Annotated in this window: 73 protein-coding genes and 1 pseudogene; 35 read left to right on the top strand and 39 right to left on the bottom strand. The window is 37.5% G+C overall.

What is annotated here, in order from left to right:
- On the top strand, positions 1-3,349 hold a 3,349-nt coding region (locus tag F6K40_RS06135; RefSeq protein WP_293132843.1), incomplete at its 5' end, for a hypothetical protein.
- Here the strand turns inward: F6K40_RS06135 and F6K40_RS06130 are convergent.
- Positions 3,264-3,851 carry a Fur family transcriptional regulator gene (locus F6K40_RS06130; protein ID WP_293132840.1) on the bottom strand — a complete coding sequence of 196 codons (588 nt, stop codon included), beginning with the start codon at positions 3,849-3,851 and terminating at the stop codon, positions 3,264-3,266. The genes F6K40_RS06135 and F6K40_RS06130 overlap by 86 nt on opposite strands.
- A gap of 682 nt (positions 3,852-4,533) precedes the next feature.
- Here F6K40_RS06130 and F6K40_RS06125 point away from each other — a divergent pair.
- From F6K40_RS06125 to F6K40_RS06115, 3 genes are all read left to right on the top strand, one after another.
- Positions 4,534-4,896 carry a DUF4212 domain-containing protein gene (locus F6K40_RS06125; RefSeq protein ID WP_293132837.1) on the top strand — a complete coding sequence of 121 codons (363 nt, stop codon included), beginning with the start codon at positions 4,534-4,536 and terminating at the stop codon, positions 4,894-4,896.
- A complete protein-coding gene (locus tag F6K40_RS06120) occupies positions 4,897-6,588 on the top strand; it encodes a sodium:solute symporter family protein (RefSeq protein ID WP_293132834.1) in 1,692 nt (563 codons plus the stop codon).
- Positions 6,589-6,812: 224 nt separating this feature from the next.
- Positions 6,813-7,520: a Uma2 family endonuclease gene (locus tag F6K40_RS06115; RefSeq protein WP_293132831.1), complete on the top strand. Its 708-nt coding sequence runs from the start codon at positions 6,813-6,815 to the stop codon at positions 7,518-7,520.
- Positions 7,521-8,095: 575 nt separating this feature from the next.
- On the opposite strand, the gene F6K40_RS06110 is transcribed toward F6K40_RS06115, so the two are convergent.
- Together F6K40_RS06110 and F6K40_RS06105 are read right to left on the bottom strand one after the other, a co-directional pair.
- A complete protein-coding gene (locus F6K40_RS06110) occupies positions 8,096-8,422 on the bottom strand; it encodes a hypothetical protein (RefSeq protein WP_293132829.1) in 327 nt (108 codons plus the stop codon).
- 154 nt (positions 8,423-8,576) lie between these two features.
- Positions 8,577-8,978, bottom strand: a complete 402-nt coding sequence (locus F6K40_RS06105; RefSeq protein WP_293132826.1) for a hypothetical protein — start codon at positions 8,976-8,978, stop codon at positions 8,577-8,579.
- Between the two features lie 207 nt (positions 8,979-9,185).
- Between F6K40_RS06105 and F6K40_RS06100 the strand changes: the two genes are divergently transcribed.
- From F6K40_RS06100 to F6K40_RS06085, 4 genes are all read left to right on the top strand, one after another.
- Complete coding sequence (locus tag F6K40_RS06100; RefSeq protein ID WP_293132823.1) at positions 9,186-10,559, top strand: helix-turn-helix domain-containing protein; 1,374 nt, start codon at positions 9,186-9,188, stop codon at positions 10,557-10,559.
- Positions 10,560-10,950: 391 nt separating this feature from the next.
- The gene (locus F6K40_RS06095) at positions 10,951-11,241 is read left to right on the top strand and encodes a nucleotidyltransferase family protein (RefSeq protein ID WP_293132820.1); all 291 of its coding nucleotides are present in this window, start codon (positions 10,951-10,953) and stop codon (positions 11,239-11,241) included.
- A complete protein-coding gene (locus tag F6K40_RS06090) occupies positions 11,238-11,582 on the top strand; it encodes a HepT-like ribonuclease domain-containing protein (RefSeq protein WP_293132817.1) in 345 nt (114 codons plus the stop codon). Before F6K40_RS06095 ends, F6K40_RS06090 begins: the two co-directional genes overlap by 4 nt.
- 263 nt (positions 11,583-11,845) lie before the next feature.
- Positions 11,846-13,540, top strand: coding sequence for a sodium:solute symporter family protein (locus F6K40_RS06085; RefSeq protein WP_365670343.1), 1,695 nt, complete (start codon positions 11,846-11,848; stop codon positions 13,538-13,540).
- Between the two features lie 408 nt (positions 13,541-13,948).
- Here the strand turns inward: F6K40_RS06085 and F6K40_RS06080 are convergent, their stop codons facing one another.
- Positions 13,949-14,875 (bottom strand): Uma2 family endonuclease, encoded by a 927-nt coding sequence (locus F6K40_RS06080; RefSeq protein ID WP_293132814.1) that lies wholly within the window; start codon positions 14,873-14,875, stop codon positions 13,949-13,951.
- 451 nt (positions 14,876-15,326) lie between these two features.
- On the opposite strand from F6K40_RS06080, the gene F6K40_RS06075 reads away from it, so the two are divergent.
- Complete coding sequence (locus F6K40_RS06075; protein WP_293132811.1) at positions 15,327-15,449, top strand: hypothetical protein; 123 nt, start codon at positions 15,327-15,329, stop codon at positions 15,447-15,449.
- 240 nt (positions 15,450-15,689) lie between these two features.
- On the opposite strand, the gene F6K40_RS06070 is transcribed toward F6K40_RS06075, so the two are convergent.
- On the bottom strand, positions 15,690-16,082 hold the full coding sequence (locus F6K40_RS06070) for a hypothetical protein (protein WP_293132809.1): 393 nt from the start codon (positions 16,080-16,082) through the stop codon (positions 15,690-15,692).
- 695 nt (positions 16,083-16,777) lie between these two features.
- Between F6K40_RS06070 and F6K40_RS06065 the strand changes: the two genes are divergently transcribed.
- On the top strand, positions 16,778-17,380 hold the full coding sequence (locus F6K40_RS06065; RefSeq protein ID WP_293132807.1) for a COP23 domain-containing protein: 603 nt from the start codon (positions 16,778-16,780) through the stop codon (positions 17,378-17,380).
- 48 nt (positions 17,381-17,428) lie between these two features.
- On the opposite strand, the gene F6K40_RS06060 is transcribed toward F6K40_RS06065, so the two are convergent.
- Positions 17,429-17,623, bottom strand: coding sequence for a hypothetical protein (locus F6K40_RS06060; RefSeq protein WP_293132805.1), 195 nt, complete (start codon positions 17,621-17,623; stop codon positions 17,429-17,431).
- A 7-nt stretch (positions 17,624-17,630) separates the two neighbouring features.
- Positions 17,631-18,020 carry a hypothetical protein gene (locus tag F6K40_RS06055; protein ID WP_293132802.1) on the bottom strand — a complete coding sequence of 130 codons (390 nt, stop codon included), beginning with the start codon at positions 18,018-18,020 and terminating at the stop codon, positions 17,631-17,633.
- Between the two features lie 188 nt (positions 18,021-18,208).
- Here F6K40_RS06055 and F6K40_RS06050 point away from each other — a divergent pair, with 188 nt between their 5' ends.
- The 12 genes from F6K40_RS06050 (at position 18,209) to ctaD (ending at position 32,005) form a co-directional block, all read left to right on the top strand.
- On the top strand, positions 18,209-19,924 hold the full coding sequence (locus tag F6K40_RS06050) for a tetratricopeptide repeat protein (protein WP_293132799.1): 1,716 nt from the start codon (positions 18,209-18,211) through the stop codon (positions 19,922-19,924).
- 222 nt (positions 19,925-20,146) lie between these two features.
- Positions 20,147-20,563, top strand: a complete 417-nt coding sequence (locus F6K40_RS06045; RefSeq protein ID WP_293132796.1) for a XisH family protein — start codon at positions 20,147-20,149, stop codon at positions 20,561-20,563.
- Entirely contained in the window at positions 20,551-20,883 is a 333-nt protein-coding gene (locus tag F6K40_RS06040) for a XisI protein (protein WP_293132793.1), read from the top strand. Before F6K40_RS06045 ends, F6K40_RS06040 begins: the two co-directional genes overlap by 13 nt.
- A gap of 381 nt (positions 20,884-21,264) precedes the next feature.
- The gene (locus tag F6K40_RS06035; RefSeq protein ID WP_293132790.1) at positions 21,265-22,524 is read left to right on the top strand and encodes a serine/threonine-protein kinase; all 1,260 of its coding nucleotides are present in this window, start codon (positions 21,265-21,267) and stop codon (positions 22,522-22,524) included.
- 232 nt (positions 22,525-22,756) lie between these two features.
- Positions 22,757-23,938: an acetyltransferase domain-containing protein gene (locus tag F6K40_RS06030; RefSeq protein ID WP_293132787.1), complete on the top strand. Its 1,182-nt coding sequence runs from the start codon at positions 22,757-22,759 to the stop codon at positions 23,936-23,938.
- A 112-nt stretch (positions 23,939-24,050) separates the two neighbouring features.
- On the top strand, positions 24,051-25,124 hold the full coding sequence (locus tag F6K40_RS06025; RefSeq protein WP_293132784.1) for a YheT family hydrolase: 1,074 nt from the start codon (positions 24,051-24,053) through the stop codon (positions 25,122-25,124).
- An 81-nt stretch (positions 25,125-25,205) separates the two neighbouring features.
- Entirely contained in the window at positions 25,206-26,231 is a 1,026-nt protein-coding gene (locus tag F6K40_RS06020; protein WP_293132781.1) for a hypothetical protein, read from the top strand.
- Positions 26,232-26,749: 518 nt separating this feature from the next.
- Positions 26,750-27,181 carry a helix-turn-helix domain-containing protein gene (locus F6K40_RS06015; protein WP_293132778.1) on the top strand — a complete coding sequence of 144 codons (432 nt, stop codon included), beginning with the start codon at positions 26,750-26,752 and terminating at the stop codon, positions 27,179-27,181.
- 497 nt (positions 27,182-27,678) lie between these two features.
- On the top strand, positions 27,679-28,179 hold the full coding sequence (locus F6K40_RS06010) for a DUF2231 domain-containing protein (RefSeq protein ID WP_293132775.1): 501 nt from the start codon (positions 27,679-27,681) through the stop codon (positions 28,177-28,179).
- Positions 28,176-28,781, top strand: coding sequence for a DUF2231 domain-containing protein (locus tag F6K40_RS06005; protein ID WP_293132772.1), 606 nt, complete (start codon positions 28,176-28,178; stop codon positions 28,779-28,781). The genes F6K40_RS06010 and F6K40_RS06005 overlap by 4 nt, the downstream gene beginning before the upstream one ends.
- Positions 28,782-29,011: 230 nt before the next feature.
- The gene (locus F6K40_RS06000) at positions 29,012-29,920 is read left to right on the top strand and encodes a cytochrome c oxidase subunit II (RefSeq protein ID WP_293132769.1); all 909 of its coding nucleotides are present in this window, start codon (positions 29,012-29,014) and stop codon (positions 29,918-29,920) included.
- A 390-nt stretch (positions 29,921-30,310) separates the two neighbouring features.
- Complete coding sequence (gene ctaD / locus F6K40_RS05995) at positions 30,311-32,005, top strand: cytochrome c oxidase subunit I (protein ID WP_293132766.1); 1,695 nt, start codon at positions 30,311-30,313, stop codon at positions 32,003-32,005.
- Here ctaD and F6K40_RS05990 read toward each other — a convergent pair.
- Positions 32,002-32,442: a hypothetical protein gene (locus F6K40_RS05990; protein ID WP_293132763.1), complete on the bottom strand. Its 441-nt coding sequence runs from the start codon at positions 32,440-32,442 to the stop codon at positions 32,002-32,004. The two genes, ctaD and F6K40_RS05990, sit on opposite strands and share 4 nt — an antisense overlap.
- Positions 32,443-32,517: 75 nt before the next feature.
- Here F6K40_RS05990 and F6K40_RS05985 point away from each other — a divergent pair, with 75 nt between their 5' ends.
- Together F6K40_RS05985 and F6K40_RS05980 are read left to right on the top strand one after the other, a co-directional pair.
- A complete protein-coding gene (locus F6K40_RS05985; RefSeq protein WP_293132761.1) occupies positions 32,518-33,129 on the top strand; it encodes a cytochrome c oxidase subunit 3 in 612 nt (203 codons plus the stop codon).
- 417 nt (positions 33,130-33,546) lie between these two features.
- Positions 33,547-35,064 carry a GMC oxidoreductase gene (locus F6K40_RS05980; RefSeq protein ID WP_293132758.1) on the top strand — a complete coding sequence of 506 codons (1,518 nt, stop codon included), beginning with the start codon at positions 33,547-33,549 and terminating at the stop codon, positions 35,062-35,064.
- Positions 35,065-35,258: 194 nt separating this feature from the next.
- Here F6K40_RS05980 and F6K40_RS05975 read toward each other — a convergent pair.
- A pseudogene (locus F6K40_RS05975) lies at positions 35,259-35,654 on the bottom strand (metallophosphoesterase); the annotation flags it as partial.
- 908 nt (positions 35,655-36,562) lie between these two features.
- Here F6K40_RS05975 and F6K40_RS05970 point away from each other — a divergent pair.
- Positions 36,563-37,795: a glycosyltransferase family protein gene (locus tag F6K40_RS05970; protein ID WP_293132756.1), complete on the top strand. Its 1,233-nt coding sequence runs from the start codon at positions 36,563-36,565 to the stop codon at positions 37,793-37,795.
- Positions 37,796-38,393: 598 nt separating this feature from the next.
- Positions 38,394-39,578, top strand: a complete 1,185-nt coding sequence (locus F6K40_RS05965) for a glycosyltransferase (protein ID WP_293132753.1) — start codon at positions 38,394-38,396, stop codon at positions 39,576-39,578.
- A gap of 713 nt (positions 39,579-40,291) precedes the next feature.
- Here the strand turns inward: F6K40_RS05965 and F6K40_RS05960 are convergent.
- The 22 genes from F6K40_RS05960 to F6K40_RS05855 all read right to left on the bottom strand — a co-directional run bounded on the left by F6K40_RS05960 (position 40,292) and on the right by F6K40_RS05855 (position 64,354).
- Complete coding sequence (locus F6K40_RS05960; protein ID WP_293132750.1) at positions 40,292-41,116, bottom strand: DUF4437 domain-containing protein; 825 nt, start codon at positions 41,114-41,116, stop codon at positions 40,292-40,294.
- A gap of 62 nt (positions 41,117-41,178) precedes the next feature.
- On the bottom strand, positions 41,179-42,603 hold the full coding sequence (locus tag F6K40_RS05955) for a sodium:solute symporter family protein (RefSeq protein ID WP_293132747.1): 1,425 nt from the start codon (positions 42,601-42,603) through the stop codon (positions 41,179-41,181).
- Between the two features lie 566 nt (positions 42,604-43,169).
- A complete protein-coding gene (locus tag F6K40_RS05950) occupies positions 43,170-43,952 on the bottom strand; it encodes a class I SAM-dependent methyltransferase (RefSeq protein ID WP_293132744.1) in 783 nt (260 codons plus the stop codon).
- A 284-nt stretch (positions 43,953-44,236) separates the two neighbouring features.
- A complete protein-coding gene (locus F6K40_RS05945; RefSeq protein WP_293132741.1) occupies positions 44,237-44,368 on the bottom strand; it encodes a hypothetical protein in 132 nt (43 codons plus the stop codon).
- A gap of 10 nt (positions 44,369-44,378) precedes the next feature.
- Entirely contained in the window at positions 44,379-45,215 is an 837-nt protein-coding gene (locus tag F6K40_RS05940; protein WP_293132738.1) for an FkbM family methyltransferase, read from the bottom strand.
- A 111-nt stretch (positions 45,216-45,326) separates the two neighbouring features.
- Complete coding sequence (locus F6K40_RS05935) at positions 45,327-46,004, bottom strand: class I SAM-dependent methyltransferase (protein WP_293132736.1); 678 nt, start codon at positions 46,002-46,004, stop codon at positions 45,327-45,329.
- Positions 46,005-46,012: 8 nt separating this feature from the next.
- Complete coding sequence (locus F6K40_RS05930) at positions 46,013-46,936, bottom strand: class I SAM-dependent methyltransferase (RefSeq protein WP_293132733.1); 924 nt, start codon at positions 46,934-46,936, stop codon at positions 46,013-46,015.
- Between the two features lie 46 nt (positions 46,937-46,982).
- A complete protein-coding gene (locus F6K40_RS05925) occupies positions 46,983-47,984 on the bottom strand; it encodes a glycosyltransferase (RefSeq protein WP_293132730.1) in 1,002 nt (333 codons plus the stop codon).
- Between the two features lie 263 nt (positions 47,985-48,247).
- Positions 48,248-52,537 carry a tetratricopeptide repeat protein gene (locus F6K40_RS05920; protein WP_293132727.1) on the bottom strand — a complete coding sequence of 1,430 codons (4,290 nt, stop codon included), beginning with the start codon at positions 52,535-52,537 and terminating at the stop codon, positions 48,248-48,250.
- A gap of 261 nt (positions 52,538-52,798) precedes the next feature.
- A complete protein-coding gene (locus F6K40_RS05915) occupies positions 52,799-53,302 on the bottom strand; it encodes a hypothetical protein (RefSeq protein ID WP_293132724.1) in 504 nt (167 codons plus the stop codon).
- Between the two features lie 61 nt (positions 53,303-53,363).
- Positions 53,364-53,534 (bottom strand): hypothetical protein, encoded by a 171-nt coding sequence (locus F6K40_RS05910; protein ID WP_293132721.1) that lies wholly within the window; start codon positions 53,532-53,534, stop codon positions 53,364-53,366.
- A 223-nt stretch (positions 53,535-53,757) separates the two neighbouring features.
- Positions 53,758-54,000 (bottom strand): hypothetical protein, encoded by a 243-nt coding sequence (locus F6K40_RS05905; protein ID WP_293132718.1) that lies wholly within the window; start codon positions 53,998-54,000, stop codon positions 53,758-53,760.
- A complete protein-coding gene (locus F6K40_RS05900; protein ID WP_293132715.1) occupies positions 53,997-54,122 on the bottom strand; it encodes a hypothetical protein in 126 nt (41 codons plus the stop codon). Before F6K40_RS05900 ends, F6K40_RS05905 begins: the two co-directional genes overlap by 4 nt.
- A 247-nt stretch (positions 54,123-54,369) precedes the next feature.
- On the bottom strand, positions 54,370-54,510 hold the full coding sequence (locus tag F6K40_RS05895; protein ID WP_293132712.1) for a hypothetical protein: 141 nt from the start codon (positions 54,508-54,510) through the stop codon (positions 54,370-54,372).
- A gap of 93 nt (positions 54,511-54,603) precedes the next feature.
- The gene (locus tag F6K40_RS05890) at positions 54,604-54,858 is read right to left on the bottom strand and encodes a hypothetical protein (RefSeq protein ID WP_293132709.1); all 255 of its coding nucleotides are present in this window, start codon (positions 54,856-54,858) and stop codon (positions 54,604-54,606) included.
- Positions 54,837-55,010 carry a hypothetical protein gene (locus F6K40_RS05885; protein WP_293132706.1) on the bottom strand — a complete coding sequence of 58 codons (174 nt, stop codon included), beginning with the start codon at positions 55,008-55,010 and terminating at the stop codon, positions 54,837-54,839. The genes F6K40_RS05890 and F6K40_RS05885 overlap by 22 nt, the downstream gene beginning before the upstream one ends.
- 482 nt (positions 55,011-55,492) lie before the next feature.
- The gene (locus tag F6K40_RS05880; protein ID WP_365670419.1) at positions 55,493-58,027 is read right to left on the bottom strand and encodes a tetratricopeptide repeat protein; all 2,535 of its coding nucleotides are present in this window, start codon (positions 58,025-58,027) and stop codon (positions 55,493-55,495) included.
- A gap of 1,101 nt (positions 58,028-59,128) precedes the next feature.
- Positions 59,129-60,568: an FAD-dependent oxidoreductase gene (locus F6K40_RS05875; RefSeq protein WP_293132702.1), complete on the bottom strand. Its 1,440-nt coding sequence runs from the start codon at positions 60,566-60,568 to the stop codon at positions 59,129-59,131.
- A 50-nt stretch (positions 60,569-60,618) separates the two neighbouring features.
- Positions 60,619-62,073, bottom strand: a complete 1,455-nt coding sequence (locus tag F6K40_RS05870) for an FAD-dependent oxidoreductase (RefSeq protein ID WP_293132700.1) — start codon at positions 62,071-62,073, stop codon at positions 60,619-60,621.
- 45 nt (positions 62,074-62,118) lie between these two features.
- On the bottom strand, positions 62,119-63,636 hold the full coding sequence (locus tag F6K40_RS05865) for an FAD-dependent oxidoreductase (RefSeq protein ID WP_293132697.1): 1,518 nt from the start codon (positions 63,634-63,636) through the stop codon (positions 62,119-62,121).
- 333 nt (positions 63,637-63,969) lie between these two features.
- Complete coding sequence (locus F6K40_RS05860) at positions 63,970-64,182, bottom strand: hypothetical protein (protein WP_293132694.1); 213 nt, start codon at positions 64,180-64,182, stop codon at positions 63,970-63,972.
- Complete coding sequence (locus F6K40_RS05855) at positions 64,169-64,354, bottom strand: hypothetical protein (RefSeq protein ID WP_293132692.1); 186 nt, start codon at positions 64,352-64,354, stop codon at positions 64,169-64,171. The genes F6K40_RS05860 and F6K40_RS05855 overlap by 14 nt, the downstream gene beginning before the upstream one ends.
- Before the next feature lie 368 nt (positions 64,355-64,722).
- Here F6K40_RS05855 and F6K40_RS05850 point away from each other — a divergent pair, with 368 nt between their 5' ends.
- Together F6K40_RS05850 and F6K40_RS05845 are read left to right on the top strand one after the other, a co-directional pair.
- A complete protein-coding gene (locus tag F6K40_RS05850; RefSeq protein ID WP_293132689.1) occupies positions 64,723-65,553 on the top strand; it encodes a hypothetical protein in 831 nt (276 codons plus the stop codon).
- A 2-nt stretch (positions 65,554-65,555) separates the two neighbouring features.
- A complete protein-coding gene (locus F6K40_RS05845; RefSeq protein WP_293132686.1) occupies positions 65,556-65,957 on the top strand; it encodes a type II toxin-antitoxin system VapC family toxin in 402 nt (133 codons plus the stop codon).
- A 74-nt stretch (positions 65,958-66,031) separates the two neighbouring features.
- On the opposite strand, the gene F6K40_RS05840 is transcribed toward F6K40_RS05845, so the two are convergent.
- From F6K40_RS05840 to F6K40_RS05815, 5 genes are all read right to left on the bottom strand, one after another.
- Positions 66,032-66,907, bottom strand: coding sequence for an LAPAL motif-containing putative phage structural protein (locus F6K40_RS05840; RefSeq protein WP_293132683.1), 876 nt, complete (start codon positions 66,905-66,907; stop codon positions 66,032-66,034).
- A gap of 109 nt (positions 66,908-67,016) precedes the next feature.
- The gene (gene alaS, locus F6K40_RS05835; protein WP_293132680.1) at positions 67,017-69,641 is read right to left on the bottom strand and encodes an alanine--tRNA ligase; all 2,625 of its coding nucleotides are present in this window, start codon (positions 69,639-69,641) and stop codon (positions 67,017-67,019) included.
- A 300-nt stretch (positions 69,642-69,941) separates the two neighbouring features.
- On the bottom strand, positions 69,942-70,196 hold the full coding sequence (locus F6K40_RS05830) for a Uma2 family endonuclease (RefSeq protein ID WP_293132677.1): 255 nt from the start codon (positions 70,194-70,196) through the stop codon (positions 69,942-69,944).
- The gene (locus tag F6K40_RS05825) at positions 70,171-70,359 is read right to left on the bottom strand and encodes a hypothetical protein (protein WP_293132674.1); all 189 of its coding nucleotides are present in this window, start codon (positions 70,357-70,359) and stop codon (positions 70,171-70,173) included. Before F6K40_RS05825 ends, F6K40_RS05830 begins: the two co-directional genes overlap by 26 nt.
- A gap of 248 nt (positions 70,360-70,607) precedes the next feature.
- Positions 70,608-70,805, bottom strand: coding sequence for a Uma2 family endonuclease (locus tag F6K40_RS05815; protein WP_365670313.1), 198 nt, complete (start codon positions 70,803-70,805; stop codon positions 70,608-70,610).
- Between the two features lie 171 nt (positions 70,806-70,976).
- Here F6K40_RS05815 and F6K40_RS05810 point away from each other — a divergent pair, with 171 nt between their 5' ends.
- The 5 genes from F6K40_RS05810 to F6K40_RS05790 all read left to right on the top strand — a co-directional run bounded on the left by F6K40_RS05810 (position 70,977) and on the right by F6K40_RS05790 (position 75,392).
- A complete protein-coding gene (locus tag F6K40_RS05810; RefSeq protein WP_293132672.1) occupies positions 70,977-71,222 on the top strand; it encodes a DUF433 domain-containing protein in 246 nt (81 codons plus the stop codon).
- A 5-nt stretch (positions 71,223-71,227) separates the two neighbouring features.
- Positions 71,228-71,575, top strand: a complete 348-nt coding sequence (locus F6K40_RS05805) for a DUF5615 family PIN-like protein (RefSeq protein WP_293132669.1) — start codon at positions 71,228-71,230, stop codon at positions 71,573-71,575.
- An 874-nt stretch (positions 71,576-72,449) separates the two neighbouring features.
- Positions 72,450-73,220: a PEP-CTERM sorting domain-containing protein gene (locus F6K40_RS05800; protein WP_293132665.1), complete on the top strand. Its 771-nt coding sequence runs from the start codon at positions 72,450-72,452 to the stop codon at positions 73,218-73,220.
- A gap of 429 nt (positions 73,221-73,649) precedes the next feature.
- Positions 73,650-74,573: a GNAT family N-acetyltransferase gene (locus tag F6K40_RS05795; protein ID WP_293132662.1), complete on the top strand. Its 924-nt coding sequence runs from the start codon at positions 73,650-73,652 to the stop codon at positions 74,571-74,573.
- A gap of 195 nt (positions 74,574-74,768) precedes the next feature.
- Entirely contained in the window at positions 74,769-75,392 is a 624-nt protein-coding gene (locus F6K40_RS05790; protein WP_293132659.1) for a DUF938 domain-containing protein, read from the top strand.
- A gap of 284 nt (positions 75,393-75,676) precedes the next feature.
- Here F6K40_RS05790 and F6K40_RS05785 read toward each other — a convergent pair whose 3' ends face one another.
- From F6K40_RS05785 to F6K40_RS05775, 3 genes are all read right to left on the bottom strand, one after another.
- A complete protein-coding gene (locus F6K40_RS05785) occupies positions 75,677-77,188 on the bottom strand; it encodes an ABC transporter ATP-binding protein (protein ID WP_293132656.1) in 1,512 nt (503 codons plus the stop codon).
- Positions 77,189-77,281: 93 nt separating this feature from the next.
- Entirely contained in the window at positions 77,282-77,428 is a 147-nt protein-coding gene (locus tag F6K40_RS05780; protein ID WP_293132653.1) for an ATP-binding cassette domain-containing protein, read from the bottom strand.
- A gap of 326 nt (positions 77,429-77,754) precedes the next feature.
- Positions 77,755-78,054, bottom strand: coding sequence for a TRADD-N-associated membrane domain-containing protein (locus F6K40_RS05775; protein WP_293132650.1), 300 nt, complete (start codon positions 78,052-78,054; stop codon positions 77,755-77,757).
- 224 nt (positions 78,055-78,278) lie between these two features.
- On the opposite strand from F6K40_RS05775, the gene F6K40_RS05770 reads away from it, so the two are divergent.
- Together F6K40_RS05770 and F6K40_RS05765 are read left to right on the top strand one after the other, a co-directional pair.
- Entirely contained in the window at positions 78,279-79,571 is a 1,293-nt protein-coding gene (locus F6K40_RS05770) for an AAA-like domain-containing protein (protein WP_293132647.1), read from the top strand.
- A 413-nt stretch (positions 79,572-79,984) separates the two neighbouring features.
- The coding region (locus tag F6K40_RS05765) for an AAA-like domain-containing protein (RefSeq protein WP_293132644.1) at positions 79,985-82,573 on the top strand (2,589 nt) is incomplete at its 3' end.

The following is an 82,573-nucleotide window of genomic DNA, read 5'->3' as shown; positions in this document are numbered from 1 at the left end:
TTCTGGTCAAGTAGACACAAATGAAGTAACAGTTAACCGAGAGGAAAATATAGTCAAAAATAATCCGGAATTGTCAAAAATTGAGGTAGTTAAATCAGATGAAAGAGAATTATTAGATGGTGAGATTAAAGAAGAATCAGAGATGAGGGAAAATATCACTGATTTACTAAGTAGTGATGAACAAGAGAAGCCAAATATTCAAGGTCAAAACCAAGACGTAAAAAATCTCGAGAATAAACTAGAAGATAGATGGTTTGTTTCTGGTCAAGTAGACACAAATGAAGTAACAGTTAACCGAGAGAAAAATATAGTAAAAAATAATTCTGAATTGTCAAAAATTGAGGAAATTAAATCAGATGAAAGAGAATTATTAGATGGTGAGATTCAAGAAGAATCAAAAGCATTATCTGAAGAGGAAAATATCACTGATTTACTAGGTCGTGATGAACAAGAGAAGCCAAATCTTCAAGGTCAAAATCAAGAAGTCAAAAATCTCGAGAATAAACTAGAAGATAGATGGTTTGTTTCTGGTCAAGTAGACACAAATGAAGTAACAGTTAACGGAGAGGAAAATACAGAAAGAGATAATCCGGAATTGTCAAAAATTGAGGTAGTTAAATCAGATGAAAGAGAATTATTAGATGGTGAGATTCAAGAAGAATCAAAAGCATTATCTGAAGAGGAAAATATCACTGATTTACTAGGTCGTGATGAACAAGAGAAGCCAAATCTTCAAGGTCAAAATCAAGAAGTCAAAAATCTCGAGAATAAACTAGAAGATAGATGGTTTGTTTCTGGTCAAGTAGACACAAGTGAAGTAATAGTTAATCGAGAGGAAAATATAGTCAAAAATAATTCTGAATTGCCAAAAATTGAAGTAATTAAATCAGATGAAAGAGAATTATTAGATGGTGAGATTCAAGAAGAATCAAAAGCATTATCGGAAGAATCAGAGATGAGGGAAAATATAACTGATTTACTAGGTCGTGATGAACAAGAGAAGCCAAATATTTCAAGTCAAAACCAAGAAGTCAAAAATCTAGAGAATAAACTAGAAAATATATCGCTTTTTTCTGGTCAAGTAGACACAAATGAAGTCACAGTTAACCGAGAGAAAAATATAGTAAAAAATAATCCTGAATTGTCAAAAATTGAGGAAATTAAATCAGATGAAAGAGAATTATTAGATGGTGAGATTCAAGAAGAATCAAAAGCATTATCGGAAGAATCAGAGATGAGGGAAAATATCACTGATTTACTAGGTCGTGATGAACAAGAGAAGCAAAATATTCAAAGTCAAAACCAAGACGTAAAAAATCTCGAGAAGAAACTAGAAGATAGATGGTTGGTTTCTGGTCAAGTAGACACAAATGAAGTCACAGTTAACGGAGAGGAAAATACAGAAAGAGATAATCCTGAATTGTCAAAAATTGAGGAAATTAAATCAGATGAAATAGAATTATTAGATAGTGAGATTCAAGAAGAATCAAAAGCATTATCTGAAGAGGAAAATATCACTGATTTACTAGGTCGTGATGAACAAGAGAAGCCAAATATTTCAAGTCAAAACCAAGAAGTCAAAAATCTAGAGAATAAACTAACAGAAATAACTGAAACTCCGCTCGATAACTCATTAATATTGGGTCAAGTTCAGCAACTTCGAGAAACAGATATAGATATTAATACCCAAACTAACTATACTGTATATTTTCCTTTAGAGCTAACATTAGATCGAGCATCTTATATTGCTCAACCAGGAGAAGCATTAATTATATCTGGGCAGATAATTCTAGACAATCAAAATCAGAATATTCTATCTAATGAAAGTTTGAATAATCTGCCCTTAGATAATAATTTAAAAGGAAATAATACTTCCATAGTCAATGGAAACTTAAACATTTGTTTGCGTAATCCTCAAACTTCAGAAATTTTAATAGAAGTACAGCAAACTCTACCAGATCAAGCACCACCTATTATATTTGCCTGTACAATTAATCTGCCGGAAAAAATTAAAACTAATCTAATATTAGGAGAAATTATTCTCACAGATATTAAGAACATTCTAGCTAATAAATCTTTTACAATTACAGCTCCACTTCAGAATTGGTTAGCTGCAATTGATGATAATTTTGTTGAAGATGAGCATCAGGAAATGGCGCCTCCGAAAATAAGTTTGACAGCAAGAAAGTCAGAGCAAAAAACTCCTTCTTTTCTAGAATTAGTTGATAAAATTAATCAGACTCAACCAGAGCAAAAAACAGATCAAGAACAACCTTTACCACCACAAATATATAAACCTATTACAGGTGATTCAGATTCCGAATCATTAAAATTACCAACATTTGGAAATCCACTACCGGATAATGTGGCTAAAAATGCAAATCGGATTGATGATTTGTTAAAAAAATCGAATTCTATCACAAATTCAGATGAGGTAGATGATGTTTGGAGAGATTCAGATCGGCCTGAAGAAGACAAAAGTTCACAGGCAGAAATAGAAAAGTTAGAGTTAGAAACTGTTAACCAAGAAGAAGCATCTAATACTAAGCAAAATCTTGTACCTTTTCCCACAAAATTTACTCCTGCAAATAAGGATTTTAAGGCTTTGAAATTAGAGGATAGATTCTTTTCAAAGGCTTATTCTTTGAGCAATGATTCTGAATTATTGCAATGGATGAAAGCTTCTGCTTTGCAACCAATTCAGGAAAAAGATAAGGGTACAGAATTAGAGAATAAATCAGAGTCTAAGCAGAAAATTGAAATAGAAAAATTACAGGATAATGATTCTATAAGTGTCATGATTGATGATGAGGAATTTGCTAGTGACAATGATGATGAAATTAATTGGGAAGCGCAAGAATTTGTGGTGGAAGATGAACCAGTAGAAGAAATTTCAAACCAAAATAAACAATGGAATTTTGGTATAGGAAATATTTCTCAACAGCAGGATGAATCAATTTCGACACAAAGTTATATTCTACCTGATGAACAACCATTACCAGTTCCTAATTTAGAAGTTCTAGCTAAGGATGTCATTGCGGGACGAGAGGTAAAAGTTAGGGTGAAATTACCAGAAGGTTTGCCGAGGATTTATGTTAAGATTTGGGTTTACGATCGCCAAGCTCAAACAGTAGTAACTGGGCCACGTTGGTTAACTGATTTTATTCCGAATGGAATGGGGGAAGTAGAGGCAATTACAGAATTGGAGATTGCTTATGGTTGTTTGGAAGTTAAGTTTGAGGCGATCGCTGCAGAAGTCCAAACTAACCGGGAGAGTCATAAAGCTGTTGTTGAGCGTTTGGTAGTTCCTCCTCCTCCTCCAAAGTTGCCTTTTGATGATTTGAGTTAGAGTTGATTTCTAAGTTAGTTCTTGGGCAAGACCAATTGCTAGCTACTAAAGCAGGCCAACCTTTTCGTAAAGCTTCTATACAAATAGTATGAACTGTTAGTTGACAGTCTAACATTTCAACACCTTCTTTTTGAGCTTGCTTATGACTTATTTTCAGTATGGAATCATCATTAAACTCAAAGGTTTTATGACATTGAAGACAGACTAAATGGTGATGTTTACGAAGGTTGGGGGTGTTTATCTCATAATGTTTATGTCCTTCAGCTAATTCTAGTTCCCTTAAAATACCAACTTTTGTCAACAAATGTAGGGTTCGATAAACGGTAGATAAACTAATTTGTTCCTGTTGATGTACCAACATATTATATATTTCTTCTGCACTTAAGTGTTGGCCTTTAGGAAGACCTTGAAGCACTTGCAGGATAGTTTCCCTTTGAGGAGTTAAACGCCAACCTCTTTGGTTAAGTTCAGACTTAAGTTTATCATGGTTATAGAGTGACATATTTAGAATTTAGAATTTAGAATTTAGAATTTTTTAGAATTTAGAAGTAATATCATCATCTGCTTAATTCGTGATAAAAAAACTTTCTCCTACCACTCCTCCTGATATATTCTTTTTTCCACAACTTCTCTCTCCTGACTCCTCCCTAAGTTATTTATATAGCATTAGAATTTAGAATTTAGAAGTAATCCCTGACGCTCATTTGAGCATTTATCAAAATAATTAGGTCTAATATAAAATCCGGTTATACAGTAATCGCAAAATTACTTCCTCAACTAAAATATGTTAAGCATGAATACGAATTTAAAAATTTATGCATTTTCATTTCCTTTCTTACTCCTGTACGGGCGATTCGCTTGCTCGCCCCTACGACTCCTTACTCCTTACTCCTCAGTAATGTGACTTCCTTAAAAATGTCCTAACCTTTGCTTCGATTGCTATACCTATACATATATAGATATAGAAAATATATACTTATTGAAAGATTTTTGCAAGAGCTATTTATTAGTCATAAGTCATTATTTAATAGTCATAAGTTATAAACATAGAGCTTTTGATCAGATAACTTCTGACATTAGCAATATCGTCCAATTACAGCACTTTTCAGATTGATGAACCACATATTCACATTTCAAACCTAGTAGGGACGTTTCATGGAACGTCCCTACTGTGGTTTACTGAAATGAAAACCGCTGTAATTCAGATTTTGGGTAGAAAATCTGATAAAAATATCTATTATCAATCAAAAACTGAAAAAATGAACGAAGAACAACGTCGAGCATACTGGCGTGCTAATACAGCACTAATCAGAAACTTGCTAATAGTTTGGGGTTTAGTTTCAATTGTTTTTAGCATTTTATTAGTTCAACCCTTAAATACTATTCAATTCTTTGGTGTCCCTTTGGGTTTTTGGATGGCACAACAAGGTTCAATTTATGTGTTTGTAATCTTGATTTTTACTTATGCCATTCAAATGGATAAACTTGATAAAAAATACAACATGGACAAACTTGATAAAAAATCTAATACTGATGGGAGAGATTAAATGAGTGCAGAAGTCTGGACATTTATACTGGTGACAATTTCCTTCATGGGTTATCTGTACATTGGATGGCGATCGCGAGTCAAAGATAGTAAAGGTTTTTTTGTCGCCGATCAAGGTGTACCTGCTATTGCTAATGGTGCTGCTACTGGAGCTGACTGGATGTCTGCTGCCTCATTTATTTCAATGGCGGGGTTAATTTCTTTTTTGGGTTACGATGGTTCGATCTATCTGATGGGATGGACTGGCGGTTATGTACTATTAGCACTACTACTTGCTCCGTACCTGCGGAAGTTTGGTAAATATACAGTACCCGACTTTGTAGGCGATCGCTACTACTCGAATATTGCCCGCATAGTTGCAGTTATCGCTGCTATCTTTGTATCCATGACTTACGTTGCTGGGCAAATGCGCGGTGTCGGTATTGTTTTCAGTCGGTTTTTGCAAGTTGATATTGGTACTGGCGTTGTTATTGGGATGATTATTGTTGCCTTCTTTGCCATCTTAGGTGGGATGAAAGGCATCACTTGGACTCAGGTTGCCCAATATTCTGTACTCATTGTTGCTTATCTGATTCCAGCTATTGCTATTGCGACAAAGATTACGGGTATTCCCATTCCTCAATTTGCTTTTACTTTCAGCGATATTGTCGAAAAATTAAATCAGGTTCAGGTAGAGTTGGGTTTCCAAGAATACAGCGCTGCTTTTACTAACAAAACTATGCTGGATGTTTTGTTTATCACTATTGCGTTGATGGTAGGAACTGCTGGTTTACCCCATGTTATTGTTCGTTTCTACACGGTGCCTAATGTAAGGGCAGCGAGATATTCTGCTGGTTGGGCATTATTGTTTATTGCTATTTTGTATACAACTGCTCCTGCTTTAGCTACTTTTGCCCGATACAACTTAATTGATAGTTTGCACAACAAAACTGTGGAAGAAGTGCAACAGTTAGACTGGGCGACTAAATGGGAAAATACGGGGTTGTTAGAATTCAGCGATAAAAATAATGACGGTCGCTTTCAACTAACCCCAGATAAAGAGACTAATGAAATTAAGATCGACCGGGATATTATTGTTTTGTCTACTCCCGAAGTAGCTAAACTTGCTCCTTGGGTAATTGCGTTAGTGGCAGCAGGAGGATTAGCTGCTGCTTTGTCTACAGCATCAGGTTTGTTGTTGGTAATTTCTAGTTCCATTGCCCATGACGTTTATTATCGGATGATAGATCCAGGAGCATCCGAGTCGCGACGGTTAATGGTAGGGCGGATCATGGTAGGGTTTGCTATTGCCATTGCTGGTTATTTTGGAGTGAATCCACCAGGGTTTGTTGCTCAGGTGGTAGCTTTTGCTTTTGGTTTAGCTGCTGCTAGTTTTTTCCCGGCGATAATTTTAGGTGTATTTGATAAACGCACTAACCGGGAAGGAGCGATCGCTGGAATGGTAGTGGGTTTATTGTTTACTACTATCTATATTATAGGTGTCAAATTTGCCGGAATGCCAACATGGTTTTTCGGCGTTTCTGCTGAAGGTATTGGTACTGTGGGAATGGTGCTGAATTTTATTGTGACTTTGGTTGTGTCTCGGATGACACCTCCTCCACCTTTGGAAATACAAGAAATGGTAGAAGATTTGCGATCGCCTGTAGCTGTACCTGTTCCCATTAGCGATATTGGGGAGGAAGAGTTGGATTAAAATGGCTATCAGCTATCATAAGTAGAGCTAGAATCTAGGTTGGGTTGAGGAACCGAAACCCAACCTACGCTTATTACTGATAACTGATAACTGATAACTGAACAGGACTTACGCAGAACCACTATATCTAGTAGAGGGCGAATGCCATTCGCCCCTACACCCTACATAAGGTTTATAATTTGGTATTTTGCGTAAGTCCTGACTGAAATGACTTCGGTGAATTAATGATCCAGACAAAACTACCAACAAATACATGGGTAATAGCTACTTGGGATGAGTTTATCGAGATGACGGAAAACCATGTCTATCAAAAAGCTAAGTGCTATTACCATAATGAGCGGATCAGAATTGAAACTGTGCCAATAGGACCTGATCATTCCAGAGATAATGCAACTATTCTATTTGCAATTAATCTTTTTTGCACTCTCAAAAGTCTTGCTTTCAATAGTTTAGATAATTGTAGTTATAGGATGGTAGGAGTCAGAGAATGTCAACCAGATATCTCTTATTATATTGGGGAACGTGCGCGGTTAGATCCAAATGGAACTGCTATTGCTAATCTTGATACTACGCCACCACCAGATTTAGTGATAGAAATTGCTGACTCTACTTTAGCTGATGATATTGGTCAGAAAAGGTTGCTTTATGAGGAAATACAGGTGGCAGAATATTGGGTGGTGGGTGTACAAAAAGCAGAAATTATTGCTTTTGCTATTATCGATAATAATGGTAGCAAACGTATTAGAGAGTCGTTAGTTTTATCAGGGTTGAGTATCGCCACATTGGAAACTGCTTTAAGTCGCAGTCGCACGGAAGACCAAGCACAGGTAGGGGTTGGTTGTTGCAGCAGTTTTCATTTGGGTAGGGCGATCGGTTGCCATTTCAGCAGCAAAATTGTGAGGAACGAAATCCAATACAATATAGTCCAGTAGGGTGTGTTTTGCTCCGCGACATGAAAAGCGCCAGCGTAACGCACCCAAAATTAAGGGTGGTGCGTTAATGAAATGTAACGCACTCTAAAAGAGCGATCGCTACTCATCTAGGTTGGGTTGAGGCGCTCACACAGATTATGGCACGGATGCACAGATTAAGTAACACACCGAAAATCAACTGCAATTAGCAATATTGGGGAAGAGGAGTTAGATTAATTTAGACAGGACTTACGCATAAGCACCACATATTGTAGGGGCGATTTCCTGCGGAATGCTGCGCAAACACGAATCGCCCCTACAAATAACGTATAGTTCGACATTTTCGTAAGTCCTGTTAGAGAAGGAAGAAGTCTAGTAGGGTGTGTTAGCGCCAGCGTAACGCACCCAAAATCAAGGGTGGTGCGTTAATGAAATGTAACGCACTCTACAAGAGCGATCGCTACTCATCTAGGTTGGGTTGAGGAACGTTAGCGGAGCTTATCCTACGGATAAACCCAACATAATAGATATACAGTGTAGGTTTTTGTTGGGTTGCGCTGTCGCTTAACCCAACCTACAATCTGAATACCTACACACTATAATTTTTTTTCAATATCTATTTTATTTCTATTATTAACCATAAATTTTATAAAAAGGCTAACAATAAAAACAATTAATTCATATCCGCCAACAATGATTAGTAAGGCTATAAAACTGCCAGTGAGTGAGTAAGGTAAGCTGAAATTTTCTTTTGAACTTAATAGTTCATTTTTATATTCATCGAAGTTTGAAATATATTCTTTTTTATCTAGTAGTATTCCTTGATTGTATCTATCCAAGCTGTATTCTCTAAAGTAAAACGTAACAACAATTACTAATACTAAAAATACTATTACCCTAGAAACTAATTCTATCTTTTTCATTTTGTACTTTCTAGAAAAAACTAAGGCTATTTATCTATAAACTACTGCTTGAAATTTGAGTCGCTGCCATAATACCAAAACAAATATGAATGTTGCCATAATAGCTAAATTTATCATCAATTCATAGTTTTGTATTGCAGACCCCCCAAGACTACTAATAAATATAAATATCTGCCAAATAAACAAGAATTGTGGAAACATTGTCGTTTGATGAATTGCTGTTTGAAATTTCAGCCCCTGTCATAATACCAGCAAATATACCACTAAATACTATCGCAATATTCGTTGCTTTAGTTGCTAAAGTACCCTCTTTTGAGCGGAGTACAATAACAGCATATATAAATCCTCCTATAATAGCTAGACCTATTAAGAAGTCAGTGTTTTGCGTTGCAGCATTCCCAAGACCACCAATAAGACCACTAATAAGACTACTAATAAGACCACCAATAAAACTAAAAACACCTGTAACTGCTGCACTGGCAGTCCCAATATAACTAAAAATAGCTGTAAATGTGGCCACAATAGCCTGGAAAAAACGAGTTAAATTGTTGAGCATAAAATTACTACTTTACTTTTATTTCATTTCAAGTTGGAATTTTTTTTAATACCCACATACTAACGCTTTGCCTAGTGAAAAATTATTTAGCTCTGTCCATATTTTGTTTTAATTTCATCTACTTTTGTGCAAAAATGTTGAAAATGTACTAAACTGTTTTTAAATGTCAATAATAATAATACAAATAAAATCCTATCCCCTAACCCCATGAGTCTAGAAGAAGCCTTAAAAATTGCCGATAAAATAGTCTTTGAAAAAACAGGCCAACATTTAGATGATTTACAAAAAGCGGTATTGCAAGGAACTCTAAAACGCAAAAGATACAGGCAAATAGCTGAAGATTTTGACTACTCTGAAAGTTGCATTAGAGGTGTGGGTGCAGAATTATGGAAAATTATTTCGGAGGAATTAGGGGAAGATGTCAATAAATCAAATTTTCGTTCGGCAATGGAGAGGTTTCATAACTCTAATATTTTAAACTTTGCAGAAAATGTGAGCGGTAGTTTCAACATCTGTGAAAAAGAAAGACACTCCCTAGACACACTAAACTCACACCAACCTAACCAACAAACACCTCACCCCACACAACCCGCAACGCGACATCAAGACTTAGACGAAATGCCAGAATTAGGCGACTTCTACAACCGCACCACCGAACTTGAAACCCTAACCACCTGGATTTCAGAACAACATTGTCGCCTCATCGCACTTACGGGTATCATCGGTATCGGCAAAACCACATTAGCAGTCAAACTCGTTCAACAAATAAAAGATAATTTTGACTATGTAATTTGGCGCAGTCTCGAAACATCTCCCACTTTTGCCGAATTTCAAGCTGACTTAGTTCACTTGTTCTCCCAGTCTCAACCACAAAACTCACTGGAAAACAGACAAAAACCATTACCCCTAATCAAATATTTACAAAAGCATCGCTGCTTAGTTGTCTTGGATGACATTCATCACCTTTTCAGCAGTAGAGAATTAGCTGGAAAGTACAAACCAGGATACGAAGAATATGACTCCTTTTTCAAACAGATAGAAAAATTATCCCATCAAAGTTGCCTGCTATTAATAGGTTGGGAACAACCCATTAAACTGCTCCAACTCAAAAGCAAAAAAATTCCCATTCCTATTTTGCAACTGACTGGTTTAGATGTCGCCAGCGCCAGAGAAATACTCAGAGATTATGGTTTAACAGAAATTGACAATTCGGAAAAACTCATTCACCTCTATCAAGGCAACCCTTCATGGTTAAAAAGTGTGGCAACTCAAATTCAGGAATTGGAAGAAAATTTGATTGAGTTATTGCCCGATGATGCAATTTTATTACCAGAAGATTTAAAAGATAATTTACAACAACAAAGCGATCGCCTCTCCCAACCAGAAAAACAAACTCTGTCACTCTTAGCAACAAAAAATCAACCTATTAGTCTGGCGCAACTGCTAGAAACTACACAAACATCACCATCAGATTTACTCAACACATTACAATCTTTGTATCGACGTTCCCTCATCGAAAAACAAGAAAATCTCTATAGTGTGCCACGTGTACTCAGGGAATATTATATAGAATCCAATTGAATAGTCGTCATTGCGACGATAGGAAGTAATCTCCTAAAACCCTGAGATTGCTTCCTTCCACGGAGTGTAAGGCGCAATGACTTGGATATAGTAATTATCCCGATTTTATATTATACCATTTTAATCAGGACTTACGTAGAGGAACCCAGAAACCCGGTTTCTCGTATATATTTATTGTCAGAAACAATGATTTAGCGTAGAAACCGGGTTTCTTTGCGTAAGTCCAATTAATAAAGTTACAACATGAATCTTAATTCTTAAGTCCCCCTTACCAAGGGGAGTTGGGGGGATATAACTAAGTAGAGAGCTTTAACAAATTGGTATTACAGAAAGAGTCAAGCAAATCTCAATATGGTATAATTACTAGAAAAATCAAATCCCTATTTAAACTATGAAAATTAGAGAGATTCTACAACAAAAGCGGGAAGAAATTCTCAACCTAGCTGCTCAACATGGAGCATCGAATATCCGAATATTTGGTTCAGTTGCACGAGATGAAGAGCGAGAAGATAGCGATATAGATTTTCTTGTGGATATGGAAAGCGAGCGCAGTTTACTAGATCGTATTGGTTTAATTCAAGATTTAGAAGATCTTTTGGGGCGAAAAGTAGATGTGGCAACTGTTAAAGGATTACGCGAGTCTTTCCGAGAAAGAATTATGAGCCAGGCGATACCCCTATGACAGATGATAAAGTGTATTTACAAGATATCCTCGATCGCCTCAGTCGCATTGAGGTTTACACAAAAGGAGGAAAAACAGAATTTTTACAATCATCTTTGATTCAAGATGGAGTGATTCGCTGTTTTGAAGTGATAGGAGAAGCAGTCAAATTGCTTTCTCCCGAATTAAGACAAAGTTATTCAGATATTCCCTGGCGAAGAATTGCTGGATTTCGAGATGTCTTGATTCATAACTATGCTGGAATAAACTTGGACGAAGTTTGGAATGTAGTAGAATATAACTTACCAGACTTAAAACCGAAAATTGTACAAATTTTATCGGAAATAAATAATGGGACTTGAAAATGCAAATCTATATGCAGTGAGTTCCGCTTTCCTCAAAAAACGGTGCGTTACGCTTTCCTGCGGAATGCTGCGCAAACGCTAACACACCCTACTGGACTGTTTCATCTTAAATGATGCAATAGGAAATTGGCCTGAGATTGCTTTCCTGACGGAATGCTCCGCAAACACTGCCGTTCGCAATGACAATTCTAATGCACTATTTTAGGTGAAACAATCCACTACCAGACTCCTTCTTCCTATAACCCGTACAACCACTATTTATGATGAATACAGAAATTTGGACATTTATTTTCGTAACAATTTCCTTAATGCTTTACCTGTACATTGGATGGCGATCGCGCGTCCAAGATAGTCAAGGTTTTTTCGTCGCAGATCGAGGTGTACCTGCAATTGCTAATGGTGCTGCCACAGCAGCGGACTTTATGTCTGCAATTTCATTTATTTCTATGGCAGGAGCACTGTCAACTTTAGGTTATGATGGTTCTTATTATGTATTAGCAGCAACAGGAGGTTATATACTCTTGGGATTACTGCTTGCTCCATATCTGCGAAAGTTTGGTAAATATACTTTACCAGATTTTATAGGCGATCGCTACTACTCTAATATTGCTCGGATCGTTGCGGTTATTGCTGCCCTGATTATATCTATAACTTTTGTTGTCGGACAAATGCGAGGTGTAGGTATTGTCTTCAGTCGATTTTTGGGAGTCCCCATTGAAGTTGGTGTTGTCATCGGTATGGTTATAGTTGCCTTCTTCGCAATCTTAGGAGGGATGAAAGGCATTACTTGGACTCAGGTTGCTCAATATTTTATACTTATTGTTGCTTATTTGATTCCAGCTATTGCTATTAGCAATATTCTGACAAATATTCCGCTCCCACAATTCGCTTTTACCTTTGGTGATATTGTAGAAAAACTCAATCAAGTTCAGGTTGACTTAGGTTTTCCCGAATATACTGTTGCTTTCACCAAAACAACCATGCTAGATTTTTTATGCATAAGTATTTCTGGCATGGTTGGTGTTGCTAGTTTACCCCACGTTATTGTTCGTTTCTATACTGTGCCTAACGTGACAGCAGCTAGGTATTCTGTAGCTTGGGCATTATTGTTTATTGCCGTTTTTTCGACAACCGTTCCCACTTTAGCTGTTTCTGCGCGATACAACTTAATTGATAGTTTACACAACAAAACTGTAGAGGAAGTGCAACAGTTAGACTGGGCGACAAAGTGGCAAAATACAGGTTTGTTAGAATTCAGTGATAAAAATAATGACGGTAGTTTGCAGTTGACTCCAGATACAGAGACTAATGAAATCATTCTCGATCCGGATATTATCACTCTTTCTACACCAGAAGTAGCAAAACTCGCTCCTTGGGTAATTGCTGTAGTAGCAACAGGAGGATTAGCTGCTGCATTGTCTACTGCATCGGGTTTGTTATTAGTAATTTCTAGTGCCATTGCTCACGATATTTACTACCGCCTAATTAACCCAGAAGCATCAGAGTCACAAAGATTAATGCTCGGCAGAATAATGGTAGTATTGGCGATCGCCTTTGCTGGTTATTTCGGCATCAATCCCCCCGGTTTTGTAATTGAGATAGCAATTTTGGGAATTGGTGTGAGTACTGCTACTTTTTTTCCAGCAATTATTTTGGGAATTTTTGATAAGCGAACTAACCGGGAAGGAGCCATAAGTGGTATGATCGTTGGTTTAGTATCCATAACTATCTATATTGTTGGTGTAAGATTCTATGGAATGCCGACATGGTTTTTGGGGTTGTCCGATCAAGCGTTCGGTACAGTAGCAATGTTATTGAATTTTGTTGTGACTTTCGTAGTATCTCGGATGACAGATCCTCCACCATTGGAAATACAAGAGATGGTAGAAGAGTTGCGATCGCCTTTCGCTGCACCTGCTCCAATTAGCGATATTGGGGAGGAACAGTTAGATTAAATTAAGGAAGTACCAGTAGGGTGCGTTACATTTCATTAACGCAGCGCCATCTAAAATGGTGCGTTACGACGGATTTTCAAATGCTTTTCACAGTCGAAATTTTAGCCGTCTAACGCACCCTACTAAACTGATTAATTACTTTCCGCTCAAGATGCAGGAATACTAATGATCCCATCAAATTTCGTGAGAGTGAAAAACAATCATCAGGATTATAAACCCGGTTTCTGGTTTGGATGTTTCAACAATTAATAATTAACAATTAACAATTAATAATGCAAGAATTATTTAATTCAGGACTTACGCAAAATATCAGAGAAAATACTATCTGTAGGGGCGAACGGCCGTTCGCCCCTACTATATATGGTGGTTCTGCCTAAGTCCTGTTAATTATTAATTATTAATTATTAATTATTCATTATTCATCACTTCGTCAACATTTAAACCCAGAGTTTGTGCTACTTGTTCCACACTCATTCCCATTGCTAATAATTGAGGAATAGCATTTCTTAGTCTTTGTTCTGTTTGCTCTACCCGTTGGTTTGCTTGTTCTGCCCGTTGGCGTTCTTGTTCTGCCCGTTGGTCTGCTTGTTCTGCCCGTTGGTCTGCTTGTTCTAATTGGTTGGCAAGGCGATCGCCACGAGCTTTTTCTATTTCTTTTCCTTCTGCTCCTGTTAATAACAAGTTACCTTCAGAGTCCCACCAGCGTAACCATAATTGAGTTTGATTTTGATAGGAACCTTCCCATTTTCCTAATTCTATTCCTAGGGGTTCTATCAAATAGTGACCGCGTTCATTAGGAGACATCTGGCGATAAGAGTTATTCTCTAAATGATACATTTCTAAGTTGCCTGTTTTCACGATATATATTCCGTAGTAAGCTATTTGGATAATCTGTTCGTAGACCCAAAATTTTCCTGGTTTGATTGTTTCACCATCCTCGGAAACTGACAAAGGTGTTTTGTCTAATTCTTCTGTTCCATCACCACTGGCAAATTCTATAGCAATTAAAGGGGGTGTGGGTTCTTGCCACAGACAATAGGAGCGACGAAATTCACCGTCTAATAGTGGTGGTACATTGGGAACGTAAAACCAATCTGGTGCTTCTGCACCTTTTTCGGGGGGTTCTGTTTGTCGCCAATAGATACCACTATCTTGTCCGATGGCATAGTTTCCATCTGGGTGTCGCTGTTGTAAAATTGCTCCGATGGAGTCAGTTAAAAGGATACTTTGGGGATGTTCCTGGAAATTTTTCACAAAGGTGCCGTCTTCATCTGGTAATTGAGTATGATCGAGAAAGGGTTGGGGTACGTCTATTTTGATTTTGGCGTGAGTCATTTCAGTTATCAGTTATCAGTTATCAGTTAATCTAGATTTTACCATAATTATATGGAACTTGACAGCACTTTTCAGATTTACAGACTATAAAGTAGGGACGTTTTCCGCTAATAGCTGACATCTAAGGGCGAATGCCATTCGCCCCTACAAGCGATTGCGACATGTTTGCGGAGCATTCCCTATAAGAAAACGCATTTTTGTTATGCAACGTCCGTACTAGGTAGGGACGTTGCATGCAACGTCCCTACTCTGTAGGGGGAAAGAATTGATAATTTATGCGAGATAATTGATTTGATTTTTGATTATCGGAGATGTCTATTTGATTATTTTAATATGCTTAAATTTTACCCAATTAACAAAGAAAGGAAATTTAACAATAAAACTATCTTAGAAAGCAACGCAATTTATTCTTGAGGCAATTGAAAATCAAATTGCTACCCATCAAAAACGTTTGGATGAAATTGATAATATAAATGAGGATGAGGCATCAGATATTGGCAATGATTGTGTTTTTTTAGAGGCACTTCGTAATGATTTGTTAGAGACTGTGCAGTCAGGAAAATTGCCTGAATAAATAGGAAATGTTGAGTCAGAGTTGGGGAGTTGATCTTGGCAGGAATTAGTTGAATTTATTCGGGAATTATCTATTAGCGATCGCTTGTTTTTGGTAGATGAAATTAACAAGTCGATTCGGGAGGAAATTAGTAGTGCTAAAGTAGCGAATGCTTCTGTTTGAGCGGGGTGGTAGTGGGAGCATCTTGCTCCCGTACTTGGGAGTTTATCTTGGCAGGAATTAGTTAAATTTATAGGGGAATTATCTATTAGCGATCGCTTGTTTTTGGTAGATGAAATTAACAAGTCGATTCGGGAGGAAATTAGTAGTGTTTAAAGTGGCGAATGCTTCTGTTTGAGCGGGGTGGTAGTGGGAGCATCTTGCTCCCGTACTTGGGAGTTTATCTTGGCAGGAATTAGTTAAGTTTATTGGGGAATTATCTATTAGCGATCGCTTATTTTTGGTGGATGAAATTAACAAGTCGATTCGGGAGGAAATTAGTAGTGCTAAAGTAGCGAATGCTTCTGTTTGAGCGGGGTGGTAGTGGGAGCATCTTGCTCCCGTACTTGGGAGTTTATCTTGGCAGGAATTAGTTAAGTTTATTGGGGAATTATCTATTAGCGATCGCTTATTTTTGGTGGATGAAATTAACAAGTCGATTCGGGAGGAAATTAGTAGTGTTTAAAGTAGCGAATGCTTCTGTTTGAGCGGGGTGGTAGTGGGAGCATCTTGCTCCCGTACTTGGGAGTTTATCTTGGCAGGAATTAGTTAAGTTTATTGGGGAATTATCTATTAGCGATCGCTTGTTTTTGGTAGATGAAATTAACGAGTCTATTCGGGAGGAAATTAGTAGTGTTTAAAGTAGCGAATGCTTCTGTTTGAGCGGGGTGGTAGTGGGAGCATCTTGCTCCCGTACTTGGGAGTTTATCTTGGCAGGAATTAGTTAAGTTTATTGGGGAATTATCTATTAGCGATCGCTTGTTTTTGGTAGATGAAATTAACGAGTCTATTCGGGAGGAAATTAGTAGTGCTAAATTAGCGAATGCTTCTGTTTGAGCGGGGTGGTAGTGGGAGCATCTTGCTCCCGTACTATAGTAATTTAGTCAATCCTCTCCCTTTTAGGGATAGATAATTATCCATTATCCATTAATGAACGTAGGGGTTTGGTCTCCATATCCATTATGTGCTTGGGTTTAGATACTAAACCCCTACAGTTTTTTTCACAAATCATTTAGGATGACTATATCCTATTAGCATTACTATGCAGGACTACCGCTAATTCGAGCCGGCAGTTAGAGGAAAAAATTGTATATAATTACTATATCTTTGTGAGTAAAGGAGTGCTATATATGAATTTTCAATTTATCAAACAATGGGCGACTATTGGTTGCTTTAGTTTAGCTGTAATTTCTGGTCTAATTCAAAATAGTCAGGCCCAACAAAGTGGAGGTAAGGCTAGTTTTTTCTGTGGTACTGATGAGGGTAAACCTGCTACTATTGTACGAGTGCCACAAAGGAATGGCAAGACTACTTTAAGAACTTTAATTATCTGGGAAATTGATGATTTTAAAGGGTATCCTCCTGAAAAGCGTTGTCCTCTCGTTTCTCAAAAATTTCAAGATAATCAAAATACGGGTGATTTGAAATATATTGTTTCTGGTAAGGCAAATAATTCGCCAGTATTATGTGCTTCTAAAGAAAATTATAATTATATTGCAGATTGTCCCGATCCTAATGTTTTGATGACTCTTTTACCAGGGGATGACTCCCAAGAAATGATTAGAAAACTTGGAGAACTACAATATAACTCAGTTGCAGCGCTGAGACATTCATCAGATGAAGTGTTGGTTAGTAATGGAAATTTACAGGCAATTAATGTGAATAAATGGATAGATAATTCTCTAGAAACTAACACTCAAGAAAGTAATAAATGTGCTTGGGGATGCGAATAATCAGAAGTTAGAAATTGTTAGGGCAAAATTTGTAGTGGACTGTTTCACCTAAAATAGTGCATTAGAATTGTCATTGCGAACGACAGTGTTTGCGGAGCATTCCGTCAGGAAAGCAATCTCTAGAGAATTTCCTATTGCATCATTTAAGATGAAACAGTCTACTAGAATAAATTGTTTTTTAACAATAAATGTTGGGCAGAAACTGGGTTTCGGTGGTGGTGCATTGTCATTATATATACTCATTTGGTATCTATAATTTATTACTTTTAGGTTTAAGTGGTTGTGAAGGCCTCAACCAAGATGTCCCAAACCTCAACTGAGACGTTTCAAACCTCAACTGAGACGTTTCAAACCTCAACCGAGACGTTTCAAAGGCCAACCGAGACGTTTCAAACCTCAACTGAGGCGTTTCAAAGCCCAACCGAGACCTTTCAAAGCCCAACCGAGACGTTTCAAAGCCCAACTGAGACGTTTCAAAGGCCAACCGAGACGTTTCAAACCTCAACCGAGACGTTTCAAAGGCCAACCGAGACGTTTCAAAGGCCAACCGAGACGTTTCAAACCTCAACCGAGACGTTTCAAAGGCCAACTGAGACGTTTCAGACGTTTCAAACGTCAAATGATAGGTTTCAAGTCTCAACTTCCTCAAAAGATACTAAATGGATTCTATAGTATCTTTGCGTAAGTCCTGACTTATTTAGAGTATTTTGATAAAGTTTTGGTGTTGCTATGGAAAGTAATAAGCGATCGCCAATATAAACTTACGACTAATAAGGATTTCAATCTTTGGCGATTCCTAGTGGTTCTTTAAACAAAACAATAACTATAATGAAATATATCATTAAACTAACAATTATACTAACAACATTCACCCTGGTTAGTTGCGGTGAAAAAACTGTTGAGAACCGACAATCATCACAACCAGAACAACCAATTTTGACTGCTACAAAATCAGGTACTTCTAAAAATCCTTTTGCTTTAAATAGATTGGCAAAACAAACGGTGGTTGAGATTGTCAGCGAGAGTTTTTTGACGGGAGGTGATAAATATATTCCGGAAGGTTCGGGAGTAATTATTGGTAGAAAAGATTCCACTTATTATGTGCTAACTGCTAATCATATTTCTGATATTGATGACGGACTTTCGGTGTTTATTCGCAGTGAAAAACCAGGGGAAGCAGGAGAAGTATTGCCTCTAAAATTTATCAAGCGTTACCCACGGGAAGATTTGGCAGTGGTGGCGTTTGCTAGTCTGACTGATTATGAGGTGGCGGAAGTGGGGGAGGCGAGTTTGCTAGATGATGACAATCAAGTTTATGTGGCGGGTTGGCCTGGAGCTGAGAATAGGCAGGGTTTTCAGTTTACTCCGGCTAAGGTGACTAACCCACGAGCAGGAAATAATTTGAATTATCAACCTACTGAACCTGGTGAGGATGTTTATCAAGGTATGAGTGGGGGAGCGGTTTTGAATGAGGCGGGGCAGTTGGTGGGTATTCATGTGGGGTTGACGAGAGTTGGTGGAGATGGGGAGGGGGTTTTGATTTCGACTTTTTTGCGGGAGGTGTCACCGGAGGTTGAGGAGGTTTTGGTGAGGGGAACTCCTGTTGCGACTATAGAAAATGAGGTTGTGGAAAATGTTGATAATGTGACTCCATCTCAAATCAAGGATGCTGAAAGTTACTATGATAGAGGTGCTAAACATTATAAACAGGGAGAATATGAAAAGGCGCTCGCTGACTTTAACCAAGCTATTCAACTCAATCCAAAGTTGGCTAAAGCTTATAATGACAGGGGTATTGTTTACCGTAAGCAGGGAAAATATGAAAAGGCGATCGCTGACTATAACCAAGCTATTCAAATCAATCCCGAAGACGCTGATTATTACAATAACAGAGGTATTGTTTACAAAAAACAGGGAGAATATGAAAAGGCGCTCGCTGACTACAGCCAAGCTATTCAACTCAATCCTGAATATCATTACGCTTACTATAACAGGGGTATTGCTTACGATGACCTAGGAGAATATGAAAAGGCGCTCGCTGACTATAACCAAGCTATTCAAATCAATCCCGAAGACGCTGATTATTACAATAACAGAGGTATTGTTTACAAAAAACAGGGAGAATATGAAAAGGCGCTCGCTGACTATAACCAAGCTATTCAAATCAATCCCGAAGACGCTGATTATTACAATGGCAGGGGTAATGTTTACTCTGACCAGGGAGAATATGAAAAGGCGCTCGCTGACTATAACCAAGCTATTCAACTCAATCCTAAATATCATCATGCTTACAATAGCAGGGGTCTTGTTTACTATAACCAGAGAAAATATGAAAAGGCGCTCGCTAACTATAACCAAGCTATTCAACTCAATCCCAAATATTCTAGTCCCTACTATAACCGGGGTCTGATTCACAAGCGTAACAAGAATACTGAAAAAGCCATATCAGACTTTGAAAAAGCTGCCGAGTTACACAAACAAGAAGGAGATAAAAAGTGGTATCAAAACTCTCTAGATAAACTCAAAGAATTACGAGGAAATTAGTATTCGTAGGTTGGGTTGAGGTAACGAAACCCAACATAAACCTAACGCATAAAGGTATGAGTTGGGTTTCACTTCGTTCTACCCAACCTACTTTTATCGACTTAAACACCCCAAAAAGCGTTACCTCAACCAAACCACTAATAGCTGCTGATAACTAATAAATGCTATAATTTCTCAAACAACCCAAAACTCAAGCAAAATTAAACCTCAAAAAAGGCTATTATGTCAGCAAAAGACATCTTTCACGATGCAGTACGTTCGGCCCTCGAAAAAGATGGATGGCTCGTAACTCACGATCCTCTATTTATGAGAGTCGGCGACGTTAATTTCCAAATAGACTTAGGTGCAGAAAAAATCATTGCTGCTGAAAAAGACAACCGCAAAATAGCGGTAGAAGTTAAATATTTTGTGGGAAAATCCGAGGTTAAAGAATTTCATTTAACCCTCGGACAAATACTTAACTACCGCTCTGCATTAAGAAAAATTCATCCAAATCGGATACTATATTTGGCAATTACCTTTGAGGTTTACGATAGCTTTTTTCGTCGGGAGTTTGTTCAAGATGTTGTCGCCGAACATCAATTAAAATTACTAATTTTTGAACCTAATAAGGAGGAAATAATCACATGGAAAAACTAAATTATCCCGAACTGATCCAAAAAATTTTGACCGAAAGTTTCTTAGGAGAAGATATCTCTCCAGATACCGAAGTCGAAGCTGTTTTCGATACGGTGCGCGATCGCTATTTAGTTGTTAATCTAGGTTGGGATGCCCACAAACGAGTATATGGCACTACAGTTCATGTGGATATCAAAGATGGGAAATTCTGGGTACAACAAGATTGTACCGATATCGGGGTGGCCGACGAGTTGTTAGAAGCAGGGGTACCTGAGACAGATATAGTTTTGGGTTTTCAATCTGCCTATCGGCGACAGTTTAGCGGATTAGCTGTCGGTTAGGATTCCATTGATAATGGATAATTGATAATTGATAATGGATAATTATATTATGTCCGGATAATTAGTGATAAAAAAAACTTGCTCCTCCTTATATAGCAGTTTTTAGTAAGCGTGAAACACATCAATTATCGATCCCCCTAAATCCCCCTTAAAAAGGGGGACTTCCAGTTCCCCCCTTCTCAAGGGGGGTTAGGGGGGATCTCCTGATTCGTGACTTTTTCCTAATTTATTTATACCTGTTCATCCGGACATGATATTACTTCTCCCTAAAAGGGAGAGGATAAACCCAACATCAACCCAAAATATCAAGGTATTGTTGGGTTTCACTGTCGTTCTACCCAACCTACTTTTATTAAGTTGAACTGATAACTGATAATTGAAATGAACCAACTTCTAGACAACCGATACGAAATTCTCAAAAAACTACATGAGACAAATTTAAGTATCACATTCCAGGGAAAAGACATCAAAACTGCTACCCATCGCCTATGTCTCATCAAACAACTGAAAACTCACCCCCAAAATACCAAGCTCCAACAGGAACTTGAAGCCAGATTTCAACAAGAAGCAAAAACCTTGGAAAATTTAGGCACACACCCGCAAATTCCAGATTCATACGCCTATTTTTCCGAAAATAATCAACTTTATTTAGTTCAAGAATGGATAGCAGGATATAACCTCGAACAAAAGTTTCAACAACAAGGCAAACTAACAGAAACAGAAGTCAAAAATATACTCATAAAATTATTGCCAGTCCTCGAATTTATTCATCGCCAACACAACATAATTCACCGAGATATTAAACCAACTAATATTATGCTCAACTCGGAAAATTTACCCATGTTAATCGACTTCGGCATTGTCAAAGAAATAGTCTCTTCCATAAACTCTCAAATTCCTAGAAACTCAGTCGTCGGAACTCCAGGTTTTACTCCTCCCGAACAAATATTAGGAAAACCTACCTTTGCCAGCGATATCTATAGTTTAGGCACCACAGCAATTTATCTATTAACAGGAGAAATCCCCAAAAATAAATTTTCCTGGCGTTCAAATGTACCGAATATTAGCCAGGAATTTGCCGATATTTTAGATAAATCTATAGCAGAAAATTGGAGCGATCGCTATCAAACCGCCACAGAAATGTTAACAGCTATTTCTAGTCCTAAAACTAAACTGCAAATTACCACAACCCAACCATCTCTAGACCCAAACCTAGGAAATAATCAGTGTTTAAAAATTGGAATAATCGTCATTATTATCGGCATTATCAGCACAGCAACAGTCATTTTTTACAACAATAAAAACGAAACTCCGCCAACGGTCACCCCTACCCAAGAAATTACGGAGCAGGAAATGTTAGATGCAGCAATTCAAAAAGCAGAAATAGCTATTAGTAAAGCAAAAGCTGCCCCAGAAAAAGAACAATTAGAAATCGCCAGAGACGAATTACAAATCGCTATTCAAGAATTAGAAAATATTCCCCAAAATCCAGAAATTGACAATCAAATTCAAACAAAAAAATCAGAGTATGTAAAAGTAATCAATCAAATAAATCAGGCATTAGAAAAACAACCCTGTTATGAAGCTGCGTGGAATTGTCAAGAATATCCAGTAAAATTAGATTATGATAGTTTTAATTGAACTAGACCTCAGTATCGAAACAAAAGAGTTCAATCCCCCCAACCCCCCTTGGTAAGGGGGGCTGAAAATTTATAACTTTCATGTTATGAAGTATTGTGGAACTGTCAAGAATATCCAGTAAAATTAGATTATGATAGTTTTAATTGAACTAGACCTCAGTATCGAAACAAAAGAGTTCAATCCCCCCAACCCCCCTTGGTAAGGGGGGCTGAAAATTTATAACTTTATTAAAATGGTATTAGAATCGAAAAATCCAAATCAAAACCGAACACCACGAATTCTATCAATTGACATTTTGCGTGGACTCGTAATGGTGCTGATGACATTAGACCATGTACGAACATTTTTCTCCAATGCTAACTTTAACCCCTTAGACCTTACCGAGTCAAACATTCCTCTATTTCTAACGCGTTGGATAACCCATCTTTGCGCTCCTACATTCATTTTTCTAGCAGGAATAGGAGCTTATCTCTCTCTCAAACGTGGCAAAACCAAGCAACAACTTTGTCGGTTTTTGTTGCTCCGAGGACTGTGGTTAGTGTTTCTAGATTTAACAGTAGTACGTTTTAGCTGGAGGTTTGACCTGAATTTAACTTTTTCTGCTGCTGGAGTATTGTGGGCGATCGCTTGTTCGATGATTTTTTTAGCAGCAATAATTTATCTTCCTACTCGGATAATAGCGACAATTGGAATTTTGCTAATAGTCCGACATAATCTTTTTGATAATGTACAAGTAGAGCAATTAGGAAATATTGGTTGGTTGTGGGCAATACTTCACCAGCGCACAATGATTGAACCTATTTCTGGGTTTCGCTTATTTATCCTCCATCCTCTGATTCCTTGGATCGGAGTCATGGCAGTAGGTTATGCTTTCGGAACGCTGTTTGAAATGGAAAAATATCGGCGACTTCAGCTATTAAGAAAAATAGGTTTAGGGATGATTGTTGCTTTTATTATTATTCGAGGAACTAATATTTATGGCGACCCGAATCCTTGGTCAATCCAGTATAGTTTTCCTGATACCGTACTATCTTTTATTGATTGTCATAAATATCCGCCTTCTTTGCTATATTTATTAATTACACTCGGTCTAGCTATCCTATTACTTTATTATTTTGAAAAATCAAACATACGTTATTTTAAGCCATTAATTATATTAGGTCAGGAACCATTATTTTTCTATGTTATCCACGTTTACTTAATTCATCTAACCGCTATTTTATTTGCGTTGTCTAGATATGGTATAGAACCTTTGACTTTCTCCCAATTAGGCATCAGTTGGAAACCAAAAGAATTTGGGTATAATTTACAAATTGTTTATCTGATTTGGTTGTTAATAACTTTCCTCTTATACATTATCTGTTACCAGAAAATTAGGTTTCAAGCCTCCTCTTTAAAGGGTAGAAAAAAATAAAATTCAGTTATTAAGTAATTTACACAGGTTGAACAAGCTTTTTGATAATGTGAAACAGTATGATATAATACCGGACGAACAAATTTAAATTTTATTAGATTAACATTTATCTATGGGTCATCCTTCTTATAGCCCTCCGTGGTTCCTAAAAAATGGTTTAGCAATGACTCTTTATGCAGCCTTTTGGATACCCCGTTTTTGGGAAGAGATTACTACATTTCCTGAGCCTCCTTACCAAGATACAATCTTTATCGGTGCAAATGATGTGCCAATTTTTAGCTGGATGGCTATTCCAGAAAACCCAAAAGGTACAATTATTGGTACTTATGGAATTACAGGAGAACTAGATAATCAATGGTTCTTAAAATTATTAGGACGCAAAGCTTATGCTCAAGGTTATGCCGTTATTTTATTTGATTGGCGTGCCCATGGTAAGACTGCATTACTATCACCAACTCTAACTTCAGATGGGATTTATGAAGGGCAAGATTTTGTTCATATTGCTGCTCAAGCAAAAGCAATTGGTTGTCCGCCAAATTTTTGGTTTACTGGATATTCTTTGGGAGGACAATTAACGCTTTGGGGTGCAAAATTAGCAGAAAATTTGGCTCCAGAATTAGGATTAGCAGAAACAGATATTGGTGGCTGTGCAGCTATTTGTCCTAGTCTAGAATCTCAACGTTCTCTGTCTTATTTAAACACTTCTCGTTTAGGAAGAAATTTGGATAAAGGAATTACTAAAAACCTCAAAAAGTTAGTTTGGTTAATTCACGAACATCATCCAGATTATATCGATCCAGAGGCAATCGAACGGGCAAATTCTATCTGGAAATTTGATGAAGAATTTGTTATTGATCGATTAGGATTTCCATCAGTAGAAGCTTACTATCAAGCAACAAGTCCCCTATATTTTTTACCTAATATTAGAAAGAAAACATTGATTATTTATGCTGAAGACGACCCTTTATTTGACCCCACAATTGTGCCAGATTTAAAAGATGCTTGTAAAAATAATTCTGCCATTGATTTGATTTTAACTCGTTACGGTGGTCATGTGGCTCACATCAGCAATAAATCATCTCAAAAGCTTGCCCAAGATCCTGATATTTGGTGGGCATTAAATAGAGTTTTTGAATGGATTAAGCAACATGAAACATCAACATTAACTACTGCAATTCCTGTCTAATTTAATTGTCTGGAATTGGGTAATATTCCTAATTCCTGAAATTTATTTTGTAGTCAATATTTAGTGAATTAATATAGCACTATGTTTATTATAAAAGTCAGATTTTTGCAAAAAAAAATCAATTTTGCAGTCTGGTATTTCTTCGCTTGTAGATTCAGAATAATACTAATATCTATTGTCAGCTTATTACTACTGAGTCAAACTTCACCAGCGATCGCAGAGACGACCAACACACCAAAAACTTGCCAAATGGGTGCATATCTGATGTCGCTGCATGACTTTAACTTACAAGAAAACTCCTTCGATGCTGATTTATGGCTGTGGAGCGTTTGCCCATCAGCAGATTTAGAGCCACTAAAAGAAAAAAATATAGATTTTATCAACGCTAAGGAAGTCAAACGTAGTGAATTGCAAACAAAAGATAATTGGTCTTTAGTAAAAATTAAAGGCACTTTCCGACACAATTGGAACGTAGACAACTTGCCATTTGATCGTCACGAATTGCAGATTATAATAGAACATTCCAGTGAAGCAGTTTCATATTTTAAATATGAACCATACAAAGAAAAGCCAAAAAGAGACAAAGATACTTTTGAAGATTGGAAGATTACTGATTTTACCGTTACAGAAGACAACAAAGAGTATAAAACAAACTTTGCAGACCCGAATTTACTAGAAGACACGGGAACAGTTGGATATTCTCGTTTGTATATTTCGATCAAGCTTGAACGAAACTCATTAATTAGCTTTTTCAAAATTACTGCTCCTGTTTATATTACCTATGCCATTTCACTTTTAGCATATGTTCTAAAACCTTCCAGTGCTGCTAGTTTACTGGCGGGAACTTTATTTACTATAGTGGTTAATCGACGAGTGTTAGAGTCATTTTTAGGTACAGCTGAAAGTCTGACATTGGTTGATACGATTCACATCACGGCAATGATTTATATTTTAGTAACTGCTGTACTAATAATTTATTCTAACTTACAGCATGGATATGAAGAGGTATTGCCTATCTATCGCTATCGTCGTATTTTTAGGATCACCTGGATTTCTTATGTGGTGGTAAATATGGTTATTATTGTGACTGCAGTGATCGCTGGTTAAAGCCTTCTATTGTAACGTACTTTACTAGCTTGGCACTTCCCAGCTTTTAGAGAGAATATCCTTGGGTAATTGAAATAAATTACTAACATTTAGATATTTCATTATAGCATAAAAAAAACTCTGTAACGCAAAAATAATTTGAATAGAAAAACATTAAATTTTTCTGTAAATTTAGTTACAGTATTTTAGCTAGATAGAGAATAGAGCAGTTTTAAATTTTAATTAAATAGCTAGCTTTTATACTATTTAAGTAGAAATATTCTGAAGCAAAAATCCGGTTTATAATCCCCTTTATTTATAAGTTCATAATTCTCTAAATTTAAGCTGTATAAGTGTTACGGAAAAGATATATAATTCCTAAGATTTTTATACCTAAGATTTTGAGCTTTTTTACCTTTTCAGAAGAAAAATAGTGAAGTTAATTACCACAAAGCGTCAAATATAAAAAAAAACTATGTAATACTATTTTTATATGAAGTTGCATAGAATAAAAATAGTTGAATTAAAAATGATGAGTTATGGCACGTCAACTGATTTTGGCGATCGCAGAAAGTGCAGAATCTTTGGAGAAACAACTAAAAAATAGTCGTACTGCTAGCCAAAAAGAACGGTTGCAAATGTTGTGGTGGATCAAAACTGGACAAATTACTAAGCATCAAACTCTCGCCCAACTTTTGGGACGAAATGGCTCAACCGTAACTCGGTGGTTACAAAAGTATCGTCAAGGAGGATTATCCGAATTGCTGGCCGTCAAAAAAGCACCAGGAAAATCACGCCATTTGACCTCTGAAGCTCTAGCTGGATTACAAGAACGATTGGAAAAGGGGCCTGCGTTCAACAGTTATGGGGAAATTGTCGAGTGGCTCAAGGTTAATTATCAACTGCACCTGAGATATGCCACAGTCTATTATTGGGTGCACTATCGACTCAAAGCCAAATTGAAAGTATAGCCATAAGAAATGATTTGTGAGAAAAAACTGTAGGGGTTGGGTCTCCAAATCCCTTTGCGCTTGGGGAAAGGAGATCAAATCTTACAACCTATTTAGGATGGCTATATCTCCTCCATAGAGTGTTTCTGACAACTTCACTCTTGAAGCTTAATTATATGCAATTTCATATTAAAGATGGATTGCCTTAAATACATAAACTTTTAACTTTATATCAACAGCAAGAATCGAGTATTTTTCTCGAAAAATTGTGAGTATTGATACGGTAAAAAATAGATATCTTTTTAAAATTCAAGTAGAACTTCATTAATGGATAATGGATAATGGATAATTACCTCTGGTTAAAACCATCAGATTGAATATAAGGAAATGTCCTAGCACTTTTTTTACCCTTGAAAGGGGAGGCTTTTAACCTGCATTATTTAATAATTAATAATTAATTATTAATTATTCGGTAAACTTGCAAAATTTTCACCCAGATATTATTGAAGGAGAAAACTATGTGGCAGTATTTACCACCTTTAAATGAACACAATTTACCCTATCCAGATACAATACATCCCATAGTTGTCCACTTTGTGATTGCAATGGTATTATTTGCCTTCTTATGCGACATCATTGGTTATTTGACTCGTAATTACCGTTTATATGAAGTAAGCTGGTGGAATATGTTTTTTGCCACCATTTCTATCTTTATTGCCATAATATTTGGTCAATACGAAGCAGGTTTAGCACAACCTTATGAAGCAGTTCAACCAGTGCTAAATTTACATACATTAATTGGTTGGTCTCTCTCAGGAATCATTGCTGCTCTCACTGGTTGGCGTTATGTGATTCGTTCTAGCAATGCTGAAAAATTACCAACGCCATATCTAGGATTAGGATTTGTGTTAGTAGCTATAGTTTGCTTCCAAGTGTATTTGGGAGATACACTGGTTTGGGTGTATGGATTACACACAGTGCCAGTAGTGGAAGCAATCAAGGAGGGAATTTTACAATGAACCCGGAATTAATAGATAGTTTGAGTGCCCAAGTTGGGGCAAATGGTCTTCCTTATGCTATCCCCATTCATCCGAATTTAGTTCATCTGACTCTAGGTCTGTTTATTATGGGGATTGCTTTTGATATTGTTGGCATATTGTTCCCTCTACAAAAACAATTCCTGAAAATTTTAGCGATATCTGCTACTCGTTCCAACTTTTTTGATGTAGGTTGGTACAATATGCTAGCTTCATCAATTATCACATTTTTTACGGTAGCAGCAGGATTTTATGAAATTATGCTGGCAAAACCATCTCCAGAGCTAAAAAGTGTCTGGGGATTAGGAGCGATGGATACAATGATCTGGCATGGTGTTGGTGGCGTGTTGCTATTAGCAATGATTGTGGGAATGACGATTTGGAGAGGATTTCAACGTTATATTTTTTCTCAGGATAAACTTTTAGAAGTGCAATGGAGTTATTTAGCAGTTGGTTTATTCATCATGTTTATTATGTACGTTCATGGTACTTTGGGCGCACAATTAGCAGCAGAATTTGGAGTACACAATACTGCTGATGCTTTGCTAGAACTTGGTAAAGATCCTAATGTTGTCCTCAAATAATTTTGGTAATATCATGTCCGGATGAACAGTTATAAATAATTGAGTCAGGAGTTAGGAGGGAGTTTGAAGGTATTATGAGGAGAAATTTTTTTATCAATAATTAAGCGGACATAATATAAGTTCCTTCTGTTTCCTGTTCCCTGTTCCCTATTCCCTATTCCCTATTCCCTATTCCCTATTCCCTATTCCCTATTCCCTATTCCCTATTCCCTATCTCAAGGATATTGATTATGAAAATCCGCACTATTTTAACACTGGTAGCGATCGCTCTGGTTTTAGCTGCTGTTAGTTTTGGGATCGGGCAACTATCTTACTCATGGTTGCCAGTCCAAGGAGCAGCAGAATCTAAATTAATTGATGAGTTATTTAGTTTTCTCGTCACTCTTGGTAGTTTCATATTTTTAGGGGTAACCGGAACTATAATGTATTCGGTTATTTTCCAACGCGCTGCCAAATATGACTACAGCGACGGACCTCACATCGAAGGTAACATTACCCTAGAAGTTGTTTGGACGGCAATACCAATTTTTCTCGTGTTTTGGATTGCTGCTTACAGCTACAATGTCTATGAAAAAATGGCAATTCAGGGACCGATGGAATTAGTGCATTTGCATACACCATTAGAAATGGAATCAGCTTATGCAGATCCAGTAGAACCTGTAACTGAACCTGTAGAAGAAATCCAAGTCGATGCCAAACAATGGTCTTGGGTATTTCGCTATCCAGAAAATGGCGTGACTAGCACCGAGCTGCACTTACCTGTAGATCGGCGCGTGCGAGTAGCATTAAATTCAAAAGATGTGCTGCATGGATTTTATATTCCAGCATTCCGACTGAAGCAAGATATTATTCCCAATCATCCAATAGATTTTGAATTTACTCCCATCCGGATTGGCAAATATAGTCTGACTGATTCTCAATATAGCGGTACTTATTTTGCCACAATGGTAGCAGATGTAGTTGTTGAATCTGACCAAGATTACAAAAATTGGTTGGCACAAGCAGCAAATACCAAACTATCTCCAGCAAAAAATCAGGCACAGACTGAATATGTTCAAAAATTAGAAAATCCAGTAAAACCAGGTTGGCCTTCAGTTATACCTGCTGCACCTCCTATTGTTAATTATCATAAGAGTTAGGGAGTTTATTTCAGTTATCAGTTATCAGTTATCAGTTATCAGTACCGATGACACATCTAATCAGTTTATGTAGGTTGGGTTAAGGAACGTTTGCGGAGCATTTCCAACGGAAAAACCCAACATTAGATTTGTCACTACATAGATTGAAAAAATCTATAAAACCTAGAGAGAATAATTATTTCAATTATTGCACAGGTTTTCCAGATTTTTTTTGACGTTAAACACGGCAAGTCTATTAGACATCTTCAACAAGAAAAAATGAAATCAATTATTTCCCCCTATTCCCTCTTTTCTGGAGAAGTCTATTATGTATGAGCTTTGTTGGGTTGCGCTGTCGCTTAACCAAACCTACAACTACAGCAGTTTTTAATCAAAGGAAAAAAAAATTTTATGACAGAAATAACAATCGAAGGCATGGATGATGCCATAGAAAAACCAGAACACGAACAACCGCCAAACTGGCGACGATACTTTAGTTTTAGCACCGATCATAAAGTTATCGGTATCCAATACTTAGTCACCTCCTTTATCTTCTTCCTAGTCGGTGGAATATTCGCCATGGTGATTCGGGGCGAATTAATGACAGCAGAATCAGACCTTGTAGATCGCACTGTTTACAACGGAATGTTCACGATGCACGGCACAGTCATGCTATTTTTGTGGACGTTCCCATCTTTAGTTGGTCTGGCAAACTATCTCGTACCGATAATGATCGGAGCGCGAGACATGGCATTCCCTCGTTTGAATGCTGCTGCTTTCTGGATGGTGCCAGTCGTCGGTATCCTAATGATGGCTAGTTTCTTTGTTCCCGGTGGACCTGCTCAATCAGGTTGGTGGTCATATCCTCCTGTAAGTATCCAAAATCCTACAGGAAACCTGATCAACGGTCAGGTAATATGGATTCTTGCCGTTGCCATTTCCGGGGTTTCGTCAATTATGGGGGCGGTTAATTTTGTCACGACTATTGTGAGAATGCGATCGCCAGGCATGACTTATTTCCGAATGCCAGCTTTTGTTTGGACGGTATTTGCTGCCCAAATTATTCAATTATTCGGACTGCCAGCATTAACAGCAGGTGCGGTGATGTTGTTATTTGATATTACAATAGGAACGGGATTTTTTAATCCTGCTAACGGAGGCAACCCAGTTTTATTCCAGCACTTTTTCTGGTTTTATTCTCATCCTGCGGTTTACGTTATCATCCTCCCTATTTTTGGCATTTTTTCGGAAATTTTTCCAGTATACAGTCGCAAACCATTATTCGGTTACAAAGTGGTAGTAATTTCATCCATGATTATTGCTGGAGTCAGTGGTCTGGTTTGGGTACACCATATGTATGCGAGTGGTACGCCTCCATGGATGCGGATGGTTTTCATGTTGTCAACCATGTGCGTTTCTGTACCTACAGGAATTAAAGTGTTTGCCTGGGTAGCGACTATTTGGGGTGGAAAAATTCGTCTGAATACTCCGATGCTGTTTGCTTTGGGTGGGTTAGTAATGTTTGTGTTTGCTGGCATTACTGGCATTATGCTTTCTGCCGTTCCCGTAGATATTCACGTTAACAATACCTATTTTGTCGTCGGTCATTTTCATTATGTTCTCTACGGCACCGTAACTATGGGAATGTATGCTGCCATTTATCATTGGTTTCCCAAAATGACTGGGAAAATGTATTATGAAGGTTTGGGGCAAGTACATTTTTGGTTGTCATTCATCGGCACAAACCTCAATTTTTTACCAATGCACCCATTAGGTTTACAAGGAATGTTGCGTCGAGTTTCTTCTTATGCACCTGAATATGAATTCTGGAATTTGGTAGCGAGTCTGGGAGCATTTTTGTTAGGAATGTCTACTTTGCCCTTTATTTTAAATGTGGTTAGTTCCTGGATACAAGGTAAACAAGCACCTGCTAACCCTTGGCGAGCAATAGGTTTAGAATGGATGATTTCTTCCCCACCAGATGTGGAGAATTTTGAAGAGCTTCCTATAATTATTTCTGAACCTTATGGTTATGGTAAATCGGAACCTTTAACTGCTAACGACCCCAACGGTCATAGTGCAGAAGTTCCCCAACCTGTGAATTAGTTCATGGTAGGGGTTTGGTCTCCAAACCCTCCCACGCAGTAAGTTGAGGTCATGGTAGGGGTTTGGTCTCCAAACCCTTCCACGCAGTAAGTTGAGGTCATGGTAGGGGTTTGGTCTCCAAACCCTTCCACGCAGTAAGTTGAAGTCATGGTAGGGGTTTTATCTCCAAACCCTTCCACGCAGTAAGTTGAAGTCATGGTAGGGGTTTTATCTCCAAACCCTTCCACGCAGTAAGTTGAAGTCATGGTAGGGGTTTGGTCTCCAAACCCTTCCACGCAGTAAGTTGAAGTCATGGTAGGGGTTTGGTCTCCAAACCCTTCCACGCAGTAAGTTGAGGTCATGGTAGGGGTTTTATCTCCAAACCCTTCCACGCAGTAAGTTGAAGTCATGGTAGGGGTTTGGTCTCCAAACCCTTCCACGCAGTAAGTTGAGGTCATGGTAGGGGTTTGGTCTCCAAACCCTCCTCTCGACTCCTCCAGTTAGTCAACAAATTTAATAAGGAGTATTTTAATATGAATAGTGCAGTCAATTCAGAACAAGTGCAGGAAGCATTGCACTCAGCAGAGGAACATACCCACGACGAAGAAGGCAATAGTATGTTTGGGTTTATCGTTTTCCTACTTTCGGAAAGCGTAATTTTCCTCAGTTTCTTTGCCGGATATATTATTTACAAAACCACAACTCCTAACTGGTTGCCACCAGGTATTTCTGGTCTGGAAGTTAGAGACCCTGCAATTAATACGGTGATTTTGGTTTCCAGTAGTTTCGTTATCTATTTCGCAGAAAAAGCTTTAGAACGTGAAGACCTCAAATGGTTTCGCATATTTTTGCTTGCAACAATGGCAATGGGAACCTACTTTGTAATAGGTCAAGGAATTGAATGGAATAGTTTAGAGTTTGGTTTCACCACAGGAGTCTTTGGTGGAACGTTCTATTTGTTGACAGGTTTTCACGGTCTCCACGTTATCACAGGTATTTTGTTGCAAGGAATTATGTTAGGTCGCTCTTTCATTCCTGGCAACTACGATAACAGTCACTTTGGGATTAATGCTACCTCTTTATTTTGGCATTTCGTTGACGTAATTTGGATTATTTTGTTTATCCTTATCTATATTTGGCAGTGAAATAACTTAGGAATTCAGGAGTCAGGAGTCAGAATAAATTTTTTTGGTCTAAAAGAAAACATAATTCCGAGGCAAAACGGGAGCAAGATGCTCCCACTACTCAAAAATTGAATTTTAATGACTCCTAATATGATTTCCAGATAAACATTAGACATCTCTGGAAAAGAGGGAACTCTTAACACTTAACTCTTAACTGGAAGAAGTAATTGATAATTTCTGGATAAGAATTGATTCTCTTTTTAATTTTCACGCCTATGTCTATTAACTATAAAGTCATTGCGACGGTAACTCCGTGGAAGGAAGCAATCTCATGTTTTAGATATTTATTCTATTTATTTCTAATGATAACAATTCAACCGGACATGATAGAACTCCTTCTTAAATAGTTCTCAAACAAAATATTAAAGGAAGAAAAAAATGATTATTGATGACCAACATTATGATGTAATTATTGTCGGTACAGGAGCAGGAGGCGGTACTTTAGCTTATAAACTTGCTGCTACTGGCAAAAAAATCCTCATTCTAGAAAGAGGTGATTTTATGCCTCTAGAAATCCAAAATAGAGCGAACGCTGATATCTTTAAAAAAGAACTTTACCGCGCCCATGAAAATTGGTACGATAATGCAGGTGAACCATTTTCTCCCCAGACAAATTATGCCATTGGTGGCAATACCAAAATCTATGGAGCTGCCCTAATTCGGATGCGGGAAAAAGACTTTGAAGCAGTGGAACATCAAGAAGGAATTTCTCCAGAATGGTGTCTCAAATACAAAGACTTTGAACCTTATTACACTGAAGCAGAAGAACTCTATAAAGTTCATGGTCAAACAAGCAACGACCCTACCGAACCTCCCCATAGTTCAGAATATCCTTATCCCGCAGTTGACCACGACCCAGAAATTCAAAAAGTTGTCGAAGCGATCGCCCAACAAGGTTTACATCCAGAAACTCTACCATTAACTCTGACTCGCGAAGAGGAAGATCCTACTGGAGACTCCGAAGTATTCGGTATTGCACCATTGCTCGACTCACCTAACATTACTATTAAAGCTAATGCCAAAGTAGTCTGTTTACTCACCAACTCCTCTGGAAATACTGTCAAAGCAGTAGAAGTAGAAATTGGCAAACAATCATTTCTATTTTTTGGAGATATTGTCGTACTTGCTTGTGGTGCAGTAAATTCAGCAGCATTATTATTACGTTCTGCTAATGAAAAACACTCCAATGGTTTAGCAAACAGTTCCGGACAAGTTGGTCGCAACCTGATGAAACATCAAATGACCGCCGTAGTGCAACCCAGTCCGAAACCTAACTCTGGAAACTTTCTCAGAAGCGTTGGTGTAAATGACTTCTATTGGGGAGACGAGAATTATTCCTATCCAATGGGTCACATTGAGAACACAGGTGGGTTGCTCCAAGATATTACTTTTGCCGAATCTCCACCTATTTTATCTGTGTTAGCAAAAGCAATGCCTGGGTTTGGTTTGAAACAGTTAGCATTGCGTTCCATTGGTTGGTGGATACATTCCGAGATATTGCCAGACCCCAATAACCGCGTGGAAGTAAAAGGGGATAAGCTATTTTTCCATTACACTCCCAATAACTGGGAAGCACACGATCGCCTAGTCCATCGTTGGATGGATGTATTGAAGTCGGTAGACAAAGTAGTTGGAAATGCTGTCTTGAAGCGTGGTAGCATTTATCCCCGTGGAGAAGTTCCCATCGAAGTTGTAGCAAACCAGTGCGGTACCTGTCGGTTTGGAGAAGATCCGAAAACATCGGTTTTGGATATTAACTGTCGTACCCACGATGTAGATAATTTATATGTTGTGGATAGCAGTTTTTTCCCATCGAGTTCTGCTGTAACTCCAGCTTTGACAATTATTGCTAATGCTTTGCGAGTCGGAGAACATTTGAAAGAAAGATTGCAGTAATAGTAGTAGCTTATCTAGACTAAAATTGTGGTTAAAAAAAACCTAACCCCCCAACCCCACAACTATCCCCCCTTGCCCCACGAGTGAAAGGGGGGAGGAGGGGGAGGATGGGGAGGAGGGGGAGGATGGGGAGGATGGGGAGGATGGGGAGGAAGGGGAGGGGGGGGGGGAGGGGGAGGGTGGGGGGGNTGATATTTCCATTCTGGACCTCCCCAACTAAAAGGGCGAGTCCCCACCACTGTCAAGTTTAAATCGGGCGAGTCCAACTGACCATAACCTACATGGGCTTCCCCAAATAAATCTATTTGCTGCTGCACTCTATCTTCTTGAGTTCGGTCATAAGGACATTTTTCTCTTCCCCAAGGAGTTGCAGTATACCAGGCGTCGTGATTACCAAAAACTGCTGCTTTGGGGATGTCAAGAGCAGCAATTTCCCTAACAACTTCTACTGCCTCATTACCAAAATCTCCCACAAATAGTACCAAATCAACTCCCAGATATTTGAGGGCTATTTCATCTTCTGGTTCCCATTGATTGTGGATGTCTCCAACAACGGCAATTGTTATCAATTTTTCTGAATTTTCTATCATATTTACTGCTATTTGTCAACCTTTTTTACTTGAGTAAGTTTTCCCCTCAATAATTTTAACAACAATTGTTTTTCAAATCTCGAAATAGTCTAGGGAACATTAGGGGGATAGTTTTACCTCGGAGTAAGTTATACCGTTTCACTGAATTCAGAATTTAGAATTTAGAATTTAGAATGCCAGATTTGATAGGCTAAAAACTTTGACACTCACAACCGTTTTAGGTAATTATTTGACATTTAAAGGGAGTTGGAGGGTAAGTAGGGGCCTGCTGGCCATTCGCTCCTACAAAAGTTGTTTTTGTAACGGGAATTAGAGCAACGCTCCAAAAACATTTTGCCTTAAAAGACGGGGTTGCGCGACCTAATTTTTTTGATAAAAAGGGAAAATTAATTTAATGAAAATTTGAACCTCAACTTAGTAGGAAAATATCACAATAATTAAACTACAAATTAGCACTATTGATACTACTAGCAAAAGTCCTAAAGAAAAAATTTGGGGATATTAACTTATTATATTCTACACTACATAGATTATCATTTAAAGACCAAATTAAAAGTGCTACGTCCAGTCAGCAGTAAATAAAATCCAACGAAGGTTGAACAGTAAAAAAAAATGACTAAAAAATAAAGTCCATAGTCTCCTCTTTTAAGGGGATAAAAAAAATCAATTTTAGTATTTCAAGCGTCCTTATTGCAAGAGGTATTGATAACTAATAACTAATAACTGATATAGCGCTACGCATTAAGGTTAGGACATTTCTAAATGCTGAAAGCTAACAGTTTACTATTCCCTATTCCCTATTCCCTATTCCCTATTCCCTATTCCCTATTCCCTATTCCCTATTCCCTATTCCCTAGCGCGTAGCGCTATAACTGATAACTGAAATGAGGTAAGTATCGATGAAAATAATGGTTTACTCCCATGATACTTATGGTTTGGGAAACCTACGCAGAATGCTAACAATTTGCCGATATTTACTAGAGGAAATTTCTAAACTATCAATATTGCTTGTATGTAGTTCGCCAGTGGTGCATAATTTTCGGATGCCGAAAGGACTTGATTACATAAAGCTTCCATGTATTGCTAGAAATGAATTTGGCGAACTTGCAGTTAAATATTTGGAAATAGAAAAAGAAGAAATACTCAAACTGCGTTCTGAGTTAATTAAGGTAACGACAATAAATTTTAAACCAGATATTATTTTAGTAGATAAGAAACCTTATGGTTTGCAAGAAGAATTGAGAGATACTCTAGAGGAGATTAAAAATTCTGATTACTCTCCAAAAATGGTGCTATTACTCAGAGATATACTTGACTCTCCTGAGAAAATAATCACAGAATGGAAAACCAAGGGATATTATGAAGGAATTGAACTCTTTTATGATCAAGTTTGGGTAGTTGGTATGCAGGAAGTATTTGATATTACCAAAGAATATAAATTCCCTGATTCAATTGTAGAAAAAGTTAAACATTGTGGTTATATTCGTCGTATAGCAGAACGGAAAAATCGTGACGAAATACGACAGGAATTAAATCTTAATCCTGACCAAAAATTTGTGTTAGTAACTCCAGGGGGTGGTGCCGATGGTTATTATTTAATTGACAATTATATTTCAGGATTATCTCATTTACCAAAACAACATAAAATTACCAGTTTAATTATTTGTGGTCCAGAAATGCCACTGGAAAAGCAACAAGCACTCTCTGAAAAAGCAAAACATTATTCTAATCTGAAAATTATTGAGTTTACTGATGAATTAACAAGTTATATAAATGCTGCTGATGTTATTGTTTCTATGGCTGGATATAATACAGTTTGTGAAATTTTTTCTTTTGATAAACCAGCAGTTATAGTACCAAGAACTAAGCCGGTTAAAGAACAGTTTATTCGTGCTGAATCTCTGGATAAAGTAGGTTTACTTAAGGTAATTCATCCAGATTTTTTAACTCCAGAAAATTTGATGGCAGCAGTTGTAGAAAAACTAGATAATACTGCTAAAAATCCACCTAAATTATTTAAGTTAGACTTAGAGGCACTACCTCGAATTGTTGATTTGATTTACAAGTTATTGTATGGGGAAACATCTACTATCAGTTATCAGTTACCAGTTATCAGTTATCAGTTATCAGTTATCAGTTAACAGTTAAAAAAGCAATCAGAAATCAGCACTTCAGCAGTCAGCAGTAAATAAGAATTTAGAATTCAGAAATTTGGGATGAAAGCTTTAGTATTCTTGGAATTAAGGGTATTAACCCCGAAACAACTTAAATTTCCTGTAGATATGAACCCTTTGGTTTACACGCTCTGATACTAGCGGACATAATATAATTAGGGCTTGCTGATTAATTATAAAAGTATTGATCTATAAAAGTTTGAGTTTTTTTAGGTCTTTTAAAAAGTGCCTGGTTTTCAGTTGAAAATGCTCAAAAAGCTAGTGCCGCTACGCGGAATTCAAAGTTCAAAATTAAAAATTAAAAAGTATTGGTTAGTAAGGCTTTTAGGATTTTGTAACTGGTCAGTTATTTCTGCCATCCTGCACTACTATTTTGGGCTGACTATGGGAGAAAAATTACTCTTACAATTCTTATTCCTACCTCCTCTAAATTCCGATTTATCCTGTACGGGCGAATGGCTATTCACCCCTACGACTGCTGAATCTTACCCCTACTAAAAGACTTTTGAGCGCAAACCCTAATTATCCATTATCAATTAATAAACTGTTCCCTCCATCAAAAATTATGAAAAAGAAAGTTTGTTTAACTACTTTAGAATTTCCTCCCGATGTTGGTGGTGTAGGTGAGTCCGTCTACCGCATTTCTCAAATGTTATTAGAGTTGGATTATGAAGTTCATGTTGCTGTTTTTCATTTCAAGAAAAAAGGGAAAAGTCTCCAACGCGCTCATCGTAAAACAATAGAACAAGATGGCATTTTAGTACATCGTTTAAAGGCAGCAATTCGGACAACAGAACCTTATGCACCTAGTGTAATGATTATGGAATATCGCAGTGAAATATATTTTCAACTCCGACAGCTTCATCAACAGTTTAATTTTGATTTATTTCATTCCTTTTTTATTAAAGAAACTGGTTTTTTAACAACATTATTAGCTCTAGAAAATAACCTGCCTGTAATTAATAGTATTCGTGGTAGTGACCTCCACAAACATATTTTTGACCCCCAACAACACGCTCAATTATGTTGGATTTTAGAGAAGGCATCTTGGCTAACTTTTGTCAGTGAAGATTTATTCAAACGTGCTAAAGTATTGCTACCTAATTTAGAAGCAAAATCGTCAGTTTTTTGGAATTCTATTCAACCAGTAGATTTTGATAATTTTGCCACTCCAGAACTGGTAAAAAATTGCCGGGGAATGGTTATCGGTTCCGTAGGTAGGTTCCGAGATAAAAAAGGATTAGAATATGTATTAGATGCTTGCGCTCAACTTACCGCAGAAAATGTTGAATTAACATTATTATTAGTAGGTGATTTTGTAGCGCGGGAACAAGATTATTGGCAAGAAGAACTTAAGAATAGCGGAATTTCTGAACGCATCATTGTCACAGGAATGTTGAGTCGTGACGAGGCGATCGCCTATTTACCTTACATGGATGTTTTTATGATTCCTTCGTTGAATGATGGTTGTCCTAATGCTATGTTAGAAGCAATGTTAGCTGCTAGAGCTATAGTAGGATCGAATGTTGATGCTATTGGTGAAATTTTGACAGATGGTGTTGATGGTTTAGTTGTTAACCCAGGTTCAAGTGAGGAGTTAGTTGTAGCTTTGCGTAAGTTAGAGCGATCGCCCCAGTTACGACAGGAGTTAGGAAAAGCTGCCAGGAAAAAAGTTCTAGAACAGTTTGCTCCTGCTGTGGAAAAAGAAAACTGGGCAAAAGTTTATCAAAATATAGAATTCAGAATTTAGAATTCTAATATCATGTCCGCTGGTATTGGAGAGTGTAAACCAAAGGGTGAATATCTACAGGAAATTTAACAGGATTTACGCAGTACCACCATATATAGTAGGGGCGAACGGCCGTTCGCCCCTACAGATAGTGCCTGACCTGATATTTTGCGTAAGTCCTGTTTAAGTTTTTTTCTTCCTCTTAAGTATTCTTTTTCCCAATTAAGTGTTCCCAGTTAAGTGTTCCCTACCTTTGCATACAATACCGATGCTACCGGACATGATATAAATTCTGAACAGGACTTATACAGAACCACCATATCTAGTAGGGGCGATTTCCTGCTCATGGTGCGCAAACGCGAATTGCCCCCTACCTATAGTGTATTATCTAAGAATTTGCGTAAATCCTGATGATGTCTGGATAATGAGCGATAGGACTCCGTTCCGCTTACGCGACCAAAAAGTTTTTGTTTGTAGTAGAACTTTAGCCTCAAAAATATCCATACTTCCAGCTAAATCCCTACTACAAGCTATATTATTATTCAAGAGGACTTACGCAAATCGACCTTTGAAGCACCATCTGTAGGGGCGAATGGCATTCGCCCTCACTATATATAGAGTCTCTGCGTAAGTCCTGATTCAAGTTGTACAAACGCTGCGGACGACTGTTCAACTGGATATCTATATCAGTCAGTAAGTAAAATAACTAGAGGAGAAATAGTAGCAAAAGAATGCTATGCGGGAACGACGTCGAACTTGCCCTCCATGCGCACATAGATGATGCACTCCTCTCCCACTTCGCACGATACCTGATGCATCGACTCTCCGTTCGAGCCGAAATAACTGCCCGGTTCCATGATCTTAACGTCGGTCTCACCCGGTACTCGGTACTTAGGTCTACCCTGGATAACTACAGCACGGAATGTCAAGCCGTGACTACCTATATTTCCGGTAAATCCAGCAGGTAGCTTGACAAGAGTCCCATTTAACTCACCGTCCTGCGGCTTGCCCCAAAGAAAAGCTACCTTAGCTCCATTAGCAGAGGCTGGCATTTCGGGCTGATCGAGCCAAACAATGTTCGATGCGTCCAGCCAAACAAAGTTTGATTTATCGACGTTGACTGGCCTTTCTCCATTATCAAACGCCTCCTCAGGAGGAAGGACGAGATACGGTCCATCCTCAATCTCTATGTACGCCATGTTTTTGCTGCTGTTAGCAGAGGTAATATGCACTTCCCCGGCTGGTTGCGTCCAGAAAGAACCCGCCGGTAGCCACATCTTCTCGGCATTAGGATCGTCGTTGTGAATAGTGCCAGTAATAGCCACTCCACGGTAGGTGACGTTATGAATGTGAGGTGGTGACGAGAAGCCATCCACAAACTGAACGAGAAAGCCTGACGGCCCGGATCTGGTTCGATCGCCCCAAAGAGTTCCCGCCCTGGGGCTTTTGTCGCCACGGGCGGGGTTTAGCGGCCCCCACTCGACTTCAGACATCAAGACAACCTTGGAGGTTGAATTAGCTGCTGCTTTCGGAGGGATGCTTTGGGATGCAAGTTGCATACTACCCCAAATGCTTACGAAGAGTGTAAGTGCGAGTAATAAAAACCTTCTCATGTTCTTCATTATTTCCTATTCCCGATTAAAATAATTAGACTGCAAATTACCATTATCGGCACTACTGGCAGAAATCCTAAAGCAAAACTTTTGGGAATAATACCTACCTGAAAACCAATAAGTGTTATCTCACCAAAAATAATCGAAATTATACAACTTAAAGGTGAAATATTTTTGCCATACAAAGCGGCAATAACTGTGGGAAATAATATTGCTAAACCAGTAAAAGCTTGAGTAGCGATCGCTGCTATTGTTGCCGGAGGATTTGCTGCTAAAATCAAACCAATTATTGCTAGAATAACGATTAAAATTTTGCCAACAAAAGTTTGTTCTGTTAGGGAAGCTTGGGGGCGAATATATACAATATAAATATCCCTAGTAATCATGGAACTTAATGCTAAAAGTTGAGAATCAAGGGTTGACATTAAGGCTGCTAAAACTCCCACCATTACTAATGAAGCTATGGCAGTTGAGGTATATTCAGTTAACATCATGGGAAAAATTCTATCTGCTTCTTGTGCAGCTAAATCGGGAAAATTAATATGACCCCACATTCCAATTAAAACCGGACAAATAAACATTAGACCAATTAAAGGATATAAAGTAGCAGGAAGTTTGAGGTAATTACCACTTTTCGCAGTATAAAACCGCATAAACATTTGGGGGAACATTGGCACACTTAAACCCCAAAGCAACATATAACTAAACCATTTGTGGGGAGTGAAAAAATCATTCATTCCAGAACGATAAAAAAGCTCTGGTTTTAGTTGATAAACAGTTTGATTAGCTTCAGTAATGCCACCAATACTTTGAGCGATCGCCACTACTGAAACTATCATTACAACACACATTAATACCCCTTGCAAAACATCGGTTAAGGCTACACTTTTCATTCCACCCACAAACACATATAAAACAATGATGAAAGTCAAAAAAGCTGCTCCCCAAAAATAGGGAATTTGCCCGTTAGTTAAATTTTCGAGCATATAACCGCCACCAATTGGTTGTAGGGCTAAGTAGGGTATGGTAAAAATTACCATTACTGCTAAAAATAGTATTTTAAGTGATTGACTAGGGAGGCGATTTTCGATTAATTCTGAGGGGGTAATAAAACCTTTTTCTTTGCCCAAAAGCCAAACTTTATAACCAATTAAATAAAATGTAATTCCGACTGGGGCCGTACCAAATCCGAGCATTGTATAATAACTTATACCAACGCGATAACCAGCACCAGAAAGTCCGAGAAAAGCAAAGGCACTAAAGTTTGTGGCAATGAGGGTAAAAAATAGAACTATAGAGCTGATTTTTCTATCTGCTAGAAAGTAATCTTCTGGGGTGTTTTTTTGGCTACGATAACCAATAATTCCGATGATTAAAGTAGAGAGTAAATATACACCAATAAATAAGTAGGGAGTTAGGTTTTCGAGCATCATTAATTTTCCTCTTCAGTTTCAGATTTCCAGAAAGTTTGAGAAAAGATTAGAATAGCACAGGCGAAGATAATTTGCAAACCGATAAAATAGAAAACCCAGGGTGGGAGATGGAGAAATGAAAAGGAAATTGTTTGTTTCCATGACCAAAAGTCTAGGGAAAGTAGGAAAATTATGGTAAAGCAGAAACACCAGAAATAGGGAGATTTGAAAATGTTTAAGTTGTTCATATTTGAAGAAGGGAATAGGGAATAGGCAATAGGGAATAGGGAATGAGAAATACTAGGAATTACTAAATAATTATACGGCAGTTTTCAGATTTATAAACCACATCCTCATAACCAAAAATTTGTAGGGACGTTCCATGGAACGTCCCTACGGTGGTTTACCAAAATGAAAACCGCTGTAATATCCTTATATATTATAAGAGACCTTGATGCAAGGTCTCTACAAGTTTTTAATTTATTTGAAAATCGCTGAAAAAGGGAAATAACAGAAGTCAAAAATCATGGATAATCAGCATCTAAAACCATCTTTTAAATCATATTTATGATTTAATTAAACATGATTTAAAAAATTTGAATCCCTTCTGTACTAGAATCAACTAGAACTGTATAATCCGAAGCAGTTGCCTCTTGTTGTAACGTATTTTTACTCCTAAAATTATCAACTTCTTCTGTAAGTTTATTCATCTTAGTTTTGATATTATCCTCAGTTGGTTCTTCTTTCTTTTGGTTAAAAAAGTAATTAAAACATGATACTTCAGGATCGGTAATATCAATAATGTCATCTAATATTGAAAAACCCTCACTTTTAAGAAGAAATCGTAGAGTTGTTGGACTATACATATTAATATGGCCGTATGATAAAAAATGATTCGCTTTTGAATCTACTCCCGGACGATAATCAATGGGAACTTCTATGATAAAATTCTTAGAAACTCGTGCAATTTCTCTCAATAATATTCTTTCATATTCGACGTGTTCTAAAACATGAGAACAAATGGCAAGATCGAAACTTTTGTCTGGGTAGGGAATACGATATCCATCAAAAACTTTTACTTCTTTGAGAGTTTTTATGTCTCTAGATGAAACAACTTTAATGCCAGATTCTGAAATGTCAATTCCATACATATTTTCACAGAAATTTTGTTTGTCAAGGTGTTCTAAAATTGCACCTTCTCCACAACCAACTTCTATCAAGGATGAGGGAGAAATATTATTTGCTTTACACAAAGATTGTACATGATGTGCTTTTGGTTTACCCCCTAATAATCTCCATTCAGACATCCCACCACGATATGAATTTTTATACTTTGATAATACGTTAGAACTGACTGAGTGCATATTCATTATTTACTCCTAAATATTTGAGATTTTTGTGAAATATTTTGTTGTTTGATACTGTTGAAAGTATCTGTTGAAAATATGATTAGTAGCGTGTCTAGACTAAAATTGTGGGTGTTTGAGCAGGAATCCAGAAGACCTCTCCCCCCTGCCCCTCCCCCTCTCCTGCTCTTTAGAGGGGAGAAATTACTCCCCACAACTATCCCCCCTTTCAAAGGGGGGCAAGGGGGGATAGTTGTGGGGTTGGGGGGTTAGGTTTTTTCACCCACATTTTTAAGCTAGATATGCTATTAGATTAAGTCAATAAATTTGGGTGCATCTGATATTTGCCAAAATACTTTTTTCTGATTCCCTATTCCCTGTTCCCTATTCCCTAAAAGCAATAATTTTTTGGCTTTCTTCTTGCATTGAGATGCACCCATAAATTTTGCATTAAGTAATTAATAATTTATCAATAGCAAGCACATTTAGACCCCAAATATCAACAATAGCATAACCATATTTAATCAATTTCTTTAATGTTTTTTCCATAGTCCAAGGGGGAACTGGTTGATCGAATTCAAAAGCTATATGAGCAGGTCTTAATTTAGATTTGATAATATCATCAATAACAGCGTGTTCTGAACCTTCAATATCAAATTTGAGATAGCATAAGTTTTTAGCTTCAATATTTTGCTCATTTAAAATAGTCAAAATTCTTTTAACTGGCAACTCAAAAAAAGTATCACTTGGTTGAAGATTTAATGTAGAAAGAGAACCAGCGCCATGAGTAGATGGCTTATGAAATTTCAAGATTTCATCTTTATTAGAAAAACCTACGGGTAAAAATTTGAGGTTAGATGGTAGTTTTATCCTTTCAATATGTTTAACAGAATGAGGTGAAGGATCGAGCAAAGTAATATTAATATCTGGAAATTCTTGTGCAAAAGATGTTTCAAAAGTTATATTTGTACCTGCACCAGCACAAATAGAATATTTGACATCATATTTGTTGATTAATTCTGGTACAAATCTCCAATCAAATCCTTTATCGCCGAGGGATTTAATCGTGTATTTTTCTGGTAATGAATATAGATTTTTCTTAATCATATTCATATAACCATATCCAATTCTTAAACCGTAATTAAATCTATCTGAGGTAGATTTTATGTCTTCCGTATAGAATTCTAAATCCTGATAAAATGCTTCTTCAAAAAATGGAATATCTGCTACGTCAACCCTGGCTGAATAAATATAATCTGGTACTAACAGATTTTTAGTTAAATTCATTATTTTGCTCCTAATTTATTAGTTGGTTTTGATTGAATTTATAGTTAGATTTCGCCATATTTTTAATAATTTCTTTGATGAAATCTGATTCTGATTTAGTGATTTCTCCATTTATTTGCCACGAAGAACAACGCATTTTTGTGCTAGCAAACTTCTGCCTATTTGTTGCACCAAGAGATTAAAAGATTTACTAATGAAATACACTAATTCTAATGTGTCAGTAACATCATCTATTTCAACTACTTGTATTGCGTAAGCAGAAGTTAATGCTTTATCAATTCTCAGCAAAAAGTCACTGCCATAGTGTCGATAATGATCGTGTATTTTTGGATCGGGATATCCCCAGTCATTGGTGTGTAAATTATAAGCAGGGTTAGGAATATTAATATGAATAACTCCTCTAGGACTTAATACTCGCAAAAGCTCTTCAACTGCCACAGTATCGTCTGCAACGTGTTCTAAAACTTGGTTAGAAATTATCCAATCATAAGATTCGTTTGCTCTTTCAATACTCATCATATCGAGAGAATTATCGCCACCGTATACAGAAACTTCAAAACTGGCAAAAGCATTTCTATCAACGCCGTTATCATCACTAAATTGTAGAGCTTTAGATTTTTTCAGAATTTCTTTGGGGATTTTATCGTAAATCTTCCAAATGGCACGCTGTCGCTCTCCGGAACCACACTTCACACAATGGTGTGGAGTGCCAAAACGTGAAGTTCTTAATTTACTTTCAAATTCAGTTCCTCCACAGATAGGGCAAATTTTTTGGTTGCTACTTTTCATAATATTAATTAGTTAGTATAAGGATTGGGTTTAATATCAGGAATTTCAAAATCGCATTCTTTCAAAACATCTTGCAATTGTGGTGAAATTTTATTCTTAAATATCATAAAAATTAGCAAGGGATTAACTTGAGGTTCATGACTTTTGTACCACTCATCAATTGCTTTTTCAAAACCAGGTTTAGATTGCTGAAATTTATCTCCGTATTTAATAGAGCATGGCATTAATTTTCCTGCAAGTTCCATAGGTTTTGGTCTTGTTTCTTTGTTCGCCCATTTTTCGGGAAATTCTTGTTGAAAACAAAGACAATTCAAAATATAATGAACGTTGGGTGAATATCCATAAGCAACATGATTAAATCCTAAACAAGCTGCACATTGAACTAATTCTTTGAGTGTAAATTGATATTTATAATTACCAGATGATTCATATTGTTCTTTACCTATTTGATAAGAGCGATCGCCGTTGGGTTCGATTAAAATAATTCCTTTTTTGGCAACTCTTAACATCTCATAAATACACAAGTATGGTCTGGGTAAATGATGCAAAGATTCTTTAATAAAACAGTAATCAAAGGAATTATCTGCAAAGGATAAATTTTCGGCATCTTCTTTGGCAAAATCATCAATTAAGTTTCTTTTTTTGGCAACTTCTAGCATTTCTGTAGCAATATCAGTAGCGATAACTTTATTGCCAAATCTTTTAATAATTTGTGCTTCATGTCCGCCTTTACCATCACCTATTGTAACAACTTCACTAGGTGCGATATGTCGAAAGAATTTTTCCATTTTGTAAAGGGGGTAACTTCTTGACCAACCATGGGTATTTTCTACATCTAAATAGTTAGCAGTTTTATCCTGTGCAACCGCTTTTGCAAAAGATTCACGGTGGTTAGATTCTTGTTTATTTTTTAAATTTTCGTAATTGTTCATTTTCTCCAAAATTACTGAGTTTTGACAAGATTAAAAATCCTAAATATCAAGAGTAATTTTTACCAAAAATTGCTTGAAAATCAGGCTTATAAGACTTCCTAAGTTTATGGTAAAATTTGTCATTAAAATACTCAACTGGATTATCTTTCACACCGAAACGATGAAAAACATCGGCTAAGACATTAATAAACTTGGCTCTGTATTTTTCTGCTTGCTCAATATGCTTTTGTCTAATACATTGTGGATTCCGTGGATTCCGGACAAATTCTTCTACTGCTAAAGCAACTGCATCTGGAGTTGGTTTGCAAACAATTGAATTGTATTCGTCGTACCAAACGTCACGCCCTCCTTTTGATTCTGTCGAAACAACAGGCAACCCACATAAAAGATATTCACTTGAGGAAAAACAAGCTCCTTCTTCTGCGGATAAAATCAAACCACAATGAGCTTGATTAATTTTTTCACATACTTCTTCTGCTGATAATTGTTGATCATTCAAATATTTATAATAAGGAATTTCTGAAACAGCATTTCCATGATTAATTCCTGCTACAAGTGCTAATTCAGAGACCTTAGAAGCAAGAATATGTCTTTTAAATTTACTGCGACGCCCGACATAAATAGCGTTGTAAATTTTCTCAAGATTTAGAGGTCGCATTACTAAGTTTTCGTCTAGCCAGGCATTATGATTAATTACATCCCCATAAAAGCCTTTTTCTGCAAAATTTTGCATTTCTAGGGGGGAATTATACATGATAAAAAATTGCTTTTTATCTAAGTTCAGCAAGGAAAAAATTTTATCAGCTTCTTTAGCAAAGGAAGGGCTATGATACCAACCACAATAAACGAAAAAAAAGTCTGTTTCCCGAAAATTTTGGTGCCATTCAGACATCCATTTCCAATTGTGTTGGATATTTTCAATAATAAAAATTCGGCATTTTTTACTTTCGTAATACACCCTGAATGGAAAAGCCGGATTCGGCCAAGTATAGGATGGTTTAAAATCATATTTACTGATATTTTGAGTTTCTGAATTTACAACTTTCATAGAATTTTTTGCCTCCAATTTTTTTACCGAAAAATTTTGGTTTAAAGCCTCCCCTTGGATAGGGGATAATAAATAAAAATTTTCCTTTGACTCAATACTCTTCTTTTCAAGGAGAGGTAATTATTAATTATTCATTATTCATTATTAATTGTTGAAAGCAGATTCCAGGTATGTGAGGTACAAATATTAACGTTTGAATTTTTGTAGTGCGGGCATCTTGCCCGCTATTTCTATACCTGAATGAGATGAAATTCGCTATAATTTCAAACAAAAAGAGATTTAACAAATTTAATGTTTTCGTTTTTCCTCATTTTGTTATAAAAGTTCTTTTGGAAATAGCTTGATGCCTCGACATCAATGACTCCAAACTGCTTAAAAACATCAGCTACCACCTGAATAAACTTTTCTCTGTACTCTTTTGCCTGCTCTATATGTTGCTGACGAATGCGCTGTGCATCAGGAGGATTTTTGACAAATTTTTCGACTGCAGATGCAACTGCTTCCGGTGTTGCCTCGCAAATAATGGAGTTATGTTCGTTATACCAAACGTCGCGTCCTCCCAGGGAAGATGTGGATACGACAGGTATGCCACACAATAGGTATTCACTGGAAGTTTGACACGCTCCCTCTTCTGCTGATAACACCAAACCACAATGAGATTGATTAATTTTTTCCCACATTTCTGTAGGCGACAGTTGTTGCTCATTGAGAAATTTGTATGGGGGTGTATCGGCAAAAGCTTTGCCATGATTAGATTTTGTCACCAGTGCTAACGGATAAACTCGATCTGCCAGTTGAGGACGTTTAGATTTTTTGTTAAAGTCTACATAAATGCCATCGTATATTTTCTCTTTGTCAAGATGCTGCGCGATCGCTTTCTCATCTAACCAAGCGTTTTGGTTAATAACATCCCCTTGAAAACCTTTCTTGGCAAAGTTTTCCATTTCCTGGGGGGAATTATACATGAAGAAAAATTGTTTCTTATCTAATTTGAGTACGGAAAAAATTGCCTCTGCTTCATCAGCAAAAGTCGGACTTTGATACCACCCTGTCATTACGAAGAAGAAATCTGTTTTCCGAAAACGTTCGTGACATTCTGCCATCCATTTCCAGTTGTGCTGGATGTTTTCGATGATGAAAATTCTACACTTGGCGCCATCATAATATAAGCGGAATGGGAATGTTGGGTTTGGCCAAGTATAGGATGGTTTGAAGTCTTCTTTGGTTAATTTTTTAGGTGCTAACAAACTAACTGCTTTCTTCAAACCTTTGGATGCTTTGGTTTTGGGTTTGGTTGCTCCCAGTTTCCCTGACGCATATTGGAAAAATAATTTCTCGATGTCGTATACGAAGCAGTCTGCTCCATATCTCGTCCACAGTTGTTTGAGTGCTTCACGTTTTTTGTGGAGGAGTGCATCGTCTTTTTGTATTTCTGCCAAGCGATCGGGTAGCGCTTTGATATCTTCTAATTTTTCGGAACAAGTTACTGTTGCTTCATCCCAGAGTGAGCGATCGCCTGGAGGTAAATAGGTGTCAGCTATCACAACTGGTATTGCTCCCAAACCAATAGCTTCCCAGAGACGAATCGAGTTTGGACCAGATCCCGATGGACACAGAGCGAATACGCTTTCCTGCATCACTTGTTTGAATTCTTCTGACGCGGAGTTGTCTACAAGATTATCATCATTTTTCACCTTTTTGAGAATTTGGCGATCGTAGACAATTTTGTTGTAATGCCATTGATTTCTGGCAATTATTAACCCTCGGTTATCATCTGATAGGGAATCAATAATTTTAGTTCTTGAATCTGTTAAATAAGATTTGCTCGGGCGAGTTCCTACAAATGAATACAAATATTTTTTATCTGTTTTTTTTGCTTCTATATCAATTGCTTGTACGGGATAAAGTGGGAAAGAATGCAATGAAATGTGTGGATAAGAAGGGAGAACATTTTGGTCTTTTTTTGTATGAGACCAAAAAATATCAGTAATACCTACTGCGTCAAAAATACCTTCAAATTCTAACATTCGGATATGTTGACAAACTGTGATAACTTTTTTGTATTTTTTCAGTTCATCTTGAAAGCTGTTCAACTTTTCTATTAAAGCATTAGCTTCGGTTTTATCTTGACTATGAAGCCGTTTGTCGAGCAGTGTTGCCCAAGGGAATCCAAAGTAAATAACATTTTGCTCAAAGTTATCTTTAGTTAAAAATTTATTTGCCATTTGATAGGCATATTTTTCTGTAATTGCCGGGTACTGCCAATCAGAGTCAAATCCTAAAACGTTGTGGATTATTTTCTTTTCACTAGATTTTTCTTTGTCGTTAGTATCTGATTCTTTGCTTTCTTCTTTCTGACTTTTTTTATTTAAAGAATCCCATGTTTTATTGACTTGTAATCCAGCTAAATTAGAGGAATTTAATGTCCATAAATCTATTTGTATTTTAGATGGTTCATTAATAATGATACTTGGGTAAACCCATGCAGTACCCCCTAAAATGCTTGTATCACCATATTTATCGTAATATCTTAACTGGCTTTCTTGAACGTGAACTGTTTTAATATGATGACAAGGGTTATAAACTGGAGCGCCATGAATAGCAAATAAGTAAGCAATTTTATTATCGCAACGAGGGACTCCTAAAGAAACTCTCAGAGAGTTTTTAAAGGATGTTGTAAATTTAAAATTTCCAGAAACAGCCCAAACATCTTGTGACCAATGCGGAGTTTTATGTAAGGTTTGATTTTCCGCTTCTTTTTCATAACGACTTAATGCTACAAACCCTTGTGGATCGGCAGCAAATATTTCTCGGATGCGGGCAATAGATTCATCAAAATAGATGTCAGTATTGGCAAGAATTGAAATTTGATTCTGACACTTTTGCTCAGTTAATTCTACCCAGTCAAGATAGGTAGGTCTGGCAGATACTTTGACAATTTCAATCTTAGAACTTTCGACTTCTGGAATATGATCGTCATCTATTACTAAGATAATTTTTGCAATTTCATCACACTGTGTATTTTTCTTCAGACAATAAATTAATTCCTCCTGCCTTTTAGAATGTTTGGCTTTGTAATAAGGAGTAAATAAGATTATTTCTGGTTCTTGAGTAACTACTTTCTGGAAACTAGAGATTTCCGCTTGGGAATCTGCAATCTCCTCTTTTTTGACATCTAATTCGGGAGATAAGTTAACATTTTTTGCCCAGTTTTGTAACTGCCCCAACGCCTCTCCTAAACGGAACAAAACTTGGTTTGACTTACCAGATAAAAGCACCGCCCGACGATAAAATTCTACTGCTTCTGACCATTTTTCTAATTTACCAAAAGCTTCTGCTAACGCTAAACAACAGTCGCCTCCATCGGGGTTAATTTCTAGACTGCGACGATAAAATTCTACTGCTTGCAACCACTGCTGTTGCTCAGACTTGGCGACTCCCAAATAATAATACGCTGCTGCTGAATGGGAAGTATCGAAGGAGTCAGTTGTAGCGATCGCTTCTTGGAGATACTTCTCTGCTTCTAACCATTGCTTCAACTTAACTAAGACTGCTCCCAAACCAAGATAAAACTCAGACGCATCTGTTTTGAGTTTTACTGCTTCGCGCAAATAACCAACTGCTTCCTCAAACTCACCCTGTTGATGCAAAAGCGCTCCCAACTTGTAGAGATACCATGGTGCTTGAGAATTGATAGCTACTGCTTGACGATAAGCAGCGATCGCTTCTTTCCATTGTTCTAAATTAACTAAAACATCGCCTAATTTATAATAACCCCAAGCAAAATCAGGATTCAATTTAGTAGCTCGATCATAAACTTTAGCTGCTTTATCCCATTGTTCTAAACTAACAAAAACATCCCCTAAATTATTATAAGACCAAGAAAAATCTGGCTTGAATTCTATGGATTTATTATAAGCAGCAACGGCAGCTTCTAACTCTTCTTTTTCTTGCAATAAATTACCTAATTTATGATGTACATCCCATAATTGAGGTTTAATTTCAACAGCTTTTCTATAGACCTTAATTGCTTCTTCTTTCTGGTCAGTTTCTACTAGAACATCACCCAAATATTGATAAGCATCGGCAAAATTTGGATCTAGTGCAATTGCTTTACGGTAAGCATTTATTGCTTGAGAAAATTGTCTTACTTTTACTAATATTTCTGCTAATTTAAAATAAGACAGATAAGAGTTTTGGTTTAATTCTATGGCATGACGATAAGCTAAAATTGCCTCCGAAAATTTTTCTTGTTTAATTAATATCTCCCCTAAATTATGATGAGCTTGCCATAGATTGGGTTGAATTTTAATTAGTTTTTGACAAAGACTTGCTGCTGCTTCTAGCTGGTTTTGATTGACTAAAATATTAGCTAAAGAATAGTAAGCTTCAGTAAAGTATGGATTGATTTCAATAGCTGTATTGTAACAAGTAATAGCTTCTTCTAGTTTTCCTTGTTTTGCGGAAATTTGCCCTAAGCGATAGTGGGTTTTAGCATACTTAGACTCTTGCATATTTTGAGTGGTTGTATCGGTTTTTGTGTCTGTTAGCATAGGAAATTTATTTATTTATGATATTTTTTAGTCATCAAATTGTTAGAATGTAACGCTTTAATACCAATTTAAAAAAAAGAATGCTATGCTTGGATGAAACTTAAATTCTTAAGTAATTAACATGACTAAATAACATTTTTGATAACTATTAGCTATTTAGTATTAGTTATTATTGTGTTTATCTTTGCCCCACTCCCTTGCTCAAGAAAGGGTAGCAAACATTCATCAAATTGGTATGAATTAGCAGTTCTTCTAGACTTTTCAATACTTTTTACTTCTATCAGGAAAAAGAGGACTAAATACACAACGTAGAGCCGCGCGGTGAGGCGATGAATCGTCAAATTTCTCTCCTGTTGCTCTATACGTCAGAGTCATTACATTTTGTGAAGCACCCGCGCCGTGAGGCGATGAATCTGAAAATTTTTCTCCTGCTGCTCTATACGTCAGAGTCGATACATTTTGTGAAGCACCCGCGCCGTGAGGCGATGAATCTGAAAATTTTTCTCCTGCTGCTCTATACGTCAGAGTCGATACATTTTGTGAAGCACCCGCACCGTGAGGCGATGAATCTGAAAATTTTTCTTCTGTTGCTCTATACGTCAGAGTCGATACATTTTGTGAAGCACCCGCACCGTGAGGCGATGAATCTGAAAATTTTTCTTCTGTTGCTCTATACGTCAGAGCCGATACATTTTGTGAAGCACCCGCGCCGTGAGGCGATGAATCTGAAAATTTTTCGACTGTTGCTCTATACGTCAGAGTCAAAACATTTTGTGAAGCACCCGCGCCGTGAGGCGATGAATCTGAAAATTTTTCGACTGTTGCTCTATACGCCAGAGTCGATACATTTTGTGAAGCACCCGACGTGAGGCGATGAATCTGAAAATTTTTCGACTGTTACTCTATACGCCAGAGTCGATACATTTTGTGAAGCACCCGCACCGTGAGGCGATGAATCTGAAAATTTTTCGACTGCTGCTCTATACGTCAGAGTCAATACATTTTGTGAAGCACCCAGCCGTGAGGCGATGAATCGTCAAATTTCTCTCCTGCTGCTCTATACGCCAGAGTCGATACATTTTGTGAAGCACCCGCGCTGTGAGGCGATGAATCTGAAAATTTTTCTTCTATTAATCTATACGCCAGAGTCGATACATTTTGTGAAGCACCCGCGCTGTGAGGCGATGAATCTGAAAATTTTTCTTCTGTTGCTCTATACGTCAGAGTCGATACATTTTGTGAAGCACCCCGCCGTGAGGCGATGAATCTGAAAATTTTTCTCCTGCTGCTCTATACGTCAGAGTCAAAACATTTTCTGAAGCACCCGCGCCGTGAGGAGATGAATCGTCAAATTTTTCTTCTATTAATCTATACGTCAGAGTCGATACATTTTCTGAAGCACCCGCGCCGTGAGGGGATGAATCTGAAAATTTTTCTTCTGTTGCTCTATACGTCAGAGTCAAAACATTTTCTGAAGCACCCGCGCCGTGAGGGGATGAATCTGAAAATTTTTCTTCTGCTGCTCTATACGCCAGAGTCGATACATTTTATGAAGCACCCGTGTCGTGAGGCGATGAATCGTCAAATTTTTCTTCTGTTGCTCTATACGTCAGAGCCGATACATTTTGTGAAGCACCCCGCCGTGAGGCGATGAATCTGAAAATTTTTCTTCTGCTGCTCTATACGCCAGAGTCGATACATTTTGTGAAGCACCCACCGTGAGGCGATGAATCTGAAAATTTTTCTTCTGTTGCTCTATACGTCAGAGTCAAAACATTTTGTGAAGCACCCCGCCGTGAGGCGATGAATCTGAAAATTTTTCTCCTGCTGCTCTATACGTCAGAGCCGATACATTTTGTGAAGCACCCCGCGCCGTGAGGCGATGAATCTGAAAATTTTTCTCCTGCTGCTCTATACGTCAGAGCCGATACATTTTTTGAAGCACCCCGCGCCGTGAGGAGATGAATCGTCAAATTTTTCTTCTATTGCGTATAGAGCAATAGTCAGTACATTTTGTGAAGCACCCGCCGTGAGGGGATGAATCTGAAAATTTTTCTTCTGCTGCTCTATACGTCAGAGCCGATACATTTTTTGAAGCACCCCGCGCCGTGAGGAGATGAATCGTCAAATTTTTCTTCTATTGCGTATAGAGCAATAGTCAGTACATTTTGTGAAGCACCCGCCGTGAGGGGATGAATCTGAAAATTTTTCTTCTGCTGCTCTATACGCCAGAGTCGATACATTTTCTTAAGCACCCGCACCGTGAGGGGATGAATCTGAAAATTTTTCTTCTGCTGCTCTATACGCCAGAGTCGATACATTTTCTTAAGCACCCACAGTGAGGAGATGAATCGTCAAATTTTTCTTCTATTGCTCTATACGTCAGAGCCGATACATTTTCTGAAGCACCCGCCGTGAGGCGATGAATCTGAAAATTTTTCTTCTGCTGCTCTATACGCCAGAGTCGATACATTTTCTGAAGCACCCACAGTGAGGAGATGAATCGTCAAATTTTTCTTCTATTGCTCTATACGCCAGAGTCGGTACATTTTCTGAAGCACCCGCCCGCCGTGAGGCGATGAATCGTCAAATTTTTCTTCTGTTGCTCTATACGCCAGAGTCAAAACATTTTATTAAGCCCCCGTGTCGTGAGGAGATGAATCGTCAAATTTTTCTTCTGTTGCTCTATACGCCAGAGTCGATACATTTTATGAAGCACCCACAGTGAGGAGATGAATCTGAAAGTTTTTCTTCTGTTGCTCTATACGTCAGAGTCGATACATTTTCTGAAGCACCCAGCCGTGACCATTTAAGTTGTGTCAGTCTACTACTACAATTTTGGGCATTGCATAATTGTGGGACAAAATCATCCCTTGAGGCTCAAGCATAATCCCCACGTCTCCGCGTCTCCGCGTCAGCCTCAATCATCCCAGTATTCAGCAACGCCCAATTTTGCTATTCCCTATTCCCTGCTATAAGAGCTTGACGATAAATTTTCACAGCTTCTTCTATTTCCCCAATTTCCTGTAGTGCATCTCCTAATTGCTGATGAACTTCCCAAATATCGGGTTTTAATCCTATTAATGTTTGACTATCTAAATCTAACTTTAATACAGATAGAGCTTGCCGATAATAATGAATAGCTTCATGCCAGTTTTTCTGCACTGCTAATATTTTTCCTATCTCATAATTAGCACCAGCTAAGTTAGGATTTATTTTCAGTGCTTGATGATAATAATTCATGGCATTGTCTATTTGATTTTGCTCTTGAAAAGCTTTCCCCATTATTTGATAAGCTTCTGGAGCTGGTTGAATTTTAATTACTCTTTCACAGGAGGCGATCGCTTCTTTAAACAATCCTTCTAAATAATAAGTGTTGGCTTTTTTTAATATCTGTTTAATTTGTTCTGTTTGAGTAGACTTTTTCTCATTTTGTACTGCCCTATCTAACTGCCGTGGTTGATGATTTTCCAAGTTTATTTCTGCTGCACTTGGTTGATTACCATTCTGATGTTGAATTTCTAATTTGGTTAATATACGAGAATTCATCTCAACCTTTAAATTATCCTGATCTTGATTTTTATCTGCCAATATTTCCTTGGCTTTTTGATGATAACTAATTGCTTCATCTAATCTGCCAAGATGTTTTAAAGCTACACTAAGATTATAGTAAACCGTAGGAAAATTAGGATTTAATTTTATAGAGTTTTGATAACAGGATACTGCTTTAGTAATTTCCCCTTGCCTATACAATTTATTTCCTAAATTAAAATGATCGTTAGCTGTTACTTTTTTCGGTTCTAGAGAGTAAGCTTGATACCAATAATCTATTGCTGATTTTGGTTTACCCAATTCCGTCCAAAGTTTAGCTAAATTGCGATAATTATCAGCCACATCTGGTTCAATTTTTGCTGCTTTTTGATAACAAGCAACTGCTGACTGCCAAGATTTATATCCAGCATACAAATTGCCTAATTTTTTATAAATAGAGGCATTATTTGGCTCAATTTCAAGAGCTGTTTGATAGTTTCTCTCTGCTTCTTTTATTTGCCCAATTTTTTCCTGAGAATTTCCGAGAATTATGTAAGCTGGTACTGCATCTATTTTGATAGAAATAGCTTGTTGACATTGGGAAATTGCTTGTTCATACAATCCCTGTTCATAATATTTTTGAGCTTCCTGAATATAAATCTCTGGAATATTTACCGTACCATTAGGTGGTAAAGCAGGTGTGGAATTTATAGGTATTGTTTGATTAATTTGAGAAATTTCATCTGATTTTAAACCAGAGTGAATAATCTGATGATTGTTAGTTTGTGTTGGAGTATTAATAACTGTTTTTTCTCCCTCTAAATCCCAATAAATATTACTTAAATCTGGTTCAATGATTAGAGGTTTGTTGGAATGTACAGGTTTGATAATTCCTGTAGAGTTTGCACTTGCTTGAGGCTGACTATTTTCTAACAGAGATAAAGATGATTCTAGATAATTATCCGATAAGTCATTTTTTAAATTAAATGTTGATGTAACTGTATTTACTAAGTCACCAACAACTCTTTCAAAATTTTGGAGTTTCTGAATAATATGAATTGTATTTTCAGCCCTAACCTTTTGAATTATTCCTTGACTATTTTGATGATTTTCTGCTGTTAGTAAGTTGAGAGAATTTGTTGGATTTTGCCAATGATTAGGAAATACTGGTGTGGTAGGTTTCTTGGTTCCCTGTAGCTTTAATGCTTCCCCTAAATTTTCATAAGCTCCTGATAAATTAGGATTTAATTCGATCGCCCGACAATAACAGGATATTGCTTTATCAATTACGTTTTGTCTGAGCAGAGTATTTCCTAATATTAAATGTTCTTCTGCTGTAGCTTTTTCTGGTTCTAAAGTATAGGCTCGATACCAACAATTATAAGCTTCTGTTTGCTTGCCGATTTGCGTCCAAGCTGTAGCTAACTTGCGGTAAGCATCGGCATAATTTTGCTTCAGAGCAAGGGATTTTTGATAGCATTGAACTGCTTCTGTCCATTGTCCCTGTTCAGCATATAAACTGCCAATATTCAGATAAATTTCTGGGTCATTTGGTTGTACAGATAGACCTTTTTTATATGACTGCCAAGCTGCCTCTATTTGCCCTTGAGATTGCAACATTTTGCCCAGGGTTTTGTAGGTAGTTGTGGCATCATTGGGAATTGCTATTTTGGTTGCTTCATTTGATGATTCTGAATTTGATTTTGTGATTTTCTTCGGTTGATTGATTTTTGTTTTACCAGGTTCTAAAGAGTAAGCTTGTTTACGACATTCTGCCGCTTCAGTATGGTTGCCTATTTTTTCATAAGCTCTGGCTAAGTTTCGGTAAGCTGCTGCTAAGTCTGGTTTAATTTCTATGGCTTTTTGATAATAGCTGATCGCTTCTTGCCACTGTTCTTTTTGAACGGATAATGTACCTAAATTCACATAAGCTTCGGCAAAATTTGGCTGATATTCTATTGCTTTGAATTACGTCGATGCCCTAAAAATGGCTAGAACCGTTGGTAATTCAAGATTTATGCCTTTTTGACGTAAAAGCCTTTACCTGTCTATATTTGAGCCTATTTTTTTGGTTGATTTTGTTTAAGTCCCGATAGTTATTATATGGTTGGGGAGATGGGGAGATGGGGAGATGGGGAGATGGGGACCTACCCATAATATCAAATCCGGTAGTATCGGTAGAATTCCAGACTCTCCGGGGTTTGGTCTCCAAACCCTCGACAAACTAGGAGTTTTCACTCTTTTATGATGGTAGAATTATATCACTTCCGTTGCGAGCGCGGATTTGATATAATCCCTCTCAGGAGAAGAATTTGGGGAATATAGGAAGATATCTATTAAAGTAATTCAGGACTTACGCAAAATATCAAATTATAGGCTATATGTAGGGGCGAACGGTCCGCCCCTACTAGATACGGTGGTTATGCGTAAGTCCTGTAATTATAGAATTATCAACATATATCTTAATATAGTTAGGACTTACGCCAAGGCACTACATATAGGTTATTGGTGCGTTACGCTGGCGCTAACACACCCTACCCATAGCTGATATAGAATCCGGGTAATTAGTTATCGTATTACTGAGGAGTAATGAGTAATGAGTAATGAGTAATGAGTAAGGAGTAAGGAGTAAGGAGTAAGGAGTAATATCAAATCCAGTTGAATACAAGAGTGTATTGTTGGGGGAGATGGTCCGATTGTCCGATTTAATAATGAACATATACTATATAACCGGATTCTATATGAGGAGTTAGGAGTTAGGAGTTATATCATGTTCGGGTAATCAGTTATAAATAAAATTTTAGGTCTGAGAGTAGGGAAAAGATATTATACTTCTACTTTTCTCCTGACTCCTTTCTCCAGAAATTCTGACTCCTGACTCCTGACTCCTGACTCCTTGATAATTATTTATAAGTATTCAACCGAACATGATATTAGGAGTAAGAAAGGAAATGAAAATGCATAAATTTTTAAATTCGTGCTTCTAGCAAACACATATTTTAGTTGAGGATGTTTGAATGCGATTACTGTATAACCGGATTTGATATCACCCCATCTCTCCTATTGAAATGTTTGCATAATTTCCTCAATATTGCGAGATAAAACTCTTTGATTATATTTCCGTAACTTCTCATCTGATGAAAAAAAAGGTTTACCAATTAAAGTTTCTTCTTGAATATAAGTGACAAATGGACGACGCAAAGCCTCATATTTGCTAAAAGCTGCTTCTATAGCTCTCACATCATCCCACTGATTTTGATTGCTAATCTCAGCTACCAAAGTAGCGATCGCTGCTGCATCTTCTAGTCCTTGATTAGCTCCTTGACCAATAAATGGTGGCATCCCGTGGGCAGCATCTCCTGCCAATACAACCCGTTCCATATTCCATTTTGGCTGTTCTGGAGCAGAAACGGTAGCATGATGAGTATAATACGGACGTTGTATCATCTTATCTGGGGAAGATAAAGCTACCAACTGCTGAACCATCTCTGGAAAGTCGGCTTTTTTTAACTCTTCTACGGCAATATTAATTAACTCTTCTCCCGATTTTTCTAGCAATGACTCCAATGGAAAAGCTGCATGGAGGAGATATCCAAACTGAGAAGGTTGAGGAGAAAATAATATGATTCTGGGAACGTCACTTTCGTGATTTGTTATAGTTACGACTCTAGGAGAACCATGAAAAAATCTCTCCTTAATTTCTTGTGCAAGTGCTTCTGGGATCTGATATGTTCCACTACTGCCGATCGCGCCAACACCACAATATTCTGGCTGACTGTATCTACTATATGCAGTATTTTTATAGATTATTTGACGGACACTAGAGTTGATTCCATCTGCTGCAATTAATAGTTTGGCACGGATAGATGTAATTTCTGATTCAGGAAATTGGGAGGAATTTACAGTGTTGCTTTGATTCTTTTCTTGTTGCTCGTCCCAGTGAGCATAGGGATTAGTTCCTACCTCCTGATTAGAAACGAAATCTGCTCGAACACATTGAAATTCTGGCTCGGTAACTACATTAATACAACGATGATTAGCTTTGACGCGCTCAACTGGTAATAGTGTTCTCAGTTGAGTTTGTAAATCGTACCAAGATATTGAGATTCTTCCTTCCCCATACTGCTGAAACCATTCATCGTATCCCATGGAATAAGAACGAATTTGTTGCCCCTTCACATTTACATGATGCCATTCTGGGGAAGGTTGTTTTTTTTCTACTTCATTTTTCTGACCTGTTTGTAATGAGTTGTTTGGTTGGCCAATAGTAGCTTTGATATTATTATAAGCTTGGGGAGCGATATATTTAAGTGCTTTCAAGCCATTTGGTAAAAGACCGAGACCCTGACCAACTTTACGAAAGGCACGAGTTTGGTCAAGGACGATAATATTTTCGATTCCACGTTGACGTAGACCTAGAGCAGTTGCTAATCCCACTGGACCCGCACCGACGATCGCTACATCATAGTCAATTCTTGGATTGGAGTTTTCTGGTTTCATAAATTGATACGGATAATTACTAAAATATTGTACAACAGTTATCAGAGTTCTTATGACAATAATGTTTGCATAATTTGATCTATATTGCGAGCGTAGACTTGTTGAGCATACTCCTGTCCATACTGCTCTGAAGACAGAGGTAGTCTTGTCAAAGTTGCGTATTGAATTCGCTCCATAAGTGGGCGACGCAAACCCTCATATTTACTGAAAGCTGTTTCTATCGCCACCAGATCGTCCCACTTATTTTGTTTGTCGATCTCAGTTACTAAAGTTGTTATCACAGCAGCATCTTCCAGACCTTGATTAGCGCCTTGACCCATAAATGGTGGCATTCCATGAGCTGCATCTCCCGCTAATACAACCCGCCCCATATTCCATTTTGGCTGGTTGGGAGCAGGAATATTGACGGGGTGAATATAATACGGACGTTGTATGATCTTTTCTGGAGAAGATAAAGCTACCAATTGCTGAATCATCTCTGGAAAGTTAGCTTTTTTTAACTCCAAGATAGCCAGATCGATTAACTCTTTTCCTGACTTTCCTGCCAATAATTCTAAAGTCAAAGGTGTGTGGATTAAATATCCACATTGACCGGACTGACGGGAAAATAAGATTATTCTGGGGGTTTGGTTTTCTGTAGAATTTTCCGCTATTTGCTGATTGAGAATAGTTACTATTCGCGAACCTTGAATAAACAAATCCTGGATTTTTTGTGAGAGTGCTTCTGGTATTTCATATACTCCTCCACTGCCAATAGCTACAACACCAGAATATTCTGGTTTGCTATATTCACTATATGGAGTCTCTTTGTAGATTACTTGACGTACAGTAGAATTAATTCCATCTGCTGCAATTAATAGTTTAGTCCGAATAGATGTGATTTCTGATTCAGGGAATTGGGAGGAATTTACACTACTGCTTTTATTCTTTTCTTGTTGATCATCCCAGTGAGCATAGGGATTAGTTTCTACTTCCTGATTAGAAATAAAATCCGCGCGGACGCATTTCAATTCTGGTTCGGCAACTACATTTATACAACGATGATTAGCTTTAACAACTTCTTCTGGTAAAAGTGTCCTCAATTGAGTTTGTAAATCGTACCAAGATATTGATACTCTACCTTCTCCATACTTATGAAACCATTCATCGTATTCTAGAGAAAATGAACGGATTTCCTCTCCGTTGACATTTCTGGTCACCCATCGTGGAGCAGACTGATTTTTTTGTGCCTTTGTTTCCTGGTTTGGTTGTGTTGGGTTATTGAGCTTATTACCAGTTTCTTTAATATTTTCATAAGCTTGGGTATGGGTGTATTTAATTGCTTTCAAACCATTGGGTAAAAGATCGAGACCCTGACCTACTTTACGAAAGGCCCGAGTTTGGTCGAGGACAATAATATTTTCTATCCCACGTTGATATAAACCGAGGGCAGTTGCTAATCCCACTGGACCTGCACCTACTATTGCTACATCATAGTCAATTTTTGGATTGGAGTTTTCTGGCATTATAAACTAATATTGATAATTGTACAACAGTTGTAAGATTCTTGATTATAACAAGGTTTGCATAATTTCTGCAATATTACGACCATAGATTTCTTCAGCAAACTGCTCATGCCATTCTGAATAAAAGGATCGTATTCTCATACTTCCCTCTTGAGCAATCTCTACAATAGGGCGACGCAAAGATTCATATTTATCGAAAGCTGTTTCTATACCTGCTGTATCATCCCATTGATTTTGCTGATTAATCTTAGCCACCAAAGTAGCGATCGCTGCAGCATCTTCCATCCCTTGATTAGCACCTTGACCAGCAACTGGTGGCATTCCATGAGCTGCATCTCCTACTAATACAACTCGCCCTATGCTCCACTTTGCCCGATCTGGAGCAGGAATATTGACGGGGTGAATATAAAAGGGGCGGTTTGCTAGATTTTCTGGAGGTGATAAAGCTACCAACCGCTGAATTATTTCTGGAAAGTTAGCTTTTTTCAATTCCAAGACTAAACTATCAATCAAATCTTTTCCTACTTTCCCTGCCAATGATTCAAATGGCATAATTGCATCAATTAGATATTCAAACTCACCAGGTTCATAAGACCAGATCAGCATTTTCATAGTAGGTTCTTGGTTAATTGTGGAAGTTTCCGAGGTTGGGTAATTATAAATTGCTGCTGTTTTAGCATCATCAAAAAACTGCTCCTTGATTTGCTGTGACAGTGCTTCTGGAACCTGATAAATTCCTTCAGTCTGAACGCCTGAAAAACCTGAATATTTAGGTTTGCTGTATGCAGAGTATGGAGTATCTTTGTAAATTGACTGACGTACTGTAGAATTAATCCCATCTGCTCCAATCAATAGTTTAGCACGAATAGATGTGATTTCTGATTCAGGAAATTGGGATGAACTTTCTGTGTTAGTTCGAGCCTTTTTTTGTTGATCTTCCCAGTAGGAATAGGGGTTAGGTTTTGCTCCCAGATTAGAAACAAAATCTGCCCGAACACATTGAAATTCTGGTTCGGCAACTACGCTAATAAAACGATGATTAGGTTTGACAAGATTTTCTGGTAATAGTCTTCTCAGTTGAGTCTGTAACTCATACCAAGGTATCAATCCTAGATGCTCCCCATACTTGCCAAATATTTCACCGAGTCCCTTTGAAGGTGAAGGTATTTTTTCCCCATTTACATTTCTCATCGTCCATTTTTGCTTTGACGGATCTTCTTTTAGTGGGTTCTTGGATTTTTTAAATTCTTCTGTAAGATTTTTGTGAGCTTGGGTATGAATATATCTAAGTGCTTTCATACCATTTGGTAAAAGACCAATAGTCTGACCTACCTGGCGAAAGGCGCGAGTTTGGTCAAGGACGATAATATTTTTGATTCCACGCTGTCGTAAACCGAGGGCAGTTGCTAATCCTACAGGACCAGCACCGACGATCGCTACATCATAGTCAATTTTGGGAGTGGAGTTTTCTGGTTTCATAGTGATTTTGATAATGACTAAAAATACTATACAATATAGATTTACATAAATTATAAACCTTTGATTAAACTCTTCTAATACCATTTCTCATGCATTCTTGCTACATCTCCTTGAGCAGTAGGGACGTTGCATAAGGGCGTCCGTACAGAGTAGGGTTCAAAAATATCTTATATCTTCATTTCATGGCAACAAATTCTTAAAAACATTGCTTATTAGTTAATAACTGAAGTTTTGAGTAAGTATAGCATTAATGCATGGTGGTATTATTCCTGATTGCTATATATAGCAATCCTATTTAGGTTGTAATATTTTGGTGGCAGTTAGGAGTAAGGAGCCAGAATTTACTCATGTTTTCAGGTTAAATTAACTATTATAAAACTTGTTACGACCAATTTAGGATTGCTATATAGAATCCGGTTATATAGTATATGTTGATAATTCTATAATTACTTCTGACATTAATACCCAAGTAGTTTGTAAATTACTATTAGTAACTTTCGAGAAGATGCCTAAAATAATTGCTTCTTTTCTATGAACTGTTAAAATTAGCGCAGGTCTAACTTTTGTAGAAGTTAAATCGCTAAAAGGGAAGCGAACTAACCAAATTTCTAGAGGTTTAAGATTCGACATCGTAAATATCTTCTTCTAGTTCGTTCCACTCTGAAAAACTTGTTTCTGCTAGTTGCATCATGCTGAGAGTTTCTAGTCTTTCCTCAAGGTCTTTTATGAGGGTTATTTGCTCCTGAATAGGTAACTGAAATATCAGAGATTTTATTTCTTCTATGGTTGGATTTGGGGTCATATTTAAGTATAGTTGTTATTTTTAAATCGTTAAATAGACTTGTTTTGATTTTAACATATTATTGGTGATATAGCTGCCGCTAAGCTTCGCCTTTCATGTCGCGCAGCGAAACGCTCCCTAGTAGCTAGACACGGATTTTAGCACGGATGTACGGATGATTTTTTGGGGCAAGTTTGGCGATCGCTCCTAATTGACACCATTCCAAATATGTGCTATAAATTCACTATAAAATAATATCTAATTATAAACATTTTCTGGAACAGAAATAATAATGAGAGCTATTATAGTTAATACTATACCTCTTTATACTGTGGTAAATATTAGAGTATAATAGTTCTAACATATCTAATGTGCAGGAGGAAAATAAGATGATTAATGGATTATTACCAGAACAAGGAAAAGAGAATATAGAGAAACTAAAATCATTTTTAGAAAATTGTATTTACCCTAATTCATTGACTGATGAAGCACAGGAATTTTTTCGAGAAGTTGCTGCTCTTAAAGGTCAAAGTGTAGAGGAAACTTTACAGGAGATGATGGCGGGTACGAGAAAATATTTGGAGGCAATTAATACAGAAATAGAATTTAAAAATGATATCCCTAGAGATATAAATAAGTATGTGGATAAGATAGAGAAATTGGCTGCTGGTATCGAGTCTTGTTGGGATATTTTTTCGGTGGAAAGTCACCACTATTTTGTGAATACAGCTTACAGTTTTACTAAAGTAAGTTCTAAATGTAATGGATGGCAAGGTTGGTTAATTAGATTTAGATTAACTTTGCCTTCCCTACAACAAAAAGAAGATTTATTTGGTAAGTATAAAAAGTCTTTTTGGATAATTCCAAAAGGTGTAGATAGAGCAATTGAATTGAGAAAGTCAAAATCGACTTCTAAGTTATGGGAAAAAGGTCAATATTTATTAAATAAAGAAACAGAAATAGATAATTCAGAAAAGGGAACTTTATTGCCATATTTGAATTTAGGGCGGACTGCTCAAGAGCAACTAGAGAAAAATAAACTTGCTATGACTTGGGCAAAAGCAAGAATGGAAGAAATTAAAAGAGAGAATCATGGGAAAGATTTATCATCCCCAGTCAACAAAACTCTCCATATAACTCCAGCATCAAAAGGTAGTGGATATCAAAAAACATCAATTAATCACGATTCAGTTATCGCCGATATACCTCACAATAAATAGTAATGAGAAGTGTTATAGCTGATACTGGACCCCTTTATGCTGCGGTCGATCCAGATGACCAATACCATCAACAAGCTCAAGTAGAATTAAACCAACTGCAACAAAAAAATTTAGGAGTTATTGTTGCTTATCCTACTGTTTTAGAAGCTTATACTTTAATTTTGTATCGTCTAGGAAATGAAACTGCCAGAACATTTTTACAGCAGATTTTTTCAGGAGTTGAATTAGTTAACCCCACAGTTGATGATTACTCAGCAGCAATACAATTAGTAGGGAATTTTCCTGACCAACAAATTACTTTGTTCGATGGTATAACTGCAATTATTTCTAATCGCCTGAGTTTACCAGTGTGGACTTATGACTATCATTTTGATGTAATGTTAGTCTCTGTTTGGCGTTACTAATACTAATGATTTGCTCAATATTGGGGAGATGTTAAATTTTGCTTTTCTAATTCAACAACTAAAAATATTGTTTATTATTCATCAGGGAAAAGAGATAATTGGGTTCCTCGCGGTGGGGGTGGAGGTATAATCTCAATAACTTCCTTGATAGTATACTGAGTTGAGACTAATTCTCCACTAAAATCATATTTTTCGATGACTTCAACGATAGCTTTGATTGCGTCACCAGGAAAAATAGTAATGTCCCTATTTTTAAAAGATTCTAACCATTTGAAGTCAGCAACTTTTGCTTCGATTCTGCTTTTTCCGTGTTTAAATTCCCATTTTGATTGACCAAGTAAATCAAGCTTTTTGACTTTTAAAATCATTTCACGCTCATCTTTAATAACATCTTTAAATAACAAATTGTCCTTAGATTCTTCAGAAAGAGAAAAATTACGGTTAACAGGACAGATTGAGTTTTGAGTTAGATAATATAGCTGATCTGATTTTTGAAGTTCAGAGTTTGCTGCCTGAAATTTATCTATACTTAATAATAAATCTTTGTTGCTTGGGTCTGGATAAATACCTAAATTAGTTTCAGTTTCTTGTGCTAATAATTTTAGTCTCTCTTTTATCTCTAATAATTCATAATTATCATTTATTGTATTTCTATCTCTAATGAATTCAACAATATAGAGCTTTCCTTTTGCAAGGTACGAACAAATAGGTTTAAAATTTATTTTTTTGTTAGTATCAACAGGCTTTAAAATGTTTTTTAACCAAACAATAAATGAACCTTGTTCTATATTTTCTAATACTAAAGTAGACTCAATTTCAACATCAAGATATTTAATTAAAGTATTATCTGTTACTTTGGAAAATTCTATGAGTCCCAACATAGCACGAAATACTCTACCAGGGTCTTCTGTATCTCTTGCAAAATCAATTTTATAACCAAAATCTGCCATTATTTATATTGACTATCTATACTTAAAAATTTCTAGAAAAATTTTATTCATATTACTACAAAACTTTAGGAAAAAAAAGGCGGGTTTTTTACCCACCTTCTAAACTTGACTACTTCAACCCTTCAACTAACAGCTCCTTCGCACTCTCCAACGCCTCTTTCAATTTACTCGGATCGCGACCCCCTGCTTGCGCCAAGTTCGGGCGTCCACCGCCTCCTCCTCCACACATTTTTGCTATCCCTCCAATAAATTTCCCTGCTTGCAAACCTTTACCATTCACAGATTTACTAAAAGCAGCAACTAAACTGACTTTCCCCTCAGTTCCGGAACCCAATACCACAGCACTCTCGCCCAACTTTTGTTGCAACCTCTCTGCTGCTGTCTTCAACGCCTCGGCATCAACTCCAGGCATTTCCGCTACCAATATCTGAAACTCACCCACAGTCTCAGCATTTCCCAACAACTGATCGGACTTCGCTACTGCTAACTCGCCTTTCAACGCTTCCAACTGTTTTTGCGACTCCTTCAACTCTTGCTGCAAGTTACTCACCCGCTCCGATAACTCCTCTGGTTTTGCCTTGAAGCGATCGCTCAATTCTTTCACCACAGTATCCCGGACGTTCAAATAATCTAAAACTGCCAAACCTGCCACCGCTTCTATACGGCGCACCCCAGAGGAAATACCAGCTTCGGAAATAATTTTAAACGCTCCTATTTCTGCCGTATTAGTTACATGAGTTCCCCCACATAATTCCATCGACACTCCGGGATAGTCAACTACCCGCACCACGTCAGCATATTTTTCCCCAAACATAGCAACTGCTCCTTTTGACTTTGCGACTTCCAATGGCATTTCTGCAATAGTCGCTGGATGTGCTTGAGCGATCCAACTATTCACCTGTGTTTCCACTTGCTGAACTTCCTCTGGTTTCAACCCTCGCGGACAATTAAAATCAAACCGCAAACGGTCAAAAGATACCATGGAACCCGCTTGAGAAATTGACGAATCTACCAGAGAACGCAACGCTGCTTGTAACAAATGAGTTGCCGTATGGTTTGCCTGCGCTCGACGGCGACAAGTACCATCTATTTCAGCATTCACAGTCATTCCTAACTCTAACGTTCCCTTTTCCACGGAACCGAAATGCACAAAAATATTATTCTGCTTTTGCACATCTTCTATCCGCACTACTACGTTATCTCCAGTCAGACAACCGCGATCGCCGATTTGACCTCCAGACTCGGCATAAAAAGGCGTTTTGTCAAGTACAATTTGCACTTGAGTACCCGTTTCCCCATACTCAACCTGTTCCCCATTTGCTACCAACGCCATCACCTGTGCAGGAGAAGTCAAATCTGTGTATCCTAAAAATTCCGTTTTGTCAACATCTAATTTGACTCCACCCTCGGCAGTCAAGTCAATAGTTTCGTGTGCTAACTGAGCGATAATTTTCGCCTGTTCCATTTCTGACTCAAACCCTTTCACATCGACAGTCAAACCATTTTCCTCAGCTATTTCCTGAGTCAACTCTAGGGGAAAACCATAAGTGTCATACAACTTAAAAGCATCTTCTCCAGAAATTTGTTTACTTTTCTGAGTTTCCGGTTTTGCCATAACTTCTGCCAACAATTTCTCACCCCGCTCCAATGTTTTCAGGAAGCGTGACTCCTCCCGTTCCAACTCAGCTTTAATAACAGTTTCCCGTTCCCGAAGATTTGGATAAACATCCTCAGAAAGAGCGATCGCTGTCTCAGCAATTTTTGAGGTGAATTCTCCAGAAATTCCAATTAAACGACCATGACGCACAACTCGCCGAATTAACCGTCGTAAAATATAACCCCTGCCAACATTGGATGCGGTGACACCATCAGCAATTAAATGACTGACTGCTCGCACATGATCGCCAATGACTTTCAGAGAAACCTTGGTTTTGTCGTCACCTTTTCCATAGTCGATACCAGCAATATCCGCAGCAGTTTTAATGATGGGAAAAATTAGGTCAGTTTCATAATTATTCGGCACTTTTTGTAATATTTGTGCCATCCTTTCCAACCCCATTCCGGTATCAATATTTCTGTTTTGCAGTGGAGTCAAATTTCCCTCTGCATCGCGGTTATATTGCATAAACACCAGGTTATAAAATTCAATAAACCTGCTGTCGTCTTCCAGGTCAATGTTATCATCCCCTAATTCTGGATGAAAATCATAATAAATTTCCGAACACGGACCGCACGGACCAGTCGGACCTGATGCCCAAAAATTATCCTCCTCATCCATCCGTTGAATGCGATGTGCTGGAATACCAATTTCGTCGCGCCAAATTGCAAACGCTTCATCATCTTCTCGGAACACGCTGACAACTAAACGCTCCGGTGGTAAACCGAATGTTTTTGTAGAAATTTCCCAAGCAAAAGCGATCGCTTCTGGTTTAAAATAGTCACCAAAACTGAAATTACCCAACATCTCAAAAAAAGTGTGATGTCTGGCAGTGCGACCAACATTTTCAATATCGTTAGTACGGATACATTTTTGGGAAGTAGTCGCGCGGGGATATTTCCGGGGTTCTTGTCCGAGAAATATCGGTTTAAAAGGTAACATTCCCGCAATAGTCAGTAATACCGTCGGGTCTTCGGGAACTAAAGATGCACTAGGCAAAATAGGGTGTTCCCGTTGTGCATAAAAGTCGAGAAACTTTTGGCGAATTTCGTTACCTGTGAGTTTTTTTGCAGACATGATCGATTATAATGTTAGGTTTTCTAATTTTACAGAACTTACGCAGGTCAACCCAGAAACCCGGTTTCTCCTAGATATTTATTGTCAAAAACAATGATTTATCCTAGAAACCGGGTTTCTTTGCGTAAGTCCTATTTTAGTTTACACTCTATTGAGGCAAAATTTTACCTATTGAAATTTTAGGTGTTGGATATTTGTGGGATGAATCAGTGTGGGGAGTGAAAGATTCATCCGTTAGTTCAGCAATGCCAATTTCTTTCTCTATTACTTCAATGGGGTTTTGAAAAGCGATATAGCTCTCTATTCTTCCTCTACTGCCTCCAAAACTACGTCCTCATAAAGCATCTCAATGGGAAAGCTCAAATCTACGGAAGTTAAAGTTACTTCATCACCTTCCCCATAATTATAAATTTCCCAAACACCATTGTCGTTAGGGCGAAAACACTCCACTATCATCTCTCGCGCATCAATGAAAACGTATTCTTTTAAAGTAGAAATGTCGCGATAATTTTTAAACTTTTTGCCCCTGTTAAAAGCTTCGGTTCCTGGAGACAAAACCTCCACGACTAAACAAGGATAATAAATAATTTTGGTAGTCCTGCATAGTAATGGCGAATATATATTTTGTAATTTCTGACCACACCTCCCACACCTCCCACACCTCCCACACCTCCCACACCTCCCACACTCCCCACACCTCCCACACTCTCTCTACCATTCCTCAGCACCACCACCATAATTTTAATAGCACGTCGGTCTCTTTCATCGCAAGTTACCATGACATCAGGATAATAAAAAGGTCCGTTTTCGGATACTCCCAGTTTGACATCTACCATTAATACTTTACCGAAAAATTTTGGTTTAAAGCTTCCCCTTGGATAGGGGATAAGAAATAAAAATTTTCCTTCGAGTCAATCCTATCCGTTTTCAAGGAGAGGTAATTATTCATTATTCATTATTCATTATTCATTGTTGAAACCCTTTACCCCGCAGATGAGGTTTTAAGGCCGCCGTCAAATTAACACTAATGTCATTATGAGGAATAGTTCCCCCAGTCATGGCAAAAACTTGACCGTTCATATATTCATATTTAATCGGTTGTTTTTCCTCCCAGTCAAGGTATTCTTGGGGAGTCATTGGAACTGGTTTGGGAATTGCTACCATTGTTTTTCTCCTGGTAATTGAGGTTTCGATTTGATTTTAACATATTGAGGAACAGAGTTCTATCGGTCTTGTTTTCTGGCAACATAGATAAAACGTCACCTTTTCTAGTAATTTTATAGATCGATCCTTGCTTATGCTACAATAATTGAATACAACTTTCTGTCGGGAAAAATGATGGAGAAATATCGACAACGTATAGTTTCAGACCCTAAAATAATGATGGGCAAACCAACGATAGCGGGAACTCGCATTACGGTGGAATTTATTCTGGAAAGTATGGCAGCAGGAGAGACTCCTGAAGAACTGTTGGATGAGCATCCCCGACTGAAGCGGGAGGACATTCAAGCAGCTTTAGCGTTTGCTGCTGAAGCATTAAAAGCTGATGTCATTTATCCTATTGTGGAGAATGTTTCGTAAATTTATTGGCAGACGAAAATATTAAGCAGGCAATAGTAGATCGCTTGCGACTAGATGGTCATGTGATTTGGTACATTGTAGAAATGGAACCAGGAGTTTCTGATGATGTAGTTCTAGATTTAGCTAACAAGGAAAGCGCGTTGTTGTTAACAGCAGATAAGGATTTTGGAGAGTTAGTGTTTCGTTTGGGTCGCGTTGCATCTGGTGTAATTTTGGTGAGATTTGCTGGATTACCTAATTCTAGTAAAGCAACTATTATTTCTGAGGCGATCGCCAGACATTCCGATGACTTGCCTGGTGCTTTCACGGTTATTACGCCAACAACAGTTCGCATTCGTTCGATAGGAGCTTAAAAGTAAAGTAGGCGAGCGCGCGGCGTCAGGTCGTTCTATCGCTCCTATTTTCTGGCAAATAGAACGAGCGATCGCTTGTTTGAAAAATCTCGAACTTTGATAGCAGATTCTACTTTGGTGAGGTACACCCGTCGCGCTCAAGATGCTCGCACTTGCATTCATTTAATTGTTAATCTCTGATAGCAGATTCTACTTTGGTGAGGTACACCCGTCGCGAGCAAGATGCTCGCACTTGCATTCATTTAATTGCTAATCTCTGTACTTTATACACTTGGAATATGCTGTAAATTTTGGCTTTTAACTTTTGACTTCCCTTAGAATTGTTACTCTTGAGTGTTAATTTCCGTTGATTCTTCCCCCTCAAATACTGGTGGCCAAATTTCCGATATAGGCAGTTCCCAATATTATTAATAGATAATTTTACTGAGGTTGAGCTGCTTAATTTTTGGTGAGTTGCGGGTTTAACTCCGAAAATTTCTGGTTAGTTGTCGGTTAATCTGCTACAATAGTTCTCATAGGTAACACTTAACAGCAGAGGTCCTAAATACTATTGGCCTTCTCAAGGGGATGTGTAAATTTTGCAAAAGATATTTGAGATTTCGTCTAAGAACGGAGGGCGCTTCCTTGGCAAACAAGTAGAGTTGAATTCCCAAAGTGGAAAACGCTAACTCCTCTAGATTCAGCGAGTCTAAAAGACATAACAAAATATTCTCAAACCCTTATGCTGCAATTTCCAAATCGCTATTCTTGAAGAAGTCTAAAGCGGAACCCAACAAGCCCAATTTAGGAACTCTAGTTTTGAAGTTGGACTTATCTATAGGTCTTTGATAGAGCAATTGCTCGAATCTTGAAGTATTAACAAATCCGTAAATCTATGAAAAAACTACTATCCTCCCTACTGTTAAGTGTCGCAGCTACATCTGCACTGACAACCTCTGCTCAAGCTGGAACTTTCTATGTGTCAACGAACAATGGTAAAGTTGGCGCCATCGATGACTCAACTGGGTTTTACACTCAGCTTGCATCAACTCCAACTTTCACTGATATTGCTCTCGATCCTATGGACGAACTCTGGGGTATTACATTCAGCCAACTATATTCGGTAAATTTAGCGGCGGGAACACATAACTATATTGGTAATTTAGGAGCAAGTCTTAATGCCCTAGGTTTTACGGATGATGGAGTCCTGTACGGAGCAGGCGGTTCTCGTTTCTACTCTATTGACACCAACTCTGGAGCAGCATCGCTGATATCTTCTATCTCAGGTTTCATAAGTAGTGGTGATATTGTATTTGATGCAGCTCGCAATCTGTTTTGGGCAACCTCTAGTGGTGATTCCCTCTGGACTATTACACAAGATGGTGCCGCTACAAAAGTTGGTAATATTGGTTATCGCGGAGTTTTTGGTCTTGCTTTTGGTGATGATGGAACGTTATTTGGCTATACTGCAAATAGAAAGCAACTTGCACTCAATCTAGAAACGGGTGCTGGAACTTTCGTCAGGAACATTTCCGGTTTGAATGCTAGTATCTGGGGAGCTGCCTCTGAACCAGATGCAACTGAAACGGTTCCAGAACCAGGAATGGTTGTAGGATTGTTATCCGTAGGCGCATTATTCGTAGGTTCCCGACTAAAGCGTAAGTAATCAAATTGTTTTAGAGCATTATTAAGAAACCGGGTTTTTGGGAAACAGATATCAGTATAGCGAGACATCTAACACAAACCCGGTTTCTATTTTTTCACACTCAAAGGTTCAGAAACTTCAGCATCCATTAACTCTTTATATTTCTCAAAAATTAACACTGCTTGTTCATCTTAGTCTACCAATTTTTCATAATAATTAGGGATAGAAAACCAAAGTACAATATAGAGACGAATCAAGATAATTTTCAGGTAGAAGTTCCCCAGTATTAGCAAGAAAACAAACTTTCATAATCTATGATTTCTCCTCAAAAAACTGGTTTCTTTGCGTACTAAAAATATTGTACAATATACATTGAGATTAAAATATTAGACTCGACAAAACTTATTATGTAAATTAAACTAGATAATTAGCAAGAAAAAAATAACTCAAATGGTAGAAGTACAAGTTAGATTAGCACGCACTGAGGATAGAGAAGCAGTTTTAGCTTTTTGTCAAAATACATGGGAAAATAAATCAGACTATATTCATCTAGTTTGGGATCAATGGTTTTCTGAACCCAAGGGTCGAATTTTTGTCGCTGTAGTTAATGAAGTACCGGTGGGGATAGGACGAGTATTTATGGTGTCAGACTCGGAAGCTTGGTGGGAAGGGTTGCGTGTCGATCGCGCTTACCGAGGTCAGGGTATAGCCAGAATTTTAAATTCACAAATAGAAGAGTTTTTACGGGAAAATAATATCAAAACTTCCCGTTGTATTGTTCGGTCTGAAGATCAAGTTATGTTAGGAATGATGGCTAGAAGAAATCGGAAGATTATCAGTTATTATATTCCTCACAGAAATACACCTATTTCTACAGTAGAATCTCTATCAGGTTTGATATTTACTCAACTTAATAATTCGGATTTTAATTCGGCTTGGGAGTTAGTAAATAGCTCTGAATTTTATGGTGAGAATAATTGTTTTTATATAGGTCGGGAAGTTAAATGGCAAAAGCTGAAAATAGAACTATTTAAAAATCTGATTGAGCGAGGTTTGGTGTGGGGAATTAAACAGAGCGATCGCTTAGTTAGTTTGGCAATACAAAGTGCATTGGATAGAGATAAAGAAGTTTTTTGGCTAGGTTATATCAGGGGTACTAAGGAAAGTTTACCAATTTTACTTTTAGAGTTACGTCATTTAGCTTTTCAGAAAAAATATTCAAGTATTGGTGGTTTTTTTCCTACTTGTGAGTTGCTGTTAAATTATTTAGAAAAGGGAGAATTTTGGAAAAGTTATACTGGAGTTTTTTCATTGTTTGAGTGGGATAATTTATCTATAGCAGGGAATAGGGAAAACTTAACTGGGAGCAGTTAGAAAAATATTTCCTAGTCTGAAATTTATCATCAGTAATTATCCTAAAAAAGAGAAGATATTTTGAGGTAAACTGATAACTGATAACTAATCAGGACTTACGCAAATTCTTAGACAATACGCTATCCGTAGAGGGCGAATGCCATTCGCTAGATATGGGGGTTCTGCGTAAGTCCTGACTAATAACTGATAACTGAAATGACCTCTTTTAATGATGCTCGACAATATGCTCCGGCAACCGAACGCAACCGGGAATTTATTTTGGAAGTCCTGGAGCGAGTTTTGCCAACAACGGGCAATATTTTAGAAATTGCCAGTGGTACGGGAGAACACGCTATTTTCTTTTCTCCCCATTTGCAACCGCGCCAGTGGTTTCCTTCTGAGCGTAACCCCATCTTGCGGGAGAGTATAGCAGCATGGCAAAAACATAGTCCGTCAAATAACCTGCATCCACCCCTTAATATTGATGTGCGGGAGTCAGTTTGGGCAGTGGAGAAAGAAAGTATTGAGATTGCAGCTATTGTCAATATTAATATGATTCATATCTCTCCGTGGTCTACTTGTCTGGGATTAATGGCAGGTGCGGGACGTTTGCTGCCGCAGAATGGCGTGCTATATTTGTATGGTCCCTACAAATTAGGAGAAGAACATACAGCACCGAGTAATATTGCATTTGATCAGTCTTTGCGATTTCAAAATCCTGAGTGGGGGGTGAGAAACCTAGAAGATGTGGTAGCGGCAGCAGAGAATGAGGGGTTAACGTTTGTGGAGAAAGTGGAAATGCCAGCAAATAATTTGTCTGTAGTTTTCCATAAAGACTAATACCGTTTCATGGAATTCAAAAGTCAAAAGTAGGTTGGGTTGAGGAACGAAACCCAACAGATATAGCAGTACATTTTTTGCTGAGGACAATCAATTAAATCAGGGAAAAAAGGAATCTCCTAAGACCTCTCCCCCTACCCTACCAGGGAAGGGGGTTGGGGGGTTAGGTTTTTTACAAACAATTTTAGTCTAAATGCTCTAATACAATAGACATCTCCAAAAATAAAAAATGAAATCAATTCAAGAATCAACAATTTCATTCCCTATTCCCTATTCCCTATTCCCTATTCCCTATTCCCTGACTTCTGCAAGAAGTCTAATGATTTTGCGCCGGATGTCATTAATAATCCTACCTGCTCGACTGTAGCAGTTCCCGCATCCAGAATATCCACAAACTGACCTTCATATATTATGGCAATGCGATCGCTCATTGCCATTATTTCTTCTAATTCTGTGGAAATATACAAAATAGCTGCCCCCTGTTGTTTTTGAGCAAGTAAAGTTTGTTGTACATATTCGGTGGCACCGATATCTAAACCACGGGTAGGTTGCATGGCGACAATTAATTTTGGTTCCCCAGAAAGTTCTCGCGCCAGAATAATTTTTTGTTGGTTTCCACCAGAAAGTTGACTTGCTTTTAACTGTGGATTACTGGCACGAATATCAAATTTTTCTATGGCGTTTTTTCCTTGATTATTTATTGCTCTAGACTGTAAAAAACCATAACGGCAAAAAGGCAAAAACTTAAACAATTTCAAAATCAAATTCCGAGCAATACTAAAATTAAGAATTAACCCCATTTTTTGGCGGTCTTCGGGAATATATCCTACTTTGAATTTATCTGTTAAATTATGGGCAAAATTTATCTCTCCTTTTTCAAGAGAACGCAAACCATTAATTGCATCAGCTAATTCTTTTTGACCGTTGCCATCTACTCCTGCAACTCCCAAAATTTCCCCACTATGAAGTTGAAAAGATAGACCGCGCACGGCAGATAAACCTCGGTCATTTTTGACTTCTATATTTTTGACTTCCAGAACAATATTACCTTTTTCAGCAGGGATTTTTTTGGGAATTAAATTTACTTCTCGCCCTACCATCATTTCGGCTAATTTTTGAGTATTAGTTGCTGCTGTTGCGATAGTATCTACAACTTTTCCCCGACGCAAAACTGTGACAGTATCACAGACATTAATTACTTCTTCTAGTTTATGACTAATAAAAATAATTGTATGATTATTTGCTGCTAATTGTCGCAAAATATTGAGCAAAGAATTGACTTCTACTGGAGTTAAAACTGCTGTTGGTTCATCTAAAATTAAAATTTTAGCTTGGCGATAAATTACTTTGAGAATTTCTACTCGTTGCTGAATACCTATTGGTAAATCTGCAATTTTGGTATTAGCTGGAATTTCTAAATTATAGGATTTTGCCATAGCGTTAATTTCTCTAGATTTTGCCGATAAGTTTAGATGAAAATTTCCACCAGTTCCCAAAATAATATTTTCTGTTGCTGTTAATTGTGGTACTAACATAAAGTGTTGATGAATCATGCCAATACCATAATTAATTGCTCTACTGGGAGAGGAAATTTTTATCGGTTTATCTTCTAGGTAAATTTGACCGGAATCTGGTTGATAAAGTCCTGATAATATATTCATTAAGGTGGTTTTTCCCGCGCCATTTTCTCCAAGAATTGCATGAAGAGAACCTGCTGAAATGGAGATATTAATATTATCGTTGGCGAGAAAGTTTCCGAAGCTTTTTGTGATATTTTCTAGACGTAAATATGGCATTTCAGTTATCAGTTATTAGTTACAACATATTTTGGGCAAATAATTTACAGGGTAAATGGTGAAAATTTTATAGTGCGGGCATCTTGCCCGCGATTAGACCTTTTTTAAGGTAGTTTTTCCCGCGCCATTTTCTCCAAGAATTGCATGGATAGAACCAGCAGCAATCGAAATATTAATATTATCGTTGGTGAGAAAGTTTCCGAAGCTTTTTTTGATGTTTTGTAGACGTAAATATGTCATTTAAATTAAGGGAATAGGGAGTAGAAAGGAATAAAAAAAACTGTACCTCAATAACTTGAGAAACGGTATCCCTGAATAGTGAATCTAAAAATAACTTTATTGGCAAAAATTCCAAGTTTGGTAAGGGTTTGGAGACCAAACCCCTACGATATTGAATTGTACCGATACTACTAGATTTGATCAGGATTTACGCAAATTCTTAGACAATACACTATCCGTAGAGGGCGAATGCCATTCGCCCCTACTAGATATGGGGGTTCTGCGTAAGTCCTGTTGATATTATTCTGAGACAAACCCGGTTTCTCTGCTTTTTTATTTTGTTGATTTTAATCTTCATCTTGGAATTCGGTGGCTATTTTATCGAGTCTTTCATTAGTATCTTTAGTCATTTTTAGTAATCCAACACTAACGATTTTTCCAGCAAGTCCACCTGTGGTTATAGATTTTCCTGAAGAAGTTTTTCCTGATAGTAAAAGTCCTACACCTGTTACACTAATAATTGCACTAATTATAGTTAAGCTTAGAGCAATATTAAAGCTTAATTTTGCTTGACGGAGGCGTTCTTTAATGACAAGTTGTTCCATTGTTTTAGGGGCAGAATTTTGATTATTATTAAATATAGTCATAGTTGAAAATCCTTTATTACTTTGTTGTCTCCTATATTGACATTTGATAATTAGACTAACAATGGGAAAATGTCAGGAAATAATTGACATATAAAATTCGGAAAACTGAAGCAGTTTCACAAAAATGTATGGGAAAGTATGGAAAAGTATGGATTTATCTTTTTTGGATGGTAAATAAATTTATATGATAAAATCGGTAATAAGTCTAGATTTCTAAACTATCCATGAACTCAGAAGTTGAATTTACTGATATAGCAGAAAAACTTGCAGATAAGTATGTCTTTGAAAAGACAGGAAAATACCTTAGTGATGTTGAAAAAAAAGTTCTTCAAGGTGCTTTGGAGGGTAAGACTTACGAAAAAATAGCACAAGAATGTGGTTATGCCACAAATACTTTAAATAGAGATTATGGCAAAAAATTATGGGATAAACTTTCAGAAGCATTAGGGGAAAGGGTATCTAAGACAAATTTTAGAGAGGCGTTGAAGCGGAAATGGGAGGAACAAGAATTATCAGAAATCAGTAGTTATTCTGAAGGAAAAAAAGAAATTTATATTGAGCGACAACCCATTGAATATATTTGCTATGAAACAATCTTACAACCAGGTGCTCTAATACCAATTAAAGCTCCTTCCAAAATGGGAAAAACTTTGCTTTTAAACAAAATTGTTAACTATACTAGGCAAAAAAAATATTACACTGTTAAATTAGATTTCCTAAAATTGCCAAAAGAAAAGTTTAAAGACCTGGATATATTTATGCAGTGTTTCTGTGCTTATATCCAAAAGGACTTGCCAGATAATTTACCGAGAATAACTGAAAATTGGAACGATGTAACAGGTAACACTATCAGCGCTACAAATTATTTAGAAGCAGTTATGGAAAATTTGGAAAATCCTCTACTTTTAGCACTAGATAATGTTGATAAATTGTTTGATTACCCAGATATTTATCAAGATTTTTTACCTCTATTACGGAGTTGGCATGAAGAGGCAAATACTATTTATGTTTGGGAAAAACTACGTTTAATTGTAGTTCATTCCACGGAAGATTATGGACGTTTAGATTTGAATAAATCTCCGTTTAATGTTGAGGCTTTGATAGAATTAAGAGATTTTAATCAAGAGGAAATTAAAAATTGGGCACAACAAGTTAGACTTAATTTAACTAACGATGAAATTAACTCTTTAATGGAAAAAGTAGGGGGTCATCCTGATTTAATTAAATTGGCATTTGATAAGTTGGTACGTCAAGAAGTTACCTTAACAAAATTGTTAGAGGATGCTGCTACTGATGCTGGAATTTATGAAAGACATTTGCGCCGACATTTGAATATACTAAATGGAAATTCAGAGCTAAAAGCTGCTTTTAAAGAAGTAGTTAATGCTAAAGAATCAGTGCAAATTGATTCTATTCAATCCCATAAATTATATAGTATGGGATTAATTACTAGAGAAGGAAACAAAGTAATGCCTCGGTATCTTTTGTATCGTATATATTTCCAGGAACATCTTTAATGAAGTTAGAACAGGACTTACGCAAAATACGAAATTATACACCACCTGTAGGGGCGAATGGCATTCGCCCTTACTATATATAGTGGTTCTGCGCAAGTCCTGTAGAAGTCAGAAGTCAGAAGTCAGAATTCGCCTTAAAAGGCGGGGTTTTAGACTCAAATATTTTGATAAAATTGACTTATTAATTAGTTTTTAATCACTTTAAAATTACCGAATAATTAATAATTAAATACAGGACTTACGCCGAACCGCCATATCTTGTAGGGGCGAATGGCATTCGCCCTCTATGGATAGCGTATTGTCTAAGAATTTGCGTAAGTCCTGATAATTAAATAATTCAGGTTGAAAGCCTCCCATTTTAAGGGGAAAAATAAGAAGAAGTAATTCTAAATTCTAAATTCTAAATTCTTGATATGTTGTCACCTACTAACTATTATAAAGTCGGTGGAAGTTTAAAATATACACACCCCACCTATGTCAAACGAGAAGGCGATCGCTTGCTAATTGATGCTTTAAGAAATAGGGATTTTTGTTATGTGCTGAACTCACGACAAATGGGTAAGTCTAGTTTACGGGTTCGGGCAATGAAACAGCTTGAAAAAGAAGGGCTAAAATGTGCGTCTATAGATGTTACAAAAATTGGCAGTTATGTCACTCAAGATGCTTGGTATGAAGGATTTGCTTCTGAGTTATTACGAGGATTTCGTTTGAGAGAAAAGGTCAAATTAAATGATTGGTGGCAGGAACATAGTGCTGCGAATCCGGTACAACGTTTGGGAGAATTAATTGAGGATGTATTGCTGGTAGAATTCTCCCAAACTCTAGTAATTTTTGTTGATGAAATTGACAGTATGATTAAGCTAGAATTTAAGGATGATTTTTTTGCTTTTATCCGTGCTTGTTATAATCAGCGTGTTGATAATCAAGATTACGAACGTCTGACATTTTGTCTGTTGGGAGTAGCTACAGTATCGGATTTAATTCAAGATAGAGAACGTACTCCTTTTAATATTGGTAAATCTATTGAATTAACGGGTTTTAGTTTCGATGAAGCGAAAGATGTTTTAATTCCTGGCTTAAAAAATAGGGTAGAAAATCCAGAAAAAGTATTAGCTGAAGTTTTAAAATGGACTGGTGGGCAACCTTTTTTAACTCAAAAGTTGTGTCAAATAATTGTTCAAAATAATGATGGTTGTAGTCCCGATGTAGCAGAGTTGGTTCGGACTTATATTATTAATAATTGGGAATCTCACGATAACCCAGAACATTTACGGACAATTCGCGATCGCCTCTTGGTAAATGAAAAACGATCGAGTCGGTTGTTGGGATTGTATCAGCAGGTTTTAATCCCCCTTCCGTCCCCCTTGGAAAGGGGGAGACTAGAAGAAATCCCCCTTCCGTCCCCCTTGGAAAGGGGGAGACTAGAGGAAGAAATTCCCCTTCCTTCCTCCTTGGAAAGTGGGAAATTAGAAGAAAAAAAGCCCCCCCTTTCAAAGGGGGGGTTGGGGGGGATAAAAGCCAACGACACTCCCGAACAAATGGAACTCCGCCTCACAGGTTTGGTTGTCAAACATCAAGGTCAGTTGCAGGTTATGAATTATATCTATCGAGAAGTGTTTAATCTCCAGTGGGTAGAACAGGAGTTAGCCAAGTTACGCCCCTACTCTGAGGCGTTTGCTGCTTGGCAAAAGTCGGGGTATCAAGATCAGTCGCGACTATTGCGGGGTGAAGCATTGACGGATGCTTTAGTATGGGCAAAGGATAAAAGTTTGAGTGTTCTCGACTATCGCTTCTTGACTGCTTCTCAGGAGTTGGAGAAACAGGAGATAGAACAAGAAAAGTTGGAAATGCAGATAAAATTGGATGCTGAGTCAAAGGTAAATCAAATATTAGATCGGGCAAAGCGGAAAGCAGAAAAGCAACTACAGATAAGTTTTGGAGTATTGGCGCTATCCTTGATGATAGCTGCTATTACTGGAGTGAGGTTTTGGCAAGTAAATCTTAAGGAGGCGGAAACAGAAGCAGTCGGTAAAAGTATTACTGCTAAATTATTGTCTGACTCTGGTAATGATTTTGAGGCGTTGCGACAAGCTTTAAGAGCAGTAAAACAACTGCCACACCCTAACGCGATCTTTCGGCCTAAAGCTGAAAGCAAAATCAAAATAACAAATCTTCTCTGGCAAGTTGTAGATGTAATAAGTGAAAAATTATACCGACAACTTAAACCTCTTGAGGCACATGAGAGTTCAGTCTATAGTGTAGTATTTAGTCCTGATAGTCAGATGATTGCAACTGCCAGTGGTGACAATACAGTCAAGTTGTGGAACCGTCAGGGTCAATTATTGCAGACTCTCACCGGCCATAAGAGTTGGGTCAATGGTGTAGCATTTAGTCCTGATAGTCAGATGATTGCAACTGCCAGTGGTGACAATACAGTCAAGTTGTGGAACCGTCAGGGTCAATTATTGCAGACTCTCACCGGCCATAAGAGTTGGGTCAATGGTGTAGCATTTAGTCCTGATAGTCAGATGATTGCAACTGCCAGTGGCGACAATACAGTCAAGTTGTGGAACCAACAGGGGAAGGAGTTGCAGACTCTCAAAGGCCATGAGGAGTCGGTCAATGGTGTAGCATTTAGTCCTGATGGTCAGATGATTGCAACTGCCAGTGGCGACAATACAGTCAAGTTGTGGAACCAACAGGGGAAGGAGTTGCAGACTCTCAAAGGCCATGAGAAGTCGGTCAATGGTGTAGCATTTAGTCCTGATGGTCAGATGATTGCAACTGCCAGTGGCGACAATACAGTCAAGTTGTGGAACCAACAGGGGAAGGAGTTGCAGACTCTCAAAGGCCATGAGGAGTCGGTCAATGGTGTAGCACTTAGTCCTGATGGTCAGATGATTGCAACTGCCAGTGGCGACAATACAGTCAAGTTGTGGAACCAACAGGGGAAGGAGTTGCAGACTCTCAAAGGCCATGAGGAGTCGGTCAATGGTGTAGCA

The organism is Okeania sp. SIO3I5, from assembly GCF_010672085.1.
In the GTDB taxonomy this organism is placed as follows: Bacteria; Cyanobacteriota; Cyanobacteriia; order Cyanobacteriales; family Microcoleaceae; genus Trichodesmium.
This window is presented reverse-complemented; position numbering and strand designations above follow the sequence as displayed.

Bases quoted from the DNA above. Each gene is read 5' to 3' on its own strand.
- F6K40_RS06130 (WP_293132840.1), bottom strand. From the start codon at position 3,851: ATGTCACTCTATAACCATGATAAACTTAAGTCTGAACTTAACCAAAGA.
- F6K40_RS06125 (WP_293132837.1), top strand. From the start codon at position 4,534: ATGAAAACCGCTGTAATTCAGATTTTGGGTAGAAAATCTGATAAAAAT.
- F6K40_RS06120 (WP_293132834.1), top strand. From the start codon at position 4,897: ATGAGTGCAGAAGTCTGGACATTTATACTGGTGACAATTTCCTTCATG.
- F6K40_RS06115 (WP_293132831.1), top strand. From the start codon at position 6,813: ATGATCCAGACAAAACTACCAACAAATACATGGGTAATAGCTACTTGG.
- F6K40_RS06110 (WP_293132829.1), bottom strand. From the start codon at position 8,422: ATGAAAAAGATAGAATTAGTTTCTAGGGTAATAGTATTTTTAGTATTA.
- F6K40_RS06105 (WP_293132826.1), bottom strand. From the start codon at position 8,978: ATGCTCAACAATTTAACTCGTTTTTTCCAGGCTATTGTGGCCACATTT.
- F6K40_RS06100 (WP_293132823.1), top strand. From the start codon at position 9,186: ATGAGTCTAGAAGAAGCCTTAAAAATTGCCGATAAAATAGTCTTTGAA.
- F6K40_RS06095 (WP_293132820.1), top strand. From the start codon at position 10,951: ATGAAAATTAGAGAGATTCTACAACAAAAGCGGGAAGAAATTCTCAAC.
- F6K40_RS06090 (WP_293132817.1), top strand. From the start codon at position 11,238: ATGACAGATGATAAAGTGTATTTACAAGATATCCTCGATCGCCTCAGT.
- F6K40_RS06085 (WP_365670343.1), top strand. From the start codon at position 11,846: ATGATGAATACAGAAATTTGGACATTTATTTTCGTAACAATTTCCTTA.
- F6K40_RS06080 (WP_293132814.1), bottom strand. From the start codon at position 14,875: ATGACTCACGCCAAAATCAAAATAGACGTACCCCAACCCTTTCTCGAT.
- F6K40_RS06065 (WP_293132807.1), top strand. From the start codon at position 16,778: ATGAATTTTCAATTTATCAAACAATGGGCGACTATTGGTTGCTTTAGT.
- F6K40_RS06060 (WP_293132805.1), bottom strand. From the start codon at position 17,623: ATGAGTATATATAATGACAATGCACCACCACCGAAACCCAGTTTCTGC.
- F6K40_RS06050 (WP_293132799.1), top strand. From the start codon at position 18,209: ATGAAATATATCATTAAACTAACAATTATACTAACAACATTCACCCTG.
- F6K40_RS06045 (WP_293132796.1), top strand. From the start codon at position 20,147: ATGTCAGCAAAAGACATCTTTCACGATGCAGTACGTTCGGCCCTCGAA.
- F6K40_RS06040 (WP_293132793.1), top strand. From the start codon at position 20,551: ATGGAAAAACTAAATTATCCCGAACTGATCCAAAAAATTTTGACCGAA.
- F6K40_RS06035 (WP_293132790.1), top strand. From the start codon at position 21,265: ATGAACCAACTTCTAGACAACCGATACGAAATTCTCAAAAAACTACAT.
- F6K40_RS06030 (WP_293132787.1), top strand. From the start codon at position 22,757: ATGGTATTAGAATCGAAAAATCCAAATCAAAACCGAACACCACGAATT.
- F6K40_RS06025 (WP_293132784.1), top strand. From the start codon at position 24,051: ATGGGTCATCCTTCTTATAGCCCTCCGTGGTTCCTAAAAAATGGTTTA.
- F6K40_RS06020 (WP_293132781.1), top strand. From the start codon at position 25,206: ATGTTTATTATAAAAGTCAGATTTTTGCAAAAAAAAATCAATTTTGCA.
- F6K40_RS06015 (WP_293132778.1), top strand. From the start codon at position 26,750: ATGGCACGTCAACTGATTTTGGCGATCGCAGAAAGTGCAGAATCTTTG.
- F6K40_RS06010 (WP_293132775.1), top strand. From the start codon at position 27,679: ATGTGGCAGTATTTACCACCTTTAAATGAACACAATTTACCCTATCCA.
- F6K40_RS06005 (WP_293132772.1), top strand. From the start codon at position 28,176: ATGAACCCGGAATTAATAGATAGTTTGAGTGCCCAAGTTGGGGCAAAT.
- F6K40_RS06000 (WP_293132769.1), top strand. From the start codon at position 29,012: ATGAAAATCCGCACTATTTTAACACTGGTAGCGATCGCTCTGGTTTTA.
- ctaD (WP_293132766.1), top strand. From the start codon at position 30,311: ATGACAGAAATAACAATCGAAGGCATGGATGATGCCATAGAAAAACCA.
- F6K40_RS05990 (WP_293132763.1), bottom strand. From the start codon at position 32,442: ATGACCTCAACTTACTGCGTGGAAGGGTTTGGAGACCAAACCCCTACC.
- F6K40_RS05985 (WP_293132761.1), top strand. From the start codon at position 32,518: ATGAATAGTGCAGTCAATTCAGAACAAGTGCAGGAAGCATTGCACTCA.
- F6K40_RS05980 (WP_293132758.1), top strand. From the start codon at position 33,547: ATGATTATTGATGACCAACATTATGATGTAATTATTGTCGGTACAGGA.
- F6K40_RS05970 (WP_293132756.1), top strand. From the start codon at position 36,563: ATGGTTTACTCCCATGATACTTATGGTTTGGGAAACCTACGCAGAATG.
- F6K40_RS05965 (WP_293132753.1), top strand. From the start codon at position 38,394: ATGAAAAAGAAAGTTTGTTTAACTACTTTAGAATTTCCTCCCGATGTT.
- F6K40_RS05960 (WP_293132750.1), bottom strand. From the start codon at position 41,116: ATGCAACTTGCATCCCAAAGCATCCCTCCGAAAGCAGCAGCTAATTCA.
- F6K40_RS05955 (WP_293132747.1), bottom strand. From the start codon at position 42,603: ATGATGCTCGAAAACCTAACTCCCTACTTATTTATTGGTGTATATTTA.
- F6K40_RS05950 (WP_293132744.1), bottom strand. From the start codon at position 43,952: ATGAATATGCACTCAGTCAGTTCTAACGTATTATCAAAGTATAAAAAT.
- F6K40_RS05945 (WP_293132741.1), bottom strand. From the start codon at position 44,368: ATGGGTGCATCTCAATGCAAGAAGAAAGCCAAAAAATTATTGCTTTTA.
- F6K40_RS05940 (WP_293132738.1), bottom strand. From the start codon at position 45,215: ATGAATTTAACTAAAAATCTGTTAGTACCAGATTATATTTATTCAGCC.
- F6K40_RS05935 (WP_293132736.1), bottom strand. From the start codon at position 46,004: ATGAAAAGTAGCAACCAAAAAATTTGCCCTATCTGTGGAGGAACTGAA.
- F6K40_RS05930 (WP_293132733.1), bottom strand. From the start codon at position 46,936: ATGAACAATTACGAAAATTTAAAAAATAAACAAGAATCTAACCACCGT.
- F6K40_RS05925 (WP_293132730.1), bottom strand. From the start codon at position 47,984: ATGAAAGTTGTAAATTCAGAAACTCAAAATATCAGTAAATATGATTTT.
- F6K40_RS05920 (WP_293132727.1), bottom strand. From the start codon at position 52,537: ATGCTAACAGACACAAAAACCGATACAACCACTCAAAATATGCAAGAG.
- F6K40_RS05890 (WP_293132709.1), bottom strand. From the start codon at position 54,858: ATGTATCGACTCTGGCGTATAGAGCAGCAGAAGAAAAATTTTCAGATT.
- F6K40_RS05885 (WP_293132706.1), bottom strand. From the start codon at position 55,010: ATGTATCGACTCTGGCGTATAGAGCAGCAGAAGAAAAATTTTCAGATT.
- F6K40_RS05875 (WP_293132702.1), bottom strand. From the start codon at position 60,568: ATGAAACCAGAAAACTCCAATCCAAGAATTGACTATGATGTAGCGATC.
- F6K40_RS05870 (WP_293132700.1), bottom strand. From the start codon at position 62,073: ATGCCAGAAAACTCCAATCCAAAAATTGACTATGATGTAGCAATAGTA.
- F6K40_RS05865 (WP_293132697.1), bottom strand. From the start codon at position 63,636: ATGGTATTAGAAGAGTTTAATCAAAGGTTTATAATTTATGTAAATCTA.
- F6K40_RS05860 (WP_293132694.1), bottom strand. From the start codon at position 64,182: ATGTCGAATCTTAAACCTCTAGAAATTTGGTTAGTTCGCTTCCCTTTT.
- F6K40_RS05855 (WP_293132692.1), bottom strand. From the start codon at position 64,354: ATGACCCCAAATCCAACCATAGAAGAAATAAAATCTCTGATATTTCAG.
- F6K40_RS05850 (WP_293132689.1), top strand. From the start codon at position 64,723: ATGATTAATGGATTATTACCAGAACAAGGAAAAGAGAATATAGAGAAA.
- F6K40_RS05845 (WP_293132686.1), top strand. From the start codon at position 65,556: ATGAGAAGTGTTATAGCTGATACTGGACCCCTTTATGCTGCGGTCGAT.
- F6K40_RS05840 (WP_293132683.1), bottom strand. From the start codon at position 66,907: ATGGCAGATTTTGGTTATAAAATTGATTTTGCAAGAGATACAGAAGAC.
- alaS (WP_293132680.1), bottom strand. From the start codon at position 69,641: ATGTCTGCAAAAAAACTCACAGGTAACGAAATTCGCCAAAAGTTTCTC.
- F6K40_RS05825 (WP_293132674.1), bottom strand. From the start codon at position 70,359: ATGGTAGAGAGAGTGTGGGAGGTGTGGGGAGTGTGGGAGGTGTGGGAG.
- F6K40_RS05815 (WP_365670313.1), bottom strand. From the start codon at position 70,805: ATGGTAGCAATTCCCAAACCAGTTCCAATGACTCCCCAAGAATACCTT.
- F6K40_RS05810 (WP_293132672.1), top strand. From the start codon at position 70,977: ATGATGGAGAAATATCGACAACGTATAGTTTCAGACCCTAAAATAATG.
- F6K40_RS05800 (WP_293132665.1), top strand. From the start codon at position 72,450: ATGAAAAAACTACTATCCTCCCTACTGTTAAGTGTCGCAGCTACATCT.
- F6K40_RS05795 (WP_293132662.1), top strand. From the start codon at position 73,650: ATGGTAGAAGTACAAGTTAGATTAGCACGCACTGAGGATAGAGAAGCA.
- F6K40_RS05790 (WP_293132659.1), top strand. From the start codon at position 74,769: ATGACCTCTTTTAATGATGCTCGACAATATGCTCCGGCAACCGAACGC.
- F6K40_RS05785 (WP_293132656.1), bottom strand. From the start codon at position 77,188: ATGCCATATTTACGTCTAGAAAATATCACAAAAAGCTTCGGAAACTTT.
- F6K40_RS05780 (WP_293132653.1), bottom strand. From the start codon at position 77,428: ATGACATATTTACGTCTACAAAACATCAAAAAAAGCTTCGGAAACTTT.
- F6K40_RS05775 (WP_293132650.1), bottom strand. From the start codon at position 78,054: ATGACTATATTTAATAATAATCAAAATTCTGCCCCTAAAACAATGGAA.
- F6K40_RS05770 (WP_293132647.1), top strand. From the start codon at position 78,279: ATGAACTCAGAAGTTGAATTTACTGATATAGCAGAAAAACTTGCAGAT.